This window comes from Pseudomonas sp. NY15437 (genome assembly GCF_048068435.1).
In the GTDB taxonomy this organism is placed as follows: domain Bacteria; phylum Pseudomonadota; class Gammaproteobacteria; order Pseudomonadales; family Pseudomonadaceae; genus Pseudomonas; species Pseudomonas nitroreducens_B.
Genome location: NZ_JBLUQC010000002.1, coordinates 162,491 through 272,317, shown reverse-complemented (window position 1 = coordinate 272,317; position 109,827 = coordinate 162,491). Strand labels below are relative to the sequence as shown.

Sequence of the window (109,827 nt, the reverse complement as noted above, 5' to 3'; positions counted from 1 at the left end):
GGCGCTGCAGGCGCATTATCCGCAGGCGCCGGTGGCGAACGTCACCGCCTCGGCCCTGGGCCGGCGCGGGCTGGAAGCGGCGGCGGTGCTGGCGGCAATCGAGGACCCGGCGCAGCAACTGGAGTGCCGGGACGTCGGCGCCGTGCCCGCGCAGCCGGACTGGTGGGCGCCGCCGCCGCACCGCCGTCATCTGTTCCTCTGCACCGGGCCGCGCTGCGTGCGCCGCGGTGCGCTGCCACTGTGGAAGACCCTGCGCCGCGAGCTGATCCGCCTCGATCTGTACGAGAATGCCGAGGGCGCCTTGCTGACCCGTACCGGCTGCCAGTTCCCGTGCAATCGAGGGCCGCTGCTGACGGTGTATCCCGAGCGGGTCTGGTATGGCCTGCGCAGCGACGAGCAGGTGTGCCGGGTGGTGGTCGAGCACCTGCGCGATGGCGTGCCCGTGGCGGAGCTGCGGGTGGACGAGCCATGAGGCGCCTGCTCTTGGTAGGAGCAAGCTTGCTCGCGAACCGCTTGATGCACGGTGGCTCGACGGTAGGAGCGCGCCATGCGCGCGATCGCGGGCGTGGCCCGCTCCTACAGGGGGCGCTGCTGCTCGCGCTCGTGCTTGCCACGACGACGGCCGCCGCACAGGACTACCGCAACTGCGCCCAGACCTGGCAGCTCGATCACCCGCCGCAGCGCATCCTCGCCCTCAACCAGCACGCCGCCGATTTGCTGCTGGCGCTGGGCGCCGGAAAGCGACTGATCGGCGTGGCGTACATCGATGACGACCTGGACGTCAGCGACGGCCATTATCGCGGCGTACCGCTGCTGGCGCGGTTGTATCCCTCGGCCGAAGCGGTGTACGCGCAGCGCCCGGACCTGGTGGTGGCCGGCTTCGCCTCGGCGTTCCGGCTGGGCAACCTGTCCCGCCGGGAACTGGCCGGCCACGGCGTCGCCAGCTACCTGCTGGAGGCCGGGTGCGGTGCCTGGCAGGACGATCTGTTCGCGGGCGTCGAGACGGACCTGAGCACCTTGGGCAAGCTGCTCGACGAGCCACAACGAGCGCAGGAACTGATCCGCCGGCAACGCGCCGAACTGGCCGACGCCCAGCGCCTTTCCGCCGGCCGGCAGCCGCTGGACGTCTTCTACCTCGACAGCGCCAGCAACGGGCTGGCCAGCCAGGGGCGGCGTGGTGTCGTCACCCAGCTGCTGCAGGCCGCCGGCGCCCGCAACCTGTTCGAGGACGTCGACCTGGGCAGCTTCACCGCCAATACCGAACAACTGCTGGCGCGCGACCCGGACGTCATCCTGCTGGCCGACGCGAGCTGGTCCACGGCTGCGCAGAAGATCCGCACGCTGCGTGCCGACCCGCTGCTCTCGCGCCTGCGCGCGGTGCGCGAGGGTCGCTTCGTGGCCTTGCCCTTCACCCACCTGTTCCCCGGCGTGCACAGCGGCCAGGCCGCCCGCGAACTGGCGCAGGCGTTGAACGGTTTCTGAGGGCGGCGCGGCTCGTCTGTTCGCCGCTCACTGTTCCTACCCAAGCGCCGGTGCGCGTGTTAGAAAGCGCCCATCGATCAGGTGGAGGCTGTCATGGGCAAGGTGCGCGTTGGGGTGATTTTCGGTGGGCGTTCGGCGGAGCACGAGGTGTCCCTGCAATCGGCGAAAAACATCGTCGACGCGCTGGACCGCGAGCGTTTCGAACCGGTGCTGATCGGCATCGACAAGGAAGGCCGCTGGCACCTCAACGATGCCTCCGACTACCTGCTCAACCAGGAGAACCCGGCGCTGATCGCCCTCAACCGCTCCAACCGCGAGCTGGCCGTGGTGCCGGGCAAGGCCGAGCAGCAGCTGGTGGAAACCGGCAGCCGCCAGTTGCTCGACCATGTCGATGTGATCTTCCCCATCGTTCACGGCACCCAGGGCGAGGACGGCTGCCTGCAGGGCCTGTTGCGCATGGCCGACATCCCCTTCGTCGGCTCCGACGTGCTGGGCTCGGCCATCTGCATGGACAAGGACGTGAGCAAGCGCCTGCTGCGCGACGCCGGCCTCGCCATCACGCCCTTCCTCACCCTGACCCGCGCCAGCGCCGCGCGCACGCCCTTCGCCGAGGCACAGCGCAAGCTCGGCCTGCCGCTGTTCATCAAACCGGCGAACATGGGCTCCTCGGTGGGTGTGAGCAAGGTCGAGGACGAAGCGCAGTACGACGAAGCGGTTCGCCTGGCGCTGGCCTTCGACGACAAGGTGCTGGTGGAGGCCGCCGTGAAGGGCCGCGAGATTGAGTGCGCGGTACTGGGCAACGAGCAGCCGATCGCCAGCGGCTGCGGCGAGATCGTCGTGGGCAGCGGCTTCTATTCCTACGACAGCAAATACATCGACGAGGACGCGGCCAAGGTCGTGGTGCCCGCCGATATCCCCGCCGAGGCCAGCGAGCGCATCCGCCAGCTCGCCGTGGAAGCCTTCCTCGCCCTGGAGTGCTCGGGGCTGGCGCGGGTCGATGTGTTCCTCACCGACAGCGGCGAGGTGCTGATCAACGAGTTGAACTCGCTGCCCGGCTTTACCCGCATCAGCATGTATCCCAAGCTCTGGCAGGCCGCCGGGATGACCTACAGCGAACTGGTCAGCCGCCTGATCGACCTGGCCCTCGAGCGCCACGCCGCCCGCCGGAACCTGCAGACCAACCGCTGATCGCAAACCCGGCTCCTGCTTCTGCGCTACCCTGAGGGGCCGTTGCCCGGTTTCGGGTGGCTGGCCCCGTGTCCCCCTACACGCGCAACAAGGAGCACGCGATGAACACTGTGGTATTTGCCGACGGCACCGCCGTTCCCGCCATCGGCCAGGGCACCTGGCACATGGGCGAGGACCGCGCCCAGCGCAAGCGCGAGGTCGCTGCCCTGCGCGACGGCATCCAGCGCGGCCTGACGCTGATCGACACCGCCGAGATGTACGCCGAGGGCGGTGCGGAAGAGGTGGTCGGCGAGGCGCTGGCGGGCCTGCGCGACCAGGTCTTCCTGGTCAGCAAGGTGTACCCGCACAACGCCAGCCGGTGCGGCATCCCCGAGGCCTGCGAGCGCAGCCTGCGGCGCCTGGGCACCGACTGCCTGGACCTCTACCTGCTGCACTGGCGCGGCCAGTATCCGCTGGAGGAAACCGTCGAGGCCTTCGAACGCCTGCGTGAGGCGGGCAAGATCAGGCGCTGGGGCGTGTCCAACTTCGACCTCGACGACCTGCACGAACTCGGCGAGCCGGCCTGCGCCGCCAGCCAGGTGCTCTACAGCCTGGAGGAACGCGGTATCGAATGGGACCTGCTGCCCTGGTGCCAGGAGCAGCGCATGCCGCTGATGGCCTACTGCCCGGTGGGTCAGGGCGGCAAGCTGCTGCGCCACCCGGTGCTGGCGGAGATCGCCGGCCGCCACGACGCCACCCCGGCGCGCGTGGCCCTGGCCTGGCTGATCCACCAGCCGGGCGTGATCGCCATTCCCAAGGCCGTGGAGCCGCTGCATATCCGCGATAACGCCGCCGCGCTGCACGTGCGCCTGACGCCGGAGGATATTGCAGCTCTCGACGCGGCCTTCCCGCCGCCCACGCGCAAGCGGCCGCTGGCGATGGTCTGACAGCGTGCCCCGGTCGTCGCTCGCCGGGGCGCGGCCGGGGCAGGGTGCTAGCCTTGCCCCATGGTCACCGGCCGGGAGGGCTGCAGCGATGAGCAACTACACGGCGGAGAGCGCCGCCATCAACCGCGTGCTGACGGACTATGTCGAGGGCATGACCTTTGGCGACGAGGCGCGGCTGCGCCTGGCCTTCCACCCGTCCTGCAAGATCATCGGCCACTACCATGGCGCGCTGGAGTGGGCCTCGCTGGACGAGTTCATCGGCGCGATCAAGGCCGAGTCGCCGCCCTCCGAGGGGGCGCCGCCGCCGTGGGAACTGAAGTCGCTGGACATCACCGGCGACAGCGCCGTGGCCAAGGTCACCGACGAATTCCTCGGCATGCACTTCACCGACTACCTGGCCCTGCTGCGCATCGGCAACGGCTGGCAGATCGTCAACAAGCTCTACTACCTGCACGAATGACGTGGAACGCATCACCTGGCGCGGTACGCCGGAAGCCCTGCTGATCACCCTCTACGCCAAGGCGAAGGAGAGCGAACTGCCGGACAGTGTGCTGCGTGATCGTTTCTCCCGGCGGGCCGTGGTGCGCATCGACTACGATTTCGCCCGCCTGCGCAGCGGGCATGCCGGGCAGGTGGGCATCGCCCTGCGCGCCAAGCTGTTCGACGACCGGGGGCGCGACGTCCTGCGCCGCCTGGGCCGGCTGCTGCGCTATCGCTTCGGGCCAGCGGCCTGGGCGAATGGCCGGGCGGTGTTGCGCCTGCTTTACTGATGCGTCTACGACGACCGTGCACGGGAGCCGGCGATGAAGCTCGAGCCGTTGATGGAAATGAACGTGAAGGCCAGCGTGCCGCTGGAGATCGGTCGCGTGCCGCACGGCCAGCGCCTGATTTCCGCGGCCGGCGGCGGCACCTTCAAGGGGCAGCGGCTGAGCGGCGAGGTGCTGCCCGGCGGCGGCGACTGGATCCTGGTGGACAGCGACGGCGGCTGGCACCTGGACGTGCGCCTGGTGCTGCGCACGGACGACGGTGCGCGCATCCTCATGCAGCACAACGGCCTGCTGGTGGCCAATCCGAAGACCATCCACGCGGTGTCGCGGGGCGACAGCACGGACTACGGCGATACCTACTTCATGATCCAGCCGCGCTTCGAGGTCGGCGACGACCGCTACCGCTGGCTCAACCACCAACTGGCCGTGGGCGAGGGGCGGCTGGGGCCGGGGTGGGTGGAGTACCGCATCTTCTCGCTGAACAATTGACGCGGGCTGTCCTGCCGTCACCCACTGTGCCACCTGCTCCAGGGCTGCTTCGATCGCGTAGGCCACTGCCGCGACCTGCTGTTCGCGAGCAAGGACTAGGCGTCCCCCTCGGTCCTACAGAGAGCGCACCGCTGCTAAACCTGTAGGAGCGAGCTTGCTCGCGAAACCACGTGGCACCTCGCTATCCTGTAGGAGCGGGCCATGCCCGCGATCACGCGTGTGGCGCTCGTACAATCTTTAGCCTTCGGGAGGCGGCCGCGCTCGCATTGTCCTTCGCCGTTGACCGCTGTTCGCGAGCAAGGACTAGGTCCTACGAAGAGCGCACCGCTGCCGAGCCTGTAGGAGCGAGCTTGCTCGCGAACCCGCGTGATGCTCGCAGGAGCAACAGTCACGTTCGTGCCTGGGGTTCCCTCTCCCTAACCCTCTCCCTGAAGGGAGAGGGGACCGTATGGAGCAGGTTGAAACCAAGGCGTCAGCCGCCACGGACAGCCCCTCTCCCTTCGGAGCAGGACGCGCTACCACGATGACACGCCCCATCGCGGCGCACGAGCGGCTGGACTAGAAACTCCGGCTCACACTGGCAACCACCGTGGCCGTGCACACGTCGCCGAAGCCGAACTGCGTGCGGCATTCGTTCTGCGAGAGGTCGGTGTCGAGGTAGCTCACCGCCCAGGTGAAGCCCAGCAGCTCGTGGCTAAGCTTGGCTTCCCACTCGTGGTAGGTATCGCGGGTGCTGCCGTCTCCGGAGAGGTAGAGCGGATCCTTGGCGTCGTTGCGGCCGTAGCGTACGCGCAGCTTGAACTCCGCCGGCAGCTCGGCGTTGTAGGCCAGGTAGGTGTAGAGGTTGGCCTGGTTTTCGCCGAAGTAGGTGGGGTAGTCGTTGCCGTAGTAGGCCGCCACCTCGAAGCCGTAGGCATGGAGGATGGCGTAGGTGTCGCTCTGGTTGAACTGACTTTCCCTGGGGTAGGCGTACTTGATGTAGCCCAGATCCAGGGCGACGTCGTCGTTGGCCTGCCAGTACCAGCCGCCGTAGTAATCCACTTCCTGGCGCGTCTTCAAACCCCCGCCGAAATCGACATTGGAACTCCAGACGCCCAGGTACGCGCCGGAGGCATGCTGCAGCGTGAGGCCGAGCTGGGCGGCCGGGTCGTTCTGCGTCTGCGAGATGCCGCGGGTGCGGTAGTCGCTGACCAGGGCGGTGTCGATCTGCAGGGCGAAGCCCTGGCCCAGTTCGACGGCCAGGGCGGAGGTGAGCGGAGCGCACGCGAGCAGCGCGCCGACAAGCCATTGCGGGCGATTCATACGGGGTTCCCTTTGTTGTGATTGTCTGTGGGCAGCGGAAAAATCCCGCGCAGCGCCGGCCCTTCGGCATGGCCGAGGAGCGTCACGAAAGGGCTGGGCTGGCGGGCAAGGCGCCGGGGGTGTTCATGCCCCGGCGCAGGAGCCCGGCTCAGAGAGCCGGTTGGTCGTCGGCGCGGTAGACTTCGCGGCCTTCGAACAGGGTGTGGAGCACGCGGGCTTCGTCCAGTTGCTGGTCCGGCACGCTGAACACGTCGCGGTCGAGCACGACCATGTCGGCCTGCTTGCCCGGCGCCAGGGTGCCGATCTTGTCGGCCAGGCCGATGGTCTGCGCGGCGTTGCGGGTGTAGGCGTAGAACATGGTCTGGCGGTCCACGCGCTCGGCGGCGTTGAGCACGCCTTCCGCGCCCTGGCGGGTAACCGCCTGGTAGATGGCCTTGAGCGGGTCGGGCGTGGACACCGGCCAGTCGCTGGCGCCGGCGATGGTGGCGCCGTTGTCCAGCAGCGACTTGGCCGGGTACATGTAGCGGTAGGCGTCGTCGGCGATGTAGGGCTTCACCATCTCCACGGTGTAGGGCTCGGCGGTGGCCCAGTCGAGCTGCATCGAGGCGATCACGTTCAGCTGCTTGAAGCGCGGGAAGTCCTTGGGATTGACCAGCTGCAGGTGGGTGATCGAGTGGGTCACGCCGCTCTGCCGGTCCTTGCGCGCCTGGGCCACGCCGTTGAGCGACTCGCGCACCGCGCGGTCGCCGATGGCGTGCACGTGCACCAGCCAGCCGCGGGCGTCGGCGGCGCTGACCAGTTCGCCGAAGTGCTTCGGATCGATCAGCAGCTCGCCCGGCTTGTGGCTGTTCTTGTAGTTCTCCAGCAGCGCCGCGGACTGCGCCGGGAATTCGATCACGCCATCGGCGAACACCTTGATGCCCGGCAGCGTGAGGTTGGGGATGCCCTGGAACTGCTGGCGAACCTTCTCGATGACCTCGAGATCGGCCGGGGTGCTCCTGGGGTTGACCACCTGCAGCGCGGCGACGTGGGCGGTGAGCTCCCCGTCGCGGGCCAGGTCGCGGTACACCGGCAGCACGCCGACGGTCTTCTCGGTGGGCTTGATGTTGAACACGGCCTCGCCCGGTGCGCCGTTGGCGGCCGGGTCCATCCAGGCGGTGATGCCCAGGCTGTTGTTGTACTTCACCGCGGCGCGGCCAGCGCGGTCCATGGTCTCGGTGCTGGCGGCGGGCATGGTCGCGGCGACCAGGTCGAAGCCCGAGTCCACCAGGAAGCCGGTGGGGTTGAAGGCCTTGTCGTGGGCGACGTTGCCCTGTTCCAGGGCGCTGAGCCCCAGCACGCGCTTGGCGTCCAGCTTGGCGCGCGCCAGCATGGCGGCGTTGGCCCAGGCGGTGTGGTGGTCGCTGCCGATCAGGATCACCGGCACCTTCTCCCACTCGCCGTGGTTCAGGCGCTCGGCCAGGCCGTCGGCCTTGGACCAGTAGCTGGAGTTCATGCCGTTCATCACCACGATGTCGCCCTTCTTCGCCTTGCCGCTGTCGCGGTCCTGCTTGAGGCGGGCGACGAAGGCGTCGAGGTCCATCTCTTCGTCTTCCAGGCTGGCGGCGATCAGCTCCAGGCCGCCGAAGATGGAGTGCGAGTGGCTGTCGATGAAGCCGGGCATCAGCACCTTGCCGCCCAGGTCGACCTGCTTGCTGGCGGTGCCGGCGAGCTTGCGGATGTCCTCGTTGGAACCCACCTGCAGCACCTTGCCGCCGGCGACGGCGACGGCCTGCTGCAGCGGTTGGCCGGGTTCGGCGGTGAAGACCTTGGCGTTGTACAGGATCAGGTCGGCGTTCTGTGCCTGTGCTTCAAAAGTACCCAGTGCGATGGCGAGCGCCAACGCGCCTTTGAGCATGCCGTGCATGACTTCCCTCTGCTTTTCGGTGGATTATTGTTGGTCTGCAGCGCAGGCTAATGGCGGGGCGGGTATCGCGGAAGTCGCCGGCAGGCATAACACTTGTGAAGGATTGGCACGAATGACGTTGGATAGATTCAGCAGCCTGGCCATGTTCGTCGCCAGTGCCGAAACCGGCAGTTTCAGCCGTGCCGCCGAACAGCTGGGCAAGACCCCCTCGGCGGTGACCAAGGCGGTCGGCCAGCTGGAGAACGAAGTCGGCGCGCGGCTGTTCGAGCGCACCACGCGCAGCATGTCGCTCACCGAAGCCGGCCAGCTCTATCTCGACGGCGCCCGCGAGGTGCTGGCGCGGATGCGCGAGACCACCGAGGAAATCGCCCAGCTGCAGCACAGCCTGCGGGGCGTGCTGCGTATCACCGGGCCGCTGATCGTCGGCCCGGTGTTCCTCGACCAGGCCTGTGCCGACTTCCTCGACCTGCACCCGGACGTGCGCCTGCAGGTGGACCTTTCCGACAGCTACGTCGACCTGCTCGATGGCCGCTACGACCTGGCCCTGCGCATGGGCAACAGCGACCTGCCGGGGCTGATCGCCCAGCCGCTGGCCGAGAGCCGCCTGATCATGTGCGCGAGCCCGGCCTACCTGGCGCGGCGCGGCACCCCGCGGCACCCCAGCGAGATCATCGACCATGATTGCCTGGTCTACCGGCATCCGGCGCTGGACGACCGCTGGTGGTTCGACGTGGAGGGCGAGCGCTTCTCGACCCCGCGCAACGGCCGCCTGAACAGCGACAACCAGGCGGTACTGCTCACCGCCTGCCTGGCCGGGCATGGCCTGCTGCCGTGCCCGCACTGGAGCGTGCTGGAACACCTGCGCAGCGGGCGGCTGGTGACGGTGCTGGATGAGTTCTTCTTCGAGCCGGACACCTTCGGCGCGCAGATACTCGCGGTATACCCGAGCAACCGCCGGGCGACGCGCAAGATCCACGCGTTCATCGAGCACCTGCGCGACTCTTTGCGGCGCGACGGCATCCTCTGACGGCCTAGAGCAGCGCCCCGGCCCAGGCCGACACCAGCAGCAGGGCCGCCATCAACTGGTTGAGCCGTCGCATCTGCGTGGGCGACAGCAGGCGCTGGCTGCCGATGCCCAGCCCGGCCCAGACGGCGGTGCAGGGAATCGACACGAGAAAGAACAGCAGCGACAGCAGTTGCACGCGGTCCAGCCGATCGACGCCATGGCCGGCGTACACGCTGATCACCGCCAGCGCCATCATCCAGGTCTTGGGGTTGACCAGTTGCAGCGCGGCGGCGCCCAGCGCGCCCAGGCGGGTGGCGTCGGTATCACGCTGCAGGTCCGCCGGCGGGCTGCGGAAGATCTGCCAGGCCAGCCAGCTGAGCCACAGCACGCCGACCGCGCTCATTGCCTGCTGCACGTGCGGCAGGCTGGCGAGCACTTCGCCCAGTCCGCTGCCCACCGCCAGCACCAGCGCGGCGGCGGCCGCGCAGCCGCCGAACATGATCGGCAGGGCCGCGCCCCAGCCGAAGCGCGCGCTGTTGCTGAAGATCAGCAGGTTGGTCGGCCCCGGTGTGATCGAGGCGACGAAGGCGAAGAGGACGAAGGGCAGCCATTGGCCGAGCTGCGAGAGGTGCATGAGGGGAACTCCGCTGAATCCGTGGGGAGTCCATCGTCGCCAGCGTGGCGGGTTCAGTCTGGAAGCTTTGAGCAGCGCTTGCGGTAGTAGGCGGGCGTGATGCCATAGGCACGGCGAAACCAGCGGCCGAGGTGGCTCTGGTCGGCGAAGCCGAGGTCGGCGGCGATGTCGGCTGGCGCCAGGCCGCGTCCGAGCAATTGCCGCGCGCGGGCCAGGCGCAGCTGGATCAGGTAGGCGTGGGGCGGCAGGCCGAACGCCTGCTTGAACGCGCGGGTCAGGCGGAAGCGATCGCAGCCGCTGGCGCGGGCCACGTCGTCCAGGCCGATGTCGGCGGTGAGGTTGGCGTGCAGGTAGTCCCGCGCGCGCTGCGCCACCAGCGGCAGGTGGGCCTGGGTGCTGCCGCGCCGGCGCCAGTGCAGGTGGCGGGTCATGCCGTCGAGCAGGTCGTCGATGGCGCTTTGCCGGACGATCTTCAGCTCATGCCCGTGGACGGCCTGGAAGGCGTGGTCGATGCACCTCGCCAGTTGCGGGTCGTCGATCAGCAGTTCGGGCACCGCCAGTTGGCAGTTGCCGGGCGCCTCTTCGAACAGGGTGGCGATCTCGCGCTCCAGCCACGGCGCGTCGAGGTACAGGGTGCGGTAGGTGAAGCCGCCCTCGGTGGGGGCGTCGCCGTCGTGGATGTCGCCAGGCTCGAGGAAGAACACCTTGCCGGGGGTGCTGATGTGGCGCTGGTTGCGGCTGCGGAACTGCTGCACACCGGACTCGGTGTAGCCGATCAGGTAGGTGTCGTGCCAGTGCGGATCGTAGGCGTGGCCCTTGAAATGCGCACGCAGGCTCTGGATGCCGGTGTCGGCATCCTGCAGCAGGTCGATCCAGTTGTCTTTGTGCATGGGCTGCCTCCGCACGCTTGCCCGGTCGGCCAGCATAGCGCGCGTAAGGCGGCTGTCTGGAAGATTCGTGCAGCCGGCGGTCGTGAATCCTGCCCGCCGACGGTAGGATGCCCCACGGGAAGGACATGAACTCCAGGAGGGAGTCATCCATGGGGCAGGAATACAATCTGGCATTGATCGTCGCCGCGGCGCTCAGCGCCATTGCCGGGGCGTTGCACGTTGGCGTGGTGCTGGTCGGGCCGCGCTGGTACCGGCTGTTCGGCGCCGGCGAAAAGCTCGCCCGTGCCGCGGAAGCGGGGAAGGCCTATCCGGCGCTCATCACCTTCGCCATTGCCTTCGTGCTGTTCGCCTGGGCGGCCTATGCGCTGTCCGCGGCCGGCGTGCTGGAGCCGCTGCCGCTGCTGCGCCCGGCGCTGGTGGCGATATCTCTGGTCTACCTGCTGCGCGGCGTGGCCGGGCCATCGATGCTCAAGGGCACGGGGCGCAGCCAGCGTTTCATCTACGTCAGCTCGGCGATCTGCCTGGGCTTTGCGCTGGTGCATCTGCTGGGGTTGGCGCAGGTGTGGAGCCGCTTGGGATAACCACCGCGGAGGAAAGGGAGCGCCCCGGGCGGGCGCTCCGTGGGGCACCGAATCAGCCGGCGGCGGCTTCGAAGCTGTCGCTGCGCGCCATGCGCCAGATGCGCTCGTAGAACTCGCCTTCGATGTTGCCCGAGAGCAGTTCGCCGGGCTTGAGGAAGTAGTGCAGGTGGGAGAACAGGCGGATCTCGGTGGCCGAGACGCGGCGCACCAGGTGCTTGGCTTCCAGCTGCGACGGGTGCTGGATGCCGGCGGCGGCGATCATCTCGGCCAGGCCCTTGAGCGTGTTGCGGTGGAAGTGATACACGCGCTCGGCCTTGTCCGGCACGACCAGGGCGCGCTGGCGCAGCGGGTCCTGGGTGGCGACGCCGGTGGGGCACTTGTTGGTGTGGCAGGACTGCGACTGGATGCAGCCGATGGCGAACATGAAGCCGCGCGCCGAGTTGGCCCAGTCGGCGCCCATGGCGAGCACGCTGGCGATGTCGAAGGCGCTGACGATCTTGCCGCTGGCGCCGATGCGGATCTTGTCGCGCAGGCCCAGGCCGACCAGGGTGTTGTGCACGAAGAGCAGGCCCTCGCGCATCGGCAGGCCCATGTGGTCGGTGAATTCCAAGGGCGCGGCGCCGGTGCCGCCTTCCTTGCCGTCGACGACGATGAAGTCGGGGAGGATGCCGGTCTCGTGCATGGCCTTGGCGATGCCCATGAATTCCCACGGGTGGCCGATGCACAGCTTGAAGCCCACCGGCTTGCCGCCGGAGAGTTCGCGCAACTGGACGATGAAATCGAGCAGCCCCTTGGGCGTGCTGAAGGCGCTGTGCGAGGACGGCGAGATGCAATCCTTGCCCATGGGCACGCCGCGGGTGGCGGCGATTTCCTCGGTGACCTTGTGCTTGGGCAGGATGCCGCCGTGGCCGGGTTTGGCGCCCTGGCTGAGCTTGATCTCGATCATCTTCACCTGCGGGTCGACCGCCTGCTTGGCGAAGCGCTCGGGGCTGAAGGTGCCGTCGTCGTTGCGGCAGCCGAAGTAGCCGCTGCCCAGTTCCCAGGTCAGGTCGCCGCCGTATTCGCGGTGGTAGGGGCTGATGCTGCCCTCGCCGGTGTCATGGATGAAGCCGCCGAGCTTGGCGCCCTTGTTCAGCGCGCGGATGGCGTTGGCGCTGAGCGAGCCGAAGCTCATCGCCGAGATGTTGAACACCGAGATGGAGTAGGGCTGCCGGCACTCCGGGCCGCCGACGGTGACGCGGAAGGTGCACGGGTCGGCCACCGGCGCCGGGCGGATGGAGTGGGCGATGAATTCGAAGCCCGATTGGTAGACGTCGATCAGGGTGCCGAACGGCTTGTCGGCGGTCTCGTTCTTCGCCCGCGAGTACACCAGCGCACGCTGGGCGCGGGAGAAGGGCAGGGCTTCCTGGTCGCCTTCGAGCAGGTACTGGCGGATTTCCGGGCGGATGGCCTCCACCAGGTAGCGGATGTTGCCCAGGACCGGGTAGTTGCGGCGCACCGCGTGGCGTTCCTGCAACAGGTCGAAGACCCCGAGCAGGCTCAGGGCGAGGGTGGTGAGGGTGAAGGGCCACACCCAGTCGTACCCCAGGAAGGGCAGGCTGAGCACGGTGAACAGGACGCATGCGGCGAAGAAGGCATAGCGGCTGAGCAGCGACAGGTTCATGGAATCTCCAGTCGTTGGGCTTGGTCACGGTAAGGTTGGCCGAAAGGGCCGCCACAGAGCATGGCAGGCATCGCGCAAACGTGCCTGGGCAAGGGTCAATGGAGCGGGTATTCGGAAGATCTTCTGGTTCTGGCGGGCATCGACGGTAGCCCGAAGTGGCAAAAAAAGAAAGCTAGCTAACGATTTTCGCGGGGGCTGAGAAAGGCTGTTTCGGACGGTGCAAGAAAGGCTGCCTTCGTCGCTGGGCTGTTCGCGAGCAAGCTCGCTCCTACAGGGGCGTGGGGTGAATAACCCGGAACGGGTTATCCGCCGTCCAGGGGGGAGCAAATTGTAGGAGCGGGCCATGCCCGCGATCGCGCGCATGGCGCGCGGTTTGGCCTTGGCGTTCACGTCACAGGGCCGTGGGGGAAGCCTGGTCCTTGCTCGCGAACCCGCGTTCAACCGGGCTAGCAGGCAATCACATTCACCGCCAGCCCGCCCTTGGCCGTCTCCTTGTACTTGTCCATCATGTCGCGCCCGGTGTCGCGCAGGGTGTCGATGGCCTTGTCGAGGCTGACCAGGTGCTGGCCGTCGCCGCGCAGGGCGAGTTGGGCGGCGTTGATCGCCTTGAGCGAGGCCATGGCGTTGCGCTCGATGCACGGCACCTGGACCAGCCCGGCCACCGGGTCGCAGGTCAGGCCGAGGTTGTGCTCCAGGCCGATCTCCGCGGCGTTCTCCACCTGTTCCAGGCTGCCGCCGAGGACTTCCGCCAGCCCGCCGGCGGCCATGGCGCAGGCCGAGCCCACTTCGCCCTGGCACCCGACTTCGGCGCCGGAGATGGAGGCGTTGAGCTTGCACAGGATGCCGATGGCGGCGGCGGTCAGCAGATAGCGTTCGATGCCGTCGATGGAGGCGTTGCCGTCATAGCGCGCGTAGTAGTGCAGCACCGCCGGGACGATGCCTGCTGCGCCGTTGGTGGGCGCGGTCACCACGCGGCCGCCGGCGGCGTTCTCCTCGTTCACCGCCAAGGCCCAGAGGTCCACCCAGTCCAGGGCGCCCAGGGTGGTGGCGATCAGGTTGCCGCTGTCGGCTTCGTTCAGCCGGCGGTAGAGCATGGGCGCGCGGCGCCGCACCTTGAGGCCGCCGGGCAGCGTGCCCTCGGTTTCCAGCCCGCGCTTCACGCAGGCCTGCATTTCATCCCAGATATGCGCCAGGCCGGCGTGAATCTCCTCGTCGCTGCGCAGCGCGCGTTCGTTGGCCCACATCAGGTCGCTGATGCGCCGGAAACCGTGGGCGTGGCACAGGCGCAGCAGTTCCTCGGCGCTGTGGAAGGGGTAGGGCATGGGGTTGCCCTGCAAGGCGCGGTCGGTATTGAAGTCCGCCGCGTCCACCACGAAGCCGCCACCGACCGAATAGCAGACGCGCTCGGCCAGCAGTGCGCCGTGATCGTCCAGCGCGCGCAGGTGCAGGCCGTTGGGATGGGCGGGCAGGCTGTCGTCGTGGAAGATCAACTGGCGCGCCGGGTCGAAATCGATGTCCTGCACGCCGCCCAGGCGCAGGCGATGGCGCAGGAAGATGTCGTCCACCTGCGGGGCGAGGGCGGCCGGGTCGGCTTCGGCCGGGTCGATGCCGAGCAGGCCGATCAGGCAGGCGCGGTCGGTGGCGTGGCCCTTGCCGGTGGCGCTGAGGGAGCCGTAGAGATGCACCTCCACGGCAGTGGTGCGTGGCAGCAGGTCGGCGTCGCGCAGACCGTCGACGAACTCGCGGGTGGCGCGCATCGGCCCCACCGTGTGGGAGCTGGACGGCCCGACACCGGGCTTGAACATGTCGAAGACGCTGAGACTCATGGGAAATTCCTCCTGCCCCAAGCATGGACCCGCCAGGCCACGAATGCTCATCGGCCGCTCGGCGGCGGGGCGTTTTCCCGGGAGCAAGGGCACGCCTGGTACTTGCCCGCGAACCGATTCAGGGCGAAGCGGGCGGGGAATTCTGTTCGCGAGCAAGCTCGCTCCTACAGGGGAGGCCTGCGTGAAGGGGGGGGCGATCGCGGACGGAGTCCGCTCCTACCTGAAAAATCGCGCCGGGGCGTGCCCTCTCCCCCGCCCTGGCTACGCGCCCCGCTCCTAAGGGAAAGGGAGCTGTCCGTGCCGGCTTACGCCATGGATTCCTCCTGCACCGACCCGGTCCCCTCTCCCTTCAGGGAGAGGGTTAGGGAGAGGGAAATTCTCGGCACGGACTTTCAGAGAAAGACAGCTGCTCCTGCGAGACTGATCGCGCTCCTGTAGGAGCGGATTCATCCGCGATGGCTCGGCGCGGACACCGTGGCCGGCGGCGTCAGCCCTGCGCCTGCAAAAACAGCGAGAACAGCTCCGACTGCGACTTGATCCCGAGCTTGGCGTACATGTGCTTGCGATGGACCTTCACCGTCTCGGCGGAGATCGCCAGCTTGCGGGCGATCTCCTTGCCCGAGCAGCCGCTGAGCATCAGCCGGCCCACTTCCAGCTCGCGCGCGGTCAGCGGCGTTTCCACCTGCTGGGCGGTGGCCTCCAGGCGGTTCTGCCAGCGCGGCGGCGGGGGCGCTTCCTGCACGTCGCGTTCGAAGGCCATGCGTTGCCGCATCAACCCGGCGACCCAGGGTTGCACCAGGGCGAGCAGGGCGATCTGCTCCGGGGTGAAGCGGCCCTTGCTGCCCAGCGAGCAGCAGAGGGTGCGCTCGCCATCGAGCTGCACGTTGATCTGCACCTCGTCGGCGACCACGTTGAGGCGGAAGTAGCGCTGATAGTAGTCGGTCTGCTCGAACATCTCCGGCGCCACGTCGTCCAGGCGCAGCAGCCCGCTGCCGGGCGCTTCGCGGCTGGCGATGTAGAAGGGGTCGAGCAGGTAGAGGCCCTTGAGGTAGTCCTGGAACAGCGGGTCGGGGCCGCCGTCCTCGCCCGGGCATTCGGCGAATACCTGCGGTCGGCCGTCGCTGAAGAGCAGCACGACCCAGCTGTCGAACGGCACATACTGGCCCAGCAGGCGCACCAGCAAGGTCCAGAAGCTCGGCTTGTCCAGCGCCTCGATCAGTTGCCCAACACTCCGGTGCCAGGCGATATCCTGAAGGGAAAGGCTCATGACACTACCCCCGATGGGTTACCACGCGGGCGTAATTACCCGGTGATGGCACGCCCGGCATACTCGATGGATGCCTTGAGCCGGCGCGGTGCGCATTCTGACCCTTTTGCACGGCGCGGTCACTGGAATACAAGAATCCGAGGAAGCCCCATGAAAGTAGAACTCGTCCAACTCGCCGGCCGTGATGGCGACGTGGCCTGGAACCTGGCCCGCACCCTGGAGGCCATCCACGCCTGCGCCGACGACACCCAGCTGGTGGTGTTTCCCGAGACCCAACTGACCGGCTTCCCCACCGCGCAGAACATCGCCGCCATTGCCGAGCCGGTGGACGGCCCCAGCGTGCAGGCCGTGCAGCAGGCCGCGCGGGAGAAGAACATCGCTGTCGCCGTGGGCTTCGCCGAAGCCGCCGACGGCCGCTTCTACAACACCACCCTGCTGATCACCCCCGAGGGCATCGCCCTGAAGTACCGCAAGACGCACCTGTGGGCGTCGGACCGCGGCATCTTCACCCCCGGTGACCGCTACGCCACCTGCCTGTGGAACGGCATCCGCGTCGGCATCGTGATCTGCTTCGACATCGAGTTCCCCGAATCCGCCCGCGCCCTGGGCCAGCTCGGCGCCGAGCTGATCATCGTCACCAACGGCAACATGGACCCCTACGGCCCGACCCACCGCACTGCGATCATGGGCCGCGCCATGGAAAACCAGGCCTACGCGGTGATGGTCAACCGCGTCGGCGCCGGCGACGACGGCCTGGTATTCGCCGGTGGCAGCGCCGTGGTCGACCCCTATGGCCAACTGATCGTCGAAGCCGGCCGCGACGAATGCCGGCAGATCGTCCAGCTGGACCTCGAACGCCTGGCGCAATCGCGCCGCGACTACAGCTACCTGGCCGAGCGCCGCTTCGTGCTGCCGGGCGAGACGCGCGAGCACGAAGGTGGCCTGCGCGAGCTGATCATTCCCGCCTGAGTTCCCTCCGGCCCCGCTGCAACGGGCTGGGGCGCAGGGCTGCGCCGACACAGCGTCATTCCAACGTCGACGGGCGCCCCGAGCGCCCGCGAGGCCTGCGGGTGAGCGCAGGCCAGCAACCTTGTACTGCCATAACAAACACAACGCGGAGTAAGCAGTAATGGCTCGACTCAAACGAACCCTGTCGCTGGGGTCGGTGGTGCTGTTCGGCATCGCCTACATGACCCCGATCATCGTCCTTGGCACCTTCGGCATCCTCGCCGACGTCACGCGCGGCGTAGTGCCCTCGGCCTACCTCGTCGCCTCCGTGGCCATGCTCTTCACCGCGCTCAGCTACGGGCGTATGGCTGCCGCCTTCCCGGTGGCCGGCTCGGCCTACACCTACGTGCGCAAGTCCATCAGCCCGAAACTGGGCTTCCTCGCCGGCTGGGCGGTGCTGCTGGACTACCTGTTCCTGCCCATGGCCATCTGGCTGATCGGCGCGGCCTACCTGCACTCCGCGTTCCCCGCTGTGCCCCAGGCCCTGTGGGTGCTGGCGTTCATCGGCGTGACCACGGCCATCAACGTGGTCGGCCTGCGCCTGGCGAAGAACATCAATGGCGTGCTGATGCTGGTGCAGTTCCTCGTGCTGATCGCCTTCGTCGGCCTGGCCATCCACTACGTGATGGGGGACGGCAGCCGTCCGCTGTGGACGCTGGAGCCCTTCCTCAAGGAAGGCACCCAGCTGCCGCTGATCATGGGCGGCGCGGCCATCGCCTGCTATTCCTTCCTGGGCTTCGACGCGGTCAGCACCCTGACGGAAGAAACCCACGAGCCACGCAAGACCATTCCCCGCGCCATCCTGCTGATCACCCTCATCGGTGGCGGCATCTTCATCGCCGCCAGCTATTTCGTGCAGCTGGCGCACCCCTCGGTGGAATTCCAGAACGCCGACTCCGCCGCCTACGAAATTGCCCGCAACATCGGTGGCGACCTGTTCGTCAGCTTCTTCCTGATCGGCCTGATCGTCGGCCAGTTCACCTCCGGCCTGTCGGCCCAGGCCAGCGCCTCGCGCCTGCTGTTCGCCATGGGCCGCGACGGCGTGCTGCCGCGCCCGTTCTTCGGGCGCATCAGCAAGCGCTTCGAAACCCCGGTGAACAGCATCGTGCTGTGCGGCGTGGTCGCGCTGCTGGCGCTGCACATGGACGTCACCACCTCCACCTCGTTCATCAACTTCGGCGCCTTCCTGGCCTTCAGCCTGGTGAACCTCTCGGTGATCTTCCATTACTACCTGAAGGCGGAGCGTCGCGGCCTGCGCGAGGGGGTGCTGTTCCTGCTGTTCCCGCTGATCGGCCTGCTCGCCGACCTGTGGCTGATGGTCAGCCTCGACCACCTGGCCATCTGGCTCGGCGCCACCTGGCTGGTGCTCGGCGTGATCTACCTTGCGGTGATCACCGGCGGCTTCCGCGAGCAACCGCCGGAGATGCATTTCGAGGAGGCGTGAGCCCCGCGCGGGGCTATGCTGGGGACTCCGAGCCGTGATGCCCGAGGAGATCCCGCCATGCCCCGCCTCACCCTCTACCATTCGCCCCAGACACGCTCCAGCGGCACGCTGGTGCTGCTCGAAGAACTGGGCGCCGAGTACGACCTCGAACTGATCAACATGAAGGCCGGCGAGCAACGCATGCCGGCCTACCTGGCCATCAACCCGCTGGGCAAGGTCCCGGCGATCCGCATCGGCGAGTCGCTGGTCACCGAGCAGGGCGCCATCTTCATCTACCTCGCCGACCTGTTCCCCCGAGCCAATCTCGCCCCAGCCCTCGACGACCCGCTGCGCGGCCCTTACCTGCGCTGGCTGGTGTTCTATGGTTCGAGCTTCGAGCCGGCCATCGTCGACCGCGCCCTGAAACGCGACGCCGCCCCGCAGGCCATGAGCCCCTACGGCGATTACGACAGCGTGATGCGCGCCCTCGCTGAGCAACTGGAAACCGGCCCCTACCTGCTGGGCAGCCGCATGACCGCCGCCGACGTGCTGTGGGGCGCGGCCCTGCGCTGGACCATCGGCTTCGGCGTAGTGCCCAAGCTGCCGGTGTTCGAGCGCTACGTGGAACTGGTGACGTCGCGCCCGGCTTTCCAGCGGGTCTGGGAGCGTGATGCGCACTGGGCGGCGGAGCATGGGAAAGCGGCTGAGGAGAAGGCGCCGTGAAACCGTGCTGGCGGAGGCTTATCGACCGGAACGATTTGAGGACTTGGTCACAGGCCGCATAGGAAAATTCCTTTTTCGATGTGGCCATATTTTCCGGCCGGGAGAGGTGGTCAATCATCCCGCCAGCGCCGCGCACCCCATCGCACGGCGCCGGCAACCATAACGACTACAAGCCGCTACTTGATTTATGTCCCCGAGGCCCTCCCGCAAGGAGGGCCTTTTTTATGGGGGGAGGCTTCGCTGTCGATCGGGGCGCTGTTTCCGACAGGAACGAGGGTGATCGGCGTATGGAAAGTGCCGTGGTTGCCGGAGTAATCGCGGTGTGGTGTGAGGAAATTGCTGACGATGCGGTGGAAATCTCAAAAATACCGCAGCGAATTCCTACATCGATAAGCGGACTTGGAGAGGGCTGTCAGCTAGGGGATCATGCGTCTCGCGCCTTGTCCTACAAGGCGTGTAATGATTGATCGACTAGTCAATCGTTAACTTCCTTGGCTCGCCAGCAATGGCGGGCCTTTTTTATGGAAGCGAAGATGACGGCGCCCGTTTGCCTACACCCGTTTCGTCAGACATGCCCGGCGGCGAGTATTGGCTGTCAGCCCTTGGCAGCGCTGACGCCTTCCAGCGTGGCGAAGGAAGTGTCCTTGGCGGTCAGCAGGAAATCGCGCATGAACGGCGCGTCCAGCATGTCGGCGCGGATGGCGGCGAACAGTGTGCAGTACAGGCCCTTTTCCCCCAGGCGCTTGGCGGTCACGTAGCCCCGCGAGCTGTACTCGTGCAGCGCCCAGTTGGGCAGGCTGCAGACGCCGCGGCCGGATGCCACCAGCTGCATCATCATCACCGTCAGCTCCGAGGTGCGCACCTGTGCCGGTTCGACGTCGGCGGGCTCGAGGAAGCGGGTGAAGATATCCAGGCGATCGCGCTCGATGGGGTAGGTGATGAGGGTCAGGTTGGCCAGGTCTTCCGGGACGATGTAGGACTTGCCGGCCAGCGCGTGGTGGTTGTCCACCGCCAGCAGCGCTTCGTAGGTGAACAGCGGCACATAGGTGATGCCGGCGATGTCCACCGGATCGGAGGTCACCACCAGGTCCAGGTCGCCGCGCGCCAGGGCCGGCAGCGGAGCGAAGGAGAAGCCCGAGGCAAGGTCCAGCTCCACCTCCGGCCAGGCGTCGCGGAACTGGTCGATGGTCGGCATCAGCCACTGGAAGCAGCTGTGGCACTCGATGGCCATGTGCAGGCGGCCGGCAGTGCCGCCGGCCAGGCGTGCCAGGTCGCGCTCCGCGCCACGCAGTTGCGGCAGCACGGAGTCGGCCAGTTGCAGCAGGCGCAGGCCGGCGCTGGTGAAGCGCACCGGTTTGGTCTTGCGGATGAACAGCGACAGGCCGAGGCGCTCCTCCAGCTCCTTGAACTGGTGGGAGAGGGCAGACTGCGTGAGGTGCAGACGCTCGGCGGCCTCCACCAGGCTATCGGCTTCGCGCAGGGCATGCAGGGTTTTCAGGTGACGGAGTTCAAGCATGGCGCGGCCTCGCCTCACTATGAGGAAATCTTGATCAAACGGCGGAGCAATTGAGCTGGACTCATGATAAGCCCCCGGCGGGCGCTTCACCAGCCCGCCCTCAGCCGCTCAGATAGAACATGCCCTTGGCCAGCAGAACGATCAGCACCACGTGGGCGAACACGCTGGAGTGGATGCGCCGGGAGCGTTGACCCGTCATGCGGCCGACGCGGAAGGAGTACAGGGCGAAGATGAAATGCCCCAGGACGCTCACCGCCAGCAGCAGCTTGAGACTCAGCAGGGTGGCGAAGGTCGATGCCAGCGGGTCGGCGAGCAGCGGCGCATAGCGCAGGTGCAGCATGCCCAGGCCGCTGCCGAACAGCGCCAGGATCGCCCACGGCATCACCCGGCGCAGGCGGTGGCCCTGTGCGCCCTCGACCAGCCTCATCGTGCCCGGCGGCACCTGATGGTGGATGCCCCGAAGGATCAGCACTTCGAAAAATACCGTGCCGACGAACAGGATCGCGGCGAACAGATGCAGCACCAGCAGGATGGGGTAGGCCATGGGAAACGTCCGAGTGGAGGTTTCGTATGTTCGCCAGTGGAGGGGGCGGCTTCCCTTGATCCGGATCATGGGAACGGCCGTCGCTGACCGCTCGGCGCCTTTCATCAAACTGTCACGGACCTGTGGCAGAGCGAGCGACGGAAATTCATCAGAATCGCGCTCAACTGGGGTTTTGCGTTCCGGATTTTCACTCATGCGTGCTTTTTTGCTGGCAGTCGCGCTCCTGTGCGGCCTGCCCTCCCTCACTATTGCCGCCGAGCGCTGCGACGCGCGGGTGCCGACCGAGCTGGTCGACCTGGGCGACGTGCGCCTGGCCTACCAGAGCATCGGCCGACCGCAGGACCCGACGCTGTTGCTGGTCATGGGCCTGGGCGGGCAATTGATCCACTGGCCGGACGAGGTCGTCGAGGCCCTGTGCCAGCAGGGCTTCCGGGTGATCCGTTACGACAACCGCGATGTCGGCCTGTCGTCCTGGCGCGTGCCCACACCCAGCGGCAACCTGACCTACGAAGTGATTCGCTATCGCCTCGGGCTGCCGGTCAGCGCGCCCTACAGCCTGACCGACATGGCCGGCGACGCGCTGCACCTGCTGGATGCCCTGCACGTCGAGCGCGCCCATGTGCTTGGCGCGAGCATGGGCGGGATGATCGCCCAGCATGTGGCCGACCTCGCGCCGGATCGCGTGATCAGCCTCACCCTGGTCATGACCAGTTCAGGGGCCGAGGGGCTGCCGGCGCCCAGCGAATCGCTGCTGCGCCTGCTGGCCCGGCGCGAAGCGGCCAGCCGCGAGCAGGCCATCGAGCAACAGGCCGATCTGCTCGCGGCGCTGGGCAGCCCGGAGGTGCGCGATGACCGCCAGCAATTGCTGCAGCAGGCGGCGCGCTCCTACGACCGCGCCTTCAACCCCGAAGGCGTGCAACGGCAGATGCTGGCGATCCTCGCAGAGCCCAGCCGGGTGGAGTTGCTCAACCGCCTGAACGTGCCGACCCTGGTGGTTCACGGCACTGCCGATCCGCTGCTGCCCGTCATGCATGGCGTGCACGTGGCCGCGCACATTCGCGGTTCGGTGCTCAAGCTGATCCCCGGCATGGCCCACCGCTTCCAGGAAGACTTCAAGGAACCCCTGCTGGGCGCGGTGCTGCCCTACCTGCGCGAACACCAGGGCGGCGGGCACGTCGCCCAGCTGTGAGTTTGCTGAGCTACCTGCAGGCTTGCCCGCGGTCCTGATCCTGCGGAATCCAGTCGTGCAGTTGCCTGGCTCAGCGAATATCGTTCAGGTCATCCCCGCGGGTCTCGCGCAGGCACAGCACGGCCAGCAGGCTGAGCGCGGCGGCGACCGAGACGTAGCCGCCCACCCAGCTCAAACCGCCCAGGCCCACCAGCTTCTGGGCGATATACGGGGCCACCGAGGCGCCGAGGATGCCGCCCAGGTTGTAGGCCGCCGAAGCGCCGGTGTAGCGCACATGGGTGGGGAAGAGTTCCGGCAGCAGGGCGCCCATGGGGGCGAAGGTCACGCCCATGAGGAAGAGTTCCAGCGACAGGAACACCGCCACTTCCACAGACGAGCCCTGGCTCAGCAGCGGCTGCATGGCGAAGCCCGAGGCGATGGCGGCGATGCAGCCGACGATCAGCACCGGCTTGCGCCCGAAGCGGTCGCTCAGCCAGGCCGAGACCGGCGTCGCCGCGGCCATGAAGAGCACGGCGATGCACAGCAGGCCGAGGAAGTCCTCGCGGCTGTAGCCTAGGGTGCTGACGCCGTAGCTGAGCGAGAACACCGTGGAGATATAGAAGAGGGCGTAGCACACCACCATCGCCAGGGCGCCCAGCAGGGTCGGCCGCCAGTGCTTGGTGAACAGTTCGGCGATGGGCAGGCTGGCGCGCTCGTGGCGCTCCATGGCCTTGGCGAACACCGGGGTCTCCACCAGCTTCAGGCGTACGTAGAGGCCGACGATGACCAGCACGGCGCTGAGCACGAAGGGGATGCGCCAGCCCCAGGCGCGGAACTGTTCTTCGCTGAGCAGCAGGGCCAGGCAGAGGAACAGGCCGTTGGCGGCGAGGAAACCGATCGACGGACCCATCTGCGGGAACATGCCGAACCAGGCGCGCCGGCCCTTGGGCGCGTTCTCCGTGGCCAGCAGCGCGGCGCCGCCCCATTCGCCGCCCAGCCCCAGGCCCTGGCCGAAGCGCAGCACGCAGAGCAGGATCGGCGCCCAGGCACCGATGCTGTCGTAGCCCGGCAGCAGGCCGATCAGGGTGGTGGAGATGCCCATCAGCAGCAGCGAGGCCACCAGGGTCGACTTGCGCCCGATGCGGTCGCCGAAGTGGCCGAACAAGGCCGAGCCCAGCGGGCGGGCGAGGAAGGCGATGCCGAAGGTGAGGAAGGCGCTGAGCGCCTGGGCGGTGCCGGAGGTCTGCGGGAAGAACACCGGGCCGATCACCAGGGCGGCGGCAGTGGCGTAGACGTAGAAGTCGTAGAACTCGATGGCGGTGCCGATGAAGCTGGCCACCGCGACGCGGGTGGTGGAGTTGGTCTGTTCAGCCGGTTGTGCGGCTTCGAGGGTGGCGCTGGTCATACGGGGTCGATCCCTGGCAGTCAGGCGCGGCGACGACTCTGAAGGTCGTGTCCGACGTTTCTTGAGGCATCGCCCTGGCGCGAGTGCGAGCGCGGCCCGGGATCGGGGCAGGGTGGGCGCGGCTCGCGGCGGGTCAGGGCGAGGCCGGCTGCTTCGCAAGGCAACGACGCGGGGTCGAGGCTCGGCGGGGCGTGCGTTTGACTGGCCGGCGCGGCGTCGCGGGTAGCGGCGGGCGTCGGCGGGAGGCTGGGTAAGCCGTCCGGATTATAGGGGCGGGCGGGGCGCCTCAGGCAAGCTCGTCGGCGTAGGGCTCTTTCGGTGGGGCGCCGGGCAGCCAGGCGCGCACGCTTTTCACCCGGTTTTCCCCGGACTGGAGGATTTCCAGGCGGTAGCGGCCGATCTTCAGGCACACCGCGCAGTCTGGAATCTGCTCCAGCGCTTCGGTGACCAGGCCGTTGAGCGTCTTCGGCCCGTCGCTGGGCAGCTGCCAGCCCAGGGCGCGATTGACGTCGCGCAGGTTGGCCGAGCCATCGATGACGTAGGTGCCGTCGGCCTGGGGGTGGATGTCCGGGTTGCGCAGGGTGTTCTGGTTGCTGAACTCGCCGACGATTTCTTCGAGGATGTCTTCCAGGGTGATGATGCCGATGACCTCGCCGTACTCGTCGACGACGATGCCGATGCGGCGCTTCTGCTTCTGGAAGTTGATCAGCTGGGTCGACAGCGGCGTGCTCTCGGGCACGAAGTAGGGCTCCAGGCACGCGGCCTTGAGACTTTCCTTGGTCAGCTGGTTGTGGGTCAGCAGGCGGGCGATCTGGCGCATGTGCACCACGCCCTCCACCTGGTTGATGTCGTTGCGGAACACCGGCAGACGTGTGTGGGTGGTGTTGCGCAACTGGCCGATGATGGTTTCCAGCTCGTCGTCCAGGTCGATGCCCTGGACTTCGTTGCGCGGCACCATCAGGTCGTTCACGGTGATCTTTTCCAGGTCGAGGATGCTCAGCAGCATGTCCTGGCGGTTGTTGGTGAGCTTCTCGCTGGAGTCGGTGACCACGCTGCGCAGCTCGTCATTGCTCAGCGGCTTGTTGCCGCGCTGGGTCGGGTCGAGGCCGCCCAGGCGCAGCAGCAGGTTGCTGATGCCGGTCATCAGCCAGAGCAGCGGGGTAAACAGCTTCTGCATCCAGATCAGCGGCAGGCTGGCGGGGAAGGCCACGCGCTCGGGGCGCAGCGCGGCGTAGGTCTTGGGCGTGATCTCGCCGAAGATCAGCAGGATCAGTGTCAGCACCACGGTGGCGACCGCCACCCCGGCTTCGCCCCACAGGCGCAGGGCCAGCAGGGTCGCCAGCGACGAGGCGATGATGTTGACGAAGTTGTTGCCGATCAGGATGGTGCCCAGCAGCCGGTCGGTGCGCAGCAACAACCAGCTGGTGCGCCGTGCGCCACGGTTGCCCTGCTTGGACAGGTGGCGCAGGCGGTAGCGGTCGAGGCTGAGCATGCCGGTCTCGACGCTGGAGAAGAACGCCGAGCAGAGGATCAGGAAGACGAGCAGGCCGATCAGGTAGCCGGGGTGGATCTCTTCCATGCGCGCAGGTCCTTCAGCGGCGCTCGGGCGCCGCCGTAAGCGTCAGATGTGCAGGATGAATTCCTTGACCAGCTTGCTGCCGAAGTAGGCCAGCATCAGCAGGCAGAAACCCGCGAGGGTCCAGCGGATCGCCTTGTGGCCGCGCCAGCCGAGCTGGTGGCGGCCCCACAGCAGCACGCCGAACACCACCCAGGCGAAGCAGGAGAGGATGGTCTTGTGCGCCAGGTGCTGGGCGAACAGGTTGTCGACGAACAGCCAGCCGGAGATCAGCGACAGCGAGAGCAGCGACCAGCCGCCCCAGAGGAAGCCGAACAGCAGGCTTTCCATGGTCTGCAGCGGCGGGAAGTTGCGGATCAGGCCCGACGGGTGCTTGTGCTTGAGCTGATGGTCCTGGACCAGCAGGAGCAGCGCCTGGACCACGGCGATGGTCAGCAGGCCGTAGGCCAGGATCGACAGCAGGATGTGGGCGAGGATGCCGGGCTGCTCGTTGATCGGCTCGATGGTGCCATGGGGCACGAGCACGGCCAGCAGGGTGGTCAGCGCACCGAGCGGATAGAGCACGATCAGCAGGTTGTGCACCGGAATGCGCAGGCACGCCAGCAGGGTCAGGGCGGTGACCGCGGCGGAGATCAGGCTGGCGGCGTTGAAGAAGTCCAGCGCCAGGCCGGCCGGCGTCAGCAGCTCCTGGCTCAGGCTGTACGCCTGGCAGAGCAGGGCGAGCAGGCCCAGCAGGAGGAGCAGCGGTTTCTGCGGCGGGGTGCGGCGGGCCAGGCTTGCGCCCTGGTAGGCGGTGGTGCCGATATAAAGGACGGCGGCGATCAGGCTGGGCAGCAGAGGTTGCATAAGTCCTTGGAACAGTCCTTGGAAAGGGGACCCGAAAGGTCGTGAGTTTGGCACAGATCGCCCGCGCCGAGAAAGCCGTTGCGAACAGTTCGCTTCTGGCCTGCGACGCGGTCCGTCACATCGGGATCATCGGCGGTGTTGGCGCTGGCCGCACTTGGTTATAATCGGCGGCTTGCTGACAAGCCAAACCCTGGTCCGACCGGGCCTGATTAGGAACGCGCATGTTCGAAAACCTTACAGATCGCCTCTCGCAAACGCTGCGCCACGTCACCGGCAAGGCCAAGCTGACCGAGGACAACATCAAGGACACGCTCCGCGAAGTGCGGATGGCCCTGCTGGAGGCCGACGTGGCCCTGCCGGTGGTCAAGGACTTCGTCGCCAAGATCAAGGATCGCGCGGTTGGCACCGAGGTTTCCAAGAGCCTGACCCCGGGCCAGGCCTTCGTGAAGATCGTCCAGGCCGAGCTGGTCGAGCTGATGGGCGCGGCCAACGAGGACCTCGACCTCAACGCCGCTCCCCCGGCCGTGATTCTCATGGCCGGCCTGCAGGGCGCGGGCAAGACTACCACCGCCGGCAAGCTGGCGCGCTTCCTCAAAGAGCGCAAGAAGAAGTCCGTGCTGGTGGTGTCCGCCGACGTCTATCGCCCGGCGGCGATCAAGCAGCTGGAAACCCTGGCCAGCGATATCGGCGTGACCTTCTTCCCGTCCGACACCAGCCAGAAGCCGGTGGCCATCGCCGAAGCGGCCATTCGCGAAGCCAAGCTGAAGTTCATCGACGTGGTGATCGTCGATACCGCCGGTCGTCTGCACATCGATGCCGACATGATGGACGAGATCAAGCAGGTCCACGCGGCGATCAAGCCGGTGGAAACCCTGTTCGTGGTCGATGCCATGACCGGCCAGGACGCCGCCAACACCGCCAAGGCCTTCAATGATGCGCTGCCGCTGACCGGCGTGGTGCTGACCAAGGTCGACGGCGACGCCCGTGGCGGTGCGGCGCTCTCCGTGCGCGCCATCACCGGCAAGCCGATCAAGTTCCTGGGCATGGGCGAGAAGAGCGAAGCGCTCGATCCGTTCCACCCTGATCGCGTGGCCTCGCGCATCCTCGGCATGGGCGACGTGCTCAGCCTGATCGAGCAGGCCGAGCAGAACATGGACCGCGAGAAGGCCGAGAAGCTCGCGAAGAAGATCAAGAAGGGCAAGGGCTTCGACCTGGAAGACTTCCGCGATCAGCTGCAACAGATGAAGAACATGGGCGGCCTGGGCAGCCTGATGGACAAGTTGCCGATGCTCGGCGGCGTCAACCTGTCGCAGATGGGCAATGCGCAGAACGCGGCGGAGAAGCAGTTCAAGCAGATGGAGGCGATCATCAACTCCATGACCCCCGCCGAGCGCCGCGATCCGGAAGTGATCAGCGGTTCGCGCAAGCGCCGCATCGCCATGGGCTCGGGTACCCAGGTGCAGGACGTCGGTCGCCTCATCAAGCAGCACAAGCAGATGCAGAAGATGATGAAGAAGGTCACCGCCAAGGGCGGCATGGCCAAGATGATGCGCGGCATGGGCAGCATGTTCCCCGGCGGCATGCCCAAGATGTGACCCCAGACGGCTCGCCGCCCGGCGGGCCGAGCGCGCTGCGGCTTGCGGCGCGGGGCTTTAGCTCATAGAATATGCGGCCTTTCGGGCTATGTGCCCGAGGGCTGCATTTCTTTTTTGCAAGCAAACCATAGGAACAACGTACGCATGGTAACCATTCGTCTGGCTCGTGGCGGCTCCAAGAAGCGCCCGTTCTATCACCTGACCGTGACCAACAGCCGCAACGCTCGTGACGGCCGTTTCGTCGAGCGCGTCGGCTTCTTCAACCCTGTCGCCACTGGCGCCGAAGTCAAGCTCTCGGTCAACCAGGAGCGTCTGAACTACTGGCTGAGCCAAGGCGCTCAACCGTCTGAGCGTGTTGCTCAGCTGATCAAGGAAGCCGCCAAGGCTGCCTGAGATCGATGAACACGATGCCTGCTCCCGCCGAGGAGATGATCGTTCTCGGCAAGATCGTATCGGTGCACGGCATTCGTGGTGAGGTGAAGGTGTATTCCTTTACCGATCCGTTGGACAACCTGCTGGATTACCGTCGCTGGACGCTCAAGCGTGGCAACGAGGTTCGACAGGCTGAACTGGTCCAAGGTCGCGTGCAGGGCAATGTCCTGGTCGCGAAGCTGAAGGGACTGGATGATCGCGAGATCGCCCGCACCTTCGCCGAATTCGAAATCCTGGTCCCGCGCAGCGAGCTGCCGGTGCTGGACGATGGCGAGTTCTACTGGAGCCAGTTGGAAGGTCTCAAGGTGATCGACCAGAACGGGCAACTGTTCGGGATTCTCGACCATATGCTGGAGACCGGCGCCAACGATGTGATGGTGGTCAAGCCCTGCGCAGGCAGCCTGGACGACCGTGAACGCCTGCTCCCGTATACGGATCAGTGCGTACAAGCGGTGGACCTGGAAGCCGGTGAGATTCGGGTGGACTGGGACGCGGATTTCTAATCCTGTGGATGAGAGCCTTCAGCCAATGTGGATAGGGGTCATCAGCATCTTTCCGGAGATGTTTCGCGCCATCAGCGACTACGGCATCACAAGTCGCGCGGTCAAGCAGGAGCTGATTCAGCTTCAGTGCTTCAACCCGCGAAGCAACACCGAGGACCGTCACCAGACGGTGGACGACCGGCCTTTCGGCGGTGGTCCCGGCATGGTGATGAAAATCAAGCCGCTCGAAGGCGCACTGGGCGATGCCCGGCAAGCCGCAGGCGGACCGGCGAAGGTGATCTACCTGTCGCCGCAAGGTCGCAAGCTGACGCAGGCGGCCGTGAAAGAACTTGCGAACGAGGAACGACTGATCCTGATCGCCGGGCGTTACGAAGGCATCGACGAGCGCTTCATTGAAGAGCATGTCGATGAGGAATGGTCAGTTGGCGATTATGTCCTGTCCGGGGGTGAGCTTCCGGCCATGGTGCTGATTGACGCGGTCACGCGGTTGTTGCCCGGTGCACTGGGCCACGTGGACTCCGCCGAGGAGGACTCCTTCACGGATGGCCTGCTCGACTGTCCGCACTACACCCGACCTGAGGTGTACGCAGACAAACGTGTTCCTGAGGTGCTGCTCAGCGGCAACCACGAACACATCCGGCGCTGGCGTTTGCAGCAGTCCTTAGGCAGGACCTGGGAACGACGTGCCGATCTTCTGGATTGCCGCTCGCTTTCTGGAGAAGAGAAGAAGCTGCTGGAGGAATACATCCGCCAGCGGGACGATAGTTAACGTATCGATGGCGAGCGCCGAGCGCTTGTCTTAGGAGCACGAAATGACCAACAAGATCATTCAGCAGATCGAAGCTGAACAGATGAGCAAAGAGATTCCGGCGTTCGCCCCCGGCGACACCGTAATCGTCCAGGTTAAAGTGAAGGAAGGCGACCGTCAGCGTCTGCAGGCCTTCGAAGGCGTTGTCATCGGCAAGCGTAACCGCGGCCTGAACAGTGCTTTCACCGTTCGCAAGATCTCCAACGGCGTAGGCGTAGAGCGTACCTTCCAGACCTACAGCCCGCTGGTTGACAGCATCAGCGTCAAGCGTCGCGGCGACGTGCGCAAGGCCAAGCTGTACTACCTCCGCGAACTGTCCGGCAAGGCAGCTCGTATCAAGGAAAAACTGGCCTAAGTCGCCGGTTCGTCCTGAAAAAAGCAGCCCACGGGCTGCTTTTTTCTTGCCCGTGTGTTTTTCGCTCTCTCAGTGAATACCCCATCTGCCCCCGGCAGCGCATTAGAAACACAACATCCCGCAGCACCGGCAGCCACCCTCATTGCATCAGGTAGCAGTGGCATGAGCCCCAGAGAACAGGAAATCCTCCGTCGTACGGAGCTGTCCGAAACCCGCGTGACCAAGGCGATCTTCCCGCCCACCACCAACCACCACAACACGCTGTTCGGCGGCACTGCGCTGGCCTGGATGGACGAGGTTTCGTTCATCGCCGCGACGCGCTTCTGCCGCCTGCCGCTGGTGACCGTGTCCACCGACCGCATCGACTTCAAGCACCCGATTCCCGCCGGCTCCATCGTCGAGCTGATCGGCCGGGTGGTGAAGGTCGGCAACACCAGCCTCAAGGTCGAGGTAGAGGTGTTCGTCGAGAGCATGTCCGTCGACGGCCGCGAGAAGGCCATCCACGGGCTGTTCAGCTTCGTCGCCATCGACGATGAGAAGCGCCCGGTGCCTGTCCTTCCTGGCTTCGAGGCCTGAAACGAAAGAAGGCGCCCGTGGGCGCCTTCGCTGATCCGTACTGGCAGGAGCGCGCTTGCTCGCGAACCGCCTGACATTGATGTGACCGGCAAACCTGGTTCGCGAGCAAGCTCGCTCCTACAGAAAGCCCGCCGACCGTTTCAGTGCCGCAGGCTGATCTTCAGCGAGGCTTGCGACAGGTCGATGTTCTGCAGGCTCAGGCTGCCCATGCTCTGGGTCTTCGGCGCGCCGGCGACGCGGATGTTGTCGAAGCGCACCTCGCCGATGGAGCTGGGCAGGCGCACGTTGATCGAGCCGTCCGGGTTCAGCGACGAGGAGGCGTGCGCGGTGTCGTACTGCACGTCGTGCAGGGAGGTTTCTGCATCGAGGCTATCGACCACCGGCATCACCAGGCGCGACAGCTGCTTGATGGCACCGACGCCATCGCCGCTTTCGGCGCTGACCAGCAGGCTTTGCAGGGTGTCGTCGAAGCCTTGTGCGCTGACGTCGCTCATCTCGCGGTCGCTCAGCGGCTTGAGGCCCTTGGGGGCTTCATGGCGGGTGATGCTGGACGGCGCCTGGCGCTGCACATCGGCGCTGGCCAGCTGGAACGGGCTGAGCAGGGCGGCGACCAGGGTCGCCGCCAGACGCAGGTTGTTCTGCTTCTTCAGCGCGCGGCCGAGTTGCCGCTCGCTGATCCAGCCCTGCTGGATCAGGGTTTCGCCCAGGCGCAATCCGTTGGTGAGCTGGAGCTGGATGGCCTTATCCAGCTGCTGTGAGGTGATCAGGCCCTTGCTGACGAGGATCTGACCGAGGCGGGAGTTCTGTTGACTGGGCATGGCGTGGGCTTCGTGGGCGCTATGATGGCGTGTTGCAATCATTGTCTGTCAGGCACTTTCTGTCACCAGCCTAAAGATAGGCTGACATGGCCGGTCGTCAGGTTGTCAGGGCCAGCGCCGTCTCGCTCCTGCCGGCAACGGGTTCCGATGCGTCCTCGATCAGCGCAATCACTGTCCAGCCACTGGCCGGGGAGAGCGGGTGGTCGGGGCTGGCGATGTGCAGGCGCCCGTTCGGATCGCGAGCGAACAGCAGCTGGGCGCGCTGGCCGTGCTGCGCCTGGTATTCCGCCCAGCCGAAGCTGTCGGTGAGCAGGGTCGAGCGGACCTCCGCGCCGCGGGCGATCAGCCCGGCCATCTGCGGGTAGGTGACGAGGCTCTGGCCCAGCGGGTGGCCGCGGTGGCGGTCGCTGACCCGGTGCTTTTCGCTGCGCCGGCTGTCCTGGCTGGTAGGCAGGATGAAGCGATGGCGCGGGCTGAACTCGTGGCGGAAGCTCATGCACATCAGGGCGTTGAGCTCTGCGTTGGGCGAGAGCGCCAGCAGATGGCCGAGGCCGATCAGGTCCAGATGGGCCTCCGCGTGCTGCGAGGCGGGATTGCCGAAGTAGGTCGGCAGGTGCTCCATGCGCGCCGCGCGGGTGTTCTCCCAGCTGGAGTCGGTGAGCAGCACCTTCACCCCGGCATTCTGCAGCCCGGTACCGATGGCGCGGGCCACGGGGTTGGCGCCGATGATGAGGAACCCGGTGGGTACCGGCTCGGCGACCTTCAGCAGCCGGGCAAGCGGGCGCGCCGTGGCGCTTTGCAGGATCACCGTGCCGATGATGACCAGAAAGGTCAGCGGCACCAGGACGCCGGCCTGCGCGTGGCCGGCCTCCTGCAGGCGAATCGCGAAGATCGCCGAGACGGCTGCGGCGACGATGCCGCGCGGGGCTATCCAGCTCAGCAGGGCGCGTTCGCGCCAGTCGAGCGAGGAGCCGGCGGTGGAAACCAGCACGGCCAGCGGACGGGCGACGAACTGGATGAGTGCCAGCACCAGCAGCGCAATCGGTCCCAGCCCGAGCAGGGCGGAGAGGTCCAGGCGCGCCGCAAGCAGCACGAAGAGGCCGGAGATCAGCAGGACGCTTAAGTTTTCCTTGAAGTGCAGGATCTGCCGCACGTCGACGCCCTGCATGTTGGCCAGGCGCAGGCCCATGACGGTCACCGCCAGCAGGCCCGATTCGGACATCAGCGTGTTGGACAGCACGAACAGGCCCAGTACCACGGAGAGCGAGGCCAGGTTGTGCAGGTAGTCCGGCAGCCAGTGGCGGCGCAGCGCCACGCCCAGTGCCTGACCGCCGAGCAGGCCGGCGAGGATGCCGGTGCCGATCACGCTGAAGAAGGTCAGCAGGCTGTCGGTCCAGCCCGAGCCGCTGTCGCTGGCGGCGATGAAGGTGTAGACCACCACCGCGAGCAGCGCGCCGATGGGGTCGATGACGATGCCTTCCCAACGCAGGATGTTGGCGATGGTGGCGTTGGGGCGCACCACCCGCAGCATCGGCACTATCACCGTGGGGCCGGTGACCAGGGTGAGGGTGCCGAACAGCAGGGCCATTTCCCAGGTGAAGTCCAGCAGGTAGTGGGTCGCCAGGGCGATGACGCCCCAGGTGAGCAGGGCGCCGAGGGTGACCATGCGGCGCACTACCGTGCCGATTTCCTTCCATTCGTCCAGGTGCAGGGTCAGGCTGCCCTCGAACAGCACCAGTGCCACCGCCAGCGACACCAGGGGGAATAGCAGGGGACCGAACAGCACTTCCGGGTTCAGCAGGTGCAGGACGGGCCCGACCAGGATGCCGCTCAGCAGCAGGAACAGGATCGCCGGCAGGCGCAGGCGCCAGGCCAGCCACTGGCTGGCGAGGGAAGCGGCGCCGATGCCGGCGAGGGCGTAGTAGGTGCTGTGTTCATCCATGGAGCGGCGAGGTCCTGCGTGAGAGTGGAGAGGAAGATGAAGGATATGAAAGACTACCCGCGCCGTAATTTCCTTCGCTCTGGCCTGAAATGACCCCGGTTCCCCATATCCTGATCGATCGCTTTCTCGATGCTCTCTGGCTGGAGAAAGGACTGTCCGACAACACCCGCAGTGCCTATGGCAGCGACCTCGCCCTGTTCAATGGCTGGCTGGGCGAACGGGGCGTTGCGCTGGAGTCCGCCGGGCGCGACGTGATCCTCGATCACCTGGCCTGGCGCCTCGGCGAGGGCTACAAGGCGCGCTCCACGGCGCGGTTTCTCTCCGGCCTGCGCGGCTTCTACCGTTTCTGTCTGCGCGAGGGGCTGATCGCCGAGGATCCGACCCTGCTGGTCGAGTTGCCGCAACTGGGTAAGCCGTTGCCCAAATCGTTGTCGGAAGCGGATGTGGAAGCCCTGCTGGCGGCGCCGGAAACGGACGATCCGCTCGGCCTGCGCGACCGCACCATGCTGGAAGTCCTCTATGCCTGCGGATTGCGCGTGAGCGAGCTGGTCGGGTTGACGCTGGAGCAGGTCAATCTGCGTCAGGGCGTGGTGCGCGTGCTGGGCAAGGGCAGCAAGGAACGCCTGGTGCCGCTGGGCGAGGAGGCGATCCGCTGGATCGAGCGCTACGTGCGCGAGGCGCGCGGCGACCTGCTGGCGGGGCGGCCCAGCGACGTGTTGTTCCCCAGCCTGCGCGGCGAGCAGATGACCCGCCAGACCTTCTGGCACCGCATCAAGCTGCACGCCAAGGTGGCCGGTATCGGCAAGAGTCTCTCGCCGCACACCTTGCGCCATGCCTTTGCCACTCATCTGCTCAATCACGGCGCCGACTTGCGCGTGGTACAGATGCTGTTGGGCCACAGCGACCTCTCCACCACGCAGATCTACACGCACATCGCCCGCGCGCGGCTGCAGGACCTCCACGCCCAGCACCATCCCCGTGGGTGAGCGGGGGCTCTGGCAAGGCATGCGTTGCCCCGCGAACGACCGGCCAAGGATGGCCGGGCCGGGGTAGAGCGTGGGCAGGTTGTCGCGACGGGATGTCTACACCTTGTTCGATCTTTGCGACCAGGGTCTTAACCGCTAGCGCCGCCGAAGCTTCCGGCTACAGCCTTTGGCTCGGTCTTGCCGCACCGGTGTGGTAGTCTTCGCCGACCGACATCAGGAGTTTTCCATGCGTTTGTCCCGACTTCTGGCTGGCGCGGCCCTTGGCCTCGTCAGCACCCTCGCCCTGGCCGCCGAGCCGGACCAGGCGATCCGCACCACCCTGCAGTCCCTGCAGCCCGACCTGCCCATCGAGAACATCTCCAAGGGTCCCCTGGATGGCATCTACCAGGTGCAGCTCAAGGGCGGTCGTATCCTCTATGCCAGCGCCGACGGCCAGTTCGTCGTGCAGGGCAACATCTATCAGGTCAAGGATGGCAAGCCGACCAACCTGACCGAGAAGGCCGAGAGCGCCGGCGTCGCCAAGACCGTCAACGCCATCGCCGCGAAGGACATGGTGGTGTTCCCGGCCAAGGGCGAAACCAAGGCGCACATCACTGTCTTCACCGACACCACCTGCCCCTACTGCCAGAAGCTGCACGCCGAGGTGCCGGAACTGCAGAAGCGCGGCATCGAAGTGCGCTACCTGGCCTTCCCGCGGCAGGGGCCGAACTCGCCGGGCGACCAGCAACTGCAGGCCGTGTGGTGCTCCAAGGACCGCCAGGCGGCCATGAGCGACATGTTCCAGGAGAAGGAAGTGAAGGCCGCCAAGTGCGAGAACCCGGTGGACGCGCAGTTCGCCCTGGGCCAAATGGTCGGTGTGCAGGGCACCCCGGCGATCATCCTCGCCGACGGCACCATGCTGCCGGGCTACCAGCCGGCCGGCCAGATCGCCAAGCTGGCCCTGGAAGCCAAGTAAGTCGCGGCTTGCGCGCCGATTGACTAATGCGGAACCGCTTCGTAATGTTCGGTTCCTTTTGACTAGGGAACAGGCAGTCCGCCTGTTCCGATTTGGTGTCTGCCGCCGCGCCCGCCTCCTGGCGGGCGTCGGTGCGTCAGGCGCCCCGATGCTGTAATCATGGGGAGTTTCAGCGTGAATCCGGTGAAAGTGGGAATCTGTGGGTTGGGGACCGTCGGTGGCGGTACCTTCAATGTACTCAAACGCAACGCCGAGGAGATTGCCCGCCGTGCCGGGCGTGGTATCGAGGTTGCGCAGATTGCCGCCCGTCGCCCCAATCCGAAGTGTGATACCGGCAGTACCCCCATTACTGCCGACATCTTCGACGTGGCGAACAACCCGGAAATCGACGTGGTCATCGAGCTGATCGGCGGCTACACCCTGGCCCATGAGCTGGTGCTCAAGGCCATCGAGAACGGCAAGCACGTGGTCACCGCGAACAAGGCGCTGATCGCCGTGCACGGCAACGAGATCTTCGCCAAGGCCCGCGAGAAGGGCGTCATCGTCGCCTTCGAAGCCGCCGTGGCCGGGGGCATCCCGGTGATCAAGGCGATCCGCGAGGGCCTGGCCGCCAACCGCATCAACTGGCTGGCCGGCATCATCAACGGCACCGGCAACTTCATCCTCACCGAAATGCGCGAGAAGGGTCGCGCCTTCGCCGACGTGCTCAAGGAAGCCCAGGCGCTGGGCTACGCCGAGGCTGATCCGACCTTCGACGTCGAAGGCATCGACGCCGCGCACAAGCTGACCATCCTGGCATCCATCGCCTTCGGCATCCCGCTGCAGTTCGACAAGGCCTACACCGAAGGCATCACCCAGTTGACCACCGCCGACGTGAACTACGCCGAGGCCCTGGGCTACCGCATCAAGCACCTGGGCGTCGCCCGCCGTACCGACAAGGGTATCGAGCTGCGCGTGCACCCGACCCTGATCCCGGCCGACCGCCTGATCGCCAACGTCAACGGCGTGATGAACGCCGTCATGGTCAATGGCGACGCCGCGGGCTCCACGCTGTTCTACGGCGCTGGCGCCGGCATGGAACCCACCGCTTCCTCGGTGGTCGCCGACCTGGTGGATGTGGTTCGCGCCATGACCGCCGACCCGGAGAACCGCGTGCCGCACCTGGCCTTCCAGCCGGACTCGCTCTCCGACCACCCGATCCTGCCGATCGACGCCTGCGAAAGCGCCTACTACCTGCGCATCCAGGCCAAGGACCATCCGGGCGTACTGGCCCAGGTGGCGACCATCCTCTCCGAGCGCGGCATCAACATCGAATCGATCATGCAGATGGAAGTTGAAGAGCATGACGGTCTGGTGCCGATGATCCTGGTTACCCACCGCGTGCTCGAGTCTCGCATCATCGAAGCCATCGCCGCGCTGGAAGCGCTGGATGACGTCGTCGGCAATGTCGTACGCATCCGCGTCGAACAACTGAACTGAATCGAACGCGGCGGCGCCTGAGCGCCGCCGCCAGACCGAAGGTTTCACACCATGCGTTACATCAGTACCCGCGGCCAGGCGCCCGCGCTGAACTTCGAAGACGTGCTGCTGGCTGGCCTGGCCAGCGACGGCGGCCTCTACGTGCCGGAAAACCTGCCGCGCTTCACCGTCGAAGAGATCGCCTCCTGGGCTGGCCTGCCGTACCACGAGCTGGCCTTCCGCGTGATGCGTCCGTTCGTGGCCGGCAGCATTTCCGACGCCGACTTCAAGAAGATCCTCGAAGAAACCTACGGCGTCTTCGCTCACAATGCCGTGGCGCCGCTGCGCCAGCTCAACGGCAACGAGTGGGTGCTGGAGCTGTTCCACGGCCCGACCCTGGCCTTCAAGGACTTCGCCCTGCAGCTGCTCGGCCGCCTGCTCGACCACGTGCTGACCAAGCGCGGCGAGCGCGTGGTGATCATGGGTGCCACCTCCGGCGACACCGGCTCGGCCGCCATCGAAGGCTGCAAGGCCTGCGAGAACGTCGACATCTTCATCATGCACCCGCACAACCGTGTGTCCGAGGTGCAGCGCCGGCAGATGACCACCATCCTCGGCGAGAACATCCACAACATCGCCATCGAAGGCAACTTCGACGACTGCCAGGAAATGGTCAAGGCCAGCTTCGCCGACCAGGGCTTCCTCAAGGGCACCCGTCTGGTAGCGGTGAACTCGATCAACTGGGCGCGGATCATGGCCCAGATCGTCTACTACTTCCACGCCGCCCTGCAGCTCGGCGCGCCGGCCCGTTCCGTTGCGTTCTCGGTGCCCACCGGTAACTTCGGCGATATCTTCGCCGGCTACCTGGCGCGCAACATGGGCCTGCCGGTCAGCCAGCTGATCGTCGCCACCAACCGCAACGACATCCTGCACCGCTTCATGTCCGGCAACCGCTACGACAAGGACACCCTGCACGCGTCGCTGTCGCCGTCCATGGACATCATGGTGTCGTCCAACTTCGAGCGCCTGCTGTTCGACCTGCACGGCCGCAACGGCAAGGCCGTCGCCGAGCTGATGGACAACTTCAAGGCCACCGGCAAGCTGGCCGTCGAGGATGACCGTTGGACCGAAGCCCGCCGCCTGTTCGACTCCCTGGCCGTGAGCGACGAGGAAACCTGCGAAACCATCGCCCAGGTCTTCGCCGAGTCCGGCGAGCTGCTGGACCCGCACACCGCCATCGGCGTGCGCGCTGCGCGCGAGTGCCGCCGCAGCCTGTCCGTACCCATGGTCACCCTGGGTACCGCGCACCCGGTCAAGTTCCCCGAAGCCGTGGAGAAGGCCGGTATCGAGGCGGTTCCGGCTCTGCCGGCGCACCTCGCCGACCTGTTCCAGCGCGAAGAACGTTGCACCGTCCTGGCGAATGAACTGGCCAAGGTCCAGGCCTTCGTCAGCGCCCACGGCAACCGCGGCAAACCGCTCTAAAGCGCGGATCGCCGTTCGCAAAAGCCCGCCACCTGGCGGGCTTTTTCATGCCTGCGGATTGTGCCGTGACACATGTCGTCATGACCAACGGTACTGAAACCGGCGAACTTTATCGCCGAACGTGCGGTCTTTTTCTGCGTGTTTTTCATTTCGCAACAAGGAGATACGACATGGACCGGCTGAGCGCCCTGCTGACCGAGACCTTCGCTCCCTACGTTTCCTCGCTGGGCCCGGCACGCCCCGACGGCGGCCGTATCCTGACCCTCACCAACGATGATGGAGACGTGGTTCTGCGGCGTGTCATCGAAGGCCAGCACCTGGCCGACCATGAGCAGAGCGAGGAGGCGGTGCAGACCATCCGCCGCGACCTGCTGATCTCCGAGGGCCGCATGGAGGACGATGTGGTGTCCCAGTTGCGCCAGCGTGCGCAGGTGCTGAGCTACGGGACCTGATCCGCTGGCAACGAAAACGCCGCCCCCTGGGGCGGCGTTTTTCTTGGATGGGCTGCAGCGGGGAGAATCGCAGGAACGTCTGTAGGAGCGAGCTTGCTCGCGAACGGATTTCCCTGCAGCACCATCGTTGGGACGGTTCGCGAGCCAGCTCGCTCCTACGAAAAGCAGGCTTCGCAAGGCAAAAAAAAACGGCCCCGAAGGGCCGTTTTCATCGCAGCGACGGATCAGCCGCCCAGGTACGCGTCGCGCACCTTGGGATTCACCAGCAGATTGGCGCCGGTGTCCTGCATGACGATGCGCCCGTTCTCCAGCACGTAACCGCGGTCGGCGAGCTTGAGCGCCTGGTTGGCGTTCTGCTCGACGAGGAACACGGTCACGCCTTCCTGGCGCAGCTGTTCGACGATGTCGAAGATCTGCTGGATGATGATCGGCGCCAGGCCCAGCGACGGCTCGTCGAGCAGCAGCAGCTTGGGCTTGCTCATCAGCGCACGGCCGATGGCGAGCATCTGCTGTTCGCCGCCGGACATGGTGCCGCCGCGCTGGTTGAAGCGCTCCTTCAGGCGCGGGAAAAGCGCCAGGACCTTGTCCATCTGCTCCTGGTAGTCACCCTTGCTGGTGAAGAAGCCGCCCATGGCCAGGTTCTCCTCCACGGTCAGGCGGGCGAACACGCGACGGCCTTCCGGCACGACGGCGATGCTCTTGCGCATGATCACCGAGGATTCCTTGCCGACCAGCTCTTCGCCCATGTAGGTGATGCTGCCGGAGGCGGCACGCGGCGAGCCGCAGAGGGTCATCAGCAGGGTCGACTTGCCGGCGCCGTTGGCGCCGATCAGGGTGACGATCTCACCCTGCTGGACTTCCATGCTGACGTCGTGCAGCGCCTGGATCTTGCCGTAGAAGGTGGAAACCTTGTCGAACTTCAGCATGACTCAGGCCTCCCCCAGATAGGCTTTGATCACATCCGGGTTGCCGCGGATCTCTTCCGGGGTGCCGTCGGCCAGGGGCGTGCCCTGGTTGATCACGTAGATATGGTCGGAAATGCTCATCACCAGCTTCATGTCGTGCTCGATGAGCAGGACGGTGACGCCGTGTTCGGAGCGCAGCATGGCGATCAGCGCCTTGAGGTCCTCGGTTTCCCGCGGGTTCAGGCCGGCCGCCGGCTCGTCCAGCATCAGCAGCTGCGGACGGGTCATCATGCAGCGGGCGATCTCCAGGCGACGCTGCTGGCCGTAGGCGAGGGTGCCCGCCGGGCGGTTGGCGATGTCCTTGAGGTTGACGATTTCCAGCCAGTGCGCGGCGTAGTCCAGGGCCTCGGCTTCCGCGCGGCGGAAGGCGGGAGTCTTGAGCAGGCCGGCAAGGAAGTTGGTGTTGATGTGCCGGTGTTGCGCCACCAGCAGGTTCTCCACCGCGGTCATCTCCTTGAACAGGCGCACGTTCTGGAAGGTCCGCACCACGCCCTTGTGGGCGATCTTGTGGCCCGGCAGGCCCTGGATGGGCTCGCCGCGCAGCAGGATCTCGCCACCGGTGGGAGCGTAGAAGCCGGTCAGGCAGTTGAACACGGTGGTCTTGCCGGCGCCGTTGGGGCCGATCATCGAGATCACCTGTTTCTCTTCGACCTTCAGGGCCACGTTGTTGACGGCCAGCAGCCCGCCGAAGCGCATGGTGAGGCCGGATACTTCAAGAATCGGTCGGCTCATTTGCGCAACTCCAGGTGCGGGCGCTGCATGGGCAGAAGGCCCTGCGGACGCCAGATCATCATCAGCACCATGAGGGCGCCGAACATCAGCATGCGGTACTCGCTGAACTCACGCATCAGTTCGGGCAGCAGGATCATCACCACGGCGGCCAGGATGACGCCGAGCTGGGAACCCATGCCACCCAGCACCACGATGGCGAGGATGATGGCCGATTCGATGAAGGTGAACGACTCCGGCGTAACCAGGCCCTGGCGCGCGGCGAAGAAGCTGCCGGCGAAACCGGCGAAGCAGGCGCCGAGGGTGAAGGCCGAGAGCTTGATCAGCGTCGGGTTCAGGCCCAGCGCGCGGCAGGCTATCTCGTCTTCGCGCAGGGCTTCCCAGGCACGGCCCAGGGGCATGCGCAGCAGGCGGTTGATCACGAACAGCACCAGCAGCACCAGCAGCAGCGCGACCAGGTAGAGGAACACGACCTTGTAGTTCGAGTTGTAGGCGATGCCGAAGAACTCGTGGAAGGTCTGCATGCCCTCGGGGGCGCGGCGCTCGAAGGTGAGGCCGAACAGGGTCGGCTTCTCGATGTTGCTGATGCCGTTGGGGCCGCCGGTGAGCCAGGTCATGTTGCGCAGCAGGATGCGGATGATCTCGCCAAAGCCCAGGGTCACGATGGCGAGGTAGTCACCGCGCAATCGGAGCACCGGGAAGCCGAGGATGAAGCCGAAGAACGCGGCCATCAGGCCGGCGATCGGCAGGCACACCCAGAAGCCCAGGCCGTAGTAGTGCGACAGCAGCGCGTAGCTGTAGGCGCCCACGGCGTAGAAGCCGACGTAGCCCAGGTCGAGCAGGCCCGCCAGGCCCACCACGATGTTCAGGCCAAGGCCCAGCAGCACGTAGATCAGGATCAGGGTGGCGATGTCCACCGCGCCGCGCGAGCCGAAGAACGGCCAGGCGAGGGCGATGAGGATCAGCACCATGATGATCTTGCGTTGCACGGAGGCGTGCGTCAGGCGTTCGGCCAGCCTGGTGTGCGGGTGCGACAGCGCCTGTTTCACGCTGCCGCCGAAGGCGAAGCGATCACGCACCAGTTGCCAGACGAACATCAGCACGGCGCAGGCGGCGATGGTCCACAGGCGCGCGGGGCTGACGTTCTCCAGTTGCAGGCCGATGCCGATCACGCTGAGCTTCACGCCCAGCACCGGATAGGCGACGGCCATCACCAGCAGGGCGCTGAAGAATGCAGTCTTGAGTTTCTGGCTCATACCTTCTCCACCTCCGGGCGACCGAGCAGGCCAGTGGGGCGGAAGAGCAGCACGAGCACCAGTAGGGTGAAGGCCACCACGTCCTTGTACTGGTCACCGAACACGTCGGCGCCAAAGGCCTCGGCGACGCCCAGCACCAGCCCGCCGAGCATGGCGCCCGGAATGCTGCCAATGCCGCCCAGCACCGCGGCGGTGAACGCCTTGATGCCGGCGAGGAAGCCGATGTGCGGGTTGATCACGCCGTACTGCAGGCCCAGCAGCACCGCGGCCACGGCGGCCAGGGTGGCGCCGATGACGAAGGTCAGGGCGATGATGTTGTTGGTGTTGATGCCCAGCAGGTTGGCCATCTTCAGGTCCTCGGCGCAGGCGCGGCAGGCGCGGCCCAGGCGAGAGCGGGAGATGAACATGGACAGGCCGTACATGGTCAGCAGGGTGATGATGAAGATCAGCACCTGCATGTACGAAATGGTCACGCCGGTCATCTCGTCCGCGCCGATGATGAAGTTGCCCGGCAGCAGGTTGGGGATGGCCTTGTCCTTGGAATCCTGGGCGAGCAGGACTTCGTTCTGCAGGAAGATCGACATGCCGATCGCGGAGATCAGCGGGATCAGTCGGTTGCTTCCACGCAGGGGACGATAGGCGATGCGTTCGATGCTGTAGCCGTAGGCGCTGGTGACGATGATCGCCGCGGCGAAGGTGCAGATGATGACGACAGGAAGACTCACGATTCCCATCATCGCCAGCCCCGTGATCACGATGAAGGCTACGTACGAGCCAATCATGTACACCTCGCCATGGGCGAAGTTGATCATGCCGATGATGCCGTAGACCATGGTGTAGCCGATGGCGATCAGGGCATAGGTGCTGCCGACGGTGAGGCCGTTGATCAGCTGTTGCAGGTAGTGATAGAGCTCAGGCATTACCTAACTCCTCGGGCGTCGCGTGAAGCGGCGCTTGTGGCGCGACGGACCCCCGGAATACTCGGATAAACAAAGCCCACTGCGGCTGCAGTGGGCTTTGTGTGTCGGCGGGTGGCTTACTTGGCTTCGGTCTTGGTGCCGTCCTTGTGCCACTGGTAGACCACGAAGTTGAAGTTCTTCAGGTCGCCCTTCTCGTCGAAGGCCAGGGTACCGGTCGGGGTCTCGAAGTTGTTGGCGCGCAGCGCCGCTGCCACTTTGTCGGTGTCTTCGCTGCCGGCTTTCTTGATGCCTTCGGCGATGACCTGGACGGCCGCGTAGGCCGGGAACACGAACGGACCGCTCGGGTCTTCGTTCTTGGCCTTGAAGGCGTCGACCAGGGCCTGGTTCTTCGGATCCTGGTCGAAGGACTTCGGCAGGGTCACGTAGAGGCCTTCGGAAGCCGGGCCGGCAATGGCGGAGATTTCCTTGTTGCCGACGCCTTCGGGGCCCATGAAGCCGACTTTCAGGCCTTTCTCGGCAGCCTGGCGCAGGATCAGGCCCAGCTCCGGGTGGTAGCCGCCGTAGTAGACGAAGTCGACCTTGGCTTGCTTGAGCTTGGCGATCATCGCGGAGAAGTCCTTGTCGCCGGCGTTGATGCCTTCGAACAGGGCGACCTTGATGCCAGCGTCTTCCAGGGTCTTCTTCACGGCAGTGGCGATGCCTTCGCCGTACTGCTGCTTGTCGTGGATCACGGCCACGGTCTTGGGCTTGATGTGCTCGGCGATGAACTTGCCGGCGGTCGGGCCCTGCAGGCTGTCCAGGCCGATGGTGCGGAAGATCAGCTTGTAGCCGCGGGAGGTGATGTCCGGGCTGGTGGACGCGGCGGTGATCATCATCACGCCTTCGTCTTCGTAGATGTCCGAAGCCGGTTGAGTGGAGCTGGAGCACAGGTGGCCAACGACGAACTTGACGCCATCGTTGACGATCTTGTTGGCAACGGCCACGGCTTGTTTCGGGTCGCACGCGTCGTCGTAGACCACGCCTTCGAGTTGCTTGCCGTCGACGCCGCCGGCCTTGTTGATCTGCTCAATGGCCATTTTCGCGCCAATGAACTGCATCTCCCCATACTGGGCGACTGCGCCGGTCACCGGGCCGGCCAGAGCGATCTTGATGGTGTCGGCGGCCATGGAGAAGCTGGCAACGCCGGCCAGAGCCATGGCGGTGAACAGCTGGGAAAGACGCTGAGTACCCTTTTTCATAGTGCTCCACTCTTCTTGTGTTTTCGTTTTTGTAGTCCTGGTTGCCAAAGGCTTCAGGACCGGGATTGCCCCGGACAGACCCACCGGCAACTGTACCGGTACAGTGTAGAGTGCCGCCTGACCGCTTGAAAAGCGGGGGGCGGGCAGCCAAGGGTGAGCATGTCGCAAGATTGACACAAACGTACAGAAAAACGGCGCTGTATGACTTCTCACTCTGGGTTTTCCGTACCCCGTGAAAACGCCGTCCGAACCTTGCCTGGCGCGGCCCCGGCGCTATCATGGCGCCGTTCGTTTACCAGGTGAGATCCATGACTGAACAAGCTAGCACCCTCTATGCCAAGTTGCTTGGCGAAACCGCGAAGATTTCCTGGCAGGAGCTCGCCCCCTTCTTCGCCCGCGGCAACCTGCTCCAGGTGGCCGGCACCGCCGATCTGGTGGAGGTCGCGATGGGCGTGGCCGAGGACGACAAGGCGAAGGTCGCCGCGTGGCTGACCAGTGGTGATCTGTGCAAGGTCGACGAAACCCGGGCGGCGGACTTCCACGCCCGCGACCCGGAACTCTGGGCGGTGGTGATCGCCCCCTGGGTGCTGGTGCAAGAAAGAGTTCGAAAAGAGTCGCTGCACTGACCTTGGGCGATTTCTTATTTGAAAAGGCCGACTAGACTGTCGGAAAATTCCATCGAAGGAGATTCGCCATGTTTGAACCGGGCCATCTGCATCTTCAGTCCCTGCCGGGTCTGGGACAGCAGGAGATCGATGCTCACATCAACTACGAAGTCCGCCGGGATGCGGAAAAAGGCATGCTCGTCCACTTCATCATGAAGGGCGAGATCGACGGCAATTCCTTCACTGAAGAGTGGGATATGCCCAAGGAACAGGCCTTCAACTTTGCCAGCGATGCCACCCGCATCGCGCAGAAACATGGCCTGCATCCGCGCTTCGGCTCCATGGTGCGCAACCACAAGGAATACGACGCGATGTTCGAGGACATCCGTCAGAAGCTCGGCACCCACCCTGGTGACCCGATCGACCTGGACAAGGTGATCCACGGCGACTCGTAACGTCCGAATCCAATAAAAAGCCCGGCCAAGTGCCGGGCTTTTTGTTGCCGGTGAAATCGCTGTGCCGCCCTGTGTAGGAGCGAGCTTGCTCGCGAACGGAGTCATCGGCTGGCTGATCGCCGATGCGGTTCGCGAGCAATAACGATGGCGTCCCCCTCGCTCCTACAGGGACGGATGCCGGCTAGTGACTCACCCAGCGCTGCCGCGCCCAGGCGCTCAGGCTGTCGACGCACAGCACCAGCAGCAGCATGGCGATGATCACCGTGGCTGCCTGGGCTTGCTGGAACAGGCTGAGGCTGAAGTACAGCATCTGCCCCAGGCCGCCGGCGCCGACGAAGCCGAGCACGCTGGCCATGCGGATGTTGTTCTCCCAGCGGTAGAGGATGTACGCCACCAGTTGCGGCCAGACCGCCGGCAGGGTGCCGTAGGCGAAGGCGGCAACGCGCCCGCCACCGGCCAGGCGCACGGCTTCGGCGAGGGCGGTCGGGGTGTTTTCCAGCGCCTCGGCGAACAGCCGTCCGAGCACGCCACCGGTATGGAGCGCCAGGGCCAGCGTGCCGGCGTTCGGGCCAAGGCCGGCGGCCAGTACCATCAGCGCGCCCCACACCAGCTCCGGCACCGCGCGCAGGGCGTTGAGCAGCAGCCGCGACAGGCTCTGTGCGATGCGCCCGAAGCGGCCTGCCGCCGGCAGCGCGATGAGCATGCCCAGCAGCGCCGCGAGCAGGGTGCCCATGGCCGACATCGCGAGGGTTTCCAGGGCGCCGCGGCCGACCGCTCCGAGGTGGGTTGCGCTCAGGTCCGGCGAGAGGAAGTCGCGGCCGTAGTCGAGCATCTGCCCCAGGCCCCGGGCATCGAACAAGCCGCCGGTGTCCATCTCCAGATAGGCGAAGGACGCGCCGACGGCGAGCAGGATCAGCAGCAGCCAGCCCAGGCTGCGCACAAGGCCGGTCATTCGAGCCTCCCGCGCAGGAAGCGGCTGAGCAGGTCGGCGCCCAGCACCAGGACCAGGAAGGTCAGCAGGATGCTCGCCACCTCGCCGCCGGCGAACATGCGCAGCGACAGGTCGATCTGCTGGCCGAGGCCGCCGGCGCCGACGAAGCCCATCACCACCGAAGCGCGGATCGCGCATTCCCAGCGGTAGACGGTATAGGAAATCAGTTCCGCCGCCGCCGAGGGCAGCACGCCGTAGGCGAAAGCCTGCAGCCGCGAACTGCCACCCAGCAGCAGGGCACGGGTCGGGCGCGGATCCACCGATTCGAAGATTTCCGCGTAGACCTTGCCGAGCATGCCGCCGTAGGTGATGGCGATGGCCAGCACGCCGGCGGTGGGGCCCAGGCCCACGGCGCGGACGAACAGCAACGCCCAGACGATTTCCGGCACGCTGCGCAGCACGATCAGCAGGCCGCGCACCGGCCAGCGCAGCGCACGTGCCCACCAGGCCGGCAGGCCGCCGCGGGGCAGGGCGGAGATCGACAGCGCGCGGGTCGCCAGCAGCGCGGCGGGGAAGGCGATCAGCCAGGCCAGCGCCATGCCGGCGGTGGCGATGGCGAGCGTTTCCAACGTGGCGCGGCCGAGCAGGGTGAGGAATTCCCCGTCATGGGCCGGCGGCCAGAAACCGCCGAGGAAGTTGGCCATGGTCCGCGCGTTGTCGCCGCTGAAGAGGCCGGCGATATCCAGCTCGGACAGGCGCAGCCCCGGCCACAGCAAGGCCAGGGCGAGCAGGGTGAGCAGCAGGCGCGGCAGCGCCGCCGGATCGCGGGGCGGGCTTTGCGGGAGGGCGGGATTCAGCATCGCGGAATCTGCACCACCACGGGTTTGCCCACCGGCGAGATGGCTTCCTGCTGGCCGAGCTGCTCGTTGGCGTAGAGCGCGCGCAGGTCCTCGGGCGTGACGTTTTCCGCCGGCTTGTCGAAGGCGATGCGGCCTTCGCGCACGCCGACGATGCGCGGGAAGTGTTCCAGCGCCAGTTCCACCGCATGCAGGCTGGCGAGCAGCGTCACGCCACGGTTCTGCGCCTCGCGGGTGAGCACGCCGAGGGTGTGGCCGGCGAGCACCGGGTCCATGGCCGAGACGGGTTCGTCCGCCAGCAAGACTTCGGCCTGCTGGTACAGCGCGCGGGCAATGCCGACGCGTTGCAGTTGGCCGCCGGAGAGCTGGTCGCAACGTTCGAAGAGCTTGTCGGCGAGGTCCAGGCGCTGCAGTTCGCTGCGGGCGCCGGCACTGTCGATGGGGTAGAGCAGGCTGGCCAGGCTTTTCCACAGCGGCCAGTGGCCGAGGCGGCCGGCGAGCACGGCGGTGACCACCCGCTGGCGCGGTGGCAGCGGCGGCGCCTGGTGCACCAGGGCGATGCGCGAGCGCAGGCGCTGGCGTGCCGAGCCGCTCAGCGCCCAGGGTTGGGAACCGAGCAGGTCGACGCGGCCGGCGGCGGGCTTCAGCGCGGTGGCGAGGATGCGCAGCAGGGTGGTCTTGCCGGCGCCGGACGGGCCGATGATCGCCACCCGTTCGCCGGCGGCGACGCTGAGGTCGATGCCGACGAGCGAGCGCTGGCCGTTGGCGTGGATGTGCTCCACGCCGGTCAGTGTCAGGGTCACTTCAGCAGGCCGGCGGCGCGCGCCGATTCCTCGATGCCCTTGTAGTTGTCAGGCTGGGTCTCGATGAAGCGGCTGGCCGCCTGCAGGTCGAGGATTTCCTTGTCGCGCGGCTTGCTCGGGTCGAGGGCGAGGAAGGCCTTCTTGATCTTCTCGGCCAGGGCCGGGTCGAGGTTGCCGCGCACGGTCCAGTTGTAGTCGTAGTAGGTCGGGGTGGTGGCGAAGACCTTGACCTTGTTGGTGTCGACCTTGCCGCTGTCCACCAGCTTCTGCCAGACCGAGGCGTTGAGTACGCCGGCATCGACCTTGCCGGCCTGGACCCAGGCGACGGTGGCATCGTGGGCGCCGGAGTAGGCGACGCGGGAGAAGAACTGCTCGGGCACCACGCCGTCCTTCTGCATGAAGTAGCGCGGCATCAGGCTGCCGGAGGTGGACGATACCGAACCGAAGGCGAAGGTCTTGCCCTTGAGGTCCTGGATCGATTTCACGTTCGGGTCGGCGGTGATGAATTTGCTGGTGAACTGCTGGTCCTGCTCGCGCTGTACCAGGGGGATGGCGTTGCCGGTCTTCAGGCGCGCCTGGACGAAGGTGAAGCCACCGAGCCAGGCCATGTCCAGTCGATCCGACGCCAGGGCTTCGACCACGCCGGCGTAGTCGGACACCGGGATGAACTTCACCGGCATGCCCAGTTGTTCTTCCAGGTAGGCGCCCAGCGGCTTGAACTTGCGCAGCAGTTCGGTGGGGGCTTCATCGGGAATGGCCGAGACTTTCAGTTCTTTCGGGGTATCGGCGTGGGCAAAAACGGCAGACAGGGACAGGGCGAAACCGGCGGCGAGCGCCAGGGTGCGTTTGAGCATGGGGAGAGTTCTCCGGTTCAATGGCGGAAAAAACCTCGGGAGTATAGTGGCGGCGCGTCTGTTTAGCAGCCGTCGCGGTATCGAAAGGCGTGCCGGCCTCGCCACTTCACGCCTGCTAGAATGCCGCACCCCGTGCCCGCCCTGCTGCCGAACTGGAGATCACCCCATGTCGTCCCCTTTGCCATCCCTTGCGTTCGCCGGCCTCGGCCTGATGGGCGTGCCGATGACGCGCCGCCTGCTCGCCGCCGGCTACCCGCTGAGCGTGTGGAACCGTTCCGCCGGCAAGCGCGACCTGCTGGCCGCCGAAGGCGCCACGGCCGTGCCCACTCCCGCGCAACTGTGCGCCGATGCCGAGGTAGTGATGCTGTGCCTGGCCGATACCGCCGCCGTGCGCGAGGTGGTGTTCGGTGCGGGTGGCATCGTCGAGGGTGCCCGCGCCGGCCAGGTGCTGGTGGACTTTTCCAGCCTGGAGCCGGCTGCCACCCGCGAGATGGCCGCCGAGCTGGAAGCGCGCACCGGCATGCGCTGGGTCGATGCACCGGTCTCGGGCGGCACGCCGGGGGCCGAAGCCGGGAGCCTGGCGATCATGGCGGGCGGCCGTATCGAGGACATCGAGCGCGTGCGGCCGATTCTCGCCAACCTCGGCCAGCGGCTGACGCGCATGGGCGACGTCGGCGCGGGGCAGGTGACCAAGGTCTGCAACCAGATGATCGTCGCCTGCAACGCGCTGGTGATCGCCGAGGTGGTGGCGCTGGCGGAGAAGGCGGGCGTCGATGCGAGCCTGATCGCCCCGGCCCTGGCCGGCGGTTTCGCCGATTCCAAACCCCTGCAGATCCTGGCGCCGCAAATGGCCGAAAGCCGCTTCGAACCGGTGAAGTGGCACGTGCGCACACTGCTCAAGGACCTGGACACCGCCGTGAAGCTGTCCCGCGAGGAAGGCTCGGCGACGCCCATGAGCGGCCTCGCCGCGCAGCTGATGCGCCTGCACGGCAGCCAGGGCCATCTCGAACGCGACCCGGCTACCCTGGTCGAGCAATACCGTCAGTCGAAGGAATTCCCTGCATGAAACTTTGCGCCAACCTCTCCCTGCTGTTCACCGAAGTCCCGCTGCTGCAGCGCATCGACGCCGCCGCCAAGGCCGGTTTCGAGGGCGTGGAGATCCAGTTCCCCTATGACGTCCCGGCGCAGGACCTGAAGGCCGCACTGGACGAAGCCGGCCTGCCGCTGGTGCTGATCAACCTGCCGGCTGGCGACCTGATGCAGGGCGGGCCGGGCATCGCCGCGGTGCCGGCGCGCGCGGCGGAGTTCGAGGCGGCTCTGGCCACGGCGCTGGACTACGCGCGCATCGTCCAGCCGCAGCACATCAACGTACTGGCCGGGCGGCTGGTCGAGGGGCTGGAGCGCGAGGTCGCGCTGCAGACCCTGGCCGAGCGCCTGCGCGCCACCTGCGACGCCTTTGCCGGCAGCGGCACCGACGTGCTGATGGAAGCCATCAACTGCCACGACATGAAGGACTTCCTGCTCAACACCCCCGAGCACCTGCAGGACATGCTCGAGCGCGTGGCGCGGGAAAACCTGCGCGCGCAGCTGGACCTCTACCACATGGCGCGCATGGGCCTGGAGTTGGTGGATTGCATCTACGCGCTGATGGGCCAGATCGGCCATGTGCAGTTCGCCGACTACCCCGAGCGCGGCGAGCCGGGCTCGGGCGAGATGGAGTTCGGCGTGCCGCTGCAGGTGCTCGACGACGTGGGCTACGACGGCTGGCTGGGCGCCGAATACCGCCCCACCGGGACCACCGCCGACTCGCTGCGCTGGCTGCCGCGCTGGCGCGCCGGCAAGTTCGATTACTGAGTCATGCCTGGCTGCGCATCAGCGCGGCGTCGCTGTCCTCGCGGTAGGCTTCGAGGAATTCCACCAGTGCTGACAGCGGCAGCGGGCGGCTGAACAGGTAGCCCTGGGCCAGTTCGCAATGGTTGTCGCGCAGGAACGCCAGTTGCTGCGCGTGCTCCACCCCTTCGGCGATCACCTTCAGGTGCAGCTTCTGCGCCATGGCGATGATCGCCTGGGCGATCTCGCTGTCGCGGCGCGACTGCGGCACGTCGCGGATGAACGAGCGGTCCACCTTCAGCGCATCCAGCGGCAGCTGGCGCAGGTAGGACAGCGAGGAATAACCGGTGCCGAAATCGTCGATGGACAGGCTCACGCCCAGGTCGCGCAGGCGGTTGAGCAGCGGGATCGCCTGGTTGATGTTGGCCATCACGGCGTTCTCGGTCACTTCCATTTCCAGGTAGCGCGCGGCGAGGCCGGTGTCGGCGAGGGTCTGCTGTATTTCGTCGACCAGGCTCTCGCGGCCCAGGTTGCTGGCGCAGCAGTTCACCGCCACGCGCAGGTTGCCGAAGCCCCGGTCGTGCAGGTGGCGCAGGTCCTGGCAGGCTCGGCGCAGCACCCAGGCATCCAGCGCACCGATCAGACCGTTGGCGGTTGCCAGGCCGATGAAACGGTCCGGCGCCAGCAGGCCGTGGGTGGGGTGCTTCCAGCGCACCAGCGCTTCGAGCTGCGCCACTTCGCCATGGTCGATGCGCAGGATCGGCTGGTAGTAGAGCACCAGCTCGTCGTCCCATAGCGCCTTGCGCAGTTCTTCTTCCAGCTGCAGTTCCTGGGTGGCCTTGGTCTTCAGGTGCGGGCTGAAGAAGTGCGTGGCGTTGCGGCCGTTGCCCTTGGACTGGTACAGCGCAAGGTCGGCGTGCTTGAGCAACTCCTCGGGTTGGTCGCCGTCGTTGGGGAACAGGCTGATGCCCACGCTCAGGGTCATCACCAGGTTGCGCCCGGCGGTGCTGATCGGCTCCTTCATGCGTTGCATCAGGCGCTGGGCGAGGATGCGCGCCTCGTGGTCCTCGCCCAGGTCGGCGAGGATGCAGAATTCGTCGCCACCAAAACGCGCCAGCAGGTCGGTGCTGCGCAGGGCACTGCGGATGCGTTCGGAGACGATGCACAGCAGTTCGTCACCGGCGGCGTGGCCGAGGGAATCGTTGACGCGCTTGAAGTGGTCCAGGTCCAGCAGGATCACTGCCATGCCCTGGCCCTTCTGCCGGTTGCGCTGCAAACGGGCGGCGAACTCCTCGTTCAGCGCGTTGCGGTTGTGCAGGCCGGTCAGGCCGTCGAAGCGCGCCAGCTTCTGCAGCGAGGCGTTGGCATTGTCCAGCTGGTTGAGCAGCGCATTGACGCGGCTCAGCTCGCTTTCCTTGCTTTCCAGGCTGTCCTCGATCCAGGCCGCCCACAGCCCGGCCAACACCACGGCCAGGGCCAGCAGCCCGACCATCAGGCCGAGCTGGATGGCGTTGTTGCGGCCGACGTCCGCCACCGGCGCGACCCAGCTGGGCAGCGTCAGGGTCAGCGCGGCCATGCCGGTGAAGTGCATGCTGGCGATGGCGCTGCCCAGCAGCAGGCTGGCGAGCGTCTGGTAGATCCACTGGCGACCCGTCGGCTGGCGGTTCAGCACCGGCGCCAGCACCAGCGCGACGAAGGCCACCAGCACGGCCATCAGCACCGACAGGGTGACCAGCAGCGGGTCGTAGTGCTGCATCGGAGGCGACTCGATGGCCGCCATCCCGGTGTAGTGCATGCCGGCGATGCTGGCGCCGATGCAGCAGGCGGCCAGCAGGTATTGCAGCGGGCTGAGCCCGGCGTGGGCGAGCAGGCGCATGGCGACCACGCAGATGCCGATGGCGATGAGCAGGGAGAGCAGCGTCAGCCCGCCGGCAAAGTGCAACGGCACCGAGGCATGGAAGGCCAGCATGGCGACGAAGTGCATCGACCAGATGCCACTGCCCAGGCAGATGCCGCCCACCCACTGCCAGCGGTGGGCGTGCTGCGGCGCGCGGGCCATGCGTGCGGTGATGCTGAGGGCGACGAAACTCGATACGCAGGCGATCAGGATGGCCAGCAGGACCAGCCCGGGGTTGTGGGAACACTCCAGCAGCACAGCATCGGGTACGGCGTCCTGGTGCCAGTCCATGGGCGGGATGCTCCGGATGTCGGGAAGGGAAAAGGCAGATTGATATCACTTTGTGTGAAGTCTAGGAAGCCGGCAGGACGCTGCAAGGACTGCGCTGAGTTTTCGGAGCAAAGCCGGGCGCCGTGCGACGTACGGTAGTACCAACTGATCGGTCGATCGCACATCCGATCGCTGGTCTAAATTGGAACTCCAACTTGACACTTTTTTGACTAACCGCCCGCTAAAGTTGCGCCGCCGGCCGGCAGGGTCGGCTATCTATTTCCTACCCGACTCGATGAAAGGAGTGCGCTCGATGTTAGAGGGCAAGCGCCGCCTCTTCCCCCAGGTCAGCTCCGCGCGGCTGGTCCTGCTGTTCTCGCTGGCATTGGTGCTGTTCTACAACTTCGCCACCTGGCGCGCGCTCAATAGCCTGGTGCCCATGGAAGGCCTGTGGGGCGTGGCGTTCTTCGCCTCGTTCGGCCTGTTCCTCTGGGCGGCTTTCACCCTGCTGCTCACTCTGGTGTCGTTCCGCCCGCTGCTCAAGCCGGCGCTGACCCTGGTGGCCTTGGTGTCCGCGGCGGCGGCGTACTTCATGAACACCTACGGCGTCGTGATCGATACCGTGATGGTGCAGAACGTCATCGAGACCAATCCGGGTGAAGCCGCCGCGCTGTTCAGCCTGCGCATGGTCGTCTACCTGGTGCTGCTCGGCGTGCTGCCGGCGGCGATCATCTGGCTGACGCCGGTGGGCTACAGCCCGTTCTTCCGCGGCCTGCTGAACAAGGTGCTGGTGATCTTCGGCTGCCTGGTGGTGGTGGCCGTCTGCGTGGGCGCCTTCTACTCCACCTATGCCCCGGTGTTCCGCCAGGAAGAGAAGCTGACCCACTTCATCAACCCGACCAACTACATCTACGCGGTGAGCAAGTTCACCAAGCAGCGCCTGGGCATCAAGGAAAACCTGGTGGTGCAGCCCATCGGCGAGGACGCGGTGATGCCGCGCAAGGTCAGCGCCGATGGCAAGAAGTCGCTGATGATCTTCGTGGTCGGCGAAACCGCCCGGGCCGATCACTTCTCCCTCAACGGCTATGCCCGCGAGACCAACCCGGAACTGAAGAAGCTGGATATCCTCAACTTCACCAACGTCAGTTCCTGCGGCACCTCCACCGCGGTGTCGGTGCCCTGCATGTTCTCCAAGTTCCCCCGCGAGGACTACAGCGACAAGAAGGGCAAGACCAACCAGGGCCTGCTGGACATCCTCCAGCGCGTCGGCGTGTCGGTGCTCTGGCTGGACAACAACAGCGACTGCAAGGGCACCTGCCTGCGCGTGCCCAACCGCGACATTCCCAAGGACCAGCCCGGTCCCTTCTGCGATGGCAAGAACTGCCTGGACGAAGCCCTGCTGCAGAATCTGCAGGCCTACATCGATGGCCTGAAGGACAACGCCATCATCGTCCTGCACGCCGATGGCAGCCACGGCCCGGAATACTACGACCGCTATCCCAAGTCGCTGGAGCGCTTCACCCCGGTGTGCCGCACCAACCAGCTGGGCAGTTGCAGCAGCGAAGAGCTGATCAACGTCTACGACAACACCATCCTCTACACCGACTTCTTCCTGTCCAAGGTGGTGGAGCTGCTCAAGCAGAACCAGGAGCGCTTCGACGCCTCGATGATCTACGTCTCCGACCATGGCGAATCGCTGGGCGAGAACGGCGTCTACCTGCATGCCGCGCCTTATGCCATCGCACCGAAGGCGCAGACCCACGTGCCCATGGTGATGTGGTTCGGCAACGGCGCACTGGGTGGCATGGGCGTGGACCGCGGCTGCCTGGAGAAGAAGGCCGATGGCGCCGAGCTGAGCCATGACAACCTGTTCCACTCGGTGCTGGGCCTCTACGGCGTGCACACCAGCCTGTACCAGCCGGACCTGGATATCTTCCACTCCTGCAAACGCGACATGACCGCCGCGCAGTAACCCGAGCGGCGGCCATGAAAAAGGCCCTGCGGCTTGCGCCGCAGGGCCTTTTGTCTTTCCGAGAGCTGTTACTTGTCGCGTACCAGCAGCACCGGGCGATTGCTGACGCGCAGCAGCCCTTCGGCCACGCTGCCCAGCATCAGCCGGCGCACGCCACGGCGGCCGTGGGTGCCCATGACGATGATGTCGGCCTTGGAAGCCTCGGCTTCGACCTCGATGCGCTCGGCGATCTCTTCGCTGGCGCGTTCCTGGCAGACCCGCTCGAAGCTGGTTTTCACCGCGAACTCGGCGACCTTGTCCTTGGCCTTGGCCAGGATGTCGTCGGCGGCCTTCAGCGCGGCTTCGCGCAGCGGCTCCGGGTTGTAGTACACGGCGTAGTCAGGCAGATGGCGCAGCGGGCTGTCGACAATGGTGATGACACGCAGCTCGCCGCCGCTCAGTTTGGCCAGCTTGGCCGCTTCGACCAGGGCTCGGTCGGATACCGGGCTGCCGTCCACCGCTACCAGAATGCGCTCGTACATGATGTGTTCCCTCAATGAGTGGCTTGGTAGGAAAACTCTATCCCTCCAGGGCGGAGATTCCCTTGCGCAGCGTCAATGGTAGTCGGTATGGCCCGATGTGCCGGGAACAGAGCGGCGTAGCCATGGATGGACCGTGCCAGGGCGGGTTCGCGAGCAAGCTCGCTCCTACGAAAAGCCGGCAAGCCCGCAACCTGTAGGAGCGAGCTTGCTCGCGAACAACGGCGCCCATGAAAAAAGCCGCCACCCGGTTGCCCGGTGGCGGCTTCTTCACGACGCGATGGCGTCGATCAGCCAGCGACCAGCACGCGGATCGCTTCCAGGCGCAGGGAGGCCTTGTCCAGCATCGCCAGGCTGTCGTCACGCTGCTTGCGCAGGGCGTCCAGCTCGCTGTCGCGCACGCTCGGGTTGACGGCTTTCAGGGCGGTCAGGCGTGCCAGCTCTTCGTCCAGGGTCGCGATCAGTTGCTGGCGGGCAGCTTCCACGCGCTCGGCATGGCGCGGGGTGATCTTGGTCTCGGCCTGGGCGAACTGCTTGGCCAGCACGTCGCGCTGGGCCTGCACGAACTTGTTGGCGCTGGCGCGCGGCACGCTTTCCAGCTGGTCGTTCAGGGTCTCGAAGGACACGCGCGAGGACAGGTCGTTGCCGTTGGCATCCATCAGGCAGCGCAGCGCCACCGGCGGCAGGAAGCGGCCCAGTTGCAGCTTGCGCGGCGCCACGGCTTCGCTGACGAACAGCAGTTCCAGCAGCACGGTGCCCGGCTTGAGCGCCTTGTTCTTGATCAGCGCCACCGAGGTGTTGCCCAGCGAGCCGGACAGCACCAGGTCCATGCCGCCCTGCACCATGGGGTGTTCCCAGGTGAGGAACTGCATGTCTTCGCGGGCCAGGGCCTGGGCGCGGTCGTAGGTCACGGTCACGCCTTCGTCGTCGCCCAGCGGGAAGCTGGCGTCGAGCATCTTCTCGCTCGGGCGCAGGATCAGCGCGTTCTCGGAATGGTCTTCGCTGTCGATGCCGTAGGTGTCGAACAGGCGCTCCATGTAGATCGGCAGGGCGAACTGGTCGTCCTGCTCCTCGATCTCGGCCACCAGCGCTTCACCCTCGCCGGCACCGCCGGAGTTCAGCTCCAGCAGGCGGTCGCGGCCGTTGTGCATCTCGGCTTCCAGCGCCTCGCGGGCGGCCTTGCCTTCGGCCAGCAGGGCATCGAAGGCATCCTCGTCGCCGCCGTCGAGCAGTTCCACCAGGCGCGGGCCGAAGCGGTGCTGCAGGGCGTTGCCGGTGGGGCAGGTGTTGAGGAAGGCGTTCAGCGCCTGGTGGTACCACTGGAACAGGCGTTCCTGGGGGCTGTTTTCCAGGTGCGGCACGTGGATCTGGATGGTGTGCTTCTGGCCGATCCGGTCCAGGCGGCCGATGCGCTGTTCCAGCTGGTCCGGGTGCGCCGGCAGGTCGAACAGCACCAGGTGGTGGGCGAACTGGAAGTTGCGGCCTTCGCTGCCGATTTCCGAGCAGATCAGCACCTGGGCGCCGAATTCCTCGTCGGCGAAATAGGCGGCGGCGCGGTCGCGCTCGAGGATGCTCATGCCCTCGTGGAACACGGTGGCAGGGATGCCGGACTTCAGGCGCAGGGCATCGCCCAGGTCCATCGCGGTTTCGGCGTGGGCGCAGATCACCAGCACCTTGTACTGCTTGAGCATCTTCAGGGTGTCGATCAGCCACTCGACGCGCGGGTCGAAGCGCCACCAGCGATTGTTCTCGTCGCCGTCATCGGCCTGGGCCTGGAAGCTGACTTCCGGATACAGGTCCGGGTGTTCGCCCAGCGGCAGCTCCATGTACTCGATGGGATTGGGCAGTACGTACGGATGCAGCTGGCGCTCCGGGAAGCCCTGCACGGCGGCGCGGGTGTTGCGGAACAGCACGCGGCCGGTGCCGTGGCGGTCGAGCAGTTCGCGCACCAGGCGCGAGCGGGCTTCTTCATTGCCGGCCTCGACGCTGGCCAGCAACTCGTCGCCGGCGTTGCCGAGGAATCCGTGAATGGCGGTGCGCGCCGCGGGGGACAGGCTGCCCTGGTCGATCAGCTCCTGCACGGCCTCGGCGACCGGGCGGTACTGGCTGCTTTCGGTGCGGAAGGCTTCCAGGTCGTGGAAGCGGTCCGGGTCGAGCAGGCGCAGACGGGCGAAGTGGCTGTCCAGGCCGAGCTGTTCCGGGGTCGCGGTAAGCAGCAGCACGCCCGGGATGACCTGGGACAGCTGCTCGACCAGCTGGTATTCCGCGCTGGCCTGTTCCGGATGCCAGACCAGGTGGTGGGCCTCGTCGACCACCAGCAGGTCCCACTCGGCGGCGAACAGGGCGTCCTGGGCTTTCTCGTCCTCGCGCAGCCATTCCAGCGCCACCAGGGCCAGTTGGGTGTCTTCGAAGGGGTTGCTGGCATCGCTCTCGACGAAGCGCTCGCGGTCGAACAGCGCCACTTCCAGGTTGAAGCGCCGGCGCATTTCCACCAGCCACTGGTGCTGGAGGTTTTCCGGCACCAGGATCAGCACGCGGCTGGCGCGGCCGGAGAGCAACTGGCGATGGATCACCAGGCCCGCTTCGATGGTCTTGCCCAGGCCCACTTCGTCGGCCAGCAGAACGCGCGGCGCCATGCGGTCGGCGACTTCGCGGGCGATGTGCAACTGGTGCGCGATGGGTTGCGCGCGGGCGCCGCCCAGGCCCCACAGCGAGGACTGCAGCAGGCGGGTGCGGTGTTCCAGGGTGTGGTAGCGCAGGCCGAACCAGGACATCGGGTCGATCTGCCCGGCGAACAGGCGGTCGCTGGCCAGGCGGAACTGGATGAAGTTCGACAGCTGGGTTTCCGGCACGGTACGCTGGTCGTTCTGCGCGGTGATGCCGTGGTAGATCAGCAGGCCGTCGATCTCGTCCACTTCGCGGACGGTCATCTTCCAGCCTTCGAAATGGGTGATCTCGTCGCCGGGGGCGAAGCGCACGCGGGTCAGCGGCGCATTGCGCTCGGCGTACTGGCGGGTATCCCCGGTGGCCGGATAGAGCACCGTGAGCATGCGGCCATCCAGCGCCAGGATGGTCCCCAGCCCGAGTTCCGCTTCACTGTCGCTGATCCAGCGTTGACCGGGTTGATACTGCGCCATGGACACCTCCCAAAAAAAGCCGGCTATGGTACCGGAACGCGCAGCGTTCAGCGATGGCCGTCGGCGCCTCCGGTCGTCCGAATCCTCGGTTGAACCGGTAACGGGGCGCGCATTCATCGCGAATCGTGGAAAGTGTAGCGAGGCGCCCTCAAGTCTGTAGCCGCCGCGCCGATAGCCTGACCAGAGGACTTGTCAGCGCCATTCCCACAGGGCTTGCCCCAGGACCCGCCGATGCTGCCGCCGATTCCCCATAGTCTGGCACCCGTCACTGCCCAGCAAGACGTGCCCAAGCCGCGACCGGATGTCGCCCCGGTGACGCCGCCCGCGCCCAGTGCCGGCAATGACGGCGTCGCACTGGAACGCCGCCCGGATGAACAGGCGCTGCGCGAGGAATACCAGCGCCGGCGCAAGCGTCGCCAGCTCGCCGACGGCACGCCCGAGGGGGAGGCGCTGGAGGAACTGGAGGAGGTGGAGGAGTTGGGCGACGAGGTGCAGGCTGCGCCGCGCAAGGGGTTGTGGATCGATGTCGAGGTCTGACCGCGCGGCGGAGTAGACTGGCCACAACGCCGTTTCCCCGAGTCCTCCATGCTGTTCGACGACGCCCCGATCCTGCTGCCCGATGCCGAGCTGCGCCTGTTCCCCGACTGGTGCCCGCCAGAGCGCGCCGAACGCTGGCTGGAGCAACTGCTCGCGCAGACGCCCTGGGAGCAGCCGCAGGTGCACCTGCATGGCCGCGACTACCCGGTGCCGCGCCTGGTGAACTGGTATGGCGATCCCGAGGCTTTCTATACCTATTCCGGCCTGACCCACGCGCCGCTCCCGTGGACGCCGCTGCTGGCCGAGATTCGCGCGGCCGTCGAAGAGGCGGCAGGCCAGCGTTTCAATGGCGTGCTGCTCAATTACTACCGCGACGGCCAGGACTCCATGGGCTGGCACAGCGACGACGAGCCGGAACTGGGCCGCAACCCGGTGGTGGCCTCGTTGAACCTGGGCGGCACGCGGCGCTTCGATCTGCGGCGCAAGGGCCGAAACACAATCGAACATTCCATCGAGCTGCCCGGCGGTTCGCTACTGGTCATGTCCGGCGCGACGCAGCATTATTGGCAGCATCAGGTCGCCAAGACGCGCCGTCCGGTCGCGCCGCGCCTGAATCTGACTTTCCGCCTGGTGCATGCCCTGCCATGAGCAACGACGACAAACTGATCGACTTCACCGCCGAACGCGACAAGCGCATCCACGATGTGCACGAAAAGCGCCTGCAGGACGTGCGCAAGGCCTTCGAGCAGGCGCTGCCGCTGGGCAAGCCGCGCAAGAAGGGCAAGAGCAAGCCCAAGAAACGCTGAACTCCTGCCTGACAATCCCGCAAAACCCCCGCTCTGCGCGGCTTCCCGCCGCACCCGATCCCTTTCGAAACTTGACCTGCGTCAGTGCTCCGGCCCTCCACGGATAGCGCCTTGTCGAGCATTGATCCAGGTCAACTTGCCGCCCCAGGCCACCGGTAATCTGCACACATCCCCAGACGATGTAGCCGATAGGAGGCCAGCATCATGTTCATCGACGAAGTGGTACTCGCAGGCGTCCTTACCGTTGGCCTCATGGTTCTGTTCTTCGGCGGGGTCGGAATTTTCATCTGGAAGGACAGCCACAAGAAGAGCTGATCCTTACAGAGTCACAGAGCACGCAAGGCACTTCGGGCGACTTAGGTCGCCCGTTTTTTTTGCCTCGACGAAAGTGGGGATGACATATCGTTAGGCTGCTAATAATATTATCAGCAACGATTCTGTCATTCCGGTTGCCGACTATCGTTAAGCGATAGACCCGAACCTTTCGAGATACCGCGTGCGACCTACGCTTCAGGCATTCCTCGCGCCGGATACGCTGGCGCTGAAATTCGCGATCAAGACGCTCCTGGCGGGCGGCCTGGCGCTGTGGTGCGCCTTCCGTTTCGACCTGGAGCAGCCGCAGTGGGCGCTGATGACGGTGTTCATCGTCTCCCAGCCGCTGTCGGGCATGGTGGTGGCCAAGGGCATCTTCCGCCTGATCGGCACGGTGGTCGGCACCATCATGTCGGTGGTGATGATCGCGCTGTTTGCCCAGACGCCCTGGTTGTTCCTGCTGGCCATCTCGCTCTGGCTCGGCCTCTGTACAGCCGCCTCGACGACCTTGCGCAACCATGTTTCCTACGCCTTCGTGCTGTCCGGCTATACCGTGGCGATCATCGGCCTGCCGGCGATCAGCCATCCGCTGGGCATCTTCGATCAGGCCGTGGCGCGCAGCACGGAGATTTGCCTGGGCATTCTCTGCGCCTCCGCGGTCAGCGCCATCCTCTGGCCGCGCCGGGTCGAGGCCAATCTGGACAAGCAGGCCCACGCCACCTGGCTCACCGGCATGCAGGCCGCGCGCAGCGAGATCGATGCCGATTCCCGGCAGATCAAGGGTCTGCTGCAGGCGCTGGGCAAGATCGTCGAAGTCGACGTGCAACGCGACCACGCCTGGTTCGAGGGCTACCGCGGACGCATGCGCTCGCGAGCCCTGCGGATTCTCTCGCGCGATCTGCTCAGCCTGTTGCGTACCGCACGCGGCGTGGCCCGGCAGCGAAGTGTGCTGGACGCCGAGGACCATGCGCGCCTGCAGCCCTGGTTCGAGGAGCTGCGCGCCGTCCTGGACGATCCGCAGGTCGACGCCATGCGCTCGTTGCAGGAGCGCCTGCAACAGGCCGGGACTGACGAGCGCTATTCCAACGACCTGCGCTACTGCCTGACCCGCTGCGCCTTGCTGCTGCTCAAGGCGCTGAATTCGGAAAAGGCCATGCGCGCGGTGGCGGATGGGCGGGTGGACGACGTCGCCACCGGCACCTTGTCCTGGCACCGCGATTGGCTGATGGCGCTGTTCTACGGCCTGCGCAGTGCCCTGGCGCTGCTGGGCATGTCGGCCTTCTGGATGGCGACCGCCTGGCCGGCCGCCACCGGAGGCATGCTGCTGGCGGCGGTGATCTGCAGCCTGTTCGCCAACCGCGACAACGCGGTCGCCATCGGCCTGGGCTTTCTGCGCGGCATTCTCCTGGCGATTCCGGCGGCCGCCGTGGTCACCCAGTGGCTGCTGCCGCAGTGGAACGGCTTTCCCCTGCTCTGCCTGGCGCTGGGCGTGCCGCTGTTCTTCGCCCTGCTGGGCATGGCCACGCCAGCCTTGGCGGGCACGGCAACGTCGTTTTCGATCCACTTCATCACCCTGGTGGCGCCGAGCAACGTGATGAAGTACGACCTGGCCAACCTCCTCAATTCCGCCCAGGGCATCGTCATCGGCGTGGGGTTCGCGGTGCTGGTCTTCCGCCTGCTCACCCTGCCGGCCAACTGGCTCAACCGCCGGCTGATCCAGGCCACCTGCGAGGACCTGGGGCGCCTTACGCGGCGGCCGCTGGCCGAGGCGGAAAGCTGGTTCGGCGGACGCATGGCCGACCGGCTGATCCGCCTGGCGCGGCACTACACGCTATTGCCCAAGGATGAGCAGCGGCGTTGGCAGGAGGGGCTGTTCGCCCTCGACCTGGGCAACGAGTTGATCCACCTGCGCGCCTGTCTCAATGGTGCCCAGGGGCAATTGCGCAAGCGCCGGGACCAGTTCCTCGGCGCCCTGGGCAGCGTGCTGGAGAAAGGCCCTGGGGCGGGACGCGAGCAGCGCCTGGAAAGCCTCTGCCCTTCGCTGGAAGAGGCCCTCGCCCATGATCTGCAGGGCGACAACGAACCCAACCGGCTGGCCCGCGCCGCGCTGGCGCAGTTGCGTCACACCTGGCGCCAGTGGTGCCGTCTGGAGGACGCCAATGGGACTGCATGAGTTCGGCTGGGGCGGCGTGTTCCTCAGCCCGCTGTTCATCTACGCCGTGCTGGCCCTGGGCCTGACGGTCGTCCTGCGCCTGCTGCTGCAGGCCACCCCCTTCGGGCGTTGGATCTGGCACGAGGCGCTGTTCGACTGTGCGCTGTTCGTGCTGATTCTCTGTGCCATTACCTGGGCGCTCAGCGCAGCGCCTTGAGAGGAGAAACCCTATGCGCGGAACCTTTCGCGTAGTCGTCACCCTCATCCTGGTCATCGCCGCCGTCCTGGCCGGCACCTGGCTGTGGCGCTACTACATGTTGTCGCCCTGGACCCGCGACGCGCGGGTGCGCGCCGACGTGGTGGTGATCGCTCCGGACGTTTCCGGCTGGGTCACCGACCTCGCCGTGCAGGATAACCAGCAGGTCAAGGCCGGCGACCTGATCATGCGCATCGACCACGAGCGCTACGCGGCGAACCTGGAGCAGGCCAAGGCCCTGGCCGAGACCCGGCACCAGCAATACCTGCTGCGCGTGAGCGAGGCGTCGCGGCGCAGCAAGCTGGGCATAGCCGCGATCAGCGCCGAGGACAAGGAGACGGCGCAGATCAACGCCGCCATTGCCAAGAGCGAATACGACGAGGCGCAGGCCCAGGTGCGCCTGGCGCAGCTCAACCTGACCCGCAGCGAGATGCGGGCCCCGCGTGACGGGCAGATCACCAACCTGCGCCTGGCCCAGGGCAACTACGTGCAGGCCGGCCAGGCGATGATGGCGCTGGTGGACCAGAAGTCCTTCTACGTCACCGCCTACTTCGAGGAAACCAAGTTGCCCGGCATCCGCGTCGGCCAGCCGGCGCAGGTGGTGCTGATGAGCGGCGACGTCGCCATCGACGGCACCGTGGAGAGCATCAGCAGCGGTATCACCGACCGCAACGCCATCCCCGACAGCCAGTTGCTGGCCAACGTCGAGCCGACCTTCAACTGGGTGCGCCTGGCCCAGCGCATCCCGGTACGCATCCATCTCGACAAGGTGCCCGAGGGCGTGCACCTGAGCGCCGGGATGACCGCCAGCGTGACCGTCAAGCCGTGACCGGCGCGCCGCGCCGTTCGCGCTGAAGCCAGCAGGACAACGCCGCACAGACGATGGAGGCCGCCACCAGCGAGACGCCCACCCAGGGCGTCCAGGCGATGCCGGCCAGGCTGATCACCACGCCGCCCAGCGCCGCACCGAGGGCCACACCCAGGTGCATCGCCGAGGTGTTCAGCGCCACCCCGGCGCTGCCGCTGGCCGGGTCGCTGGCCAGCAGGTAGCTCTGCACCGCTGGCGAGATCATCCAGCTGATGGTGCTCCATACCATCAGCACGCCGAGCAGCAGCCCCGGATGGCCGAGGCTCAGCGGAATCGCCAGCATCGCCACGCCGAACAGCAACGGAACCGCCACCAGTGCACGGCGAGGGCCGAGGCGGTCGCTCAGCCAGCCGCCCAGGTATCCGCCGCCGATGGCTGCCAGGCCGATCAGCAGCAGGGTCAGGGCGATGCCCTGGCTGTCGGTAATGCCGGCGACCTGCTGGAACCACGGGGTGATATAGGCGAACAGGGTGAAATGCCCGCCCAGCAGCAGGATCGACACCCACTGCGCCAGGTTCAGCGCCGGGTTGCGCAGGTGGCGTGCGTAGGCCGCGCCATTGGCCGGGCTGCCCAGTACGCGGCGGGGCAGGGCTTTCCACAGTGCGGTGGCCAGCGGCAGCGAGTAGAGGGCGATGGCGGCGAAGATCCAGCGCCAACCGACCCAGTCGTTGACCAGTACACCAGCCGGCACGCCGAACACCAGCGAACCGCTGATGCCCATGAAGATCAGGCCGATGGCCCGTCCGCGCTGCGCCGGGGGCGCCAGTTCCACCGCCAGCAGGCTGGCCTGCAGGATCAGCAGCCCGCAGCAGGCGGCCATGCCGATGCGCATCAGCAGCAGCGCCCCATAGCCGGGACTCAGCGCGGCGCCTGCGTTGAAGGCGGCGAACACCAGCAGGGTGATGACCAGCAGCCGGCGACAGTCGGCGCCGCGGGTGAGCCAGCCGAGCAGCGGGGCGGCGATGGCGAAACTCAGGGAGAACAGGCTGGTGAGCTGCCCGGCGAGGCTGAGGGAAACCTGGAGGTCGGCGGCGAGCGAGGGCAGGATGCCGGTGAGGATGGCCTCGGCGAGGCCCGCGGCGAAGGTGCAAAGGGACAGCAACAGCAGTCGAAGGTCCATGGCGGCTCCGATTCCCGGTGAGGGGTTTCGGGCACGACGCCTTCGGTTATCCCAGATGAATGTGCGGTGACGAGGGCAGGGTAGTCGAGCGGAAAACTGTATACAAGTTTCCGGGGCCGGTGGCCGGCCCCGGTACGACCATCAGCCGATGGTGATCGGCGGCAGCGCGGGCAGTTCGATGTTGAGCTTCTCGGTCGGCGCCATGACTTCGGCCTCGCCCTTGACCACGGCCTTGCCGTCCTGGTTGAGCACCACGGTGCCGATGCGCACGCGGTTCTTCGGCAGCTTTTCCAGTACTTCCAGCTCCACCGTCAATTGGTCGCCCAGCTTCACCGGGCGGGTGAAGGCCAGGTTCTGGCCGAGGTAGATGGTGCCCGGGCCGGGCAGGGTGGTGGCGATCGCCGCGCTGATCAGCGCGCCGGTGAGCATGCCGTGGGCGATGCGCTCCTTGAACTGGGTGGTGGCGGCGTAGTCGGCGTCCAGGTGCACCGGGTTGCGGTCGCCGGAGACTTCGGCGAACAGCTGGACGTCGCGCTCGCCGACGCTGCGCTGGAAGCTGGCCTTCTGGCCGACTTCGAGTTCGTCGTAGGGAACGTTTTGCACGGTGGTCATAGGGGCTCCTCGGATTTCTCGACCTGTGGGATGGGGCAGTGCGCGCCCAGCCAGTCGATCAGGTTGCGGGTGACCTCGTCGCGGTTGCTCTCGTTGAACAACTCGTGGCGAGCGTCGGGATAAATCGTCAGTTGGACGTCGCGAACCCCCGCCCGGGTCATCGCCTGGGCGAGATCGCGCAGGCGGCTGCCCTGGCTGACCGGGTCGCGCTCGCCGCCGATCACCATCAGCGGCAGGTCGCTGCGGATGCGCGACAGCTGTGCCACCGGGGTGATATCAGCCAGGCCGCCGAGCAGGTCGACCCACAGCTGGTTGCTGCAACGGAAGCCGCACAGCGGGTCGGCGACGTATTTGTCGACCTCGGCGGGGTCGCGGCTCAGCCAGTCGAAGGCGGTGCGGTTGGGTTTGAACGCCTTGTTGAACGAGCCGAACGACAGGAAGTCGATCAGCGTGCTGCGCCCCAGCGGGCCCTGGCGCCAGCGCTCGAAGCGGGCGATGACGCGGGCGCTCTTGTACAGCGCCACCGGCTGGTGGTTGGAGCCGGACAGCACCGCCGCCTGTACGCTGGCGCTGTGCTGCAGCAGGTAGGCGCTGCCGATGTAGCTGCCCATGCTGTGGCCGAGCAGGATGATCGGCAGGTCCGGATGCTCCTCGCGCACGTGCTGGTTGAGCGTGTGCAGGTCGCCGATCACCTTGCCCCAGCCGCCGTGGTCGGCGTAGTGGCCCAGTTCGCCGTTCTCGGCGGTGCGGCCGTGGCCGCGCTGGTCGATGGCATAGAGGTGATAGCCGGCGGCGTTCAGCGCCAGGCCCAGGCGCTCGTAGCGGCCGCTGTGCTCGGCCATGCCGTGGGACAGCATCAGGGCCCCGCGCGACGGGCCTTCCGGTGCCCAGTGGCGGGTGTAGAGCGGTGTCTCGTCGCTGGCGGCGAGCCAGTAGGCGGCGTAGGGCATGGGGTCCATCCTGCTTGTTGTTCGTCGATTCTTGTTGGAATGGGGCCATGGAAGGGGCCGGACGGGGCGATTCTGCCACGCCGGGACATTTCCTGTATGGATTGCCGATGATGCCCGGCCATCGTCGTGCAAGTCCCGTCCTTGGCGGCCGTCGGCTCTATCCCGCGCCATGCCGGGGTGGTGGCGCAAGATTCACGCAGTCTATGACGCCGCCTGGAGTCTTTGCGATGACCAAAGGAACTGCTAGCTTCCGTCGAATGACCGCAATGACGGTTCGGTTTCGCTCAGGTACGAGGACAAGAATAAATGCAACCTGAATTCTGGAACGACAAACGCCCGGCCGGCGTGCCCAGTGACATAGACCTGGCCGCCTACAAGTCGGTGGTGGAAGTCTTCGAGCGCTCCTGCAAGAAATTCGCCGACCGCCCGGCCTTCAGCAACATGGGCGTGACCCTGACCTACGCCGAGCTGGATCGCCTGTCCGCCGCCTTCGGCGCCTACCTGCAGAAGCACACCGACTTGAAGCCCGGCGACCGCATCGCCGTGCAGATGCCGAACATCCTGCAATACCCCATCGCCGTGTTCGGCGCCCTGCGCGCCGGGCTCATCGTGGTCAACACCAATCCGCTCTACACCGCCCGCGAAATGCGCCACCAGTTCAAGGATTCCGGCGCCCGCGCGCTGGTCTACGTGAACCTGTTCGGCAAGCTGGTGCAGGAAGTGCTCCCCGATACCGGCATCGAGTACCTGATCGAAGCGCAGATGGGCGACCTGCAGCCCGCGCTCAAGGGCCTGCTGGTCAATACCGTGGTCAAGCACGTGAAGAAGATGGTGCCGGCGTACAACCTGCCACAGGCCGTCGCCTTCAACTCCGCTCTGCGCCAGGGCCGCGGCCATGGCCTGCAGCCGGTCAAGGTCGGCCTGGACGACATCGCGGTGCTGCAGTACACCGGCGGCACCACCGGTGTGGCCAAGGGCGCCATGCTCACCCACGGCAACCTGGTGGCGAACATGCAGCAGGTGCATGCCTGCCTGCAGCAGCACGGCCCGGACGGCAAGCCGCTGATGCAGGTCGGCAACGAGGTGATGATCGCGCCGCTGCCGCTGTACCACATCTATGCCTTTACCGCGAACTGCATGTGCATGATGGTCAACGGCAACCACAACGTGCTCATCACCAATCCGCGCGACATTCCCGGCTTCATCAAGGAGCTGAAGAAGTGGCGCTTCTCCGCGCTGCTGGGCCTGAACACCCTGTTCGTCGCCCTGATGGACCGCCCGGAATTCAAGGAGCTGGACTTCTCCAACCTCAAGGTCACCAACTCCGGCGGTACCGCGCTGGTCACCGCCACCGCCGAACGCTGGAAATCCCTGACCGGCTGCACCGTGGTGGAGGGCTACGGCCTCACCGAAACCTCCCCGGTGGTCAGCACCAACCCCTATGGCGAGCAGGCGCGCCTGGGCACGGTCGGCATCCCGGTGCCCGGCACCGCGCTGAAGGTGATCGACGACGACGGCAATGACCTCGGCCTGGGCGAGCGCGGCGAACTGTGCGTGAAGGGCCCGCAGGTCATGAAAGGCTACTGGCAGCGCCCGGACGCCACCGCCGAGGTGCTGGACGCCGACGGTTGGCTGCGCACCGGCGATATCGCGGTGATCGACCCGGATGGCTTCACCCGCATCGTCGACCGCAAGAAGGACCTGATCATCGTCTCCGGCTTCAACGTCTATCCCAACGAGATCGAAGACGTGGTCATGGCGCACCCGAAGGTCGCCAACTGCGCGGCGGTCGGCGTGCCGGACGAAAAATCCGGCGAGGCGGTGAAGCTGTTCGTGGTGGCCCGCGAGGGCGGCGTCACCGTCGAGGAGCTCAAGGCCTACTGCAAGGAAAACTTCACCGGCTACAAGGTACCCAAGCACATCGTGCTCAAGGATGCCCTGCCGATGACGCCGGTGGGCAAGATCCTGCGCCGGGAGCTGCGCGAGACGGCGTAAGCCTGGCGAGTGCCAAAAAAAGGGGGCTGATCCGGGATCAGCCCCCTTTTTGTTTGGGCGGGGCCCTGGAGCGCAGAGCCCTGGCCGATGCCGTCACCGCCGAGAACGACTTCGGCCGCCGTGAACGAACAAACCCCAGCCTCGGCTGGGGTTCCTGGCGGTCAACGCGGGCGCTGGCAGGGGCGGGTCAGCCGCCGCAGCCGCCACTGCCGCAGTTGCAGCAACCGTCTTTCTTGCGCAGGATTTCGTAGAGATCGTCCTTGAGCTGGAGCTTCTGCTTCTTCAGCACCTCGATGGCGTCGTGGGTGGCGGGGATGATGCCGGCTTCCATGTTCTTGATCTCCTGGTCGAGATCGTTGTGGCTGTGGAAGAGCTTGGCAAAATGCGGGTCTTCGGATTTCAGACGGGAAATTTTATCGCGGAATTCGGGAAACATGAGGGTTCTCCAGGAGAGTGCAAAAGCACTTTGCTGGATCCGGGCCCGGCCAGTGTTGAGGTAGATCACTGAAGCGCAGCGCATTGCGCATGGGGAAGTGCCAGCGCTGCGGGCGGAAACCATTCCGCCTTGGATGCCATGCGAAATCGCCTGATTCGAACTCCGACGATTTACCCTGCGACACGGTTTGGTCCGACCTTCAGTCCCGGACTTTTTTACGGTTTCATTTCCCTGAAACCCACTTTGTCAGACAATCCAACAAGGCTGCGAGCCTTCTGGGACGGGCTTTTCCGACGAGCGGAATGAAAATGACCAGGTCCACTGTTTTCGGTCATTTTTCTTACTGGCGAGGCTGTGTTTGGTGCTGGTCGCGTTTTCCCAAAGCTGATAATCTCGGCCCGCTTTTCGCTTTCCGAGCCAGGGGAAAGCGACACAAACACAACAAAGAACCGCGAACGCGGTAAAGATGAGCTGTTGCTTAGGAGTGGGCTTCCATGACCGACAATTTCTGGAAGGACAAATACCCAGTGGGGATCGCTGCCGAGATCAACGCTGACCAGTACCCGAACATCCTCGCGGTACTCAAAGAGTCCTGCCAACGCTTTGCAGACAAGCCTGCCTTCAGCAACCTGGGCAAGACCCTGACCTACGGCGAGATGTACAAGCTCTCCGGGGACTTCGCCGCTTACCTGCAACAGAACACCGATCTCCAGCCCGGCGATCGCATCGCCGTGCAACTGCCCAACCTGCTGCAATACCCGGTCGTGGTGTTCGGCGCCATGCGCGCCGGCCTGATCGTGGTCAACACCAACCCGCTGTACACCGCGCGGGAAATGGAGCACCAGTTCAACGATTCCGGCGCCAAGGCGCTGGTGTGCCTGGCGAACATGGCGCACCTGGCCGAGGAAGTGCTGCCCAAGACCGGCATCCGCAACGTCATCGTCACCGAAGTGGGTGACATGCTGCCGCCGCTCAAGCGCTTCATCGTCAATTTCGTGGTCAAGAACATCAAGAAGATGGTTCCGGCCTACCACATCCCCAACGCGCAGAAGCTCACCGACGTGCTGGCCAAGGGCCGTGGCAAGGCGGTGAAGGAAGTCTCGCCGCACAACGACGACGTCGCCGTGCTGCAGTACACCGGCGGCACCACCGGCGTGGCCAAGGGCGCGATGCTCACCCACCGCAACCTGGTCGCCAACATGCTGCAGTGCAAGGCGCTGATGGGCGCCAACCTCAATGAAGGTTGCGAGATCCTCATCACCCCGCTGCCGCTGTACCACATCTACGCCTTCACCTTCCATTGCATGGCGATGATGCTCACCGGCAACCACAACATCCTGGTGACCAACCCGCGTGACCTGGCCAGCATGGTCAAGGAACTGTCGCAGTGGAAGTTCACCGGCTTCGTCGGCCTGAACACCCTGTTCGTCGGCCTGTGCAACAACGAAGGCTTCCGCAAGCTGGACTTCTCCGCCCTGAAGCTGACCCTCTCCGGCGGCATGGCCCTGCAACAGGCCAGCGCCGAGCGCTGGAAGGACGTCACCGGCTGTGCCATCTGCGAAGGCTACGGCATGACCGAGACCAGCCCGGTGGTGTCGGTGAACCCGTTCCAGAACATCCAGATCGGCACTATCGGCATCCCGGTTCCGTCGACCCTGTGCAAAGTCATCAGCGATGACGGCCAGGACCTGCCGCTGGGCGAGCGGGGCGAGCTGTGCGTCAAGGGCCCGCAGGTGATGAAGGGTTACTGGCAGCGCCAGGAGGCCACCGACGAGATCCTCGACAAGGACGGCTGGCTGCGCACCGGCGACATCGCGATCATCCAGGACGACGGCTACATGCGGATCGTCGACCGCAAGAAGGACATGATCCTGGTGTCGGGCTTCAACGTGTATCCCAACGAGCTCGAAGACGTGCTCGCGACCCTGCCGGGCGTGCTGCAGTGCGCCGCCATCGGCATCCCGGACGAGAAGTCCGGCGAGGCGATCAAGGTCTTCGTGGTGTCCAAGCCGGGCGTCACCCTGACCAAGGAGCAAGTCATGCAGCACATGCACGACAACCTCACCGGCTACAAACGGCCCAAGTCCGTCGAGTTCCGCGACAGCCTGCCGACCACCAACGTCGGCAAGATCCTGCGTCGCGAGCTGCGCGACGAAGAGCTGAAGAAGATCAGGGCCTAAGCCCGACGAACAAGGAACCCGCCGCACGGCGGGTTTTTTGTGCCCGCCCTCATCGTCCTCCGGCCCGGGTTGCCCTGCGAAAGATGCAGAGCCGTCGCCGGGGGCAGCAACAGTGTCCATAACCCGCCGCGTTTTCGGAAATCACCGATATCTCCGCCGCAGCGCCGCTCGTAGTCTCGTGCGCGCTGTTCTCCCCTGTCTCGGAGTTAAAAAACGCCATGCACCTTATCTGGACGATCTGTATCGGCTTCGTCGCGGGGCTCATTGCCCGGTGGATCACGCCGGGAAGCAACCCCGTGGGGTTCTTCATCACCGCGGCCCTGGGGATTGCCGGCGCACTGCTGGCGACCTTCGCCGGCCAGGCCTTGCACTTCTACCAGCCGGGCGAGTCCACGGGCTTCATCGGCGCCGTGATCGGCGCCGTGGTCCTGCTCGCCCTCTACCACCTGTTGTTCGCCAAGAAGAGCTGAGGTAATCACCATGAGTTTGATGGATTCGTTGTTGCAGCAAGTGGTCGGTGCCGTGGGTGGCAACCTGGAAGAGCACCTGGCAAACGCGCCGGCCGGCGCGCTGGGGCAAAGCCTCACCGCCATGTTCAATTCCGATCAGACGCCGCCCTTTGCCAATACCGTCAGCCAGTTGTTCGGCCAGTCCAACGACACGCAGCGCGCGGGCATGCTGAACCAGTTGCTGGCCGCTGCCGGCCCGGCCCTGGTTGGGCAGATGATGAGCGGCGGGCTGGGCAAGGTGCTGCAACCCGGCGCCACGCAAGTGACCCCGGAGCAGGCCAGCCAACTGAGCCCCGACGATGTGCAGGCCATGGCCGCCCAGGCCGAGCAAGCCAACCCGGGCGTGGTCGAGAGCATCGGCAACTTCTACGCCCAGCACCCGACCCTGATCAAGACGCTGGGCGGCGCCGCGTTGGCGATCGCCCTGGCCAAGCTGCGCGAACACCAAGAGGCCTGAGTCAACGTCCTCGAGGGGCTGGCGAGCGCCTGCTCGACCGGTTCCGCCGCTGACCTGGCGGGGCGCAACGCCCCGCCCAACCGGGCCACCCTGCGATCAGCATGGCGGCCCGTGCCGGTCTTTTGCGACAATTCATCCCATTGTCGCCATGACAGCCCATTCCAGGGACCGGCTTTGCACCTGCTCGCGCCGCTCCCGCCTGATGCCCGCGAAGCCGATGACCACAGACAGTACGCCGACTCCCGAACAGCTCCTGCAGCGCATGGATCACGCGATGATCCGCGACCGCCATCGCTTGCGCCGGCAGCTTCATGAACTGCGCAAGCACCCCGACGACGCCAGGTTGGCCCAGTGGGCGGAGCGCTTCCAGGCCTCCTGCGCCAAGGTCGAGGCGCGCCGAGCGAGCATCCCGCAGATCCGCTACGACGACAGCCTGCCGATTGCCGCCAAGCGCGATGAAATCAAGGCTGCGCTGGAAAAGAGCCAGGTGGTGGTGATCGCCGGCGAGACCGGTTCGGGCAAGACCACCCAGTTGCCGAAGATCTGCCTGGAGCTGGGCCGGGGCACCCATGGCCTGATCGGCCACACCCAGCCGCGCCGGCTGGCCGCGCGCAGCGTGGCGACCCGCGTAGCCGAGGAAATCGGCACGCCGCTGGGGGCATTGGTGGGTTATCAGGTGCGCTTCGAGGACCAGAGCGACGACAGCACGCTGATCAAGCTGATGACCGACGGCATCCTGCTGGCCGAGACCCAGCATGACCGCTACCTGGAACGCTACGACACGATCATCGTCGACGAAGCCCACGAACGCAGCCTGAACATCGACTTCCTGCTCGGCTTCCTCAAGACGCTGCTGCCGCGCCGGCCCGACCTCAAGCTGATCATCACCTCGGCGACCATCGACCTCGAGCGCTTCTCCAGGCATTTCGGCGATGCGCCCATCGTCGAGGTGTCGGGCCGCACCTATCCGGTGGAAACCTGGTATCGCCCGCTGGCGGCGGAAGTGGACGAGGACGGCGAAGCGCTGTTCGACGACCTCTCCGTGGACCAGGGCATCCTCCGCGCGCTGGACGAGATCGCCGCCCACGAGCGCGACGTGGGCAAGCGCCCCGGCGACGTGCTGGTGTTCCTGCCTGGCGAGCGCGAAATCCGCGACGCCGCCGACATGCTGCGTAAGGCCAATCTGCGCCACACCGAGGTGCTGCCGCTCTACGCGCGCCTGACGCCGGCCGAGCAGCAGAAGATCTTCGCGCCCATGCCGGGGCGCAAGATCGTGCTCGCCACCAACGTCGCGGAAACCTCGCTGACCGTGCCCGGCATCCGCTACGTGATCGACAGCGGCACCGCGCGCATCAGCCGCTACAGCTACCGCGCCAAGGTGCAGCGCCTGCCCATCGAGGCCATTTCCCAGGCCAGCGCCAACCAGCGCAAGGGCCGTTGCGGCCGGGTCGAGCCGGGCATCTGCGTACGCCTGTACAGCGAGGAAGACTTCAACGGCCGCCCGGCCTTCACCGATCCGGAAATCCTGCGCACCAACCTCGCGGCGGTGATCCTGCAGATGCTCCACCTGCGCCTGGGCGACATCGAGGCCTTCCCCTTCATCGAGCCGCCGGACGGCAAGGCGATCAACGACGGCTTCACCCTGCTGCAGGAGCTCTCCGCGGTGAACCGCGAGGGCCAGCTGACGCCGCTGGGCCGACAGCTGGCGCGCCTGCCCATCGACCCGCGCCTGGGGCGCATGCTGCTGGAAGCGGCGCAACTGGGCAGCCTGCCGGAAGTGCTCACCGTGGCCAGCGCGCTGTCCGTGCAGGACCCGCGCGAGCGGCCGATGGACCGCCAGCAGGCCGCCGACCAGGCGCATGCGCAGTGGAAGGACCCGGACTCGGACTTCGCCGCGTTGATCAATCTCTGGCGCGGCTTCGAGGAGCAGCGCCAGGCGCTGGGCTCCAACCCGCTGCGCACCTGGTGCCGGAAGAACTTCCTGAACTACCTGCGCCTGCGCGAGTGGCGCGATGCGCACCGTCAGCTGACGCTGATCTGCCGCGAGCTGCAGCTGCCCTTCAGCAAGCCGGATGCTTCTCGTAGGAGCGAGGGGGGCGCCTCCGCTATTGCTCGCGAACAGCCCAACACCGCGAAACCCCAGGACAACAAAGGCCGTCAGCCAGCCGTCGACAAAGAAGCGAAGCAGGTTCGCGAGCAAGCTCGCTCCCACAAGGGCGGTGAGCCGGACGCGAAGCCGCGCGACATCGACTACGCCGCCGTGCACAAGGCGATCCTCTCCGGCCTGCTCAGCCAGATCGGCCAGAAGGCGGAAGAGGGTGACTACCTCGGTGCGCGCCAGCGACGCTTCTGGATTCATCCCTCCAGCGTGATCGGCCGCAAGAAGCCGCAGTGGATCATGGCCGCCGAACTGGTGGAAACCACCAAGCTGTTCGCTCGCATGGTCGCGAAGATCGAGCCGGACTGGCTGGAACCGCTGGCCGGGCACCTGGTGAAGAAGAACTACCTGGAGCCGCACTGGGAGAAACGCCGTGGCCAGGTGGTGGCCTACGAGCAGGTCACCCTGTACGGCCTGATCATCATCGGCCGACGCGCCGTGCACTATGGCCCGATCGATCCGCCGGTCGCGCGCGAGATGTTCATCCGCGAGGCGCTGGTGCGCGGCGAGATCAACAGCCGCGCCAGATGCCTGTCGGCCAACCGCCAGTTGCTGGAGAAGCTCGACGAGCTGGAGGCCAAGGCGCGCCGGCGCGATATCCTCGCCGACGAAGAAACCCTGTTCGCCTACTACGACGAGCGCCTGCCGGCGGACATCTATCAGTCCGCCAGCTTCGAGAAATGGTACGAGCGCGAGCACCGGCAGCACCCGGACCTGCTGATCATGCGCGAGGACGATGTCCTCGCCCGCGACGCCAGCGAAGTCACCGCCGGGCTCTACCCGGACCGCCTGCGCCTGGGCGAGCTGCAATTGCCGCTCAGCTACCACTTCGAGCCCGGCCACGTGCGTGACGGCGTGACGGTGCGCGTGCCGGCGCCGCTGCTGCCGCAGCTGCCCGCCGAGCGCCTGGAATGGCTGGTGCCGGGGCTGCTGGAGGCCAAGTGCATCGAGCTGGTGCGCAGCCTGCCCAAGGCCATCCGCAAGAATTTCGTGCCGGTGCCGGACTTCGTCCGCGCCGCGCTGGGCAAGATGGTCTTTGCCGAGGGCGCGCTGTCCGAAGCGCTCGGCCGCGAGTTGCAGCGCATGACCGGCAGCCGCGTGCCGGAAGAGGCCTGGGCGGAGGCCGAGACCCAGGTGGAAAGCCACCTGCGGATGAACATCGAAGTCGTCGACGCACGGGGCAAGTTTCTGGGCGAAGGCCGCGACCTGGCAGAGCTGACCGCGCGCTTCGCCGAGGCCAGCCAGGCCGCGCTGGCCATCCCGCAGGCGGACAAGCCACAGAAGCCGGTGGAAGCCAAGGGCTTTGGCGAGGTGGCGGAGAAGGTCCAGCAGAAGGTCGCGGGGCTGTCGATGACGGTCTACCCGGCGCTGGTGGAAGAGGCCGGCGTGGTCAAGGAAAACCGCTTCCCGACCCAGGCCGAGGCCGACTACCAGCACCGCCGCGCCTTGCAGCGCCTGCTTCTGCAGCAGCTGGCCGAGCCGGCCAAGTTCCTGCGCAGCAAGCTGCCGGGGCAGACCGACATGGGCCTGCTCTACCGCGAGCTGGGGCGCGTCGAATCGCTGGTGGAAGACATCCTGCTGGCCAGTCTGGACAGCGCGATTCTCGACGGCGAAAGCAGTCTGCCGCGCGACGGCGCCGGGCTTGCGTCCCTCGCCGAGAAGAAGCGCGGCGCCTGGACCGAGCATGCCGAGCGCATCGCCCGTCTGACCCTGGAAATCCTCAAGCTCTGGCATGGCCTGCAGAAGCGTTTCAAGGGCAAGGTCGACCTGGCCATGACGGTGCCGCTCAACGATGTGAAGGGGCAGTTGGCCCAACTGGTCTACCCCGGCTTCGTGCGCGACACGCCGCTGGAATGGCTGAAGGAATACCCGCGCTACCTGAAGGCAGTGGAACAACGCCTGGACAAGGTCGCCGGACAGGTCCAGCGCGACCGCGTGTGGAGCGGCGAGATGGCCGGCTACTGGGAGCAGTACACGGCGCGCCTGGCCAAGCATGCCCAAGAGGGCAAGCGTGACCCGGAGCTGGTGCTGTATCGCTGGATGCTGGAGGAATACCGCGTCTCGCTGTTCGCCCAGCAGTTGGGGACGAAACTGCCGGTGTCGGACAAGCGCCTGTCCAAGCAGTGGAGCCAGGTCGAGGCCTGATTCTGTGGGGGCGAGCTTGCTCGCGACCGGCTTGCCGATGACTCAGGTCGTCGGCTGGAGTCCCTTCCTTCACCCTAACCCTCTCCCAGAGGGAGAGGGGACTGATCGGCGTGGACGGAGGTGGCGGCGTTAGCCGGAACCTGAGTTGCCGGCTGAAACCTGAACGTTCAGTTTGCACGGACAACCCCCTCTCCCTCTGGGAGAGGGCTGGGGTGAGGGGAGCCGCAAGGCGGCTCTGCCCCGAAACTCAATCCCGCTTCGGAATATTCAGCCCGCGCTGCACCGCCGGCCGCGCGAGGAAGCGCTCCAGCACGCGCTTCACGTTCCTGAAGTTGTCGAAACCCACCAGTTCGCTGGCCTCGTAGAACCCCACCAGGTTGCGAATCCACGGGAAGGTGGCGATGTCGGCGATGGTGTAGCGCTCGCCCAGGATCCAGTCGCGGCCTTCCAGGTGGCGGTCGAGCACGGCCAGCAGGCGCTTGGCTTCGTCCACGTAGCGCTGCAGCGGGCGTTTGTCCTCGTAGTCCTTGCCGGCGAATTTGTGGAAGAAGCCGATCTGCCCGAACATCGGGCCGATGCCGCCCATCTGGAACATCAGCCACTGCAGGGTCTCGTAGCGACCGCTGGCGCCGGGGGCGATCAGCGAGTCGGTCTTGTCGGCGAGATAGACCAGGATCGCCCCGGACTCGAACAGCGCCAGCGGCTTGCCGTCCGGGCCATTGGGGTCGAGGATCGCCGGGATCTTGTTGTTCGGGTTCAGCGAGAGGAACTCCGGGGACATCTGGTCGTTGCGCTCGAAGCTGACCAGGTGCGGCTCGTAGGGCAGGCCGAGCTCTTCCAGCATGATCGACACCTTCACGCCGTTGGGCGTGGGCAGCGAGTACAGCTGCAGGCGGTCAGGGTGTTCGGCGGGCCATTTGCGGGTGATGGGGAACGCGGAAAGGTCTGGCATGCATACTCCGGCAAGGTCACTGAGATTAAGCAGCGAAAGGCCTCAGGATAGCCCTGCGCGCGCCATCGGTCATGACCTGCGCGCGACAAACCGGTATGGTGCGGGCCCATACCCAGTCAATGGAAAAGGAACCCCGGCATGAGCCTGCAAGGCACTTACGATCCGCAGAACATCTTCGCTCAGATCATTCGCGGCGAGGCCCCGTGCTACAAGCTGTACGAGGACGACGACGTACTCGCCTTCCTCGATCTGTTCCCGCAGTCCTACGGCCACGCCTTGGTGATTCCGAAGAATTCCCCGGCGCGCAACATCCTCGAGGTCGACCCTGACGCGCTGGCGAAAGTGATGCGCGTGGTGCAGCGCCTGACCGGTGTGATCGTCGCGGAACTCAACCCCGACGGCGTGCAGATTGCCCAGTTCAACGGCGCGCCGGCCGGGCAAACGGTGTTCCACATCCACGTGCACATCGTCCCGCGCTACGCCGGCGAGGGCCTGGGCATCCACGCGGCGAACAAGGCCGATGCGGAGCAGCTGCAGAAGCTGCAGGCGCGCCTCGTCGCCCGGCTGAACGGCTGAGGCGCACCCGCGCGGTCGGCGGTTACTCGACCGCCGGCTTGATGTCGAAGCCGGTGCGGTTGTCGCTGACGATGCGGAAGGCGTTGTTGCCGCCCGGTTCCAGCGGCACCAGCAGCTCGCGGCGCAGCATGGCCTTGCTGCACAGGCCTTCGCCATCCTTGTCGCCGATGATGCCGACCACATGCTTGCCCACCGGTACGTGGAAGCTGGCCGACTCGCCCTTGCCGATGCGCGCGGCCACTTCATGGTCGATGGTGAGGGCGACATAGCAGCCACCGCCGATGTAGCCCACGTCGCGGGTCACGTCGACCTTCACGCTGTCCTTGCCCGGTTGCTGGTAGGCCAGCAGGCGGTCGGCGGGGACGGGTTGCACTTCATCGCTCTGGTACGACGCACAGCCGGACAACACCCCAGTGGAAACGGCGAGCACGGACACGACGGCAAGGATCGAACGCATAGACTTCCTCCATGGACAGTGCAGCCTAGGCTAGCCTATCCGCCCGGTTTCCGTCGGGTTGGCTATGCATCGTAGGAAATTGGAGTAGTCTTCAGGAACCTGAATCGGGCTGGAGCGCCCGGATGCCGCCATATCGGCCGAACCGCCGGGCGGTCGAGCCAAGGAGCAGGGCGATGCACCGCAACAGCGACCCGGACCACCTGTTCGAGTCCAGCGCCGGACCGACCGGCCTGGAGGAGGCCGATCATCGCCTGCTGATGCGGCTGATCTTCGGTTGCACCGGGGCGACCCTGGGGGTGTTCTCGCTCCTCCAGTACTTCGCCGGCAATGCCTGGCTGTCCAGCGCGGAGCTGCTCACCAGCGTGTTGCTGCTGTGGGCGGCGCACCGGCTCAAGCGGGTTCGCCGACTGGTGCCGTGGATCATCGCCTACCTGCTGCCGACCTTCTGCTTCATCCTCTACATCATCGTCATGCCCGGCGCGTCGGCCACGGCCTTCGTCTGGGTCTACCTCATGCCGGTGATGGCGTATCTGCTGCTGGGCAAGTGGCGTGGCTTCCTCCTCGCCGTGCCGTTCATGCTCATTGCCACGGTCATGTACCTGCACGCCAACCAGGTGCGCCTGGATGCGCCGGGGCTGATCGACATCGGCAACGGTATCTTCTGCGGCGTGCTGGTGATCGCCTTCATGCATGTCTACGAAGAACGCCGCGCCGCCGCCTACAAGCAGCTGCGGCACCTGGCGCTGACCGATGCGCTGACCGGCGTGGCCAGCCGCGAAAGCTTCCAGCGCGCGCTGCGCCGCTGCATCCAGGAGGCGGCGCGCTACGAAACGCGGCTGGTGCTGGTGGTACTGGACGTCGACCACTTCAAGAACATCAACGACCAGTGGGGCCACGATGCCGGCGACAAGGCGCTACAGCATCTGTGCAATCGCCTGCGCCATCGCCTGCGCGCAACCGACCTGATCGGCCGGCTGGGCGGCGAGGAATTCGGCTTGCTGCTGCCCTTCACCGACCGCTTCGACGCCAAGCCGCTGGTGGAGTCCCTGCGCCGTGACATCGACGAGGCACCGCTGATGTACCACGGCGAACGCATCCAGATTTCCGCCACCTTCGGCCTCGCCGAGTGGCCGGGCGACGGTCTGGATGCGGACGAACTCTACCGGTGCACCGATCGCCGCCTGTATCGGGGCAAGGCTGAGGGGCGCAACCGCCTGGTCTACAGCGACCCGGCCTGAGCACGCCTGGCCGCCACGGGCTCGGCAATCCGCGCGTAGGCGCTGCGCACCGTGCGCGCCATCTTCCGCTCCACCCATTCGTAGCTCAGCCAGGACAGCAGCAGGATGGCCGGCACGCTGAGGCCCAGCGCCTGGTAGGGCGTCAGGCCCAGCCGCTCATGCAGCCAGTACGCGGCCAGCCAGAGCACGATGACGTGCAGCAGGTATACCGAATACGACCAGTCGCCCAGCGCGTGCAGGACGCGGTTGCGCTCGAACAACGGCTCCAGCGCCACGCACGCGGCCAGCAGCGCGGCGGCTGGCAGGCCCCAGGTCAGCAGGCGCCAGGGATGGTCGGCGGGGAACAGCACGATGGTGGCCACCGCCCCGGCGGCCATCGCCAGCGCCAGCGGCCTGGGCAGGTCCAGCCAGCCGCGTCGGTATAGCGCCGCCAGGCCCAGGCCGAGGAGGAATTCGAAGATGATCGGGTTGCGGTAGAAGTGGCTGAGCCAGGGTTCCCGCGCCAGTACCTGCGCCACCAGCAGCACCAGGCCGGTCACCAGCCACGGGCGCCAGCGTTCGGCGACCAGGAAGGAGAGGGCGAACAGCCCATAGAAGAGCATCTCGAAGTTCAGCGTCCAGCCCACCGGCAGCACCGGGTAGAGGCCGAAGCCGCCGGGGTTCTCGCTGGGGATGAACAGCAGGGACAGCAGCAGCGACTTGCCGCCGACACCGTAGACCGGCATCACGTCGGCGAAGGCGTAGAGGATCAGCGCGGTGATCGCCGTGTACAACCAGTAGGCCGGGGCGACGCGGGCCAGGCGCTGGACCAGGAAGGTCACCGGCGACATCGGCCGGCCAGCGCTGGAGAGGTGGATCACAAAGCCGCTGAGGACGAAGAAGATATCCACCCCGACCTGGCCGCGGGTGGAGAGGAGCTTGCCGCCGAGGCTGTCGGCACGGAAATCGAAGAACACCTGCATGAAGTGATGGAACACCACCAGCCAGGCGGCCAGTGCCCGCAGTGCCTGAAGCGAAACCAGCATGGGTGGGCGAGTCCTCCGTCTGTGGATAAAAGAAAGGGGCGCGACAAGGCGCGCCCCTTTCCTCGACAGTACGGTCTCGCCGATCGTTCACCGGGCCTGCTGGGCGGTCGCTGCGGAGATCGCCGGTCCGCGCTCCAGGCGCAGGCAGATCAGCGCCGTTGCGATCGCCGCCAGCGGCAGCAGCGCACCGACCCAGGGCAGCGCGGCGAGGCCCGGGCCATGGTCGATGGTCAGCCCGCCGAGCCAGGCGCCCAGGGCATTGCCCAGGTTGAAGGCGGCGATGTTGAAACTCGCCGCGACGCTCTGGCCGGCACCGTGGGCCTTCTCCAGCACCCACATCTGCAGCGGCGGCACGGTGGCGAAGCCGGCCGCGCCGAGCAGGGCGATGAAAATCACCACCGCCACCTGGTTCTGCAGCGCGAAGCTCATCAGCCCCATGACCACCGCCAGCGCCACCAGGCTGCCGAGCAGGGCGGGCACCAGCCTGCGATCGGCGAGCTTGCCGCCGAGCAGGTTGCCCAGCACCAGGCCGCCGCCGAAGACCAGCAGCACCGGCGATACCGCGGTCTCGGAGAAGCCGGCGAGGCGGGTCAGCAGTGGCGAGACGTAGCTGAACACGGTGAACACGCCGCCGAAACCGAGCACGGTGGTCAGCAGGCCGAGCAGCACCGCCGGACGCTTGAGCACGCGGAAGTCGTCGCGCAGGTTGCCGGCGGCGGGCGGTGCACCGGTGCGCGGGAGGTAGACCGCAAGGATCGCCAGGGCCAGCACGCCGATGCCGGTCACCACCCAGAAGGCCGCGCGCCAGCCATAGAGTTGGCCGAGCCAGGTGCCCAGCGGTACGCCGAGGATGGTGGCGACGGTAAGGCCGGTGAACATCAGGGCGATGGCCGAGGCGCGTCGTTCCGCCGGGACCAGGCTGGTGGCGACCACCGAGCCGACGCCGAAGAAGGTGCCATGGGCGAAGGAGGTCAGCACGCGCGCCGCCATCAGTGTGGTGTAGTCCGGCGCCAGGGCGCAGGCGAGGTTGCCGAGGGTGAAGATCACCATCAACCCGAGCAGGGTCCGGCGTTGCGGCCAGCGCGCGGTGAGAGCAGTGAGCAAGGGGGCACCGAGCACCACGCCCAGCGCGTAGCCGGAGATCAGCAGACCGGCGGCGGAGATGGACACGCCGAAGTCATGGCCGACCTCCAGCAGCAATCCCATGATCACGAATTCGGTTACGCCGATACCAAAGGCACCGGCGGTCAGGGCGTACAAGGCAATGGGCACGTGGGCTCTCCCGATGGATTCAAGCATGGGCGCCACGTTATCGCTGAGCGGATTACTGATATAGACTGCTTTTCAGCAAATCACCTGTGAATTGAATTCAACATGGCCCGGCCTGACGTCAACCGCTTCGGCGAAATGGAAGTCTTCATCCGCGTGGTGGAAACCGGCGGCTTCACCGCTGCTGCGCAGCAATGCGGAATGACCCCGTCGGCCGTCAGCAAGCTGGTAGCGCGGCTGGAGGATCGTCTGGGCGCGCGTCTGTTCAACCGCTCCACCCGTCGCCAGCAACTCACGGCGGAAGGCGCGGCGTTCTACGAGCGCAGCCTGCGCATCCTCGCCGACCTCGACGAAGCCGAGCGTGAGGCTTCGGCCAGCGCCGAGCCGCAAGGCCGGGTGCGCATCAGCTGCAACCTGCCGGTCGGGCGGCAATTCCTCATTCCGGCGCTGCCGCTGTTCTTCGAGCGGCATCCGGGCGTCAGTCTCGACCTGCACCTGACCGACGAAGTGGTGGACCTGTTAGAGGTCCGCGCCGACGTCGCCGTGCGCAGCGGCCCGCTGCGGGATTCGCGACTGGTGGCGCGCTCGCTGGGGGAATCCGGGCACAAGGTCGTCGCCTCGCCCGAGTACCTGGCACGGCAGGGGACGCCGCTGCAGCCGAGCGATCTGCCCCGGCACAACTGCGTGGGCTTCAGCTATCGACGGATCGAGCCGGACTGGCCGTTCCTCGGCCGCTCGCCGGAGCAGGCGGAACCCGGCGGCAACGTCCAGGCCAGCGATGGCGACAGCGTCCGCCATCTGGCGCTGGCGGGCCTCGGGCTGGCGCGGCTGGCGGAATTCCAGGTGCGCGAGGATATCGCTGCCGGGCGGCTGGTGGAGGTGCTGGCGGACTTCAATCCCGGCGACCGCAAACCCATGCACGCACTCTACCTGGGCAAGCCGGGGCACCTGCCGGCCAGGGTACGGGCGGTGCTCGACTTCCTCGCCGAGCACGTACGCATCGACTGACTCACGCGGCTTCGAGCAGCGCCAGGGTATCGGCCGCGCCCATCATCTTCGCCGCGGCCATGGCGGTCAGGCCGCTGGCGTCGCGGGCCTCGCGATTGGCGCCGTGCTCCAGCAGGCAGAGGACGATCTCCGGGCGGTTGAACATCGCTGCCATCATCAGCGCGGTCTTGCCGTCGGGCGAGGCACCTTCCACCTGGGCGCCGCGGCTGAGCAGCAGGCGCACCATCTCCAGGTCGCCCTTGAAGGCGGCGCCGGCCAGGGGTGTTTGCCCGGCGTTGTTGCGCAGGTCGGGATCGGCGCCGTGGTCAAGCAGCACAGCGACGGTATCGTGGTGGCCGTAGTAGCTGGCCAGCATCAGCAGGCTGTCGCCCTTGTGGTTGCGCAGGTTGGCCGGCAGCCCCTGGCGGAGCAGTTCCGTCAGACGCAGGCTGTCGCCCTGTCGGGCAAGGTCGATCATCTGGTTGGCGAATTCCAGCGTCTGTTCGTCCATTTCCGGGCGGTTGGCGGCACTCATCCTGAAGTCTCCTAGGCAAAGTCGGGAATGCGCTGAAGGATAGGGCGTTGCGCGCCGTAGCGCGTCCACACTGTCTCTATGGTGCCGGTGGAAAATTTCAATCCGTTGCTTCAACGCAGGCGCGGCGTGATTCTGGTCGGTAATCTTGCGCAAATGTCGCCCTCGCACGGCGGCTTTTCGGCGAAAATTGCAGCATAATCAGCGATCAGCGGTTGCACCCCCGGGTAGCACCGCACACCGCCGGGCGGGCAAAGGTGCCCACCGGCGGTGGGAGTGGCACACTGCCCGGTTGCGGGGATTGCCCTCCCGATGCCTTCGCGCCAGGACGCGGAGCGACGAATATCCAGTGCCGGCCGCGAGCGGGCACCTTGATGCCTAACCTTGCCGCCCGGCCCGGCGGCGCAGATTGAGAAGAGGATTGACCGTGCATAAAGTCGTGATCAGCGGAACCGGCCTGTATACCCCGCCGTTCAGCATCTCCAACGATGAACTGGTGGAATCCTTCAACAGCTACGTCCGCAGTCACAACGAGCAGCACGCCGAAGCCATCGCCAAGGGCGAGATGGAGCCGCTGGCCGAGTCCAGCTCCGCGTTCATCGAGAAGGCCTCCGGCATCAAGAGCCGCTTCGTGGTGAACAAGGAGGGCATCCTCGATCCGCAGCGCATGACGCCGCGCATCCCGGAGCGTTCCAACGAAGACTGGGGCATTCTCTGCGAGATGGCTGCCGCTGCCGCCAAACAGGCGCTGCAACGCGCCGGCCGCACTCCCGCGGATATCGACGGGGTGATCGTCGCCTGCTCCAACCTGCAGCGCGCCTACCCGGCCGTGGCCATCGAAGTGCAGGCCGCCCTCGGCATCCAGGGTTTTGGCTACGACATGAACGTCGCCTGCTCCTCGGCCACCTTCGGCATCCAGGCCGCGGTCAACAGCGTGCAGCTGGGCCAGGCCCGCGCGATCCTCATGGTCAACCCGGAGATCTGCACCGGTCACCTGAACTTCCGCGATCGCGACAGCCACTTCATCTTCGGTGACGCCGCCACCGCGGTGGTCATCGAGCGTGCCGACCAGGCCACCAGCGAGCATCAGTTCGAGGTGGTGGGCACCAAGCTGCTGACGCAGTTCTCCAACAACATCCGCAACAACTTCGGCTTCCTCAACCGCGCCGCGGAAGAGGGCATCGGCACCCGCGACAAGCTGTTCGTGCAGGAAGGCCGCAAGGTGTTCAAGGACGTTTGCCCGATGGTGGCCGAGCTGATCGGCGAGCACCTGGCGCAGAACGATATCCCGGTCAGCGACGTGAAGCGCTTCTGGCTGCACCAGGCCAACCTGAACATGAACCTGCTGATCACCCGCAAGCTGCTCGGCCGTGACGCCGAGGCCCACGAAGCGCCGGTGATCCTCGACACCTACGCCAACACCAGCTCGGCCGGTTCGGTCATCGCCTTCCACAAATACCAGGACGACCTGCCCGCCGGTTCCATCGGCGTGCTGAGTTCCTTCGGCGCCGGTTACTCCATCGGCAGCGTGATCCTGCGCAAGCGCTGATCGTGCCCGCCGACGACAGCGAGCTGTTGTCCCGCCTGCTGGCTGGTGACCAGCAGGCCTTCCGCACCCTGGTAGCCACCTACCAGGGCGCGATGCGCGCCGTGGCCATCGCCATCGTCGGCGCCGCCCATGCCGATGAGGTGGTGCAGGACGCCTGGCTCGCTGCCGTGCGCAACCTGGATGGCTTCCAGGGCCGCGCCAGCCTCAAGACCTGGCTGCTGACCATCACCGCCAACACGGCCAAATCCCGCCTGCGCAAGGTGCGCCGCGACGTGTCGCTGGACGACCTGCCCGCGCCCCACGGCAGCCTCGACGAAACCCGCTTCGCCGCCGACGGCCACTGGAGCCCGGCGCCGCTGGCCTGGCACGAGGATTCGCCCGAGGCCCTGCTGGCCGAGGACGAGCTGCGCCAATGCCTGGAAAAGACCCTGCTGAGCCTCTCCGAACTGCAGCGCAGCGTGTTGCTGCTGCGTGAACGTCAGGGCCTGGAGCTGGAGGAGATCTGTAATCTGCTGGAGGTTTCGCTCTCCAATGTCCGGGTACTGCTGCACCGTGCGCGGCTGAAGGTGTTCGCCACCGTGGAGCATTTCGAGGAGACCGGGGAATGCTGACCTGCAAGGAACTGGTGGCGCGCTCCAGCGACCTGCTGGACGAACAGCTGGGCTGGCGCGAGAAGCTCGCGCTGCGCCGGCACCTGCTGCTGTGCCGCCACTGCCGGCGCTACCTGCGGCAGATGCGCCTGGCCCAGGCCACCCTGCGCCTGCTGCCGGAACCGCCGCGCCCTGACTCGGAACGCCTGGCTGACCACCTCGCGGAATTGCGCCGGGACAGCGCGCGGGGCTGAGCCGCGGGTCGCTCTTGCGTTGGGGTGACAGTAAGCAACTGTTTTCTTCTGGAGGAGTCCGTGCCGATGCCTCCCCTCACCTCAGCCCTCTCCCTCCGGGAGAGGGCGCAGTCCGAGCCGACTGGCGCCAAGGTTTCATCCTGCGTCGAACGGTCCCCTCTCCCCCGGGAGAGGGTTAGGTGAGGGCCAACCCGAGCGCAGACAGATCTCGTAGGAGCGGACCTTGTCCGCGAAAATCCGATGGCGTGCCCTGAACGATCGGCGCGAAGCGCACCCCATCGCGGACGGAGTCCGCTCCTACGAGGGGTTCACCACCGGTGCAGGTGCTTGCGCCCGCCACGCCTCCAACCCACCCGACAGCGCCCAGGTGCGCGGGTGTCCGAAGGCCTGCAACCGCTCCGCCAGCATCGCGGCGGAGAGTTCGTGGGGGCAGGCGCAGTAGATCACCACGTCCTTGTCCGCCAGGCTGTCGCCCAGCTCATCCAGTGCGCCGTCCAGGCTGAAGGCGATGGAGCCGGGGATCGCTTCGTCATCGAACTGCGCCCGCACGTCGAGAATCAGCGGCGGCTCGCCGGCATCCAGGCGTGCCCGCAGTTCGTCGACGCTGATGCGTGGAATCCGTGCCGTGCGCTTGAGCAGGCTGAAGCGCTGCCAGAGCTTCCAGGCGATGAACAGGCCGAAGGCGCCCAGCAGCACTGCGATTCCCACACTGGCGTATTCGGTGAGCAACGCGAGGATGCGGTCCACTGCGCTGCTGAAGATGCTCCCGAGCAGCAGTGCCGAGCCGGCCCAGAGCGCCGCGCCGGCGCAGTCGTAGGCGAGGAAGCGCACCAGTGGCGTGCGTGTCATGCCGGCCATGGTGGTGGTCAGCGCGCTGGCGCCCGGCAGGAAGCGCGAGATCAATAGCGCGCGCGGGCCGACGCGCAAATACAGGCTCTGGCTCTGGCGGATGCAACTGTCCGGCGACAGCGACACCTTGCACACGCTGCGCAGCATGAAACCGCCGAAGCGGCGGCCGGCGCCGAACCAGATCAAGTCGGCGATCAGGCAGGCGCACACGGCGACCGCCAGGGCCTGGCCAAGCGGCACGCCGCTGCCCTGCAGAGCCAGGGCGCCCGCGACGATCAGCGCGGGGTAGGCCGGGATCGGCAGGCCCAGTTGTTCCAGCACGACGTTGAAGAACAGCAGGGTAAGGCCGTGTTGCTGGATCAGCGGTTGCAATTCGTGCATCGGAAAGCCTGAGCAGGAAAGGTCGTTCAGGGAAGGGGGACAGCATACCGGCAAAAGGGCTCATCGGAATCGCCCGCAGGCCTAGTCAGCCGCGGCCTGGGACGTTTATGCCATATCGAAATCAAAAGTTCCGCTGTAATAAAAGTTTTATCTACGAGCAACTCCTCTGAAATAACCCCTCGCCAAGATTCCCAGCAACACAAACGGGGGCCGCCAGAACGGCCTGTGCGAGTCCTTGGGGGGCGCGCAGCAGCCAGGCACTCGGCGTGTTCAACGCAAATACCATTAAGGGGAATCTTCGATGATCCGTAAGCACTTCGCCGGTTACGCCGCCACTGCCCTGGCACTGGCCGTTTCCGCCCAGGCTTTCGCAGGCACAGTCACCACCGATGGCGCCGATATCGTGATCAAGACCAAAGGCGGTCTTGAAGTCGGCACCACCGACAAGGAATTCAGCTTCAAGCTCGGTGGCCGTCTGCAAGCGGATTACAGCCGCTTCGATGGTTTCTACACCAAGAACGGCAACAACGGTGACGGCGCCTACTTCCGCCGCGCCTACCTGGAGCTGGGCGGCACTGTCTACAAGGACTGGAAATACCAGATCAACTACGACATGTCCCACAACTCCGGTAACGCTGACAACGGTTACTTCGACGAAGCTTCCTTCAGCTACATCGGCTTCGCCCCGGTGACCCTGAAGTTCGGCCGCTTCGACCCGGACTTCGGTCTGGAAAAAGCCACCAGCTCCAAGTGGGTCACCGCTACCGAGCGTACCTCCGCCTACGAACTGGCTGACTGGATCAACACCCACCAGGACGGCATGGGCGCCCAGGTTGGCGGCGTCGTCGCCAACATGGCTTACCTGGATGCCGGCGTGTACGCCAAGGACGCCGACGATACCGACGGCGACAGCGTCAAGCAGTTCAACTTCCGTGGTGTGTTCGCGCCGCTGAACACCGACGGCAACGTGCTGCACGTGGGCGTGGACTACGCCTACCGTGACCTGGACGACACCGCCTTCGACTCCCGCATCCGTCCGCGTCTGGGCATGCGTGGTATCGCCACCAACGGCGGTAACGATGCTGGCGACAACGGCAACCGCGCGACCTTTGGCGGCGCCACCCTGAGCCCGGCCGGTTCCTACAAGGACGACTCCACCTGGGGTGCTGAATTCGCCTACGCCATCGGCCCGTTCTCCGCTCAGGCCGAATACCTGAAGCGCAAGCTGAAGGCTGATGCCGACGCTTACCAGGACATCAAGGCTGACGGCTACTACGGCCAGCTGGCGTACACCATTACCGGTGAATCCCGCGCGTACAAGCTCGATGGCGCCAAGTTCGACACCATCAAGCCGGCCAACAAGGAAATCGGTGCGTGGGAAGTCTTCTACCGTTACGACCACATCAAGGTCGATGACCCGAACGTGGTGGTTGCCACCGCCACCCGCGACGTGGGCGACACCAAGGCCAGCACCAACACCGTCGGTGTGAACTGGTACGCCAACGAAGCGGTGAAGGTCTCCCTGGACTACGTCCACGTCAGCACCGACGGCATCCGCAACGCCAATGGCGACGACGACGGCAACGGCGTCGTCACCCGCCTGCAGTACGTGTTCTAAGAAACACAGTTCTACCGTTTGACTCCTTTGTGTGAACCCCCGCTTCGGCGGGGGTTTTTTATGGCTTCGGGAAAACATCTTCCGAATGAATCGTCATGCTGCTCCTTACGTAGGAGCGGATTCATCCGCGATCGGGTGGGCCTCGCGCGGCGGCTGGCCATCGCGGACGGAGTCCGCTCCTACGGCCTTGCTGCCTCAGCGAAATCCGGGCCCGGCCGGCCGCCGGTGGAATTCGAACTCAAGCAGTTCATCGAACGGGTTGCCCATTTCCAGCCGCGTCCAGCCCAGCTTGAGAAGGAAAGCCAGCGCCCCCGGGTTGTCCGGCCGCACGCTGGCCCTCCAGAGCGGGCTGCCCTGCAATTCGCGGCGATTCATCACCAGCCCCATTACCGCGCGTCCGATGCCGGAGCCGCGCAGTGGTGGGCGTACGGCAAGGTCGGTGACGAAGTAATACGGATGCGCCGGGCTGGGCAGGTTGATCCCCACCACCGCGACCAACTCTTCGCCTCGCAGGATGCTGTACAGCGCCCTGTCCGGATCGACCAGCCCTTGTTCCATCCAGACGCGGTCCATGGGGCCCAACTGCGCATCGAGTACCGGGTCGGCGAACCAGCTTTCGTACGGCGGAAGGTCCTTTGCCTGGAAAGGTCGGATCTGCATGCGGTCGCTCTCGGGTGCAGCTTTGGGAAGTTTCACACTCGCATCCACTGGGCGATTGCGTCAATCGACCCTGAGCGCTCCCGTCATTGAGGCCGCGCGCAGCCAGCACCTACGCTGCGGGCACTCAACCCACCGGGAGTCGACCATGCTGCGCAATCACTTCGAGACCGAGCACAACCTGTTCCGCGATGCGTTCCGATCCTTCCTCGACAGGGAAGTGGTGCCTCACCAGGAGGAATGGGAGGAAGCCGGCGTGGTGGACCGCAATGTCTGGCGCAAGGCGGGGGAGATGGGCTTCCTGTTGCCCTGGGCGGAAGAGGAGTACGGCGGAACCGCGCTGAAGGATTTCCGATACGAACAGATCATGTGCGAGGAACTGGCCGCCATCAACGAGCCGGGCTTCATGATCCCGCTGCACTCGGCACTGTGCGGCCCCTACATCGCCGAATACGGCAACGCCGAGCAGAAGGCTCGCTGGCTACCGGGGATCATCCGCGGCGAGAGCATCCTCGCGGTGGCGATGACCGAGCCGTCGGCCGGCTCCGACCTCGCCGGGATGCGCACCACGGCGGTGGACAAGGGCGACCACTTCGTCCTCAACGGCTCCAAGGTGTTCATCTCCAATGGTTTGCTGGCGGACCTGGTGATCGTCGCGGCCAAGACCGATCCGTCGAACAAGCACGCCATGGGCCTGTTCGTGGTCGAACGCGGCATGGAGGGCTTCGAGCGTGGACGCAATCTGAAGAAGCTGGGCATGAAGAGCCAGGACACCGCCGAGTTGTTCTTCAACAATGTGAAGGTGCCGAAGGAAAACCTGCTGGGCGACGCCAAGGGTGGCTTCTTCTACCTCATGAACATGCTCGCCCAGGAGCGCCTGACCAACGCCTGTGGCGCGGTGGCCGGCGCCGAGGCGGCGCTGAACGCCACCATCGATTACGTCAAGGAACGCAAGGCGTTCGACCGCCCGGTGGCGCACTTCCAGAACACCCGCTTCAAGCTGGCCGAAATGCGCACGCAGATCGACGTGGCGCAGGTGTTCACCGACCGCTGCGTGATGGACCACAACCAGAAGAAGCTCACCGCCGAAGTGGCCGCCGAAGCCAAGCTGTTCACCACCGAGCTGCTGTGCAAGGTAGTCGACGAAGGCGTGCAACTGCACGGCGGCTGGGGTTACATGTGGGAGTATCCGATCTGCAAGATGTACGCGAACGCGCGCATCCAGCGCATCTTCGCCGGTACCTCGGAGATCATGAAAGAGATCATCAGCCGCGGCATGAAGCTCTGAAGTCGCGGCGCCACGCATCGATTGAGCGAAACAGGAGTGCCCATGAACGGCCCGCTCGCGTCCCTGAAGATCCTCGATTTCTCCACGTTGCTGCCGGGGCCGTTCGCCTCGCTGCTGCTGGCCGACATGGGCGCCCAGGTGCTGCGGGTGGAGTCGCCCTCGCGCATGGACCTGGTGCGCGTGCTGCCGCCCCATGTGGATGGCACCTCCGCCAGCCACGCCTACCTCAACCGCAACAAACGCTGCATCGCGCTGGACCTCAAGCAGGCCGAGGCGGTAGAGGTGGTGAAGCAGCTCGTGCAGGAATACGACATCGTGCTGGAGCAGTTCCGTCCCGGCGTGATGGACAAGCTGGGTGTGGGCTACGAGGCGCTCAAGGCGATCAATCCGAAGCTGATCTACGTGTCGATCACCGGCTACGGCCAGACCGGGCCGCTGCGTGACCGCGCCGGGCACGACATCAACTACCTGGCCCTGGCAGGCGTCGCCAGCTACACCGGGCGCCGCGAGAGCGGCCCGCTGCCGCTGGGCGTGCAACTGGCGGACATCGGTGGCGGCTCGCTGCACGGCGTGATGGGCCTGCTGGCGGCGGTCATCCACCGGCAGCAGACGGGGGAGGGGCAGCAGGTGGATGTCAGCATGACCGACTGCGCCTTCAGCCTGCACGGCATGGCCGGCGCGGGTTACCTCGCCGCTGGCGTCGAGCCGGAGATGGAAGGTCTCGCGCTCAACGGCGGGAGCTTCTACGACTACTACCGCACTCGCGATGGCCGCTGGTTCTCGGTGGGCAGCCTGGAGCCGCAGTTCATGCAGCAATTCTGCGCCGCCATCGGGCGTCCGGAGCTGGCCGCGCGCGGGCTGTCGCCCAAGACCGAGGATCAGCAGGCGCTCAAGCGCGAGATCGCCATCGCCTTCGAGAAGCACGATTTCAGCGAATGGCAGGCGCGCTTCGCCGCACTGGACGCCTGCGTCGAACCGATGCTGTCGATTGCCGAAGCGGTGGAGCATCCGCAGCTGCGCGAGCGTGGCGTTGTCACCCAGGTGCCCACTGGGCAGGGTGGCGAGCAGCGGCAGATCGCCTGCCCGATCCGCTTTTCCGCCGGTCTGCCCGACCCCCGCCATATCGGCGCCGCGCTGGGCGCGCACACGGCCGAGGTGATGGCGGAGCTGGGGTATACCGACGAGCAGGTCGCAGCGCTCAAGTCGGCGAAGGTCATCGCCTGAGCCGCTTCACTCGCGGCGGGTTTCGCCGGTGAAGATCAGCGTCGCGCGGCAGCGCCGGCAGTAGTAACGGCGCCCCTGGGCGACCAGGTTATGGCGCTGGGCGGAGAAGGGGAATTCATTGCCTTCGCCGCAGTGGCAGCGATACAGGTAGCGGGTGGAGCGGCGGCGCTTGATCTCATAGGTGTGGCAGCGATCAGGCGGCAGGCCGTAGATGCCGCGCATGATCAGCTGCCACTCCTCGCCATGCGGGCGGATGCGCGGGCCGAACATCTGGTGGGCGATCAGGTGGGCCACTTCATGGGCCACGGTCTGCTGGAGGAAGTGGTCGTGGTTTTCCCGGTACAGCTGCGGGTTGAAGCGCAGCAGGTTTTCATCGAGATGGGCGACGCCGGCCTTCTGGCCGCGTAGCCGGAAGCTCACTTCCGGGCGGGGAAAGCGCCGCTGGAAGAAGGCTTCGGCCTGCTGGTAGCAGGCTTCGACGCGAGCGTTGAGCTGTTCAGGCATACAGTGGTTCTCCGACGGGGGCAGATTATGCCGCAGTCGAAGCGCCGGTGGAGGATTTCTCGCCGCCGCTCGTCCGGGGTGCAGATTCAGGCAAGCGCGGCGAGTTTCAGGCAAGACTGCTCTTGGTAGGAGCGAGCTTGCTCGCGAACCACTCAGCGATGAAGCCACCGGCGAGCATGGCTCGCGAGCAAGCTCGCTCCTACGAAAAGCCAAAAAGAAACCGGGCCACTGAGGGCCCGGTTCTTTTGCACAGAACAGGATCAGGTGTATTCCGGGCCGACGCCGCTGCCCCAGAGGATGACGGACAGCGCCATCATCGCCACCAGCACCACCAGTCCCACCGCCAGCACCGAGCTGGAGAACAGGAAGCCTTCATCCTTGGGAATGTTCATGAAGGTCGGGATGCCGACGTAGAGCAGGTAGACCGTGTAGCAGATCGCCGCGGTGCCGATGATCATCCCCAGCCACAGGTGTGGATAGAGCGCCGCCAGCCCGCCGATGAACAGCGGCGTCGCGGTGTACGCGGCGAACACGATGCATTGGGTCAGCGATGGCGAGGCGTCGTAGGTGCGCGCCATCCAGTGGATGAAGGCGCCCATCACGGCCACACCGGCGAGCATGGCGATGTACGTCATGATGGTCAGCTGGATCGCACTGGCGGCGGTCAGCTTGACCGGTCCCGCATTGCCGAGAACCCAGCCCACCTGCGTCGTGCCGATGTAGGCGGAAATGACCGGGATGGCAGCGAGGATCAGGACGTGGGTCAGGTACATGTGGCTAATGGATTCTTCCTCGCCACGGATTTCCTGCCATTCCTGATCGGGATGGGTGAAGAGCCCCCACACATGATGGATCATGTCAGCATTCTCCTCTTCTTATAGAAGGTCGCCCCCCAGCGAGGCGCCGAGTGCGCGTAGCCAGCGACATCCGGTGCCCGGCCGACCTATGCGACCTTAAGTCGCAGTATAGGAATGGCTGGAAGGCACGTCGTCTGTGGGGTTAGAGCAAATGGAAGCTTCACGGGCGGCTGTAATAGCGCTCCAGAATTTCCATCGCCTTGTTGATCGACTGCAGGCGCGTGGTGCTGCCACCCCGATCCGGGTGGTGCTGGCTCACCAACTGCCGGTAGCGCAGCTTGATCAGGGCATAATCGACTGGCCCGTCCTCCAGTTCGAACAGCGCCAGCGCAGCCGCTTTCTCCTCGTTGCCCTGCATGCGCGTCCAGAAGCTTTTCAGCATTTTCTCGACGTCTAGTTCACTTGTTTCCTTCAGGTGTTTCTCGTCCAGATAGTAGGAACGCAGCACATCCTGCTCGCCGAGCGCCTGCGCGCCACGCATATAAGGCGAGAGACGAATCTGCAGCGGGCCGATTTCCAGGTGCGCGGCATTTTCCGCCCAGAGCCGGTCACGCAGCCGATACAGCGCGTTGAAGACGAGGAAATGCGTGCGGAACAGCACCAGCTTGTCGGTCAGCGGCAGGTTGGGCACATGGGTGCAATGCCGAGCCTTCAACTGCTGGATCAGCTGGAATTCGGAGATTCCTTCAGGGGCTTCCCTCAGCAGCTCCAGGAGCTGGTCCGTCAGGTCAAGGGAAGGATCGAGATCGGGCGTCATGCTGTCAGATTAGCAGCAGCCCGATGGAGGGGCTGGGGTATGCGTCGCTTTGCGCGTAAAATGACCGGCTTTTCGTCTTGCCCTTCGGATTCCAGAGCACCATGGCCAGCACCCTTTCGGTCAACCAGAACAAACTGCAGAAACGCCTGCGCCGCCAGGTTGGCGAAGCGGTCACCGACTTCAACATGATCGAGGACGGCGACAAGGTGATGGTCTGCCTGTCCGGCGGCAAGGACAGCTACACCCTGCTGGACATCCTGCTGTACCTGCAGAAGGTGGCGCCGATCCAGTTCGAGATCGTTGCGGTGAACATGGACCAGAAGCAGCCCGGCTTCCCCGAGCACGTGCTGCCGCAGTACCTGGAGTCCATCGGCGTGCCGTACCACATCATCGAGAAGGACACCTACTCGGTGGTGAAGGAGAAAATCCCGGAGGGCAAGACCACCTGCTCCCTGTGCTCGCGCCTGCGTCGTGGCACTCTTTATACCTACGCCGACGAGATCGGTGCGACCAAGATGGCGCTGGGGCACCACCGCGACGACATCCTGGAAACCTTCTTCCTCAATATGTTCTACGGCGGCACCCTCAAGGCCATGCCGCCCAAGCTGTTGTCCGACGACGGTCGCAACGTGGTGATCCGCCCGCTGGCGTACTGCAACGAGAAGGACATCGAGGCCTACTCGGTGCTCAAGGAATTCCCAATCATCCCCTGCAACCTGTGCGGTTCGCAGGAGAACCTGCAGCGCCAGGTGGTCAAGGAAATGCTGCTGGACTGGGAGCGCAAGTCGCCGGGGCGCACCGAGATCATGTTCCGCGCGCTGCAGAACGTCGTGCCGTCGCAACTGGCCGACCGCAACCTGTTCGACTTCAACAGCCTGCGCATCGACGAGACCGCCACCCCGCGCTTCCTCGACGTGATGAACCTGTAATTCCCCTGCAAGGACGCCCGATGCGCGATTACCCGTGGCTGTACGAATACTGCCTGAACCGCTTCGGCTCGGTCGAAGCGCTGGAAGCCCGGCTGCCGCAGGCCAGGACGCCGGCCGAACTGGCGGCGGTGAGTGATGATCGCTACCTGTCGCTGATCAGCCTGCGTATCTTCCGCGCTGGCCTCAAGCACAGCCTGGTGGACGCCAAGTGGTCGGCCTTCGAGGAGGTTTTCTTCGGCTTCGATCCGGAGAAGGTCGTGCTCATGGGCGGCGAGCGCCTGGAAAACCTGATGCAGGATGCCCGGCTGATCCGCCACCTGGGCAAGCTCAAGAGCGTGCCACGCAATGCCCAGTTCGTCCTGGACATTGCCCGCGAATACGGCAGCTTTGGCAAGCTGCTGGCGCAGTGGCCGTCCAGCGACATCGTGGGGTTGTGGAAGCTGCTGGCCAAGCGCGGCAACCAGTTGGGCGGCATGTCCGCGCCGCGCTTCCTGCGCATGGCCGGCAAGGATACCTTCGTCCTCAGCGACGACGTCGTCGCCGCGCTCAAGGCCCAGGAGATCGTCGACAAGGCGCCGACCAGCCAGAAAGACCTGGCCCAGGTCCAGGCGGCCTTCAATACCTGGCAGGAACAAAGCGGCCGTCCGCTGTGCCATATCTCGATGATGCTGTCGTACACGGTCAACCACTGACGCGCGGCCTGGCCGCAGGGGAGGGCGCATGGATTCGGCGATCGAACGCACTGGCGCGGCACTGGCGCGCGCCGAGCGCATCCTGGTGATTACCGGCGCCGGGCTCTCCGCCGACTCCGGCATGCCTACCTATCGCGGCCTGGGCGGCTTGTACAACGGCCGCACCGCGGAAGGGATACCCATCGAGGTCGCGATCTCCGGCCCGATGCTGCAGAAGGACCCGGCGCTGTGCTGGAAGTACCTGGCCGAGTTGGGCAAGGCCTGCCTGAATGCGCAACCCAATGCCGGCCACGATGCCATCGCCGAGTTGCAACGGCTCAAGCCGCAGTGCTGGGTGCTGACGCAGAACATCGATGGCTTCCACCGCCGGGCCGGCTCGCCGCCGGAACGGCTGATCGAGATTCATGGCCAGCTGGCGCCGCTGTACTGCCAGTCGTGCGGGCTGGAGAGCGCCGAGCTGGCCGCGCACCTGGACGGCCGACTGCCGCCGACATGCGCCCGCTGCGCCGGTGTTTTGCGCCCGCCGGTGGTGCTGTTCGAAGAGATGCTGCCCGAAGAGGCGATCGACACCCTGTACGCGCAACTGCACAAGGGATTCGACGCCGTGCTGCTGGTGGGAACCACCGCGAGCTTCCCCTATATCATCGAGCCGGTGCTGCGCACGCGGGAAGCGGGAGGCTTCACTGCCGAGGTGAATCCAGGACTGACCGACCTCAGTTCCGTGGTCGAAGAAAGAATGGTGGGTCGAGCCTTAGACATTATGCCGCGCCTGCTGGGTCACATTCCGCGATAAAAAACTTGCATTAGCCCCATTGAGCGGGCAAATTACCCCGCTATTAAATGGAACTAATGAGACACGGTCGTGCCCATGCTTAAACGCTTCGCACCCCTCGTGCCCATGAGTTTCGTTCTGCTGCTGGCCGCTTGTGCCAGCCATTCGCCGGAATCGCAGCCGAACCAGGTCGCTTCAACGCCTGCCACTCGAGCCGCGATCCAGGCTAACCAGCACAAGATAGCGCTGGTGAATGAGTCGCAGGACGAGGGGGCCAAAAACGATAACGGCAGTTCGACTGCCCATGTATCCGACATTCTCGACCGCGCGTTCTCGCTGATCGGTACGCCGTACCGCTTTGGTGGGAAATCCGAGCGGACGGGCTTCGATTGCAGCGGCTTCGTGGGCTACCTGTTCCGCGAAGAAGCGGGCATCAGCCTGCCGCGCTCCACGCGTGAGATGATCAACATGGACGTCCCGCTGGTCTCCAAAGAAGACCTGCAGCCGGGCGACCTGATCTTCTTCAACAACCGTGGTCGCGGTAGCGTCAGCCACGCCGGCATCTATATCGGCGATGGCCAGTTCATCCACTCCGCCAGCCGCCGCGGCGGTGGTGTACGGGTGGACAGCCTGGACGAGAGCTACTGGCGCCTGAGCTACATGGAAGCCAAGCGCGTACTCGAGCCTGGCTACGAGCCGAAGACGGCGACCCGCTAAACTTAAAGTTTTACTTTAAGTATTGCGTTCAAGTCGCTGTTGATACAAAGTGATGGCACTCCTTGACGGGATGCCATCACATGCTCGTTCCTCAGCGCATCGTTCTTCTCGCTATTCTCGCCTCGCTGGCCGCCTGCGCCAGCCGCACACCGCCGTCCCCACCCCCTGTGGTGAATGCGCCCGCCGCTCCCGTCTACAACACCCAGGCTGCTGACGATGTGCTGATCCGCGCGATTGGCCTGGTCGGTACGCCCTACCGCTGGGGTGGCAATACGCCCGACGGCGGTTTTGATTGCAGCGGCCTGATCGGCTACGTCTACCGCGACGCCACCGGCCTGATGCTGCCGCGTTCCACTCGCGAGATGATTACCATGCGCGCGCCCACCGTTGGCCGCGAATCCCTGCAGAGCGGCGACCTCGTGTTCTTCGCCACCAGTGGTGGACGGGGTGTCAGTCATGCGGGTATCTATGTCGGCGACGGGCGCTTCGTGCACGCGCCCAGAACGGGCGGAACCGTACGCCTGGACAGCCTCGACAGCGCCTATTGGCAAAAGGCATTCCTCGAAGCCAAGCGCGTCCTCGCCGTGCAGAGTCTCGCCCTCCATCCCTGATTCTCAGGAGGGCCCATGACCACTCGCACGCTGAGTCTCGACGACTCCCTCTACCAGTACCTTCTCGACGTCTCCCTGCGCGACTCGCCCGTCAAGGCTCGCCTGCGCGCCGAGACCGCCAACCTGCCCACGTCCCGCTGGCAGGTCGCCCCCGAGCAAGGGCAATTCCTCGCCCTGCTGGTCAGGCTGATCGGCGCGAAGCGAGTCCTCGAAATCGGCACCTTCACCGGCTACAGCACCTTGTGCATGGCCGAAGCCTTGCCCGACGGCGGCCATATCCTGTGTTGCGACCTGCCGGGGGACTACAACGACATCGCGCGCCATTACTGGCATGACGCCGGCGTCGATTTGCGCATCGAACTGCGCCTCGGGCCAGCGCTCACCACGCTGGAGGCGCTGATAGCCGGCGACCAGCACGGCAGCTTCGACCTGGTCTTCATCGATGCGGACAAGGCCAACTACCCCGCTTACCTCGAACACGCGCTGACCTTGCTGCGCGTCGGCGGCCTGGCGGTGTTCGACAACGTGCTGTGGAGCGGGCGGGTGTTGGAAGCGAACCCCGAGAGCGCGGATACCCGTGCCATTCAGCAATTCAACCTGGCGCTGAAGCGGGACGAGCGCGTGGACTATTCCCTGGTGCCGATCGGCGACGGCATGAGTCTTTGCCGCAAGCGTTGAGCGCCACCGGACAGAAAAAAGGCACGCCAATCGGCGTGCCTTTTTCGTTACCAGCGCCTGGATCAGGCCACATCCACCAGAATCACTTCGCTGTCTTCCAGCGCCGTGACCTTGACGACGGTCTCGTCGGAGATGGCGGCGCCGTCGCGGGCCAGCAGTTCGATGCCGTTGACCTCGACCTTGCCCACCGCGGGCACCAGATAGGCGCGGCGATCACTGCCCAACTCGTACTCGGCGATCTGGCCGGCCTTCAGCGTGGCGGCGACCAGGCGGCCTTCGGCGCGGATGCGCAGGGCGTCGGCGTCGTTCTCATAGCCGCTGGCCAGCGTCACGAAGCGCCCGGCGCGGTCGCCCTTCGGGAAGGGTTTGGCGCCCCAGGACGGCGTGCCGCCGCGTACCGAGGGGATAATCCAGATCTGGAAGATCTTGGTGACATCCTTCTCCAGGTTGTACTCGGAGTGCACGATTCCCGAGCCTGCGCTCATCACCTGCACGTCGCCCGCTTCGGTACGGCCCTTGTTGCCCAGGCTGTCCTGGTGGGTGATCGCACCCTGGCGGACATAGGTGATGATTTCCATCTCGCGGTGCGGGTGCGGCGGGAAGCCAGTGCCGGCGGCGATTTCGTCATCGTTCCAGACGCGGAGGTTTCCCCAGTCCATACGCTCGGGGTCGTAGTACTCGGCGAAGGAGAAATGGTGCTTGGCGTTGAGCCAGCCGTGGTTGGCGCCGCCGAGTTGTTGGAAGGGTCTGCGTTCGATCATGACTTAGTCCTCATGGGGCGCGGCTGGCCGGTGGGCCAGTCCGCGCGGTTCATGGGGCTATCTTCTCGCGCAGATGATCGATAAAAAAGCGCAAATATCGGCAGATATTAATCTAGAAATTCGATTTTACTCGGCCGCGCGCTTCTCCCCTTGATCGAGGAATTTGCTGAGGAACTGGCGCGTGCGCTCTTCCTTTGGCTGGGCGAACAACGCCTTGGTATCACCCTGTTCCACGATCACGCCTTTGTCGATGAAGATCGCCCGGTTCGCGACGTCGCGGGCGAAGCTCATCTCGTGGGTGACGATGACCATGGTGCGCTTTTCCTGGGCCAGGCCACGAATGGTCGCCAAGACCTCGCCGACCAGTTCCGGGTCCAGCGCCGAGGTTGGCTCGTCGAACAGGATCACGTCGGGCTGCATGGCCAGGGCGCGGGCAATGGCGACGCGCTGTTGCTGCCCGCCGGAAAGACGCTTGGGATAGGCGTCTTCCTTGCCGGCCAGGCCGACCTTCGCCAGCAGTTGGCGAGCGCGCTCGATGGCCTGGGCGCGCGGCTCCTTCTTCACGATGATCGGGCCTTCCACCACGTTCTCCAGCGCGGTGCGGTGGGGGAACAGGTTGAAGTTCTGGAAGACGAAGCCCACGTGCTGGCGCAGCTTGCGGATCAACCCTTGTTGGCCGCTGAGCGGCTTGGAGGCATCGATGCGGATGTCGCCGACCTGGATGGTTCCGCCGTTGGGCACTTCCAGCAGGTTCAGGCAGCGCAGCAGGGTGGTCTTGCCCGAGCCGCTGGGGCCGATGATCGCGACCACTTCGCCAGGCTCGACGGTCAGGTCGATGCCCTTGAGCACCTCCTGGCCACGGAACTGCTTGGTCAACTGGCGTACTTCGATCATGCGTCGTGCTCCTGGTCGTGACGGTTGACCCGGTCTTCCAGGCGGTTCTGCAGGTGCGACAGGATGCTCGCGAGGATCCAGTAGATCAGCGCGGCGGCGAGGTACATGGTGAAGACCTCGAAGGTGCGCGCGGTGATCAGCTGGGCCTGGCGGAACAGTTCCGGGACCTGGATGGTGGCGGCCAGGGCGGTGTCCTTGACCAACGAAATGAAGCTGTTGCCCAGCGGCGGCAGGGCGGTGCGCGCGGCCTGCGGCAGGATGACCCGGCGCAGGGTTTCGGCGCGGGTCATGCCGATACTGGCTGCTGCTTCCCATTGGCCCTTGTCGATGGAGCCGATGGCGGCCCGCAGGATTTCGCAGACGTAGGCGGCCATGTTCAGCGAGAAGCCGATCAGCGCCGCGGGCAGCGGGTCGAGTTCGATGCCGGCCTGGGGCAGGCCGTAATAGATCATGAAGAGCTGGACCAGCAACGGCGTGCCGCGGAAGAACGACACGTAGATGCGCGCGATCCAGCGCACGGGGGTGAATCCGTACAGGCGCATCAGCGCCAGTACGAATCCGAGCAGCAGTCCGAAGAACATGCCGCCAACGCTGAGGACTACCGTAAAGACCGCGCCCTTCAACAGGAAGGGCGCGGAATCCAGCGCTAGCTGCAGGCTTTCTTCGATCATTGGGTGACGTCAGCCTGGAACCATTTCTCCGAGAGTTTCTTCAGCGTGCCATCGGCCCTGAATTTCTCGATGGCCTTGTTCAGCGCCGCGAGCAGTTCCGGGTTGCCTTTGCGCAGTGCGATGCCGGCTTCCTGGCGAGCGAAGGGTGCGCCGGCCAGGGCCATGGCGCCCTTGGTCTTGTTGACCATGTCGAAGGCCGCCAGGCGGTCCACCAGGATCACGTCGATGCGACCGCTGCGCAGGTCCTGGAACTTGGTCGGGTCGTCTTCGTAGGTGCGCACGTCCGCCTGCGGTACGTGCTCGCGCAGCCACTGCTCGTAGTTGGTGCCCAGGCCCACGCCGACTTTCACGCCGGCGAGTTTTTCCGGCGCGTCGTACTTGCCTTCGTCACCCTTGCGCACCAGCGCCTGGATGCCGGACACGGTGTAGGCGTCGGAGAAGTCGTACTTCTTCTTGCGCTCCTCGGAGATGGTTACCTGGTTGATCACCAGGTCCAGGCGCTTGGATTCCAGCGCGGCGAGGATGCCGTCCCACTTGGTCGGCTGCAGCTTGGCGGTTGCGCCCAGCTCCTTGGCGATCAGGTTGGAGAAGTCCACTTCGAAGCCGGCGAGCTTGCCGTTTTCGTCCTGGAAGCTGAAGGGCGGGTAGGTGCCTTCCAGGCCGACGCGGACTTCGCCCTTGGATTTGATCTGGGCGAGCAGGTCGTCGGCGGCCTGGGCCTGGCCGAAGAGGCTGGCGCCGAGGCTCAGGGTCAGGCTGGCAAGCAAGAAATGACGTCGCAGTGCGGAAAAGGTCATGGTGGGCCCCGTTTTTGGTGTTTTAAGCAGGTTAGTCAACGCGTGGCGACTATATGGGCAGAATCGTTATGCAATAAAATAATAAAAAATTACATACCTAGTTCTGCAGGTTATTTTGCGTCGCTCGCAGGGTGGTACGCAAAGAGCGCCGGCGAACCCCCGGTGTGCAGGAACAGGATCGGCCCGGCGTTCGTGAAACGTTCCCGGCGGATGCCGTCCAGGAGGCCGGCCATGGCCTTGCCGGTGTAGACCGGGTCCAGCAGCAGGCCCTCGTGGCTGGCCAGCAGGCGAACGGCGTCGAGCGTGCCGGCATTGGGTTCGCCGTAACGCGGGCCGAAATAGTCGTCCCACAGGTGAATGGTGGGCAACGCCGGCGTGTCATGGCCGAGCAACTCCAGGGTGCGCTGCACCAATCCTTCGACTTTCGGCCGCTGCGCCGCATCGGTGCGCGAGACGGTCACGCCGATCACGTCGAGTTCCGGCAGGGCCTCGGCGAATGCAATCGCCAGGCCGGCATGGGTGCCGGCGCTGCCGGAGGCGAGTACCACGGCGGAGAACGCCTGACCGCTGGCGCGGATCTGTTCCGCCAGTTCCAGCCCGGCGCGCACGTAGCCCAACGCGCCGAGCGCATTGGAGCCGCCAATGGGCACGAGGTAGGGCTGGCGGCCCTCGCGGCGCAGGCGTTCGCCGGTGTGTGCCAGCAACTCGTCCGCGGTGTCGAGGTTCGGCACGAGTTCGACCTCGGTGCCGAACAGGTCGAGCAACAGGCGGTTGCCGTTGCTCAGGTAATTGCGGTCATCGGTGCCGATGGGGTTTTCCAGCAGTGCCACGCAGCGCAGCCCCAGCTTCGCCGCAACGGCAGCGGTCTGGCGCACGTGATTGGACTGGATCGCCCCGGCGGTCACCAGCGTATCGGCTCCCGCCTTCAGCGCATCGGCGGCGAGGAATTCCAGCTTGCGCACCTTGTTGCCGCCCAGGGCAAAGGGCGTGGTGTCGTCGCGCTTTACCCACAGGTCGCGGCCCAGGTGCGCCGAAAGACGCTCCAGCTTGTCCAGCGGCGTCGGGCCGCCGGCCAGGTCGAGACGGGGAAAGCGGGCGAGGGCTTCACGCAGGGCGCTCATCAGAAATACTCGGTGTGGCGGCAGGATGCGTCACGATAGAGCGCGCGAAGGCCCGCCGCAATCCGCTGGGCGAGCCAGTGACGCCGCCTTGCACGGGAATGTCGCGCCGAAGATCCACCCTTCGCCGGTGAAAACTCCAGAGGCTGTGAATCAATGTGCGGACAGCCGCGCGGCGAACCGCTACGCTCCACGCTCAGATCCGGAATCTTTAACCGGGCGATAACGAAAACAGGAAAACCAGGGCGGGGAAATCCGATGACTTCAGCAGTACCTTCACGCGCTTCGCTGCAACGCTGGACGCTTCAGCTGCTCGGCGCGCTGGCCCTGATGGTGGGGCTGAGCAACCCGGCGCTGGCCGCCCGGGAGCTGCCTTCGGGAATGTTGGTGGGCTTCGTCGACAGTGCCGTGTACCCGGTCATTACCCTGAAGCGGCCCAAACCCAGCCTGTTGCGCCAGGTGATCACCATCGGTCTGTACAAGAAAACCATCAGCTATCCGCTGTCGGTGACCATCCGCATTCGCGACGAGAACAACCGCTTCATGGTCTACGGCCTGCTGCCGAAGATCACCGGCAAGTTCGTCGGCATCAAGATGGGCCTGGACAGCCGGGTCAGCCAGATCTGGGTGATGACCGAGGCGGAAGCGACCGAATACGTGACCCGGCCGGATACGCTCTTCCCGCCCACCAGCTGACGGCGTTGTCTGCGCCGCTCGTGCGGGCGGGCAGCCGGAGGAGGGCGACTTCGGCTATCATGAGCGCCGTTTCGAACCCTTCAGAACCGGTTTACCCATGACGTCCTCCCAGCAGCCGCCCCGCGACGACAGCGCCGACAACGCGCCAGAACAACCCAAGCTTTCCCTGGCCGAGCTGGCCAAGGCCGCCCTGGCCGCCCAGCAGCAGGCCAATGGCGCCTACCAGCACCGCAAGCCGCACGACAAGGCAGAGTACCGCCCACCGCATCCGCGCGGCTCGCGCCGCTCGATGGGCAAACGCTGAGGCAGCCTCTCGTCTGAAACAATGCCAGCCGGCGCTCTCGCGGAGGCGCTGGCTGAACTGCGGTGATCGGCGTCGGTCGTATCCGCATCGGTCTTGCCATGCTGGCTGGCCATTTTTTCCGCTCTCGCGAACCTGTCACGGATAGACACCCGCGCCGCGCCATGCGGGGCGCCTCGCGTCCAAGGAGAATCGATGAAAGTCCTCGTTCCTGTCCTTTCCCTGCTGGCACTCGCCGGCTGCATCACCATGACCGGCAATTACGAAGTCAGCGCCCATGACGAGTCCGGCAAAGCCCTGAGCAACGGCAAGTTCCTTGCCCACGGCAGCGGCATCTACACCGTGCGCAACTCCCTCTGCTCGGTCTACCCGAAGGCCATCGTCACCATCAAGGATGTCGAGACAGACCAGGAGCTGGAGGGCGAAAGCCCTTACCACTGCCATTGAGTGCGAGGCCCCGTGGAACGCCGGGGCCCCACGATTCGCTGTATCGTCCGGCCATTGCTCAGAGCGGTGATTGCTTGCCTTCGCGAGTAGAGGCAGCGTGGCTCTCGCCCACCATTTGCTCGGCGAAAATCGGCTTGAACATCGGTACCAGCAGGCGGTTGCCGAATTCGCTCAGGTGATCGTCGTCGTAATACAGCGGACGACCATCAAGGCTGGCCGAGCACTGCTGGCCATCGCACAGGTAGGGGATGGGGTCCAGCACGTGGGCGCCGCACTGCTGGCCTGCAAGGTCCTGCACCTGGCTGACGAAGGCGTTGCGTTGCTGGTAGGTCTGTTGGCTCATGGACACCTTGCGCTCGCGCTTGAGCAACATGGCGCGCCCCATTGCCTCCGGTACGCGCACGCCCATCTCCGGCGTCGGGCGCACCAGATAGAGCGGATGATGCGCCGCCAACTCACACGCGGTTGCCACGTAGTGCTGCCGGTACTCCTCCAGCAGGGCCGCACTGGGGGATGCCGCCGGTTCGGTGAAATACAGCTTCGGCTTGTTCGGCGTCTCGTCCGCCTCGCCGGCAAGCCCGCCGAAGAGGTAGTAAGACGCCCGGTTGATCACGATCACCGGAGTGCCCGGCAGAAGGCTGGCCTGGCGCTGCTGCAGGCTTCCGAGGATCTTCTGGCAAATCTCCTGCTTGGGCGTGTCCAGCTGGGCACCGAAGATGATCGGGCAACCGCTGGTGCCGATAAACAGAACCCCATCCTGCGCGTCGGGCAGGCTGGCGACGATGGCGCTCACCGTTGCCTGCGCGTGGCTGTCGCCCAGTACGATGGCGCGCGTATTCGGGCCGCCGTACTGGCATTCGGTCTTGGCGTCGCATTCGTCCAGGCGCGGATTGCGATTCTCGCGCTCATCGTCCACGCGCTGCACCGCCTCAGGCAGGCGTTGCTCGAAGTCCGTCTTGCGCACCACTTTTGCCGGCCCCATCACCACGAGCATGGCGACGACCACGCAGGCGGTCGCCGCCAGCGGGCGGAGGTGGCCGAGGCGGCGACCGCTGGGCTGCTCGATCCAGTGATAAGAAAGGTGCCCCAGTATCAGGGTCAGCACCAGGCCTGCGGCGATAGCCAGCAGCTGCCCGGAGAGCTCCAGGTAGGCCAGCGCCACGACCACTGGCCAGTGCCAGAGATAGATCGAGTAGGAACGGGTTCCCAGCCATTGGGCAGCGCCGTTGGCGGTCAGCCGCGCGTCGTCGCGGCGCGCCAGGAGTACCAGCGCGGCTCCGCAGACCGGGACAAGGCTCAACAGCCCCGGCCAGCTCATTTGCGGGGTGATGAGCAAAAGCGAGCCGATGATGAGTGCCATGCCGGCGCGCTCTATCCATAGGCTGAGGCGAACGTCGGGCTGCCAGCGGTTCTGTATGAGGAAGATCACACCACCGGCCAGCAGTTCCCAGGCGCGGGAAGGAAAGAAGTAGAACGCCTTCGACGGGTCCTTGCCGGCCAGCACCACACAGTAGGCCAGCGAAGCCAACGCCGCAGCGCCCAGTAATGGCAGAAGCCAGCGACGGGCACCGAACCATCGCCAAGCGGCTACCAGCAGCACAGGGAAGAGCAGGTAGAACTGCCACTCCACTGACAACGACCAGGTGTGCAGCAGCCACTTGTCATGGGAGGCGACGTCGAAGTAGCCAGCCTCCTTCAGGAACATGCGATTGGAGGTGAACAGCACGCTGCCCCAGACGTGTTTCCCCAGCCGCTGGTAGTCCGATGGCAGCAGGAAGAACCAGCCCAGCACCAGTAGCACCGCGCAAAGCACCAGCAACGCCGGCAGGATGCGGCGTGCGCGGGCCAGGTAGAAGTTCCAGAAGGAAAAGCCGGCGGGCGCGGCCAGGGCGCCGAGGATGATGCCGGTCATCAGGTAGCCGGAGATGACGAAGAAAACGTCGACCCCGACGAAGCCGCCAGTAAAGCCTTTGATACCGAAGTGATACAACACCACCGCGACGACTGCCCAGGCCCGAAGGCCATTGATGTCGTAACGGAAACTGCCTGGACTGCGCAACGAAGGTTCCTCGAACTGCCGATCGGGCGCTGCCAGCCGGCAGCACCGCGCGAGAAAATTGGAGAGCCCTGCGGTCGAGCCGGCGGGGCGCCGCAATGTATCGTGCCTGATACCTAAACGCCATTAGCGGAGCCTTGATGGTCCGATAGGCGTTGTTTAAATTTTGTACAAAATATGAGTGGATTCCGTGAAGGAAGGTTCCACGGGATAGAGCCGCTTGGGGGCCCATGAAAAAGGCCGGCAATCGCCGGCCTTCTGCTTATTGCTGCGTCGGCAGCGGGAGCCTCTGCTGCTGCCCCTGCTGCAACGTCCACTCCACCACCTGCGCGGAGAGTTGGTCGGCGGCCTTGCCGAAGGCGCTGACCACTTCGGGGACCTGCTTGCCGTCCACCGGTTGGCTGACCTCGAAGGTGCGCGAGGCGACGATGCGTTGGCCGAGGGTGCGCACCAGGCGGGCGTCGTAGCGGATGTGGATCACCGGCCGGCCGTTCTGGTACTCGCTCTGGAAGGCGCGCAGGTCGCCGGTCAGGTCGAGGTCGGCCTGCAGGCTGGTTTCGTCGCTGCTCAGGGCGCGGACACTGCCGTTGGCGGTGAAGGCGTCGAGCAGGCGGTCACGCAGCAGGCCCGGGGCGCGGTTGCTCCAGCGTGCGCCCTGGTAGCTGCTCAGTTGGTTGCCCTGCGGGACCACGGCGATGCGGTTGGTGTCCAGCGCCAGGCTGGCGGTGGGCGCGCTGATGCGCAGCGACCAGTTCACCGTCGCCGTGCCGCGTGCCGGCTGCTGGGTGGCCGGCAGCAGGTAGAAGTCCGGGCTCTCCGCTTCCGGGAGGATCGAGCAGGCGCCCAGCAGGCCGACCAGGGCGGCGGCGCCGAGCAGGCGGGGGAGGGCAGTCATGGCTGGAACTCCTTGTTGCGTTCGCGGCCGAGCAGGTAGCCGGTGGGGTTTTCCTGCAGGCGGCGGGTAACGCCGCGCAGGTCTTCCAGGGTCGAGCGCAGCTCACGTATCGCCGGGCCGAGTTCGCCCACGCCGCTGAGGCCACCGTTCACCGAGTCGTAGTTGCTGTTGACCAGTTGCTCGATACGTTCGCTGCTGCTGCGCAGGGCGGTGAGGGTTTTCTGCGTGTCGTCGAGGATGCTCTGGCCACGGGTGCCTAGGGTCTGGTTGGCGCGTTCGAGCAACTGGCTGGCGTTGGCCAGGGTGATGCGCGCCTGCTCGCTGGCGGCGGCCAGCTCCTTGAAGGTCTGGCGGATGTCGTCGCGCTGCTCGGCGACCACGCCGGTGGCCTGGTCGATGTGGTCGAGGGTACGGCTGATGCGGTCGACGTTCTCCTGGGAGAACATGCGGTTGACGTTGTTGATCAGGTTGTTGACGTTGGTGGCGATGTCCTCGCCGTTGGCCAGCAGCTTGGCGAAGGGCGAGGGGATGGTCTTGATCACCGGCACCCGGCCGTCCTGGGCCACCAGCGGGGGGCTGTCCTGGGCGGCGCTGGAAAGCTGGATGATGGCCTGGCCGGTGACGCCGGTGAGGGCCAGCTTGGCGCGCGTGTCTTCGCGAATCGGCGTGCTGTCGTAGACGCGGATGCGCGCGCGCACCTTGCGCGGGTCGTTGGGGTCCAGACGCAGGGACACCACGTCGCCGACGCGGATGCCGCTGTACTGCACGGTGCCGCCCTCGGACAGGCCGGTCACCGCCTCGTTGAAGATCACGTCATAGACCTTGTACTTCTGGTCGTTGCTCGACTGCGCCAGCCAGAGGGCGAAGAGCAGCGCGCCGATCGACACGACCAGGGTGAACAGGCCGATCAGCACGTGATGGGCACGGGTTTCCATTCAGCTTTCCTCCCGCAGGTGTTCGGTGGCCTGCAGCGCGGCACGGCCGCGCGGGCCGTGGAAGTAGTCCTGCACCCAGGCGTCGTCGGTCTGGGCGACCTGGTCCAGCGGCCCCACCACCAGCACGCGTTTCTGCGACAGCACGGCGACGCGGTCGCAGATGGTGTAGAGGGTGTCCAGGTCGTGGGTGACCAGGAACACGGTGAGGCCGAAGGCGTCGCGCAGGGTCAGGATGAGTTGGTCGAAGGCCGCCGCGCCAATCGGGTCGAGGCCGGCAGTGGGTTCGTCGAGGAACAGGATGTCCGGGTCCAGCGCCAGGGCGCGGGCCAGGGCGGCGCGCTTGACCATGCCGCCGGAGAGCTCGGCCGGGTACTTGGCGCCGGCGTCCGGCGGCAGGCCGGCAAGGGAAATCTTCACCTTGGCCATGAACTGCGCATCGGCGCGGGACAGCCCCGCATGCTCGATCAGCGGCAGGCAGATGTTCTCGCTGACGGTCAGCGAGGAGAACAGCGCGCCGTTCTGGAACAGCACGCCGAAGCGCCGTTCCAGCTTCGAGCGTTCCAGCGGCGGCAAGGCCGGCAGGTTCTGCCCGAATACATGGACGCTGCCCTCGCTGGGCTGGCGCAGGCCGATGATGCTGCGCAGCAGCACCGACTTGCCGGTGCCGGAGCCGCCGACCACGCCGAGGATTTCGCCCTTCATCACGTCGAGGTCGAGGTGCTCGTGCACGGCGTGGCTGCCAAAGCGGTTGGCTAGGTCGCGGACGACGATGATCGGTTCGCTCACCAGCCCATCTCCATGAAGAACAGCGCGAACACCGCGTCCAGCAGGATCACCGCGAAGATCGACTGGACCACGCTGGAGGTGGTGTGCTCGCCCACCGACTGTGCGCTGCCGCTGACGCGGAAGCCTTCCAGGCAGCCGATCACGGCGATGATGAAGGCGAACACCGGGGCTTTGACGATGCCCACCAGGAAGTGCTGCACGGCGATGTCGTTCTGCAGCATGTAGAGGAACATGCGCGGCGAGATGTCCAGTGCCAGGGCGCAGACCACGCCGCCGCCGAAGATGCCGGAGATCATCGCCAGGAAGGTCAGCATCGGCAGGGTCAGCAGCAGGGCCAGCACCCGCGGCAGCACCAGCAGCTCCACCGGGTCCAGGCCCAGGGCCTGGATGGCGTCGATTTCCTGGTTGGCCTTCATCGAGCCGATCTGTGCGGTGAAGGCGCTGGCGGTGCGGCCGGCGAGCAGGATCGCGGTCAGCAGCACGCCGAATTCACGGAGGAAGGAAAACCCGACCAGGTCCACCGTGTAGATCGCCGCGCCGAACTTCTGCAGCACCGTGGCGCCGAGGAAGGCCACCACCGCGCCGACCATGAAGGTGAGCAGGGCGACGATGGGCACGGCGTCCAGCCCGGTTTCCTCCATGTGCGCGGCCAGCGAGGTGAGACGCCAGCGACGCGGTCGCAGCAGGTTGCGCACGAGGGTCTGCAGGGTCAGGCCGATGAAGCCGAGCAGGCCGACCACGTGTTCGCGGAAGGTCAGGGTGGCGATGCCGATGCGCTCCAGCACATCGATCAGGGCGTTGCTCGGCGCCGGCGCCTTTTCGTCCAGCCGGCACTGGGTGATGGCGCTGCCCACCGCGCGCAGCAGCGCCTGGCGCTCGGCGGGCAGGTTGCGGGCGACCCGTTCCAGCTGCCCCATGCGCGCGCCGCCGATGATCTCGGCGAGCAACGCGGCACCGGCGGTGTCCAGCGCGCCGAGGCCGGTAAAGTCGAGGGTCGTGGCGTCTTTGCCCTGTTCGCCTAGGCTGTGCACTTGCCGCTGAAGCTCGGCGAAATGGGTGAGCGTCCAGTCGCCGCTGATCTGCAACGAAGGTTGGGGCGGGGTTGGGTCCAGCCGGATCTGGCCGGCTTGAGCGGTCGCGGTCATCCTGCGAGTCTAGCGAAATTCTCTGCCGACTCCATTGGTCGGGATGGAAATGATGGGGTTACGGGATGTTTCTGGACATTGTTAGTAAGCTAACTAACAATGTCCGCCGGTCATTCAGCGGTGTCGCCGCCATGCCTGCTTTTCCGTTGTTGTCCGAATTCCTTCGCGCGGTAGTGCGTCCGCGCCTGGTTGACCTGAAGTTCGCCACCAAGTCGGTGCTGGCGGGCGGCATCGCGCTGTACCTGGCGTTTTACTTCGAACTGAAGCAGCCGGCGTGGGCCTTGATGACCGTCTTCGTGGTCAGCCAGCCGCTGAGCGGCATGGTGCTGGCCAAGAGCGTGTTCCGCCTGCTCGGCACCCTCGCCGGGGCTGGCGTGTCGGTGGCGCTGGTCGCCTGGCTGGGGCAGGCGCCCTTGCCGTTCCTGCTGGCGATGGCGGCATGGCTGGCGTTCTGCACGGCCGGCGCGTCGATGCTGCGCAACTTCGCTTCCTACGGTTTCGTGCTGGCCGGCTATACCGCCGCCGTGGTGGCCTTGCCGGCGTCGGCGGCGCCCTTGACGGTATTCGACCAGGCCGTGGCGCGGTGTTCGGAGATCAGCCTGGGCATCGTCTGCGCCTCCCTGGTCAGCATGCTGCTGTGGCCGCGAAGCACCGAGCAGCAGCTGCTGGAGCAGGCGCGCAAGGTCTGGTCGGCGGCGCTGAAGGCCGCCTCCACGGAAATGCTCGGCAGCGATGAGCGCGGCCCGCTGATCGCCACCCTGGGCAGCATTCTGGAGCTGGATGGCCGCCAGGAGCAGGCCTGGTTCGAAGGCCCGAGCGGGCGCCTGCGGGTGTCGGCGCTGCGTGCGCTGAACGCCGATCTGCTCGGGTTGTTGCGCTCCGCCCGCCGCGCAGCGCGGGAAGGACGGTTGCTCGACGCGCCTGACGCGCCGTCGCTGCTCCCGTGGCGCGAGCAGGTGCGCGACTGCCTGGACGCCGAAGGCCAGCCGGATTTCGCCGGTTGCCAGGCGCGTCTGGCGAGCGCGCTGGAGCGTGCAGAGGCCGCCCCGGCGCGCAGTTACCTGCAGCATCTGCTGGCCGTGGTCGAGCGCGCCAGCCAGTCGCGGCGCAGCCTGGAGGCGCTGGTCTACGGCG

At 66.0% G+C, this 109,827-nt stretch carries 110 protein-coding genes (2 of these 110 only partly in view); 60 read left to right on the top strand and 50 right to left on the bottom strand.

Annotation, left to right across the window (positions count from 1 at the left end):
- The 7 genes from ACNFIA_RS05390 to ACNFIA_RS05360 all read left to right on the top strand — a co-directional run.
- Positions 1-472: the 3' portion of a (2Fe-2S) ferredoxin domain-containing protein gene (locus ACNFIA_RS05390; RefSeq protein ID WP_416783293.1), read on the top strand. The gene continues 230 nt to the left of window position 1, outside the view; only the last 472 of its 702 coding nucleotides appear in the window; its start codon lies off the left edge, out of view; the stop codon is at positions 470-472.
- 131 nt (positions 473-603) lie between these two features.
- Positions 604-1,482: an ABC transporter substrate-binding protein gene (locus ACNFIA_RS05385; RefSeq protein WP_416783291.1), complete on the top strand. Its 879-nt coding sequence runs from the start codon at positions 604-606 to the stop codon at positions 1,480-1,482.
- A 93-nt stretch (positions 1,483-1,575) separates the two neighbouring features.
- A complete protein-coding gene (gene ddlA, locus ACNFIA_RS05380) occupies positions 1,576-2,670 on the top strand; it encodes a D-alanine--D-alanine ligase (RefSeq protein WP_416783290.1) in 1,095 nt (364 codons plus the stop codon).
- 101 nt (positions 2,671-2,771) lie between these two features.
- Positions 2,772-3,596, top strand: a complete 825-nt coding sequence (locus ACNFIA_RS05375) for an aldo/keto reductase (RefSeq protein ID WP_416783288.1) — start codon at positions 2,772-2,774, stop codon at positions 3,594-3,596.
- Between the two features lie 88 nt (positions 3,597-3,684).
- Positions 3,685-4,056 (top strand): nuclear transport factor 2 family protein, encoded by a 372-nt coding sequence (locus ACNFIA_RS05370; protein WP_259753363.1) that lies wholly within the window; start codon positions 3,685-3,687, stop codon positions 4,054-4,056.
- Between the two features lies 1 nt (position 4,057).
- Complete coding sequence (locus ACNFIA_RS05365) at positions 4,058-4,366, top strand: hypothetical protein (RefSeq protein WP_416783287.1); 309 nt, start codon at positions 4,058-4,060, stop codon at positions 4,364-4,366.
- A gap of 33 nt (positions 4,367-4,399) precedes the next feature.
- Positions 4,400-4,852 carry a DUF3237 domain-containing protein gene (locus ACNFIA_RS05360; RefSeq protein ID WP_259753365.1) on the top strand — a complete coding sequence of 151 codons (453 nt, stop codon included), beginning with the start codon at positions 4,400-4,402 and terminating at the stop codon, positions 4,850-4,852.
- Between the two features lie 558 nt (positions 4,853-5,410).
- On the opposite strand, the gene ACNFIA_RS05355 is transcribed toward ACNFIA_RS05360, so the two are convergent.
- A complete protein-coding gene (locus tag ACNFIA_RS05355) occupies positions 5,411-6,154 on the bottom strand; it encodes a TorF family putative porin (RefSeq protein ID WP_416783286.1) in 744 nt (247 codons plus the stop codon).
- A gap of 148 nt (positions 6,155-6,302) precedes the next feature.
- Positions 6,303-8,060: an amidohydrolase gene (locus ACNFIA_RS05350; RefSeq protein ID WP_416783285.1), complete on the bottom strand. Its 1,758-nt coding sequence runs from the start codon at positions 8,058-8,060 to the stop codon at positions 6,303-6,305.
- 118 nt (positions 8,061-8,178) lie between these two features.
- Here ACNFIA_RS05350 and ACNFIA_RS05345 point away from each other — a divergent pair, with 118 nt between their 5' ends.
- Positions 8,179-9,087 carry a LysR substrate-binding domain-containing protein gene (locus tag ACNFIA_RS05345; protein WP_416783732.1) on the top strand — a complete coding sequence of 303 codons (909 nt, stop codon included), beginning with the start codon at positions 8,179-8,181 and terminating at the stop codon, positions 9,085-9,087.
- Positions 9,088-9,091: 4 nt separating this feature from the next.
- Here the strand turns inward: ACNFIA_RS05345 and ACNFIA_RS05340 are convergent, their stop codons facing one another.
- Both ACNFIA_RS05340 and ACNFIA_RS05335 read right to left on the bottom strand, forming a co-directional pair.
- Entirely contained in the window at positions 9,092-9,700 is a 609-nt protein-coding gene (locus ACNFIA_RS05340; protein WP_416783283.1) for a LysE family translocator, read from the bottom strand.
- Positions 9,701-9,753: 53 nt separating this feature from the next.
- Positions 9,754-10,590 carry an AraC family ligand binding domain-containing protein gene (locus ACNFIA_RS05335; RefSeq protein ID WP_416783281.1) on the bottom strand — a complete coding sequence of 279 codons (837 nt, stop codon included), beginning with the start codon at positions 10,588-10,590 and terminating at the stop codon, positions 9,754-9,756.
- 149 nt (positions 10,591-10,739) lie between these two features.
- Between ACNFIA_RS05335 and ACNFIA_RS05330 the strand changes: the two genes are divergently transcribed.
- Positions 10,740-11,171 carry a hypothetical protein gene (locus ACNFIA_RS05330; RefSeq protein ID WP_416783279.1) on the top strand — a complete coding sequence of 144 codons (432 nt, stop codon included), beginning with the start codon at positions 10,740-10,742 and terminating at the stop codon, positions 11,169-11,171.
- 52 nt (positions 11,172-11,223) lie between these two features.
- Here ACNFIA_RS05330 and ACNFIA_RS05325 read toward each other — a convergent pair whose 3' ends face one another.
- The 3 genes from ACNFIA_RS05325 to ACNFIA_RS05315 all read right to left on the bottom strand — a co-directional run bounded on the left by ACNFIA_RS05325 (position 11,224) and on the right by ACNFIA_RS05315 (position 15,927).
- Positions 11,224-12,834: an FMN-binding glutamate synthase family protein gene (locus ACNFIA_RS05325; protein ID WP_416783277.1), complete on the bottom strand. Its 1,611-nt coding sequence runs from the start codon at positions 12,832-12,834 to the stop codon at positions 11,224-11,226.
- A 446-nt stretch (positions 12,835-13,280) separates the two neighbouring features.
- The gene (locus tag ACNFIA_RS05320; protein ID WP_416783276.1) at positions 13,281-14,660 is read right to left on the bottom strand and encodes an L-serine ammonia-lyase; all 1,380 of its coding nucleotides are present in this window, start codon (positions 14,658-14,660) and stop codon (positions 13,281-13,283) included.
- Positions 14,661-15,147: 487 nt separating this feature from the next.
- Positions 15,148-15,927 (bottom strand): response regulator transcription factor, encoded by a 780-nt coding sequence (locus ACNFIA_RS05315; RefSeq protein ID WP_416783275.1) that lies wholly within the window; start codon positions 15,925-15,927, stop codon positions 15,148-15,150.
- 150 nt (positions 15,928-16,077) lie between these two features.
- Between ACNFIA_RS05315 and ACNFIA_RS05310 the strand changes: the two genes are divergently transcribed.
- The 3 genes from ACNFIA_RS05310 (at position 16,078) to ACNFIA_RS05300 (ending at position 19,081) form a co-directional block, all read left to right on the top strand.
- Positions 16,078-16,896 (top strand): carbon-nitrogen hydrolase family protein, encoded by an 819-nt coding sequence (locus ACNFIA_RS05310; protein WP_416783273.1) that lies wholly within the window; start codon positions 16,078-16,080, stop codon positions 16,894-16,896.
- Between the two features lie 160 nt (positions 16,897-17,056).
- The gene (locus tag ACNFIA_RS05305) at positions 17,057-18,379 is read left to right on the top strand and encodes an APC family permease (RefSeq protein WP_259753375.1); all 1,323 of its coding nucleotides are present in this window, start codon (positions 17,057-17,059) and stop codon (positions 18,377-18,379) included.
- 57 nt (positions 18,380-18,436) lie between these two features.
- Entirely contained in the window at positions 18,437-19,081 is a 645-nt protein-coding gene (locus ACNFIA_RS05300; protein WP_416783271.1) for a glutathione S-transferase family protein, read from the top strand.
- Between the two features lie 595 nt (positions 19,082-19,676).
- Here ACNFIA_RS05300 and metR read toward each other — a convergent pair.
- Positions 19,677-20,597: a transcriptional regulator MetR gene (metR, locus tag ACNFIA_RS05295; protein ID WP_259753377.1), complete on the bottom strand. Its 921-nt coding sequence runs from the start codon at positions 20,595-20,597 to the stop codon at positions 19,677-19,679.
- Between the two features lie 100 nt (positions 20,598-20,697).
- Positions 20,698-21,141: a CopD family copper resistance protein gene (locus ACNFIA_RS05290; RefSeq protein WP_416783270.1), complete on the bottom strand. Its 444-nt coding sequence runs from the start codon at positions 21,139-21,141 to the stop codon at positions 20,698-20,700.
- 193 nt (positions 21,142-21,334) lie between these two features.
- On the opposite strand from ACNFIA_RS05290, the gene ACNFIA_RS05285 reads away from it, so the two are divergent.
- Entirely contained in the window at positions 21,335-22,330 is a 996-nt protein-coding gene (locus ACNFIA_RS05285; RefSeq protein ID WP_416783268.1) for an alpha/beta fold hydrolase, read from the top strand.
- Positions 22,331-22,400: 70 nt separating this feature from the next.
- Here the strand turns inward: ACNFIA_RS05285 and ACNFIA_RS05280 are convergent, their stop codons facing one another.
- The 3 genes from ACNFIA_RS05280 to ACNFIA_RS05270 all read right to left on the bottom strand — a co-directional run bounded on the left by ACNFIA_RS05280 (position 22,401) and on the right by ACNFIA_RS05270 (position 26,136).
- Entirely contained in the window at positions 22,401-23,714 is a 1,314-nt protein-coding gene (locus tag ACNFIA_RS05280; RefSeq protein ID WP_416783266.1) for an MFS transporter, read from the bottom strand.
- 286 nt (positions 23,715-24,000) lie between these two features.
- Positions 24,001-25,293: an HlyC/CorC family transporter gene (locus ACNFIA_RS05275; protein WP_259753381.1), complete on the bottom strand. Its 1,293-nt coding sequence runs from the start codon at positions 25,291-25,293 to the stop codon at positions 24,001-24,003.
- A 42-nt stretch (positions 25,294-25,335) separates the two neighbouring features.
- Positions 25,336-26,136 carry a cytochrome C assembly family protein gene (locus ACNFIA_RS05270; protein WP_259753382.1) on the bottom strand — a complete coding sequence of 267 codons (801 nt, stop codon included), beginning with the start codon at positions 26,134-26,136 and terminating at the stop codon, positions 25,336-25,338.
- 221 nt (positions 26,137-26,357) lie between these two features.
- Between ACNFIA_RS05270 and ffh the strand changes: the two genes are divergently transcribed.
- The 6 genes from ffh (at position 26,358) to ACNFIA_RS05240 (ending at position 30,405) form a co-directional block, all read left to right on the top strand.
- Positions 26,358-27,731 carry a signal recognition particle protein gene (ffh, locus tag ACNFIA_RS05265; RefSeq protein WP_024766881.1) on the top strand — a complete coding sequence of 458 codons (1,374 nt, stop codon included), beginning with the start codon at positions 26,358-26,360 and terminating at the stop codon, positions 27,729-27,731.
- A 144-nt stretch (positions 27,732-27,875) separates the two neighbouring features.
- Positions 27,876-28,124, top strand: a complete 249-nt coding sequence (gene rpsP, locus ACNFIA_RS05260; protein WP_024766882.1) for a 30S ribosomal protein S16 — start codon at positions 27,876-27,878, stop codon at positions 28,122-28,124.
- A 14-nt stretch (positions 28,125-28,138) separates the two neighbouring features.
- Complete coding sequence (rimM, locus tag ACNFIA_RS05255) at positions 28,139-28,666, top strand: ribosome maturation factor RimM (protein WP_259759573.1); 528 nt, start codon at positions 28,139-28,141, stop codon at positions 28,664-28,666.
- 25 nt (positions 28,667-28,691) lie between these two features.
- Positions 28,692-29,435 (top strand): tRNA (guanosine(37)-N1)-methyltransferase TrmD, encoded by a 744-nt coding sequence (trmD, locus tag ACNFIA_RS05250; protein ID WP_205337068.1) that lies wholly within the window; start codon positions 28,692-28,694, stop codon positions 29,433-29,435.
- Between the two features lie 43 nt (positions 29,436-29,478).
- On the top strand, positions 29,479-29,829 hold the full coding sequence (gene rplS, locus ACNFIA_RS05245; RefSeq protein WP_017522234.1) for a 50S ribosomal protein L19: 351 nt from the start codon (positions 29,479-29,481) through the stop codon (positions 29,827-29,829).
- Between the two features lie 162 nt (positions 29,830-29,991).
- On the top strand, positions 29,992-30,405 hold the full coding sequence (locus tag ACNFIA_RS05240; protein ID WP_416783263.1) for an acyl-CoA thioesterase: 414 nt from the start codon (positions 29,992-29,994) through the stop codon (positions 30,403-30,405).
- A 140-nt stretch (positions 30,406-30,545) separates the two neighbouring features.
- Here ACNFIA_RS05240 and ACNFIA_RS05235 read toward each other — a convergent pair whose 3' ends face one another.
- Both ACNFIA_RS05235 and ACNFIA_RS05230 read right to left on the bottom strand, forming a co-directional pair.
- Positions 30,546-31,223, bottom strand: a complete 678-nt coding sequence (locus tag ACNFIA_RS05235; RefSeq protein ID WP_259753386.1) for a hypothetical protein — start codon at positions 31,221-31,223, stop codon at positions 30,546-30,548.
- Positions 31,224-31,320: 97 nt separating this feature from the next.
- Entirely contained in the window at positions 31,321-33,165 is a 1,845-nt protein-coding gene (locus ACNFIA_RS05230) for a cation:proton antiporter (RefSeq protein ID WP_416783260.1), read from the bottom strand.
- 89 nt (positions 33,166-33,254) lie between these two features.
- On the opposite strand from ACNFIA_RS05230, the gene xerD reads away from it, so the two are divergent.
- From xerD to ACNFIA_RS05205, 5 genes are all read left to right on the top strand, one after another.
- Positions 33,255-34,151: a site-specific tyrosine recombinase XerD gene (gene xerD / locus ACNFIA_RS05225; RefSeq protein ID WP_416783258.1), complete on the top strand. Its 897-nt coding sequence runs from the start codon at positions 33,255-33,257 to the stop codon at positions 34,149-34,151.
- A 226-nt stretch (positions 34,152-34,377) separates the two neighbouring features.
- A complete protein-coding gene (locus ACNFIA_RS05220; protein ID WP_259753389.1) occupies positions 34,378-35,106 on the top strand; it encodes a thioredoxin fold domain-containing protein in 729 nt (242 codons plus the stop codon).
- 174 nt (positions 35,107-35,280) lie between these two features.
- Positions 35,281-36,585, top strand: coding sequence for a homoserine dehydrogenase (locus ACNFIA_RS05215; protein WP_259753390.1), 1,305 nt, complete (start codon positions 35,281-35,283; stop codon positions 36,583-36,585).
- A gap of 51 nt (positions 36,586-36,636) precedes the next feature.
- Complete coding sequence (thrC, locus tag ACNFIA_RS05210) at positions 36,637-38,046, top strand: threonine synthase (protein ID WP_259753391.1); 1,410 nt, start codon at positions 36,637-36,639, stop codon at positions 38,044-38,046.
- A gap of 170 nt (positions 38,047-38,216) precedes the next feature.
- Positions 38,217-38,498 (top strand): DUF3509 domain-containing protein, encoded by a 282-nt coding sequence (locus tag ACNFIA_RS05205; protein WP_192430666.1) that lies wholly within the window; start codon positions 38,217-38,219, stop codon positions 38,496-38,498.
- Between the two features lie 224 nt (positions 38,499-38,722).
- Here the strand turns inward: ACNFIA_RS05205 and ACNFIA_RS05200 are convergent, their stop codons facing one another.
- The 5 genes from ACNFIA_RS05200 to ACNFIA_RS05180 all read right to left on the bottom strand — a co-directional run bounded on the left by ACNFIA_RS05200 (position 38,723) and on the right by ACNFIA_RS05180 (position 43,606).
- Positions 38,723-39,424 (bottom strand): ABC transporter ATP-binding protein, encoded by a 702-nt coding sequence (locus ACNFIA_RS05200; protein WP_017522225.1) that lies wholly within the window; start codon positions 39,422-39,424, stop codon positions 38,723-38,725.
- A 3-nt stretch (positions 39,425-39,427) separates the two neighbouring features.
- Complete coding sequence (gene livG, locus ACNFIA_RS05195) at positions 39,428-40,195, bottom strand: high-affinity branched-chain amino acid ABC transporter ATP-binding protein LivG (protein WP_259753393.1); 768 nt, start codon at positions 40,193-40,195, stop codon at positions 39,428-39,430.
- Positions 40,192-41,448, bottom strand: coding sequence for a high-affinity branched-chain amino acid ABC transporter permease LivM (locus ACNFIA_RS05190; protein ID WP_017522223.1), 1,257 nt, complete (start codon positions 41,446-41,448; stop codon positions 40,192-40,194). The genes livG and ACNFIA_RS05190 overlap by 4 nt, the downstream gene beginning before the upstream one ends.
- Positions 41,445-42,368: a high-affinity branched-chain amino acid ABC transporter permease LivH gene (gene livH / locus ACNFIA_RS05185; protein ID WP_017522222.1), complete on the bottom strand. Its 924-nt coding sequence runs from the start codon at positions 42,366-42,368 to the stop codon at positions 41,445-41,447. The genes ACNFIA_RS05190 and livH overlap by 4 nt, the downstream gene beginning before the upstream one ends.
- A gap of 116 nt (positions 42,369-42,484) precedes the next feature.
- Positions 42,485-43,606 carry a branched-chain amino acid ABC transporter substrate-binding protein gene (locus tag ACNFIA_RS05180; protein WP_416783256.1) on the bottom strand — a complete coding sequence of 374 codons (1,122 nt, stop codon included), beginning with the start codon at positions 43,604-43,606 and terminating at the stop codon, positions 42,485-42,487.
- Positions 43,607-43,914: 308 nt separating this feature from the next.
- Between ACNFIA_RS05180 and ACNFIA_RS05175 the strand changes: the two genes are divergently transcribed.
- Entirely contained in the window at positions 43,915-44,232 is a 318-nt protein-coding gene (locus ACNFIA_RS05175; protein ID WP_259753395.1) for a DUF2288 domain-containing protein, read from the top strand.
- Positions 44,233-44,300: 68 nt separating this feature from the next.
- Positions 44,301-44,666, top strand: coding sequence for a DUF5064 family protein (locus ACNFIA_RS05170; RefSeq protein ID WP_259753396.1), 366 nt, complete (start codon positions 44,301-44,303; stop codon positions 44,664-44,666).
- 181 nt (positions 44,667-44,847) lie between these two features.
- Here ACNFIA_RS05170 and phnE read toward each other — a convergent pair whose 3' ends face one another.
- The 4 genes from phnE to ACNFIA_RS05150 are packed head-to-tail and all read right to left on the bottom strand — an operon-like array spanning position 44,848 to position 48,111.
- The gene (gene phnE / locus ACNFIA_RS05165) at positions 44,848-45,618 is read right to left on the bottom strand and encodes a phosphonate ABC transporter, permease protein PhnE (protein ID WP_416783254.1); all 771 of its coding nucleotides are present in this window, start codon (positions 45,616-45,618) and stop codon (positions 44,848-44,850) included.
- On the bottom strand, positions 45,615-46,457 hold the full coding sequence (locus tag ACNFIA_RS05160) for a PhnE/PtxC family ABC transporter permease (RefSeq protein WP_259753398.1): 843 nt from the start codon (positions 46,455-46,457) through the stop codon (positions 45,615-45,617). Before ACNFIA_RS05160 ends, phnE begins: the two co-directional genes overlap by 4 nt.
- Positions 46,451-47,257 carry a phosphonate ABC transporter ATP-binding protein gene (locus ACNFIA_RS05155; RefSeq protein ID WP_416783252.1) on the bottom strand — a complete coding sequence of 269 codons (807 nt, stop codon included), beginning with the start codon at positions 47,255-47,257 and terminating at the stop codon, positions 46,451-46,453. The genes ACNFIA_RS05160 and ACNFIA_RS05155 overlap by 7 nt, the downstream gene beginning before the upstream one ends.
- Entirely contained in the window at positions 47,254-48,111 is an 858-nt protein-coding gene (locus ACNFIA_RS05150; RefSeq protein WP_054907404.1) for a putative selenate ABC transporter substrate-binding protein, read from the bottom strand. Before ACNFIA_RS05150 ends, ACNFIA_RS05155 begins: the two co-directional genes overlap by 4 nt.
- A 166-nt stretch (positions 48,112-48,277) precedes the next feature.
- Here ACNFIA_RS05150 and ACNFIA_RS05145 point away from each other — a divergent pair, with 166 nt between their 5' ends.
- Together ACNFIA_RS05145 and ACNFIA_RS05140 are read left to right on the top strand one after the other, a co-directional pair.
- On the top strand, positions 48,278-49,177 hold the full coding sequence (locus ACNFIA_RS05145; RefSeq protein WP_416783250.1) for an NAD(P)-dependent oxidoreductase: 900 nt from the start codon (positions 48,278-48,280) through the stop codon (positions 49,175-49,177).
- Positions 49,174-49,965, top strand: a complete 792-nt coding sequence (locus tag ACNFIA_RS05140; RefSeq protein WP_416783248.1) for a hydroxypyruvate isomerase family protein — start codon at positions 49,174-49,176, stop codon at positions 49,963-49,965. Before ACNFIA_RS05145 ends, ACNFIA_RS05140 begins: the two co-directional genes overlap by 4 nt.
- A 1-nt stretch (position 49,966) precedes the next feature.
- Here ACNFIA_RS05140 and ACNFIA_RS05135 read toward each other — a convergent pair whose 3' ends face one another.
- Positions 49,967-52,129: a putative bifunctional diguanylate cyclase/phosphodiesterase gene (locus ACNFIA_RS05135; protein WP_416783247.1), complete on the bottom strand. Its 2,163-nt coding sequence runs from the start codon at positions 52,127-52,129 to the stop codon at positions 49,967-49,969.
- 292 nt (positions 52,130-52,421) lie between these two features.
- On the opposite strand from ACNFIA_RS05135, the gene ACNFIA_RS05130 reads away from it, so the two are divergent.
- The gene (locus ACNFIA_RS05130; protein WP_416783245.1) at positions 52,422-54,080 is read left to right on the top strand and encodes a phosphoethanolamine transferase; all 1,659 of its coding nucleotides are present in this window, start codon (positions 52,422-52,424) and stop codon (positions 54,078-54,080) included.
- Positions 54,081-54,148: 68 nt separating this feature from the next.
- Here ACNFIA_RS05130 and ACNFIA_RS05125 read toward each other — a convergent pair whose 3' ends face one another.
- Both ACNFIA_RS05125 and rapA read right to left on the bottom strand, forming a co-directional pair.
- Complete coding sequence (locus tag ACNFIA_RS05125) at positions 54,149-54,601, bottom strand: universal stress protein (RefSeq protein WP_259753404.1); 453 nt, start codon at positions 54,599-54,601, stop codon at positions 54,149-54,151.
- Positions 54,602-54,888: 287 nt separating this feature from the next.
- On the bottom strand, positions 54,889-57,741 hold the full coding sequence (rapA, locus tag ACNFIA_RS05120; protein ID WP_416783244.1) for an RNA polymerase-associated protein RapA: 2,853 nt from the start codon (positions 57,739-57,741) through the stop codon (positions 54,889-54,891).
- Positions 57,742-57,966: 225 nt separating this feature from the next.
- Between rapA and ACNFIA_RS05115 the strand changes: the two genes are divergently transcribed.
- The 7 genes from ACNFIA_RS05115 to ACNFIA_RS05085 all read left to right on the top strand — a co-directional run bounded on the left by ACNFIA_RS05115 (position 57,967) and on the right by ACNFIA_RS05085 (position 62,627).
- Positions 57,967-58,272 carry an aspartate-semialdehyde dehydrogenase gene (locus tag ACNFIA_RS05115; protein ID WP_416783243.1) on the top strand — a complete coding sequence of 102 codons (306 nt, stop codon included), beginning with the start codon at positions 57,967-57,969 and terminating at the stop codon, positions 58,270-58,272.
- Positions 58,273-58,320: 48 nt separating this feature from the next.
- Positions 58,321-58,920 carry an alpha-ketoglutarate-dependent dioxygenase AlkB family protein gene (locus tag ACNFIA_RS05110; RefSeq protein WP_416783241.1) on the top strand — a complete coding sequence of 200 codons (600 nt, stop codon included), beginning with the start codon at positions 58,321-58,323 and terminating at the stop codon, positions 58,918-58,920.
- Positions 58,917-59,078, top strand: a complete 162-nt coding sequence (locus ACNFIA_RS05105; protein WP_088419735.1) for a hypothetical protein — start codon at positions 58,917-58,919, stop codon at positions 59,076-59,078. The genes ACNFIA_RS05110 and ACNFIA_RS05105 overlap by 4 nt, the downstream gene beginning before the upstream one ends.
- Positions 59,079-59,282: 204 nt before the next feature.
- Entirely contained in the window at positions 59,283-59,393 is a 111-nt protein-coding gene (ccoM, locus tag ACNFIA_RS05100) for a cytochrome c oxidase subunit CcoM (protein ID WP_017522205.1), read from the top strand.
- Between the two features lie 181 nt (positions 59,394-59,574).
- Entirely contained in the window at positions 59,575-61,563 is a 1,989-nt protein-coding gene (locus ACNFIA_RS05095) for an FUSC family protein (protein WP_416783239.1), read from the top strand.
- Positions 61,550-61,759: a DUF1656 domain-containing protein gene (locus tag ACNFIA_RS05090; protein ID WP_037010214.1), complete on the top strand. Its 210-nt coding sequence runs from the start codon at positions 61,550-61,552 to the stop codon at positions 61,757-61,759. Before ACNFIA_RS05095 ends, ACNFIA_RS05090 begins: the two co-directional genes overlap by 14 nt.
- 13 nt (positions 61,760-61,772) lie before the next feature.
- Positions 61,773-62,627, top strand: a complete 855-nt coding sequence (locus tag ACNFIA_RS05085; protein WP_259753409.1) for an HlyD family secretion protein — start codon at positions 61,773-61,775, stop codon at positions 62,625-62,627.
- Here ACNFIA_RS05085 and ACNFIA_RS05080 read toward each other — a convergent pair.
- The 3 genes from ACNFIA_RS05080 to ACNFIA_RS05070 all read right to left on the bottom strand — a co-directional run bounded on the left by ACNFIA_RS05080 (position 62,617) and on the right by ACNFIA_RS05070 (position 65,348).
- The gene (locus ACNFIA_RS05080) at positions 62,617-63,786 is read right to left on the bottom strand and encodes an MFS transporter (RefSeq protein ID WP_416783237.1); all 1,170 of its coding nucleotides are present in this window, start codon (positions 63,784-63,786) and stop codon (positions 62,617-62,619) included. The genes ACNFIA_RS05085 and ACNFIA_RS05080 overlap by 11 nt on opposite strands.
- A 141-nt stretch (positions 63,787-63,927) precedes the next feature.
- Positions 63,928-64,398 carry a MaoC family dehydratase gene (locus tag ACNFIA_RS05075; RefSeq protein WP_416783235.1) on the bottom strand — a complete coding sequence of 157 codons (471 nt, stop codon included), beginning with the start codon at positions 64,396-64,398 and terminating at the stop codon, positions 63,928-63,930.
- On the bottom strand, positions 64,395-65,348 hold the full coding sequence (locus ACNFIA_RS05070; protein ID WP_416783233.1) for a lysophospholipase: 954 nt from the start codon (positions 65,346-65,348) through the stop codon (positions 64,395-64,397). The genes ACNFIA_RS05075 and ACNFIA_RS05070 overlap by 4 nt, the downstream gene beginning before the upstream one ends.
- A gap of 306 nt (positions 65,349-65,654) precedes the next feature.
- On the opposite strand from ACNFIA_RS05070, the gene fadD2 reads away from it, so the two are divergent.
- Positions 65,655-67,343, top strand: a complete 1,689-nt coding sequence (fadD2, locus tag ACNFIA_RS05065) for a long-chain-fatty-acid--CoA ligase FadD2 (RefSeq protein ID WP_416783232.1) — start codon at positions 65,655-65,657, stop codon at positions 67,341-67,343.
- Positions 67,344-67,530: 187 nt separating this feature from the next.
- Here fadD2 and ACNFIA_RS05060 read toward each other — a convergent pair whose 3' ends face one another.
- Positions 67,531-67,779 (bottom strand): YdcH family protein, encoded by a 249-nt coding sequence (locus ACNFIA_RS05060; RefSeq protein ID WP_416783231.1) that lies wholly within the window; start codon positions 67,777-67,779, stop codon positions 67,531-67,533.
- 494 nt (positions 67,780-68,273) lie between these two features.
- Here ACNFIA_RS05060 and fadD1 point away from each other — a divergent pair, with 494 nt between their 5' ends.
- The 4 genes from fadD1 to hrpA all read left to right on the top strand — a co-directional run bounded on the left by fadD1 (position 68,274) and on the right by hrpA (position 75,228).
- On the top strand, positions 68,274-69,959 hold the full coding sequence (fadD1, locus tag ACNFIA_RS05055) for a long-chain-fatty-acid--CoA ligase FadD1 (protein WP_259753415.1): 1,686 nt from the start codon (positions 68,274-68,276) through the stop codon (positions 69,957-69,959).
- Positions 69,960-70,177: 218 nt separating this feature from the next.
- Entirely contained in the window at positions 70,178-70,429 is a 252-nt protein-coding gene (locus ACNFIA_RS05050; protein ID WP_259753416.1) for a GlsB/YeaQ/YmgE family stress response membrane protein, read from the top strand.
- Between the two features lie 10 nt (positions 70,430-70,439).
- Positions 70,440-70,925 (top strand): hypothetical protein, encoded by a 486-nt coding sequence (locus ACNFIA_RS05045; RefSeq protein ID WP_259753417.1) that lies wholly within the window; start codon positions 70,440-70,442, stop codon positions 70,923-70,925.
- Positions 70,926-71,142: 217 nt separating this feature from the next.
- The gene (hrpA, locus tag ACNFIA_RS05040) at positions 71,143-75,228 is read left to right on the top strand and encodes an ATP-dependent RNA helicase HrpA (protein WP_416783229.1); all 4,086 of its coding nucleotides are present in this window, start codon (positions 71,143-71,145) and stop codon (positions 75,226-75,228) included.
- A gap of 247 nt (positions 75,229-75,475) precedes the next feature.
- Here the strand turns inward: hrpA and ACNFIA_RS05035 are convergent, their stop codons facing one another.
- Positions 75,476-76,180 (bottom strand): glutathione binding-like protein, encoded by a 705-nt coding sequence (locus tag ACNFIA_RS05035; protein ID WP_416783227.1) that lies wholly within the window; start codon positions 76,178-76,180, stop codon positions 75,476-75,478.
- Positions 76,181-76,318: 138 nt separating this feature from the next.
- On the opposite strand from ACNFIA_RS05035, the gene ACNFIA_RS05030 reads away from it, so the two are divergent.
- On the top strand, positions 76,319-76,756 hold the full coding sequence (locus ACNFIA_RS05030) for an HIT family protein (RefSeq protein WP_416783225.1): 438 nt from the start codon (positions 76,319-76,321) through the stop codon (positions 76,754-76,756).
- A 22-nt stretch (positions 76,757-76,778) separates the two neighbouring features.
- On the opposite strand, the gene ACNFIA_RS05025 is transcribed toward ACNFIA_RS05030, so the two are convergent.
- The gene (locus ACNFIA_RS05025) at positions 76,779-77,213 is read right to left on the bottom strand and encodes a 3-isopropylmalate dehydratase (protein WP_416783223.1); all 435 of its coding nucleotides are present in this window, start codon (positions 77,211-77,213) and stop codon (positions 76,779-76,781) included.
- Between the two features lie 173 nt (positions 77,214-77,386).
- Between ACNFIA_RS05025 and ACNFIA_RS05020 the strand changes: the two genes are divergently transcribed.
- Positions 77,387-78,451, top strand: a complete 1,065-nt coding sequence (locus ACNFIA_RS05020) for a GGDEF domain-containing protein (protein WP_416783221.1) — start codon at positions 77,387-77,389, stop codon at positions 78,449-78,451.
- Here ACNFIA_RS05020 and ACNFIA_RS05015 read toward each other — a convergent pair.
- Positions 78,433-79,476, bottom strand: coding sequence for an acyltransferase family protein (locus ACNFIA_RS05015; RefSeq protein WP_416783220.1), 1,044 nt, complete (start codon positions 79,474-79,476; stop codon positions 78,433-78,435). The genes ACNFIA_RS05020 and ACNFIA_RS05015 overlap by 19 nt on opposite strands.
- An 87-nt stretch (positions 79,477-79,563) precedes the next feature.
- Entirely contained in the window at positions 79,564-80,748 is a 1,185-nt protein-coding gene (locus ACNFIA_RS05010) for an MFS transporter (protein WP_416783218.1), read from the bottom strand.
- Positions 80,749-80,850: 102 nt separating this feature from the next.
- On the opposite strand from ACNFIA_RS05010, the gene ACNFIA_RS05005 reads away from it, so the two are divergent.
- Positions 80,851-81,753, top strand: coding sequence for a LysR family transcriptional regulator (locus tag ACNFIA_RS05005; protein ID WP_259753425.1), 903 nt, complete (start codon positions 80,851-80,853; stop codon positions 81,751-81,753).
- 1 nt (position 81,754) lies between these two features.
- Here the strand turns inward: ACNFIA_RS05005 and ACNFIA_RS05000 are convergent, their stop codons facing one another.
- Complete coding sequence (locus tag ACNFIA_RS05000; protein WP_416783216.1) at positions 81,755-82,267, bottom strand: ankyrin repeat domain-containing protein; 513 nt, start codon at positions 82,265-82,267, stop codon at positions 81,755-81,757.
- A gap of 424 nt (positions 82,268-82,691) precedes the next feature.
- Between ACNFIA_RS05000 and ACNFIA_RS04995 the strand changes: the two genes are divergently transcribed.
- The 3 genes from ACNFIA_RS04995 to ACNFIA_RS04985 are packed head-to-tail and all read left to right on the top strand — an operon-like array spanning position 82,692 to position 84,657.
- On the top strand, positions 82,692-83,813 hold the full coding sequence (locus ACNFIA_RS04995; protein ID WP_259753427.1) for a beta-ketoacyl-ACP synthase III: 1,122 nt from the start codon (positions 82,692-82,694) through the stop codon (positions 83,811-83,813).
- A gap of 2 nt (positions 83,814-83,815) precedes the next feature.
- Positions 83,816-84,424, top strand: a complete 609-nt coding sequence (locus ACNFIA_RS04990) for an RNA polymerase sigma factor (RefSeq protein WP_259753428.1) — start codon at positions 83,816-83,818, stop codon at positions 84,422-84,424.
- Positions 84,418-84,657, top strand: coding sequence for a zf-HC2 domain-containing protein (locus tag ACNFIA_RS04985; RefSeq protein ID WP_416783213.1), 240 nt, complete (start codon positions 84,418-84,420; stop codon positions 84,655-84,657). Before ACNFIA_RS04990 ends, ACNFIA_RS04985 begins: the two co-directional genes overlap by 7 nt.
- 297 nt (positions 84,658-84,954) lie before the next feature.
- Here ACNFIA_RS04985 and ACNFIA_RS04980 read toward each other — a convergent pair whose 3' ends face one another.
- Positions 84,955-85,887 carry a DedA family protein/thiosulfate sulfurtransferase GlpE gene (locus ACNFIA_RS04980; protein WP_416783211.1) on the bottom strand — a complete coding sequence of 311 codons (933 nt, stop codon included), beginning with the start codon at positions 85,885-85,887 and terminating at the stop codon, positions 84,955-84,957.
- Positions 85,888-86,188: 301 nt separating this feature from the next.
- On the opposite strand from ACNFIA_RS04980, the gene ACNFIA_RS04975 reads away from it, so the two are divergent.
- Positions 86,189-87,505 carry an OprO/OprP family phosphate-selective porin gene (locus tag ACNFIA_RS04975; RefSeq protein ID WP_259753431.1) on the top strand — a complete coding sequence of 439 codons (1,317 nt, stop codon included), beginning with the start codon at positions 86,189-86,191 and terminating at the stop codon, positions 87,503-87,505.
- Positions 87,506-87,700: 195 nt separating this feature from the next.
- On the opposite strand, the gene ACNFIA_RS04970 is transcribed toward ACNFIA_RS04975, so the two are convergent.
- On the bottom strand, positions 87,701-88,201 hold the full coding sequence (locus ACNFIA_RS04970) for a GNAT family N-acetyltransferase (RefSeq protein WP_416783210.1): 501 nt from the start codon (positions 88,199-88,201) through the stop codon (positions 87,701-87,703).
- Positions 88,202-88,310: 109 nt separating this feature from the next.
- Here ACNFIA_RS04970 and ACNFIA_RS04965 point away from each other — a divergent pair, with 109 nt between their 5' ends.
- Positions 88,311-89,450: an acyl-CoA dehydrogenase family protein gene (locus tag ACNFIA_RS04965; protein WP_416783209.1), complete on the top strand. Its 1,140-nt coding sequence runs from the start codon at positions 88,311-88,313 to the stop codon at positions 89,448-89,450.
- Positions 89,451-89,492: 42 nt separating this feature from the next.
- Positions 89,493-90,674 (top strand): CaiB/BaiF CoA transferase family protein, encoded by a 1,182-nt coding sequence (locus ACNFIA_RS04960; RefSeq protein WP_416783208.1) that lies wholly within the window; start codon positions 89,493-89,495, stop codon positions 90,672-90,674.
- A 6-nt stretch (positions 90,675-90,680) separates the two neighbouring features.
- Here the strand turns inward: ACNFIA_RS04960 and ACNFIA_RS04955 are convergent, their stop codons facing one another.
- From ACNFIA_RS04955 to ACNFIA_RS04945, 3 genes are all read right to left on the bottom strand, one after another.
- Complete coding sequence (locus tag ACNFIA_RS04955; protein ID WP_259753435.1) at positions 90,681-91,178, bottom strand: SprT family zinc-dependent metalloprotease; 498 nt, start codon at positions 91,176-91,178, stop codon at positions 90,681-90,683.
- 260 nt (positions 91,179-91,438) lie between these two features.
- Positions 91,439-92,035 carry a Yip1 family protein gene (locus ACNFIA_RS04950; RefSeq protein WP_259753436.1) on the bottom strand — a complete coding sequence of 199 codons (597 nt, stop codon included), beginning with the start codon at positions 92,033-92,035 and terminating at the stop codon, positions 91,439-91,441.
- 160 nt (positions 92,036-92,195) lie between these two features.
- Positions 92,196-92,792, bottom strand: a complete 597-nt coding sequence (locus tag ACNFIA_RS04945; protein WP_416783206.1) for a DNA-J related domain-containing protein — start codon at positions 92,790-92,792, stop codon at positions 92,196-92,198.
- A gap of 101 nt (positions 92,793-92,893) precedes the next feature.
- On the opposite strand from ACNFIA_RS04945, the gene ttcA reads away from it, so the two are divergent.
- The 6 genes from ttcA to ACNFIA_RS04915 all read left to right on the top strand — a co-directional run bounded on the left by ttcA (position 92,894) and on the right by ACNFIA_RS04915 (position 97,191).
- Positions 92,894-93,721, top strand: a complete 828-nt coding sequence (gene ttcA, locus ACNFIA_RS04940) for a tRNA 2-thiocytidine(32) synthetase TtcA (RefSeq protein ID WP_259753453.1) — start codon at positions 92,894-92,896, stop codon at positions 93,719-93,721.
- A gap of 20 nt (positions 93,722-93,741) precedes the next feature.
- Positions 93,742-94,413 carry a DNA-3-methyladenine glycosylase I gene (locus ACNFIA_RS04935; protein ID WP_416783205.1) on the top strand — a complete coding sequence of 224 codons (672 nt, stop codon included), beginning with the start codon at positions 93,742-93,744 and terminating at the stop codon, positions 94,411-94,413.
- Between the two features lie 28 nt (positions 94,414-94,441).
- The gene (locus ACNFIA_RS04930; RefSeq protein ID WP_416783204.1) at positions 94,442-95,206 is read left to right on the top strand and encodes an NAD-dependent deacylase; all 765 of its coding nucleotides are present in this window, start codon (positions 94,442-94,444) and stop codon (positions 95,204-95,206) included.
- A gap of 69 nt (positions 95,207-95,275) precedes the next feature.
- On the top strand, positions 95,276-95,902 hold the full coding sequence (locus ACNFIA_RS04925; protein ID WP_416783203.1) for a C40 family peptidase: 627 nt from the start codon (positions 95,276-95,278) through the stop codon (positions 95,900-95,902).
- Between the two features lie 80 nt (positions 95,903-95,982).
- Positions 95,983-96,513, top strand: a complete 531-nt coding sequence (locus ACNFIA_RS04920) for a C40 family peptidase (RefSeq protein WP_259753457.1) — start codon at positions 95,983-95,985, stop codon at positions 96,511-96,513.
- A 15-nt stretch (positions 96,514-96,528) separates the two neighbouring features.
- Positions 96,529-97,191: an O-methyltransferase gene (locus tag ACNFIA_RS04915; RefSeq protein WP_416783202.1), complete on the top strand. Its 663-nt coding sequence runs from the start codon at positions 96,529-96,531 to the stop codon at positions 97,189-97,191.
- A 62-nt stretch (positions 97,192-97,253) separates the two neighbouring features.
- On the opposite strand, the gene ACNFIA_RS04910 is transcribed toward ACNFIA_RS04915, so the two are convergent.
- The 5 genes from ACNFIA_RS04910 to ACNFIA_RS04890 form a co-directional block, all read right to left on the bottom strand.
- A complete protein-coding gene (locus tag ACNFIA_RS04910; protein ID WP_416783200.1) occupies positions 97,254-97,952 on the bottom strand; it encodes a pirin family protein in 699 nt (232 codons plus the stop codon).
- Between the two features lie 126 nt (positions 97,953-98,078).
- Positions 98,079-98,846, bottom strand: coding sequence for an L-cystine ABC transporter ATP-binding protein TcyN (tcyN, locus tag ACNFIA_RS04905; protein WP_416783199.1), 768 nt, complete (start codon positions 98,844-98,846; stop codon positions 98,079-98,081).
- Positions 98,843-99,514 (bottom strand): cystine ABC transporter permease, encoded by a 672-nt coding sequence (tcyL, locus tag ACNFIA_RS04900; RefSeq protein WP_171049556.1) that lies wholly within the window; start codon positions 99,512-99,514, stop codon positions 98,843-98,845. Before tcyL ends, tcyN begins: the two co-directional genes overlap by 4 nt.
- A complete protein-coding gene (tcyJ, locus tag ACNFIA_RS04895; RefSeq protein ID WP_259753461.1) occupies positions 99,514-100,314 on the bottom strand; it encodes a cystine ABC transporter substrate-binding protein in 801 nt (266 codons plus the stop codon). The genes tcyL and tcyJ overlap by 1 nt, the downstream gene beginning before the upstream one ends.
- A gap of 110 nt (positions 100,315-100,424) precedes the next feature.
- Entirely contained in the window at positions 100,425-101,435 is a 1,011-nt protein-coding gene (locus ACNFIA_RS04890) for a D-cysteine desulfhydrase (RefSeq protein WP_416783197.1), read from the bottom strand.
- 255 nt (positions 101,436-101,690) lie between these two features.
- On the opposite strand from ACNFIA_RS04890, the gene ACNFIA_RS04885 reads away from it, so the two are divergent.
- The 3 genes from ACNFIA_RS04885 to ACNFIA_RS04875 all read left to right on the top strand — a co-directional run bounded on the left by ACNFIA_RS04885 (position 101,691) and on the right by ACNFIA_RS04875 (position 102,876).
- Entirely contained in the window at positions 101,691-102,128 is a 438-nt protein-coding gene (locus tag ACNFIA_RS04885) for a hypothetical protein (RefSeq protein WP_416783196.1), read from the top strand.
- 97 nt (positions 102,129-102,225) lie between these two features.
- Entirely contained in the window at positions 102,226-102,432 is a 207-nt protein-coding gene (locus ACNFIA_RS04880; RefSeq protein WP_259753464.1) for a hypothetical protein, read from the top strand.
- A 192-nt stretch (positions 102,433-102,624) separates the two neighbouring features.
- Positions 102,625-102,876: a hypothetical protein gene (locus ACNFIA_RS04875; RefSeq protein ID WP_259753465.1), complete on the top strand. Its 252-nt coding sequence runs from the start codon at positions 102,625-102,627 to the stop codon at positions 102,874-102,876.
- A gap of 58 nt (positions 102,877-102,934) precedes the next feature.
- Here the strand turns inward: ACNFIA_RS04875 and ACNFIA_RS04870 are convergent, their stop codons facing one another.
- From ACNFIA_RS04870 to ACNFIA_RS04850, 5 genes are all read right to left on the bottom strand, one after another.
- A complete protein-coding gene (locus tag ACNFIA_RS04870; protein ID WP_416783195.1) occupies positions 102,935-105,031 on the bottom strand; it encodes an acyltransferase family protein in 2,097 nt (698 codons plus the stop codon).
- A gap of 163 nt (positions 105,032-105,194) precedes the next feature.
- Positions 105,195-105,827, bottom strand: a complete 633-nt coding sequence (locus ACNFIA_RS04865; protein WP_416783194.1) for an ABC-type transport auxiliary lipoprotein family protein — start codon at positions 105,825-105,827, stop codon at positions 105,195-105,197.
- Positions 105,824-106,762 carry an MlaD family protein gene (locus ACNFIA_RS04860; protein WP_416783192.1) on the bottom strand — a complete coding sequence of 313 codons (939 nt, stop codon included), beginning with the start codon at positions 106,760-106,762 and terminating at the stop codon, positions 105,824-105,826. The genes ACNFIA_RS04865 and ACNFIA_RS04860 overlap by 4 nt, the downstream gene beginning before the upstream one ends.
- Entirely contained in the window at positions 106,763-107,548 is a 786-nt protein-coding gene (locus tag ACNFIA_RS04855) for an ABC transporter ATP-binding protein (RefSeq protein ID WP_259753469.1), read from the bottom strand. It abuts the gene before it with no gap.
- A complete protein-coding gene (locus tag ACNFIA_RS04850; RefSeq protein ID WP_416783190.1) occupies positions 107,545-108,693 on the bottom strand; it encodes an MlaE family lipid ABC transporter permease subunit in 1,149 nt (382 codons plus the stop codon). The genes ACNFIA_RS04855 and ACNFIA_RS04850 overlap by 4 nt, the downstream gene beginning before the upstream one ends.
- Positions 108,694-108,824: 131 nt before the next feature.
- Here ACNFIA_RS04850 and ACNFIA_RS04845 point away from each other — a divergent pair, with 131 nt between their 5' ends.
- Positions 108,825-109,827: the beginning of an FUSC family protein gene (locus ACNFIA_RS04845; RefSeq protein ID WP_416783188.1), read on the top strand. Its footprint extends 1,040 nt past the window's final position; the window shows 1,003 of its 2,043 coding nt (coding positions 1-1,003); its start codon is at positions 108,825-108,827; its stop codon lies off the right edge, out of view.

What these genes read in the sequence shown, in the direction of transcription:
- ddlA (WP_416783290.1), top strand. Translation starts at nt 1,576, where the DNA reads ATGGGCAAGGTGCGCGTTGGGGTGATTTTCGGTGGGCGTTCGGCGGAG.
- ACNFIA_RS05375 (WP_416783288.1), top strand. Translation starts at nt 2,772, where the DNA reads ATGAACACTGTGGTATTTGCCGACGGCACCGCCGTTCCCGCCATCGGC.
- ACNFIA_RS05370 (WP_259753363.1), top strand. Translation starts at nt 3,685, where the DNA reads ATGAGCAACTACACGGCGGAGAGCGCCGCCATCAACCGCGTGCTGACG.
- ACNFIA_RS05360 (WP_259753365.1), top strand. Translation starts at nt 4,400, where the DNA reads ATGAAGCTCGAGCCGTTGATGGAAATGAACGTGAAGGCCAGCGTGCCG.
- ACNFIA_RS05355 (WP_416783286.1), bottom strand. Translation starts at nt 6,154, where the DNA reads ATGAATCGCCCGCAATGGCTTGTCGGCGCGCTGCTCGCGTGCGCTCCG.
- ACNFIA_RS05350 (WP_416783285.1), bottom strand. Translation starts at nt 8,060, where the DNA reads ATGCACGGCATGCTCAAAGGCGCGTTGGCGCTCGCCATCGCACTGGGT.
- ACNFIA_RS05340 (WP_416783283.1), bottom strand. Translation starts at nt 9,700, where the DNA reads ATGCACCTCTCGCAGCTCGGCCAATGGCTGCCCTTCGTCCTCTTCGCC.
- ACNFIA_RS05335 (WP_416783281.1), bottom strand. Translation starts at nt 10,590, where the DNA reads ATGCACAAAGACAACTGGATCGACCTGCTGCAGGATGCCGACACCGGC.
- ACNFIA_RS05330 (WP_416783279.1), top strand. Translation starts at nt 10,740, where the DNA reads ATGGGGCAGGAATACAATCTGGCATTGATCGTCGCCGCGGCGCTCAGC.
- ACNFIA_RS05325 (WP_416783277.1), bottom strand. Translation starts at nt 12,834, where the DNA reads ATGAACCTGTCGCTGCTCAGCCGCTATGCCTTCTTCGCCGCATGCGTC.
- ACNFIA_RS05320 (WP_416783276.1), bottom strand. Translation starts at nt 14,660, where the DNA reads ATGAGTCTCAGCGTCTTCGACATGTTCAAGCCCGGTGTCGGGCCGTCC.
- ACNFIA_RS05315 (WP_416783275.1), bottom strand. Translation starts at nt 15,927, where the DNA reads ATGAGCCTTTCCCTTCAGGATATCGCCTGGCACCGGAGTGTTGGGCAA.
- ACNFIA_RS05310 (WP_416783273.1), top strand. Translation starts at nt 16,078, where the DNA reads ATGAAAGTAGAACTCGTCCAACTCGCCGGCCGTGATGGCGACGTGGCC.
- ACNFIA_RS05305 (WP_259753375.1), top strand. Translation starts at nt 17,057, where the DNA reads ATGGCTCGACTCAAACGAACCCTGTCGCTGGGGTCGGTGGTGCTGTTC.
- ACNFIA_RS05300 (WP_416783271.1), top strand. Translation starts at nt 18,437, where the DNA reads ATGCCCCGCCTCACCCTCTACCATTCGCCCCAGACACGCTCCAGCGGC.
- metR (WP_259753377.1), bottom strand. Translation starts at nt 20,597, where the DNA reads ATGCTTGAACTCCGTCACCTGAAAACCCTGCATGCCCTGCGCGAAGCC.
- ACNFIA_RS05290 (WP_416783270.1), bottom strand. Translation starts at nt 21,141, where the DNA reads ATGGCCTACCCCATCCTGCTGGTGCTGCATCTGTTCGCCGCGATCCTG.
- ACNFIA_RS05285 (WP_416783268.1), top strand. Translation starts at nt 21,335, where the DNA reads ATGCGTGCTTTTTTGCTGGCAGTCGCGCTCCTGTGCGGCCTGCCCTCC.
- ACNFIA_RS05280 (WP_416783266.1), bottom strand. Translation starts at nt 23,714, where the DNA reads ATGACCAGCGCCACCCTCGAAGCCGCACAACCGGCTGAACAGACCAAC.
- ACNFIA_RS05275 (WP_259753381.1), bottom strand. Translation starts at nt 25,293, where the DNA reads ATGGAAGAGATCCACCCCGGCTACCTGATCGGCCTGCTCGTCTTCCTG.
- ACNFIA_RS05270 (WP_259753382.1), bottom strand. Translation starts at nt 26,136, where the DNA reads ATGCAACCTCTGCTGCCCAGCCTGATCGCCGCCGTCCTTTATATCGGC.
- ffh (WP_024766881.1), top strand. Translation starts at nt 26,358, where the DNA reads ATGTTCGAAAACCTTACAGATCGCCTCTCGCAAACGCTGCGCCACGTC.
- rpsP (WP_024766882.1), top strand. Translation starts at nt 27,876, where the DNA reads ATGGTAACCATTCGTCTGGCTCGTGGCGGCTCCAAGAAGCGCCCGTTC.
- rimM (WP_259759573.1), top strand. Translation starts at nt 28,139, where the DNA reads ATGCCTGCTCCCGCCGAGGAGATGATCGTTCTCGGCAAGATCGTATCG.
- trmD (WP_205337068.1), top strand. Translation starts at nt 28,692, where the DNA reads ATGTGGATAGGGGTCATCAGCATCTTTCCGGAGATGTTTCGCGCCATC.
- rplS (WP_017522234.1), top strand. Translation starts at nt 29,479, where the DNA reads ATGACCAACAAGATCATTCAGCAGATCGAAGCTGAACAGATGAGCAAA.
- ACNFIA_RS05240 (WP_416783263.1), top strand. Translation starts at nt 29,992, where the DNA reads ATGAGCCCCAGAGAACAGGAAATCCTCCGTCGTACGGAGCTGTCCGAA.
- ACNFIA_RS05235 (WP_259753386.1), bottom strand. Translation starts at nt 31,223, where the DNA reads ATGCCCAGTCAACAGAACTCCCGCCTCGGTCAGATCCTCGTCAGCAAG.
- ACNFIA_RS05230 (WP_416783260.1), bottom strand. Translation starts at nt 33,165, where the DNA reads ATGGATGAACACAGCACCTACTACGCCCTCGCCGGCATCGGCGCCGCT.
- xerD (WP_416783258.1), top strand. Translation starts at nt 33,255, where the DNA reads ATGACCCCGGTTCCCCATATCCTGATCGATCGCTTTCTCGATGCTCTC.
- ACNFIA_RS05220 (WP_259753389.1), top strand. Translation starts at nt 34,378, where the DNA reads ATGCGTTTGTCCCGACTTCTGGCTGGCGCGGCCCTTGGCCTCGTCAGC.
- thrC (WP_259753391.1), top strand. Translation starts at nt 36,637, where the DNA reads ATGCGTTACATCAGTACCCGCGGCCAGGCGCCCGCGCTGAACTTCGAA.
- ACNFIA_RS05205 (WP_192430666.1), top strand. Translation starts at nt 38,217, where the DNA reads ATGGACCGGCTGAGCGCCCTGCTGACCGAGACCTTCGCTCCCTACGTT.
- ACNFIA_RS05200 (WP_017522225.1), bottom strand. Translation starts at nt 39,424, where the DNA reads ATGCTGAAGTTCGACAAGGTTTCCACCTTCTACGGCAAGATCCAGGCG.
- livG (WP_259753393.1), bottom strand. Translation starts at nt 40,195, where the DNA reads ATGAGCCGACCGATTCTTGAAGTATCCGGCCTCACCATGCGCTTCGGC.
- ACNFIA_RS05190 (WP_017522223.1), bottom strand. Translation starts at nt 41,448, where the DNA reads ATGAGCCAGAAACTCAAGACTGCATTCTTCAGCGCCCTGCTGGTGATG.
- livH (WP_017522222.1), bottom strand. Translation starts at nt 42,368, where the DNA reads ATGCCTGAGCTCTATCACTACCTGCAACAGCTGATCAACGGCCTCACC.
- ACNFIA_RS05180 (WP_416783256.1), bottom strand. Translation starts at nt 43,606, where the DNA reads ATGAAAAAGGGTACTCAGCGTCTTTCCCAGCTGTTCACCGCCATGGCT.
- ACNFIA_RS05175 (WP_259753395.1), top strand. Translation starts at nt 43,915, where the DNA reads ATGACTGAACAAGCTAGCACCCTCTATGCCAAGTTGCTTGGCGAAACC.
- ACNFIA_RS05170 (WP_259753396.1), top strand. Translation starts at nt 44,301, where the DNA reads ATGTTTGAACCGGGCCATCTGCATCTTCAGTCCCTGCCGGGTCTGGGA.
- phnE (WP_416783254.1), bottom strand. Translation starts at nt 45,618, where the DNA reads ATGACCGGCCTTGTGCGCAGCCTGGGCTGGCTGCTGCTGATCCTGCTC.
- ACNFIA_RS05160 (WP_259753398.1), bottom strand. Translation starts at nt 46,457, where the DNA reads ATGCTGAATCCCGCCCTCCCGCAAAGCCCGCCCCGCGATCCGGCGGCG.
- ACNFIA_RS05150 (WP_054907404.1), bottom strand. Translation starts at nt 48,111, where the DNA reads ATGCTCAAACGCACCCTGGCGCTCGCCGCCGGTTTCGCCCTGTCCCTG.
- ACNFIA_RS05145 (WP_416783250.1), top strand. Translation starts at nt 48,278, where the DNA reads ATGTCGTCCCCTTTGCCATCCCTTGCGTTCGCCGGCCTCGGCCTGATG.
- ACNFIA_RS05140 (WP_416783248.1), top strand. Translation starts at nt 49,174, where the DNA reads ATGAAACTTTGCGCCAACCTCTCCCTGCTGTTCACCGAAGTCCCGCTG.
- ACNFIA_RS05135 (WP_416783247.1), bottom strand. Translation starts at nt 52,129, where the DNA reads ATGGACTGGCACCAGGACGCCGTACCCGATGCTGTGCTGCTGGAGTGT.
- ACNFIA_RS05130 (WP_416783245.1), top strand. Translation starts at nt 52,422, where the DNA reads ATGTTAGAGGGCAAGCGCCGCCTCTTCCCCCAGGTCAGCTCCGCGCGG.
- ACNFIA_RS05125 (WP_259753404.1), bottom strand. Translation starts at nt 54,601, where the DNA reads ATGTACGAGCGCATTCTGGTAGCGGTGGACGGCAGCCCGGTATCCGAC.
- ACNFIA_RS05115 (WP_416783243.1), top strand. Translation starts at nt 57,967, where the DNA reads ATGCTGCCGCCGATTCCCCATAGTCTGGCACCCGTCACTGCCCAGCAA.
- ACNFIA_RS05110 (WP_416783241.1), top strand. Translation starts at nt 58,321, where the DNA reads ATGCTGTTCGACGACGCCCCGATCCTGCTGCCCGATGCCGAGCTGCGC.
- ACNFIA_RS05105 (WP_088419735.1), top strand. Translation starts at nt 58,917, where the DNA reads ATGAGCAACGACGACAAACTGATCGACTTCACCGCCGAACGCGACAAG.
- ccoM (WP_017522205.1), top strand. Translation starts at nt 59,283, where the DNA reads ATGTTCATCGACGAAGTGGTACTCGCAGGCGTCCTTACCGTTGGCCTC.
- ACNFIA_RS05090 (WP_037010214.1), top strand. Translation starts at nt 61,550, where the DNA reads ATGGGACTGCATGAGTTCGGCTGGGGCGGCGTGTTCCTCAGCCCGCTG.
- ACNFIA_RS05085 (WP_259753409.1), top strand. Translation starts at nt 61,773, where the DNA reads ATGCGCGGAACCTTTCGCGTAGTCGTCACCCTCATCCTGGTCATCGCC.
- ACNFIA_RS05080 (WP_416783237.1), bottom strand. Translation starts at nt 63,786, where the DNA reads ATGGACCTTCGACTGCTGTTGCTGTCCCTTTGCACCTTCGCCGCGGGC.
- ACNFIA_RS05075 (WP_416783235.1), bottom strand. Translation starts at nt 64,398, where the DNA reads ATGACCACCGTGCAAAACGTTCCCTACGACGAACTCGAAGTCGGCCAG.
- ACNFIA_RS05070 (WP_416783233.1), bottom strand. Translation starts at nt 65,348, where the DNA reads ATGCCCTACGCCGCCTACTGGCTCGCCGCCAGCGACGAGACACCGCTC.
- fadD2 (WP_416783232.1), top strand. Translation starts at nt 65,655, where the DNA reads ATGCAACCTGAATTCTGGAACGACAAACGCCCGGCCGGCGTGCCCAGT.
- ACNFIA_RS05060 (WP_416783231.1), bottom strand. Translation starts at nt 67,779, where the DNA reads ATGTTTCCCGAATTCCGCGATAAAATTTCCCGTCTGAAATCCGAAGAC.
- fadD1 (WP_259753415.1), top strand. Translation starts at nt 68,274, where the DNA reads ATGACCGACAATTTCTGGAAGGACAAATACCCAGTGGGGATCGCTGCC.
- ACNFIA_RS05050 (WP_259753416.1), top strand. Translation starts at nt 70,178, where the DNA reads ATGCACCTTATCTGGACGATCTGTATCGGCTTCGTCGCGGGGCTCATT.
- ACNFIA_RS05045 (WP_259753417.1), top strand. Translation starts at nt 70,440, where the DNA reads ATGAGTTTGATGGATTCGTTGTTGCAGCAAGTGGTCGGTGCCGTGGGT.
- hrpA (WP_416783229.1), top strand. Translation starts at nt 71,143, where the DNA reads ATGACCACAGACAGTACGCCGACTCCCGAACAGCTCCTGCAGCGCATG.
- ACNFIA_RS05035 (WP_416783227.1), bottom strand. Translation starts at nt 76,180, where the DNA reads ATGCCAGACCTTTCCGCGTTCCCCATCACCCGCAAATGGCCCGCCGAA.
- ACNFIA_RS05030 (WP_416783225.1), top strand. Translation starts at nt 76,319, where the DNA reads ATGAGCCTGCAAGGCACTTACGATCCGCAGAACATCTTCGCTCAGATC.
- ACNFIA_RS05025 (WP_416783223.1), bottom strand. Translation starts at nt 77,213, where the DNA reads ATGCGTTCGATCCTTGCCGTCGTGTCCGTGCTCGCCGTTTCCACTGGG.
- ACNFIA_RS05020 (WP_416783221.1), top strand. Translation starts at nt 77,387, where the DNA reads ATGCACCGCAACAGCGACCCGGACCACCTGTTCGAGTCCAGCGCCGGA.
- ACNFIA_RS05015 (WP_416783220.1), bottom strand. Translation starts at nt 79,476, where the DNA reads ATGCTGGTTTCGCTTCAGGCACTGCGGGCACTGGCCGCCTGGCTGGTG.
- ACNFIA_RS05005 (WP_259753425.1), top strand. Translation starts at nt 80,851, where the DNA reads ATGGCCCGGCCTGACGTCAACCGCTTCGGCGAAATGGAAGTCTTCATC.
- ACNFIA_RS05000 (WP_416783216.1), bottom strand. Translation starts at nt 82,267, where the DNA reads ATGAGTGCCGCCAACCGCCCGGAAATGGACGAACAGACGCTGGAATTC.
- ACNFIA_RS04985 (WP_416783213.1), top strand. Translation starts at nt 84,418, where the DNA reads ATGCTGACCTGCAAGGAACTGGTGGCGCGCTCCAGCGACCTGCTGGAC.
- ACNFIA_RS04980 (WP_416783211.1), bottom strand. Translation starts at nt 85,887, where the DNA reads ATGCACGAATTGCAACCGCTGATCCAGCAACACGGCCTTACCCTGCTG.
- ACNFIA_RS04975 (WP_259753431.1), top strand. Translation starts at nt 86,189, where the DNA reads ATGATCCGTAAGCACTTCGCCGGTTACGCCGCCACTGCCCTGGCACTG.
- ACNFIA_RS04965 (WP_416783209.1), top strand. Translation starts at nt 88,311, where the DNA reads ATGCTGCGCAATCACTTCGAGACCGAGCACAACCTGTTCCGCGATGCG.
- ACNFIA_RS04960 (WP_416783208.1), top strand. Translation starts at nt 89,493, where the DNA reads ATGAACGGCCCGCTCGCGTCCCTGAAGATCCTCGATTTCTCCACGTTG.
- ACNFIA_RS04955 (WP_259753435.1), bottom strand. Translation starts at nt 91,178, where the DNA reads ATGCCTGAACAGCTCAACGCTCGCGTCGAAGCCTGCTACCAGCAGGCC.
- ACNFIA_RS04950 (WP_259753436.1), bottom strand. Translation starts at nt 92,035, where the DNA reads ATGATCCATCATGTGTGGGGGCTCTTCACCCATCCCGATCAGGAATGG.
- ACNFIA_RS04945 (WP_416783206.1), bottom strand. Translation starts at nt 92,792, where the DNA reads ATGACGCCCGATCTCGATCCTTCCCTTGACCTGACGGACCAGCTCCTG.
- ttcA (WP_259753453.1), top strand. Translation starts at nt 92,894, where the DNA reads ATGGCCAGCACCCTTTCGGTCAACCAGAACAAACTGCAGAAACGCCTG.
- ACNFIA_RS04935 (WP_416783205.1), top strand. Translation starts at nt 93,742, where the DNA reads ATGCGCGATTACCCGTGGCTGTACGAATACTGCCTGAACCGCTTCGGC.
- ACNFIA_RS04930 (WP_416783204.1), top strand. Translation starts at nt 94,442, where the DNA reads ATGGATTCGGCGATCGAACGCACTGGCGCGGCACTGGCGCGCGCCGAG.
- ACNFIA_RS04920 (WP_259753457.1), top strand. Translation starts at nt 95,983, where the DNA reads ATGCTCGTTCCTCAGCGCATCGTTCTTCTCGCTATTCTCGCCTCGCTG.
- ACNFIA_RS04915 (WP_416783202.1), top strand. Translation starts at nt 96,529, where the DNA reads ATGACCACTCGCACGCTGAGTCTCGACGACTCCCTCTACCAGTACCTT.
- ACNFIA_RS04910 (WP_416783200.1), bottom strand. Translation starts at nt 97,952, where the DNA reads ATGATCGAACGCAGACCCTTCCAACAACTCGGCGGCGCCAACCACGGC.
- tcyN (WP_416783199.1), bottom strand. Translation starts at nt 98,846, where the DNA reads ATGATCGAAGTACGCCAGTTGACCAAGCAGTTCCGTGGCCAGGAGGTG.
- tcyJ (WP_259753461.1), bottom strand. Translation starts at nt 100,314, where the DNA reads ATGACCTTTTCCGCACTGCGACGTCATTTCTTGCTTGCCAGCCTGACC.
- ACNFIA_RS04890 (WP_416783197.1), bottom strand. Translation starts at nt 101,435, where the DNA reads ATGAGCGCCCTGCGTGAAGCCCTCGCCCGCTTTCCCCGTCTCGACCTG.
- ACNFIA_RS04885 (WP_416783196.1), top strand. Translation starts at nt 101,691, where the DNA reads ATGACTTCAGCAGTACCTTCACGCGCTTCGCTGCAACGCTGGACGCTT.
- ACNFIA_RS04880 (WP_259753464.1), top strand. Translation starts at nt 102,226, where the DNA reads ATGACGTCCTCCCAGCAGCCGCCCCGCGACGACAGCGCCGACAACGCG.
- ACNFIA_RS04875 (WP_259753465.1), top strand. Translation starts at nt 102,625, where the DNA reads ATGAAAGTCCTCGTTCCTGTCCTTTCCCTGCTGGCACTCGCCGGCTGC.
- ACNFIA_RS04865 (WP_416783194.1), bottom strand. Translation starts at nt 105,827, where the DNA reads ATGACTGCCCTCCCCCGCCTGCTCGGCGCCGCCGCCCTGGTCGGCCTG.
- ACNFIA_RS04860 (WP_416783192.1), bottom strand. Translation starts at nt 106,762, where the DNA reads ATGGAAACCCGTGCCCATCACGTGCTGATCGGCCTGTTCACCCTGGTC.
- ACNFIA_RS04850 (WP_416783190.1), bottom strand. Translation starts at nt 108,693, where the DNA reads ATGACCGCGACCGCTCAAGCCGGCCAGATCCGGCTGGACCCAACCCCG.